Genomic DNA, 115,343 nt, shown 5'->3' on the forward strand with positions numbered 1-115,343 from the left:
TAATTCGAAAGATGTTGAAAAAGCGTTAAAATTGTTTTTGAGTAATTATGAAAAAAAGACATTATTTCTTGAAAAAGAAAAATGGGTGTCTGACTTATGTTCCGATAATAAATTAGAAACAGCTATTCTGCGATCAAAAGGTTTTGGAGATGAAAACCCTTCGTATTCCAATATCTATAAAGCCTTTGAAAAGTTTAAACAATGAAATTTATAGAATAGAAACAAGTAAAGTGGATATACCGAATTGTTGGAACAAGAAAAATTCCCACATCATTTAGGTAGTACTATTAACCCCGACCGCGGAATTGCATTCCGTGCCCTTTCCAATTAGCAACTTAAATCCACTATACAACGACTCCCTCGATCGCCGGTGGAAAATGAAGCAAGAAAAACTTTTCCCATCCTTCACCACAAAAATCAAAGAAATTATCTCCATCAAATTGTAATAGCATATCAAAAGTTGCATATATTTGATAATGTAAAAAGCTATTTACAAGTAGCCGCCAAATGTGCAACATTAAAAATGAACAAACGTTTAAAATTGAATACAAAAATTAATTTATCAAAATATTGTCAACTATTATTTTTTTATGACTATTTTATAAATTTGGAATATATAACAAACTAAAATTTAAAATTATGGCACTTAAACCAGGACCGAAAAGAATAGCTACATCAACAGGAAAGCCAGACCAACGCCAACGTGATAATAAAGAAACACCCGGGAATACACCTTCATTAAAACCACCAAAAAATCCGTCAAAAAAATAATCCGTAAGTATGATTACCCCCTCTGGTGCTCGTCTTTGACGAGTACCTACTTAAATTCAATTCAATTCGTAGCGTTTACTCGCCGCTGCTGAATAGCAGTAACTTTATGAAGACAACACTACCAACAAAGAAACAAATTGAAACGGCACAACAAAAAAACGTATGGGACTTTGGTAATGCAATTCTATATAAACTCTGCAAGGACAATTTTAATCACGACACGGACGACCACATTCTAACGAAAGTTTTATTCATTGGGCGTATTTATGCTGCAGCAGTTGAAAGGAGAAAAAATAAGTCAAACGATATTAATGATAATTTTTACATTGACACAGTTGCTCCTGCTTTTAGAAAATCTAAACTTGACGAAAAATTATCAGTACTGAAAATTGGAAAGACTGAAAATATTAATAACATAAAATCTGTTTTGCAGACACATTATTTTTTGACAAGTATGCTTAAAAAAATCACAGCCCTAGAAAAGCGTTCTTTTAGTTCAAAGTATTTACATTTTCATCTTCCAGACTTGTTTTTTATTTATGACAGTAGAGCAGTTAACGCATTAAGAAAATTTACAAGTCAAGTTCCAAAGGACTTAAAATACATTCTTGAACTTGAAAATATTGACAATGAATATGCAAAGTTCTATTGTAAATGCTTTGATTTAAAAAGACAAATAAAAACTCAGTTAAACATTGAATTGACTAACAGACAACTTGATAATTTACTAATTGAAATAGCCAACAAACAAGGCAGCTTAAAATTGAAAACAATCTAATTCTAACAGAAGACCCAAAGCTGGCGTGATTTTCTAGCTCGTGCCCTCAACAAAAGAATCCCTCGACCGCCAGTGGAAAATGAAGCAAGAAAAACTTTCCCCATCCTTCACAACAAAAATCAAAGAAATTATCTCTATCCAATTGTAAAAGTGTACTAAAAGTTCTATATATTTGAAACAACTAATAGTCTCGAAACTATTTATGCAATCATTTGCAACTATTCAACCAAATTAGGGTGTATATACATTCTTTAAATTAGCATACAAATCCAAGTTATGAGCCTCACAAAAAAGAACTAAAAGTTTAATGGAAACAAAAAAGAAAATTTCGCCACAGGCAATTTTAGCTCTAAAGGAAGCTTTATCTGTTATTTACTGGAAAAAAGAGGATTTACAACAATTCATTAAATTAACAATTGATAATCCAGCCATTATTTCTACAATCAATTGGGCAGTTACAAAACGAGAAATTGTGAAAGAACTTCTTAATAGGATGACAAACCGACTAGATATTTACGAATCCGATTTATTGAATTTGGTTATGGCAGTAACAGATTTTAATGATTTTGGAAATTTAAAATATTGGGATGAAGATGGCTCCAAAACAAAAAAAGCCAAAGAAGCTGTACATTATTTAAGAAGTTTCACCAAAGGATTTATTCAAATAACAAAAGAGCAAGAAGAAGCTAAAATAAGAAAAGCCAAAGCAGTACAGAACACTAAAAAAGCTCTATCACTTGAACAAGAATTGGTACAATTTAAAGATGAATTCAATAAAATAGCTGTTAATACTAATTTCCAACAACGTGGATTTCAACTTGAAAAATTCCTTTACAACTTATTCCTGCTTTTTGATTTAGAACCAAAAGGATCTTTCAAGATTTATGGTGAGCAAATTGTCGGATGAAATCCTTGGTAAATCCTAACAAGAATAAGAAAATTAAAAAATTACAATTAATATAATACTTCAGTTGAACTTTATACAATGATTTAGAAATGGATATAATCAAAAATAACCCTTACAGGATAATAGGAATATTGATTGGTACTTCAACAAGGGAAGAACATACCAAAACCAAAAAGCTAAAAATGTATATTGATGCGGGTCAAGAAGTACCCGAAGACTTTAGCTTTCCCATTATTGGTGATTTAAATAGAAGTATTGATACCGTTGATGATGCAATTTCAAAATTGAATTTAAATAATGATCGTGTAAACACTTCATTATTTTGGTTTTATAATGGCAATGCCATTACTGATGAACCTGTGTTTGATGCTTTGAAAGCTTCAAAAGAAGAGGCTAAAGAAGCAATAGATGTTTGGATAAGATTGGCATCAGCAGATGAAGTTACAAAAAGAAACGCATCTGCTTTTCAGAATCTTTCCACTATATATTTAAATAGCGCTTTTAAGAAAACAACAATTTCTAAAAATAATCTCGAAAAAGGAATTACTCTTAAGTTGAAGTTTTTAGAAAGTGATTTCATAAATGATTTTATTAAACTTTCTTCCGACGAAACCTACAAAGTATCTAAAGAAGGTTTACAAATCTACTTCTTAAATCAAGTTTATAATGAAATTGAAAAAGTAGATAAAAACTTTGTGGATTGGTATCTTGATTGCATTACAAAAATTTCATTCACTGCAAAGCAAAATTATTTAAATAATTTCGTTTCAAAACCAATTGAAGTTGTCAAAAATCTAATCGAGGAAAATAAAACAGTAAGAAAAGAAAGCCCCAGTAAAGCATATATTTTAGGAAATGGTCTTTATACAACCGGAAGCGAAAAAATAAATACAATTAAAAATATTCTAGGTAAAAGCAATATCCAATTTACTTCCATCACGGATAAACTTTCTGATGAAATATTGCAATGTGGTATTGTTTACTTTAAAAAATTCAAAGATACTGCGACTGATCCAAGCGAAAAAGCAATGGATTTATTCAAAAAAGCAAAAAAACTGGCTGTTGGAAGTATTGCAATCCAAAGATGCCAAGAAAACACAGAAAACCTACAAGAATGGATTGATGAAAAACCGGAACGTGATAAATTGAGTCAAATCAAATCCCATCTTGATTCTTTACTGCACTTATTTGATGAATTTGAAAATAAAAATGAAACAATAGCTAATGCTAAAGTATTGGTTAATACGGCAAAACCTATTTTAATCAATATAAAAAGTGTTTTAGGCAGTACAGATGAATTATATTTAAGGCTTTCGACTCGTGTTGCTGGTCAGGCGCAAAGTTATATCATAGAAGAAGTAAACAATGTCCAAGAAAATTTAGATTACAATCTGGCTATTGACAGATACGGCACCCTAAATAGGATAAAGTCTGCCCTAAGAAATGGATGGGAAGTAACCAATTTAATTGGTACTTTAGATATGGAGGACGAATACAAAACGGTACGTTTTACTCCTAATAAAAATACGCTAAGAAGTTTATGTGTTCAATTAGATGTTAGTACAACCAGTATTAGTAGTCCTTCAATTTCAACTCCAAGACCAGCTCCAACACCAAGACCAGCACCTCCACAATCAAATTCAGAAGGGGTTAATTGGGTGGGTTGGATCATAGGTATAATTATTTTAATAGGAGCAATTAAGAGTTGTAGTGCAGCAAACAAAAATGAATACGACAATGATACTGCAATAGATACAACTGCAGTAGCTGTTGATACAACGGCTGTGATAGTTGATACAGCAGCAGTTGTTGCTGACACATCATCTTATGTTATAGATACATCAGCAATTATCCAACCAGAAGAAAATTATTCAAGTCCGTATATTGGCAACCAATTATCTAATGGTTCGTCTCCATTAAACAATTGTTTTGGTTCTGGTGATTATCAAGGAAATGCGACTTTGACAATTAAAAATGGTGGTAATTCAGATGCAATTGTGTGTTTATACAGTACTTCAAAAGACCGAACAATTAGAAATGAATATGTACAGAAAAATTCATCGTTTAAAATGTCAAGTATATCTCAAGGTTATTATAAAATTAGAGTGTTTTATGGTAATGATTGGAATCCTGGTTTAGAAAACAGTTGTGGCACAAAAGGAAATTTTGAATCGGATGTGAATTTTTCAGAATTTGATGGTACGGAATATTTTGAAGATAGTTCAAGAGGTTATACAAATGCAACGGTAACACTCTATACAGTTGCAAATGGAAACGCATCATCTTCATCTATTGACCAATCTTCTTTCTTTAATAAATAAATTAACTAATAAAACTAATGAAAAACAAACTATCATTCGGCATTATATTATTTTCTTTCGTAAGTGCTTTTGCACAAATAACCAAAGAAGATATAACCAAAGAAATAAAGCCTTTAACGGAAAAAGTTAAAACGCTTCAATCAGAAAACAATAAACTGAAAACTGAAATCAGTTCAATAAATTCTAAACTGGCTACAGTTAATCTAAAACTCGAAACTCTTGATCAAAAAGTGCAATCCAATGCTTCTGATATTCAAAATACGAATTCAGAGTTAAATGGAAAAATAACAAGTTCGGAAACAACAACAAATCATAAATTCACACAGGTTGATAATTCATTAAGTAATAATTCTTTGTGGTCAATTATTGGGATATTGGGAGCAATTATAGTTTCAGGATTTGTATACTGGTTAGTGAGTAAACGACAAACTATCGACAAAACAGATGTTGAGGCACAAATTAGTAAAACTACTAAAACTCTCGAAGAGGAAGGGGTTAAATTAGATACTAAATTGACAGAAGTACTAGAAACACAATTGAAATTAATACAAGAAGAAAGAGCTAAAACTCCAGCTAATAAATCAGAAGAAATAGACCATTCTTTAGCATTAAAAGTAGCTGATGAAATTGTACGTATAAATAAAAACCTATCCAATATGGATACAAGCACCAAAGGCTTAAAACAACTATCGGCATCTGTTAAACGTATTGAAGATACTTTTGCAGCAAATGGTTATGATATGCCTGAGATACTTAACAAACCTTTTGACTCAAGAGTAAAAATGGTAGCAAATATGGTTGAAGATGAAAATTTAGGAAAAGGAATTGAAATAATAACTAAAATAATAAAACCACAAGTAAACTATAAAGGAGTGCTTATACAATCAGCTCAAGTAGAAGTTTCGGTAGGTCAATAAATAATTAAAAAATGAGAACAAAAATAGACTACGGCATCGATTTAGGAACTACTAATTCTGCAATTGCAAGAATTGAAAATGGCAAACCAGTCATTAAAAAATCCGACACTCTAAAAGATACTATTCCTTCTTGTGTTAGCATAAATAAGAAAAAAAATATTTTAGCTGGGGATGCTGCTTTTAATGCTTTAAAAGTAGATAAAACTAGAGCGCTCAAAACTTTGAAGAACGAAGATTCTAATGCCTACATTGAATTTAAAAGAACGATGGGAACTGACGCTTCATTTCCAAGTTCTAATATGGGTAAAGTATTTTCATCGGAAGAATTATCAGCTGAAATATTAATGAAATTAAAATCATTTATTACAGATGAAGCGGTAAAATCGATAGTAATTACTGTTCCTGCTAAATTTACGATGGTTCAAAAGGATGCTACTGTAAAGGCTGGTAAACTAGCGGGTTTTGAGCATATTGAATTGTTGCAAGAACCTATTGCAGCATCTATGGCTTATGGTCTTGATGCTGAAAATAAAGATGGTATTTGGTTAGTTTATGATTTTGGTGGTGGAACTTTTGATGCAGCTCTAATTAAAGTTGAGGATGGTATTATGAAAGTTGTAGATACTGAAGGAGATAACTGGCTAGGAGGCAAAAACCTTGATGAAGCAATTGTTGATCAAATTATTCTACCCTATTTAGAAAATAATTTTTCAATTAACGAAATTTTATCTAATTCTGAAAAAAAAGAAGTCCTACGAAACTCGGTAAAGTATTTTACTGAGGAATGTAAAATTCAAATGTCATTTAGAGACAATCATAATATTTTAACTGATTTAGGAGATTTACCTATTGAAGATGAAGAAGGCGAAGAATTATCTTTGGATATTGACGTAACTCAAGAAAGTTTAAAGGAGGTTGTTGGCCCAATCTTTCAAAAGTCAATTGATATTTGTAAAGATTTATTAAAAAGAAACAATCTAAAAGGGTCTCAATTAACAACAGTATTATTAGTTGGTGGCCCAACATATTCTCCAATTTTGAGAAAAATGTTAAAGGAGCAAATAACAGATAAAATCAATACAAGTATTGACCCAATGACATCTGTAGCTTCTGGTGCTGCATTGTTTGCTTCAACTATTTCTGTTTCAGAAGAAGTGATGGAACAAAGCAGAGACACTACAAAGTTACAATTAGAAATAAAACACGAGGCAACAACAGTTGAGGAGGAAGAAATGGTAAACATCAAAATCCTTAAAGAAAAAACTGAAGGCACTATTCCAGATAAAGTTTTTGCAGATGTGGTGCGTGGTGACAAAGCTTGGTCAAGTGGAAAAAAACAAATTAGTGGAAAAGCCACTTTAGTTGATGTCCAGTTAAATATGGGTGCATCAAATACTTTTGAAGTTATACTATATGATGAACAAGGAAACAAGTTAGAATGTCAACCTAATACGTTTAACATATTACAAGGAATTAATCCTGGACAAGCTACTTTACCCTATCATATTGCAATTGAAATCACTGACCGTATTCAAGGAAAGGATTTATTAACAGCTATAAAAGGATTAGAAAAAAATCAGACACTACCTGCAACTGGAATAACTGAAAAATTAAAAACGCAAAAAGATATTCGTCCCGGAATAAGTTCGGATGAAATTATCATTCCTATCTATCAAGGAGATTATTATGCTGAAGGGACAACAGCTATCCATAGCACTCATATAAACGACGTAAAAATTAACGGAGAAGATTTACCTTCATTACTTCCAGCTGGTAGTGATGTTGAAATTACTTTAAAAGTGGATCGTTCCGAGCAAATGACAGTATCTATTTTCTTCCCTTATTTAAACCATACTGAACAACAAACGGTAGAAATAATCCAAGGTAAGTCTGTTAGTAAAGAATGGTTGGAAAATGAAATCAGAAAAGCAAGAAAAACTGCTAAAAGATTAAAGGAAGAAAACAATTCAACAGAGGTTGAAAAAATTATTACCAACATTAATGGTATTGCTGAACAATTAGAACACAAAGGCGGTGGAGATAGTGGTAAACTCGAAGTTCAAGATAATTTATTAAAAGAACTAAGGGCATTAGACAAATTGGATAGTGAAACCGAATGGCCAAAAGTGGAAAAAGAATTAAAAGAAAACTTTTATGAATTAGAAGAATTGCTAAATAAAGTAAAAAGCAATGGTGATGAAAGTGATTTAAAAATGGAAGCAATCGATGCCCATATGAAAGAGTTCAAAATAAAAATTGAACAAATCATAAAAGAGAAAAGTGTAATTCACGCCAAAGAATTAATCGAAGAAATAGATAGTTTGGATTTTAATATCAGAGATATTTTGGCAGGTCCACAAATGGATATTTCAATGATAAATAACATTAATTCCAATTTTTCAAATACAAATTGGAAAGACAGTAACAAAGCTAGAACCTTATTAAACCAAGCCATTCAATCTATTAATAACGGTAATGTTTCAAATTTGAGACCAATATTAATTCAAATAATTGATGTTATGGATAGAGAAGACGCTGAGAAACTAACGGGTAAATTAACTAGATAATTAGAAATTAACGAAACTAGATGCTGTCGAAAAACTTTTCTATAAATGATGATTACAAAGTTTTACTATTCGTAAAACAAGGCTTCTATGCAGAAACTTATAGAGTTAAAGGAAATGATGGGAAACTTTACTTCTTAAAGCTGTTTAATTATTCTCAATTGCATAAATCTGCCTTTGATGTAAATAATAATATTCTTGAAATAGAATTAGTAAAATCAATTCAACACCCAAATTTGGTTACTTACAAAGACAGCGGTGAAATTGTTATTGAAAATAAGAAATATGCCTATTTGGTTCTAAATTTTATAGCTGGGGAAACGTTATCTGAAAAGATAATTCGTGAAAAATATAAATCGCTTTATGATATTAAAAGCATAATTATTGAAATACTGGAAGGTTTAAAATACTTGCATCAACAAGCCAACCCTATAATTCACAACGAAATTACACTGCAAAATGTAATGTTAGATTTAGCACAAGGCAATCCAAAAACGAAAATCATTGATTTTGGTTACGCTAGAGAGTTTCATCAATCATCAAAGGTTTTTAATAAAGAAGGATTAAATCCTAATTTTCTTGCCACTGAATGTTTTCATAATATTTATTCGCCTCAATCTGATTTGTTTTCGGTAGGTATAGTTTTATACCAATTGATTTACAATTCATTACCTTGGATTATTGATGTTTCTAAATTTAAAGGTAAACAGACTGAATTGGAAGATAAAATTGTAGAGGAAAGAAAGAAAAAAATAAAATTTCCAAATGTTTCTGATGATATTATTGATTTCGATGATGATATAACTAATATTATTAAAAAAGCATTGCATACTGATACAGAAGTTAGATTTAGTTCTGTGGATGAATTTATAAAAGCACTAAAAGGCGAAGTAATTGTTGATGATATTGATACAATTCAAATTCAAAAATCCGATAAAGAACCTACTAAAAAGAAAACAAAATATAGTTCAGTAGCAAAAGGAAAAGGGTTTAGTGCTATTGCAGGAATGCAAGATTTAAAAAACCAACTTCAAGTTGATGTTATTGATGCACTTCGTAATCCGGAAGAGTATGAAAAATACGGAGTAACTATTCCAAATGGAATGTTATTATTTGGTCCTCCGGGTTGTGGTAAAACATTTTTTGCTAAACATTTTGCGGAAGAAGTAGGTTTTAATTTTATGTTAATAAAACCATCATCGTTAAAAAGTCGTTATGTCAATGCTACTCAGGAAAACATTGCCAAGATGTTCGAGGAAGCAGAAGAAAACGCACCAACTATAATTTTCATTGATGAAATGAACGAATTAGTGCCAAATCGAGACAGTGATGCTCACGAGATGTCTAAAAGTGCTGTGAATGAAATGCTAGCCCAAATGGACAGAACAGGAGAAAAAGGAATTTTCATAATCGGAGCTACTAATTATCCGCATATGATTGATCCTGCCATTTTGAGAGCCGGCAGATTAGATAAAAAATTCTATTTGTCCCCCCCTGATTTTGAAGCAAGAAAAGCTATGTTTGAAATGTACCTGAAATCAAGACCAATTGATTTTGGTATGGATTACGAAAAATTAGCAAACCTTACAAATAATTTTGTTGCTGCTGATATTGAACTTTTAGTAAATGATGCCTCTAGAAATGCCTTGAAAATTAAAGGAAGGATTACTATGGAAATACTTGAAAATGTAATAAAAAACACAAAGCCCTCCGTTTCAATAACAGAATTAAATAAATACGAAGTGCTTAGAAAAAAAATGGATGGAGGAAATGCTCCGATAATTGATAAAACGAACGAACGTCAAATAATAGGTTTTAAAAAATAAAAATTTTAACTAATAGTTATTATAAATCTTAATAATGCACAAACTTACATCTAGACAAGAAGCTATATTATCAGATACTCGAAAAATTTTTGAAAAAAATACAGATGTTGAATTTATTAAAAAACGTAAACGTTTTTTAAATCAAATTTTTCCTAATATCGAGGAGTTATATAAAAATAACCCCAATGAATTTGAAGAAATTTCAACTGGGATATATTCTATAATGTACAATCAGGAAGTTAAATATATTACATCACTTCTAAAAACAAAAGATTATAAGAGTCTTCAAGAGTATAAAAAGGAATTAGGAACTTTTGGACGGATTAAATATCTAGAACTTGAAAATTCTGGTAAATCGAGACTTTGCCAATTTTTAATTGAATATGAAGACTTAATTAAAGACTGGATGGATAGTGAAAATGGAAGTCGTGCAATTCTTAAGGAGGTTAATAAAGATGATGGATATTGTTATGTTGCTACTATGGTTTATGGTGATTATAATCATCCAAATGTAATTCAGTTAAGAAATTACAGAGATAATAAACTTAATAAATACGAATTAGGAAGAGCTTTTATTTCATATTATTATAAATACTCCCCTTATTGGGTAAAAAGAATGAAGAATTGTTCTTTAATCAATAAACTTTTAAAAATTTCAATTGATCTTATTGTTAGTAAAATAAAATAGTAGTTTCATTTATGTTTCATCGATTATAAATTGAGTCTTAATCAATAGTAAATGGATAAGTCCGCAATGTCTAATAAAATATTCAAAAAATAGAAAAAATGGAAACAATCACTTTTGACAAATTACTTTTAAAAACTGCTTTTTGTTGTATGGCTTCTGATGGAGATATTGACAAAAGAGAAGTTGCATTGATAAAAAAAATGTGCCAGCAATCACCACTATTTACTGACTTTGATTTTACTAAAGAAATCAATATTCTGTTGGAAAAGATTAATCAACGCGGTTCAGAATTTATTCAATATTATTTTAATTTACTCCACAAGACTGTTTTATCAGAAGAAGAAGAATTAAACATAATAAACTTTGCGATTAATACCATTAATGCTGATGAAACAGTTGAATATTCAGAAATAAAATTTTTTAAAGCAATGCGTAAATGTCTAAATATAACTGATGAAACTATTTTAGCTGTGTATCCAGATTTAGAATACTATTTAGAGGAAGATATTAATATAGAAAGTGAGTTAGATAAATTAGTCAATAACTATTTAAGTTCCGTTGAATTACCACAATTTGAACATATCAAATTAGATAATTTAGAAAATGAATAATTCATTTATAAAAATAGGTTTAGCATTATTCTTTTTTATATGTCTTGTTGATATGCCTTATGGCTACTACCAATTTGTCCGTTTTGTAGCAATGGTTGGTTTTGCCTATTTGGCTTATTCTGCAAATGAACAAAGCAACAAGAACGAAGTGTTTCTCTATATTGGATTAGCAATATTATTTCAACCATTTATCAAAGTGGCTTTAGGTAGAACAATATGGAATATTATAGATTTAGCAGTTGGTATTGGTTTAATAGTGTCATTATTCCAAAGAAAAATAAAAGTTAAATCATAATCATTAAATACTTAATTTAAAAAGCAATAATGTTGTAAAATGAATAAAAGCAATGTTACTAACAAAGTAAAGTTTGCACAATAATCACTCGGCAGATAATGAAAAATGAAACAAGAAAAGTTTACAAAATGTTACAATACTAGAATTGATGATATCTTTCAAAAAAACTTATAATTATGTCAAAAAAATTAAGGAAGGAACCAATATTTATAGCTCCAGATATTTTTGGATGGATAGATGAACAATATAATCCTCATATCTTTGATGACGTTAATAAAGTAGAATTAAATGCCTATAATGCTTTTGATAAAATTACTATTTATGAAAGACAAGTAAAGGAGTGGTTTTTAAATCCTGCAATTAAGTTATTAAAGTACAATAATAGGAATAAAGGATTTATCGTGTTAATGATTTGTTTGTCATATATAGAAGGTGTTGAACAGTTTAAAGTAGGATCTAGTAGTGATGGAAGAAGTAAATTGTTTTTCAGAAACTCTATGAATAGAATTTACCCTAATATGTTTAATGATAATCAATTAAACAATTTTTATTCACAAGCAAGATGTGGACTTTTTCATAATGGTATGGTTCAAGGTAAAATTGTAATTAATAATAGTTTTGAAAGAAGTATTGAATTTTTAGATTATACAGACATAAAGATTAGTCCCTCAAAATTTTTAAAAGATATAATTTTAGATTTTGAAAATTATATTGCAGAATTGAAGAACAATGAAATTAGTAGAAATAATTTTAGTAATATGTATTCAAATATATAATTATGTATTTCCATTCAAAACAATCAAAAGTAGCTACAGAAGGCGAAAATAAATTTAAATCTAAAATCTATAATATCCCCCAATCCAAGAATTTGCTTTTCCTTACGAGGTAAATTTGGTTGCTAAAAACCTAAATCCAAATTCTCTTTTCTAATTAACATTCTGATTTAAAAGAAACCCCTTAAAGTTCGGTGGTAAAAGAACGTTTTACATTTCTGTTGCCACTCCTTTGCCAACGCTCCAAAAAAAATTACTGTCACGGTTTTTGAATCAAAAACACGTACGCTTCGCAACTCGTGCCAGTAATTTTTTTCCCCAAGCTGTGTTACATAATTGAGTATTATAGTTCATTACAAAGCTTTTATATTGTTTTTTTGGTTTTTGCAATGAAGCTATAATATCATTTATGTAAAACAGCCGCCACACCCAACGCGCTAGCCAGTGGCTCCAGGACAACATTTTTTATTGCTTCCTCGCACCGGCCTGCAATAAAAAAATCCGTCCTTCGCCACTGTCCTTAACAACGTTCGCCATTTCATAGAATATTTTCTGTAACTACCTGCTTTCAAGAACGTTCACGGTCACTGTTTTTAGCAACTTGATATTCCACTAAATCCTTCTATATAAATAATAGGATTTGATATGTTTTTTAAATCAATATTGTTTACTTGCTGTGCAAATAGAAAGCTTTGAAATAGCAAGCATGCGATAAGTAATGCATTATTTTTAATCATTATATAGTTTTTTTGTTGAGTTAATAATTCAAATAAAATCTTTCTTCTCGAATTTCTACTTTTTCTCTATTGTTATTTCAAACCAAAATGTCCTGCTCAAATGGCAGGACTAAAATTGTGATTGGTCTATTGGGTTTTCGGGTTTGTTGTCGTCTTTGGAGCAACAGGATAATGTTAAGTAGTTGCTGTTAAATAATCGAGACTTTTACTTCTTATAAATAATGTTAATTGCATAGCAAAATAAGGCGAAAATATCATTTTACGAAATTACAAAAGTGACGATTATTTAATTATGGCTACTTACTAATAATAAGAGTAGGTTTTTCATATGTTTTTTTGTTAAAAATAAGGTTTATAATATTTCGTAATGTTAATTTATAGTTATTTTAAGACAAAGTCGCTCAAGAGGGTGCTATATAAAGTAAGTGTCCCATTGAAGGCGGGTACATTGGCAAACTCCATACATAATCCGAAAGAATATCTATATTTGGATCAAAAAAGAAAACTAGCTGTACAAAAAAGATTGCAAAAACAAGTAGAAAATTACCAATTCTCAGTAGATGATTTTACGTTTTCAACTACTTGATTTTTAAATAATTAAAAAAAACATTAGTTAGAATATTTAGACGAACCCAAACATTAAGAGAAATGAAGAAAATTCTAATAGTTATATTTTTTTTGATTAGCAACAGTTTTACACTTTTAGCACAAGTCCGAGTAGAATTTAAGTTGCATTTTTCTGAAATCTATGCGACTTATGATTTCCTTGCAAAAATATCTGACAATTATCCAGACAATGATTTAAAGACCATTTACGCTAAATCAAAGTATAATATGGAAAGTTATAAAAAGTAGATTTCGGATTTTGAAAAAATTCGCTTAAACTATACCTATTCCTTCGACCAATATCCTCTCTTCCACTTAAAGTGGCTATGATGTCTGTAGATTTATTAGAAAAAAACTTGGCAACAAGCCAAACCATACAAGAATTTAAGAACAAGTCTTTAGGGATTATACCAAACGAAGACTTGATTGCTTTTTCTGAAACCATAGAAAAGTTTCAATTTATCTATCACGAATTAGTAGTCCAACCAAACATCTCGACTCTTGAAGTGGATATGTTGCCTATTTTTTTATTTCCACAATTAAAGCGACAATATTACGTTAATTAATAATCATAACTTATAAAAGTGCCATTATTACTACAATAAAATAATAGAAAGATGAAATAAACAAGAAATACTGTAGCTAATTATGCTTAGGAAATACTTTCTTTTATCATATTAATGTTTGTAAACTAATTAGGGGAATTCGCTATAAAGGACGGTAATCCTCATAAAAAATATAGTTATGATGAAGTACTCGTTGCAAAACATCATTTTAGAGATTCATAACAAGGAGGATAAGATTTTATCGCAAAATAAGAGATTGATTGATGAAGCTTACGAAATGATCTTGTACCTCCAAGACTTGTTATTTACGGTCAAGAAATATGTTATTGAAGAGGGATTTAAAAATGATGAAGAAGAGATATATTTTTTCCATACCATTAAGCCGAAAATCCTTGGAAAGCTAATTTATTACAATAAGGTATACCGCATAGAAACTGGTTGCCCTGTTAATAATGGCAAAATATATCACACCTATTTTACAAGCCGTTTGCAGGAATTGAAAAAAGAATACGATGAGCACATTTGTAATTCAGATTTTTATAGATATTACCGCTCAGGAAGATCTGATAACGATGAAGTTTACTTCCGACTTGGCAACATCAATTATCACGATGGACTTAATAGTTTCGTATTTGAAATAGATTCTCAGTTCTCTACTTTTTATGACTATAAAATTGCTCGAATTATAGCAAATGAGTTATTGTATAATTACTTGCTAACAAAAATTAATCCCGACGAAAATCCTGATGTGATTTTACAAAATTCTGAATCAACAAAAGATGTTTTTTGGACAGATAGCAAAAATGCACTTATCGAATTGGTGTATGCTCTTTATGCTTCAGGAGCTATTTCTCACGGCAAAATTGGTATCCGAAAAATAAGCTTAATGTTTCAGATACTTTTCCGAGTTCCTCTTGGAGATCTGCATCACTCTTTCCACCGAATGAAAACACGGGTAGGTTCCCGAACTGCATTTTTAGACCAGCTCAAAATATCCCTCGAAGAATATATGGATAAAGAGCTTTAGCGGTTCAATACAGTAATTTCAAAGCAGTACACAAAATGTACTGCTTTTTCTTTGCCCATATCTGCCAATTGGCAAATGTTGGCAAAACTCCATTACAAAATATGCAAAATGCCTCAAAACCCTTATTAAACAAGGTTTTTTTCTATTTATAAAAATTTTTAAAAAACCGCCAAACCAATTGGCAAGGATTGGCAGACAAACACTACCACCTTTCACAATTTTGCATAGTGAACTTTAAATGCTGTGCAATGAAAATAATAACTATTGAGGAAGAAGCCTGGCAACAGCTAAACAGCCGTATCAATGCCATTGCCGACTATCTGAAAAGACAGGAAGATAAAAGCTATGATGACCTGTGGCTCAATAACCACGAAGTATGCCAATACCTGCATGTCAGCGAAAAAACCCTCTGGCGTATGCGTACCAAAGGCGAGATAGCTTATTCAAAAATCTATGGTCAATACTTCTATACCATTGGAACTATTAAGGATATGCTCAACGCCAATGCCATACAGAGCAGTGATGAATTTGTGCAGGAACTTATGGCAAAAGGCAAAAGCTATATCGAAAAAGGCAGAAAGCTAAAGACAGATAAAAAATAGGTATTAACCCTTAAAAGTATATCCCTATGAATATAGATAGAATGGAATTTTTGGCGTGGATGGAACGCCTGATGGGTCGCCTTGATATGCTGGGCGACACTATAGACGAATTACAAAAAAAACGTAACAGTATAGACGGTGAGGAATTATTGGATAATCAGGATTTGCTCCAAATGCTAAAAATCAGTAACCGTTCCCTGCAACGGTATCGCTCCATCGGCAAGCTGCCTTATTATACCATTAGCGGAAAATTGTATTACAAACTGTCTGATGTGCATCAGTTTATCAGGGAGAGTTTTAATCCTCCCATAACTAAACTGAACGCCAATAAGTGACAAATACTGCCTTTGACTGCCACTTTAGGTAATGCAATGAACGCTTCCTTTATATTCGGCATAGAACTTAAAATTTTCGGATTATGAGTAAAGAAACAACAAATAAACAGGAAATGCCCGAACAACTATCGGACATATTATTGGTGCTGGATAAAGAAAAAATGAAAATCCAAGCCGTAAAGAGTATGGACGAAAACGGGAAAATGGAAACCGTTGAACCAACGAAAAAGAACCAAAACCAATTTATGCGTGTGGACAAAAGTGGTGATTTCTTCTCCAATTTCTTCTCCAATTTTTTTAGCCAACTGAAGAACCCAACCAATTTGTCATTTTTTAAAGTATCGGCTGATGAAGCTTTAAATAAAGCACAGGAAATGCAAAAGCAGGTAGATAACCCAACACCCGAAGGTGAAAAAGTGATGAAAGAGCACGAAGTGAAAACCGAAAATCAACTAGATAAAAAACAAGTAAATCAAAATAATATGGAAACAGCACAAACAACGCCGGAAACAAGCGAATACCGCTACAAGCCGGAACAGATTGATTGGGACACAATGAACAATCTCGGATTAAGTAAAGAATACCTTGAAAAAAGAAACCTTCTTGAACCTTTATTGAAAGGCTACAAAACCAATGAGCTTATACCTGTGAGCGTTAATTTTGGCACAGCCATTCTCCGCACAGATGTACGCTTGTCTTTACAGGCAACCGAAGACGGAAGAGTAGTTCCTGCATTGAACGGCATTCGTAAAGAACCGAACCTCAACTTTGAGTTTTTCGGATACAAGTTTACGAATGAGGACAAGAAAAACCTACTCGAAACAGGTAATATGGGTCGTGTGGTTGATTTAAAAAATTCCAAAACAGGCGAACTGATGCCCTCTATTATCAGTGTGGACAGGCTTACCAATGAGCTGGTTGCATTACGAACGGATTTCATAAAAGTCCCCGATGAAATTAAAGGCGTGAAATTGGACGATACCCAAAAGCAAACTTTAATAGAGGGTAAACCGCTAAAGTTAGAAGGCATGATTTCTACGAAAGGAACTGAGTTTTCGGCAACAGTACAGTTCAATGCGGACAAGCGTTATGTTGAGTTTCTTTTTGATAGAAGTAATTCTAATAAGCAAACGCAAAGCAACGGACAGAACAATCAACAAAGCAATCAGCAAAATCAACCACAGGAAGCTCCAAAAACATTCCGTGGTAAGGAACTGACCGATGAGCAAAATAAGGATTTCAAAAACGGTCAAACCATTTACATTGACGGCTTGACAGATAAAAAAGGACAACCTTATCAAGGCTATATCACTTTCAATAAAGAAAATGGGAAAACCAATTTTGAATTTCCTAATCAATACAAGGAAAGGATAAAGCCTACTGAAGCCCATAAAACACAAACTGACGTCAATTCAGAAGGCAAAACCAATGAGCCAACCAAGAACATCAAAGAGCCATTAAAATCAGGACAAAAAAATCCTGATAGTAAACAGCAACAGGAAGAACAGGAAAAACCAGAAGCACCTGCAAAGTCCAAAGGCAGAAAAATGTAACAAGAAAAAAATCGTGCGAAAAGCCAAGTACTATAAGGATTAAACAAAAAAATATTTGTTATGAATAAACAATCAATTAGCGAACAATATTCGCAGGAAAAAAGGACTGATATCCTCTTGATAATGAATAAAGGGGACAATAAGATCTATGGTATGAAGGGCGTTGGGAAATATGATGAATTTGAAACAGCAGAAGTAAACCTGAAAAATCAAGAACAATTTAAGCTGTTCGATAAAAATGGTAGTTTCCTTATGGAATTTCTGATCGAATTCTTTTCGTCGATGCAAAATCCAATCCAATTCAGATTTTTTATTGTGCCACAATCCCAAGCAGTGGAGTTGTCGGATAAAATTCAGTCAGGTGTCAATAATTCATCTAAAGAAGACAAATCATTGGTACAGAAATATGAATTGCAAATCGATCACTTATCAGGACGATTGAAAGCAGGAAACGAAAATTTCGACATTCAAAGGAAACCGGAACAGCTAAAGACACCTGCTAAGTCCAAAGGCGTAAAAAGATAATCAAGTATGAAAACAATCATTGCAGAAAAACCAAGCGTAGCAAGGGAAATAGCCGGCTTGTTAGGCGCATCCGAGAAAAAGGACGGCTACCTAACAGGTAATGGCTATTTTGTTACGTGGGCATTTGGACATTTAGTAGGATTGGGAATGCCCGAAGATTACGGAATATCAGGTTTTCAGAAAGCCTCACTTCCGATACTCCCCAATCCATTCTTACTAACCGTTCGTAAAGTTAAAAAAGACAAAGACTATACCGCTGATACAAGAGCATTAAAACAACTGAAAGTTATCGAACAACTTTTTAATAAAAGCGATAGCATTATCGTAGCAACCGATGCAGGTCGTGAGGGCGAACTCATCTTTCGGTACATTTATGAATACCTGAAATGTAACAAGCCCTTTGAACGGCTTTGGATAAGCTCTCTTACCGAAAAAGCCATTAAACAGGGTTTTGATACTCTTAAAGATGGAAAAGAATTTGACGGATTGTATCAGTCGGCACAAGGCAGAAGCCGTGCCGATTGGCTTGTGGGTATCAATGCTACACAGGCATTGAGTATTATCGCAGGCAATGGTATCTATTCGCTCGGAAGAGTGCAAACGCCTACATTGGCTTTGATATGCAAACGCTATTTGGAAAATAAAAATTTCTCGGTACAGCAATATTGGCAGATACAGTTATCGCATAACAAAGAGTTGATAGATTTTAAAAGCATTTCCAAAACCAAATGGGAAGACCAAAAACTTGCCGATGATGCGCTGAAAGCCATTCAGCGAAGTGGAACAGCAACAATTACATCGTTAGAAACCAAAAGCGTTACGGAACAACCGCCTTTATTGTTCGACCTTACTGGCTTGCAAAAAGAAGCCAACAAAAAACTGAACCTTTCTGCTGAAGAAACGCTGAACATTGCCCAAAGTTTGTACGAAAAAAAGTTTATCACTTACCCACGTACCGGAAGCAAATATATTCCCGAAGATGTATGGACTGAAATTCCCAACCTAGTGAGGGCTTTGCAGGACAAAGAAACCTACAAGCAAGCCGTATCAAAAATGAAATGGGGACGTTTCAATAAACGCATCGTGAACGACTTGCGTGTTACCGACCATCACGGATTATTGATTACAGATAAAATCCCGTCAGCACTGAACGCAAAGGAAAATGCCGTTTACGATATGATTGCCTTTCAGTTGCTCGAAGCTCTTTCACAAGCCTGTATCAAGGAGATAACCGATGTCAGTTTGCAGGTATTGCATTACGATTTTACCGCAAAAGGCTGTAAGATTACAGAAGCGGGCTGGCGTTCCATTAAAGGTAGTTTTTCTGATGATGACACCGAATATGTACAGGATTTGCCCGAACTGAAAAAAGACGACGAACTCAAAATCAAGGAAGTCACCGTTTTGGAAAAGAAAACCAAACCACCTGTTCTTTATACCGAAGCAGGGCTATTGTCAGCTATGGAAAGTGCTGGAAAGAAAATCGAAAATGAAGAGGAACGGAAAGCCCTGCAAAATATAGGCATTGGTACTCCAGCTACAAGGGCATCAATTATCGAAACATTGTTTACACGCAATTATATCCAAAGGGAAAAGAAGTCTTTAATCCCAACCGAAAAAGGATTGCAGGTATATGAATTAGTCAAAGATAGAAAAATCGCAGACGTGGCAATGACTGCCGAATGGGAATTGGCATTCCATAAAATCGAAAACAACGAAGCAGATGCAGGGGTATTTCTAAAGGAAATGGAAACTTACGCTTCATCTATTACCAATGAATTGTTGCAAACTTCCATTGCCCAAAATAACCTACCTAAATTGGTTTGTCCGAAATGCAAAAGCCAACAACTTATTATCCGTGATAAAATTGTCAAATGTCCCGATGAGACTTGTAATTGGGTGCAGTTCCGTAATGTATGTGGCGTACAAATCGGTATAGCCGATATTGAAAGTCTTGTCAATAAAAGGAAAACTTCACTCATCAAAGGGATGAAAAGCAAGGCAGGAAAGAAGTTCGACGCCTACATCGTCTTAAATGACAAAGCAGAAAGTTCCTTTGAGTTTGCCAAAAATAAAAGCTACAAAAAGTAATGGAAAATAAGCCTACCATTAGCACAATGGAAATCAGAAATCTGATTTACTCCATACGTGGAAAGCAAGTGATGCTGGATAGCGACCTCGCTTCCTTATACGAGGTGGAAACAAAGAACCTCAACAAAGCCGTAAAAAGAAATATTGAAAGGTTTCCTGCTTCTTTTTGTTTTCAACTGACCGAAGAGGAAGTTGAAAACTTGAGGTTCCAAATTGGAACCTCAAGTTTGAGCTACGGAGGAAGACGTTATTTGCCTTATGTTTTTACAGAACAAGGGGTTGCAATGGCTTCTGCCATATTGCGTTCAGATATTGCCGTTAAAGTCAGTGTTGAAATTATGGAAGCATTTGTAGAAATGCGTAGAACGATTATCAGCAACGCTTCTTTGTTTCATCGTTTGGATAAGATTGAAATTAAACAACTGGAAGCTGACCAAAAATTTGAAGAGCTTTTTAAGGCGATGGAAAGCGACAAGCTCCACAGCGAAAAAGGTATTTTCTACAACGGGCAGGTTTTTGATGCTTATACCTTTGTATCGGATATTATCCGAAGTGCCAAAAGCTCCATTATCCTGCTGGATAATTATGTAGATGACACGGTACTAACCTTATTGGGTAAACGGAATAATAATGTAACCGCAACTATCTATACCAAAACTATCAGCAATCAGTTACGACTGGATGTTCAACGGTATAACAGTCAATATCCTCCCATTGAAATTGAGGTTTTTTCCGATGCCCACGACCGTTTTTTGATTATAGATGATGCAGAACTTTACCATATCGGAGCATCCCTAAAAGATTTGGGTAAAAAGTGGTTTGCCTTTTCGAGAATGGATATTGAGGTTAGCAGGATGCTACAATTGCTTAGTAACACTTAGATGTCATTGTCAAATTTTAATGAATTTCATTAGTCACGTTACTACCCAATCTTTCTGCCCATTGTTGTAAAAACTTATAAGCTACATTTTGGACGATAGGTAATTTAGTAATTACATCTTCTACATATTGCACATCTACTGTAACACCACCGTGTGCAATTTTATTCCGAATATCGTTATTATCATTAATCCATCTATCATCTCCATTTACATATTCCCAGTCTTCACATTCGCCCCAAAGTGTAATAAAACAATCCCATATTTTATTTATGATACCTTGTCGTGTTCGCTCATTATCATTACAATAACCGTCTGCGATTACACTTATGGCATTCCAAAATGCTAAAAATTTATCAAATGGATCATCCGTGTACAAGCCTTTTCTGTACCAACTGAACGCTCTCAATAACTTATTTTGATTTAAATTTAGGTCACGGGCAATTCTAAAACATTGCATAAATTCTTCGCGATTAATCAATGCTCTAACATTGTTTCCATTTTCAATTTGCCTATAATCATTTAAACTGACATTGAGTGGAGAATTTGTTCTAATAGATAAAATATCCAACATTTTACCAATAAAAAGTAATGCTACTTTATAAGCACGATTTTGGTCGGCTGTATGTACAGTTGAAGAAATCAAAAAGCCTTGTTTATGGGGCTTTATAGAAATATCACTGCGAAAAACATTTCCTAAGTCTAGCTCTTTTTCTGTACCAAAATCTATTGTTCTTTTTACAGCAACCTGTCCATATACTAATAATTCAACGTTATATATTCTCATTTTCTATTCTGATTTGTTCTTGCAAGATAATAGTGTCTAAAAAAGGGGTTATTTTGTCAAAAGGTTTTACAAAGACCGATTGTGTACCCTCGTTAACTGAGGATAAAACTCCTATGCATTGACCTTTTTGATTTAACACAGGAGAACCACTAAGCCCAGCCCAATCCTCGACATCTGAAATTTCATCCTTTGTATTTAGTAGCATAAAATCCCCGTAAGTATTAATATACTTTAATTCATTTTTAAAAGTATTTGCTCTATGCAAGAATAATCCTTTAATCTCTGGTCTAATCTTTCCATAAATGTAGTAAACATCATCACCCGAAGGAGCTACAATATGTTCACCTAAAAATTCCATTTTCTGCTCATTAGGCGATACTAAAGATTTGGAATTGTTGTCTCTGATGTCTTCATCTGTCAAAAAGAGAGCTTCAAATTTAGTTCGGTCAACTAAACTTATTGCAACATCAATTAGTTGTGGGTTTAAATCTTCTTTAGAAATATCAAAACTGTTCATATAGTAAAAGCCTCCAATGGGACTTATTATAGTAGATAAGTTATTTCTATCACTAATATTGTTAAGTATACCAATATAATTATCAACTCCAGTTCTCTCATTTATTTTATGGTCATTGATATGAATATTGTGGTCGGCGGTAATAAAGAATAAATTTTCTTTATAATTTATAAAAAAACCTGCACCATAAGCTATCGGAAATGTTTGAAAAGATTGCTCTTTTGAAACTACAATTTGATAAGTGGTTTTTACTAATATTTCTGTAAGTGAAAACTCCTGTTCTATTAAATTATTCATTTGGTAAATTTAGAAATTTATCTTTAACGGACACTCATACATAAGCCAAATTCTACCTCTCAAAGCCAAACCCTGCCATTTCTTTAAACCCTGTTAATCTCTGCTGTAATTTTAGTCTTCAAGAAAAAATCTAAACAAAATTATAGTATGGATGCACAGCAAAAAGACCTATCGTATTTCAGGTTACGACTACAAGAATTATTAAACACCAGCTTCCCCGAAAAAGCAAACGACCAGAAATTTATTGAGCAACGTTCCTTGTGGGCTGCCAATACCTACGAAGGTGCTTTCCGTTCAGGAAATACTATTGAGCAATGCAACGAAATAGCCAATTACATCCTGTTTAAAAAACTGTATTTCTCCAAATTCGACACCGTATTTCAGGTGGTATGCAATGAGTTTGATACCATAATGGCAGATGAGGAATTGCGACCATTTGCCCTGAAAATGTTCCCTGTTTGTGAGGCCGTTTTTTCCAACTATGAACTAACCGATGATTTCGCATACGGTTATGAGTTTAACCTACTCTATACCGAAATAACCGGAACCATCGCAATATGGATAGCCGAAAATGGGCTTCAGTAAAAAGCAACATCTCCAACAGAACATTGATGCCCTGCGAATTGTTTTTAAACTGGAAAAGGAGAAACGCCAAGCCACCGTAGGCGAAAGACTGCTAATGATGCAATACAGCGGATTTGGCGGTCTTAAATTCGTGCTGAACCCCATAGCGAACGAAATAGACATCAATAATTGGAGAAAAACAGAACACGATCTTTTTCCACTAACGCAGGAACTCCACCAGCTACTCAAAGAAAATTCCGCAGACGATAAGCAATACCGCAGGTATGTGGATAGTATGAAAAGCTCCGTACTGACAGCTTTTTATACACCGCCACAGGTTATAGATGCGATTTCGGCAACTTTGCGTGAAAGCGGTCTGAATATTGATAAATTCCTTGAACCTTCCGCAGGTATTGGTTCATTCATACAATCCTTTTCGGAAAATCAAAAAGCCAGTGTTACAGCTTATGAAAAGGATTTTCTCACAGGCAAAATTTTAAAACAGCTTTATCCCGAAAGCAATATCCGTGTAAGTGGTTTTGAGGAAATACCCGAAAAGGAACAAAACAGCTATGATGTAATTGCCAGCAATATTCCTTTTGGCGACACTTCGATATTTGACCTTTTCTATTCCCGAAGCAAAGACACGGCAAAAGTACAGGCTTCCCGAAGCATACATAATTACTTCTTTCTGAAAGGTGCTGATATGCTCCGTGAGGGCGGTTTACTGACTTACATTACTTCACAGGGTATTCTCAATAGCCCAAAGAACGAACCGATACGCAGGGCGTTGATGCAGGATAACAATTTGGTTTCAGTTGTCCGATTGCCCAACAACCTTTTTACGGAATATGCAGGCACGGAGGTTGGCAGTGATTTGATTATACTACAAAAGAACACAGCAAAACAAAGTCTGACCGAAAGGGAAGATCTGTTTTGCCAAAGCAACCGAACGGAATACGATACTCCAAGCAATACGTTGTTTCAGGACAGCACAAGAATTGTACATACCTACCGTAAATTAGATACAGACCCATACGGTCAGCCTGCCTTAATTTATACACATAAAGACGGCGTTGCAGGAATTGCTAAAGACCTCAAACAAATGCTTTCCGAAGATTTTGGCAAGCATCTGAATTTGAATTTATACAAAGGCGAACGGAACGATGAGCCTATAATACAAATTCCCGCTACTCCAAAAGTAACACCTCCAATTGTCGAGCTTGTAACTATTCAGCCGGAAATACAATCTTTATCAATCAATCGGGAAAGCCCGCAGGAATTAAAACAATTAAGCATTTTTGATCTGTTTGAAAATGCGGGCGAACCTGTAATGGTTCTTGCTCCACCTAAAACAACAACACAAGCCAAGAGGCAAAGCACTAAAAAAATCAGCCGTGCAATGGGTCGCCAACCTGATCTGTTCAGTAGTGCGATGCAACAACCTTATACATCTCTGATTATCAATAGAAATGCCAACGGAAGTACATCAACCAACGGTGAAAAACAAGAAGCTATTGGCGACCTGTTTTCGGATATAAACGGGATTGGCCAAGCTGATAAGCCAGTCATTCTCAACATCATTCCCGAACCTGCTCTTTATAGTGGCGAACTGCAACCATTCTATCGTAACGATTGCCTTGTCGTGGATAATGGTTGGGTAGGACATCTGCAAGATGTAGATACATCTGCTGGTACAGCGGTTTTCTATCCTTTGCAATTACCACTTCTGCAAAAAGCAAGAGCAGAAGCGTATATCGGAGTACGTGATTTTTACCAAGAGCTATATTATAAAGAGGCGAAGTTCAAGACCGAATACAAGGAAGAAAGAGAAAACCTTAACCGTTTATACGATACCTTTGTCAAAAGGTATGGCAATCTCAACAGTGCCGATAATGCCAAATTGATTAAAACAGACAGTTCCGGTAAGGAAATCCCTTATTTGGAGCGTGTTGTTGGTGGCGTAGTACACAAAGCAGATATATTCAGCCGTCCTGTAAGTTTTTCTACCTTAACAATAACAACAGACAATCCAGAAGAAGCATTAGTAGCTTCACTCAACAAATACGGAAGCGTGAATTTGGACTATATGTCCGAAATCAGCAGTATGACGGACGATGCTTTGAAAGAAGCCTTACACGGTCGTATTTTCTACAATCCTTTGCAAAAGGAATATGAAATATCCGAACGCTGGATTGCAGGGAACGTAGTAGAGAAAGCCCAAGAGGTCAAAGCGTATCTCGAACGCAATCCCGATGATACCGTCGCCAAAGCAAGCCTTACGGTTTTAGAAGAAGCCAGACCAAGACGTATCGAATTTGAGGAACTCGATTTTAATTTGGGGGAACGTTGGATCCCCACAGGCATTTATGCCCGATTTGCTTCGCACCTGTTCGATGCAGAGGTACTCATTCATTATTCCGAAAGTGCTGATGATTTTTCTGTAAAGTGCGACCAGAAGAATGTGCATATATGGGAAAAATACGCTGTCAAAGCAGAGAGCAGAACGTTTGATGGAATTGCCCTGCTCAAACACGCTCTCGTCAATACCACACCAGACATTACCAAAAAAATTAGGATTGGCGACCAAGAGGTCAAGGTGCGGGATATGGAAGCGATACAAATGGCGAATACCAAAATTGATGAAATCCGTACCGCTTTTACCGATTGGCTTCACGCCCAAAGCGATGAGTTTAAAAACAGACTTACCGACCAATATAACGACACGTTTAACTGTTTTGTCCGACCGAACTATGACGGAACACATCAGGATTTTCCGGGATTAGACCGTAAGGCATTGGGTATTGAAGACCTGTATTCAAGCCAAAAGGATACCGTTTGGATGATAAAGCTGAACAATGGGGCTATCTGTGACCACGAAGTAGGTGCAGGAAAAACCCTTGTGATGTGTACCGCAGCACAGGAAATGAAACGTTTGGGATTAGCCCACAAGCCAATGGTCATTGGGCTGAAAAGCAATGTTCACGAAATTGCCGAAGCCTACCGTACCGCCTATCCACACGCTAAAATTCTGTTTCCGGGCAAAGAAGATTTTACGCCCCAAAAACGCCTGCGGATTTTTGGGGATATTAAAAACAACGATTGGGATTGTGTTATTCTGACACACGACCAATTCGGTATGATACCGCAGTCGCCTGAAATACAAAAAGAAATTCTCGAAATTGAATTAGATAGCGTTGGGCGAAACCTTGACGCACTGCAATCGCAAGGCAAGGAAGTTACCAGAGGTATGCTTGCCGGAGTAATCAAGCGAAAAGAAAACCTCGAAGTCAAACTCAAAACCCTACAACACGATATTGAAAACCGCAAAGATGATGTGGTGGATTTTAAGATGATGGGCATTGACCATTTGTTTGTGGACGAAAGCCACCAATTCAAAAACCTAATGTTCAACACAAGGCATACAAGGGTTGCGGGATTGGGAAATGTGGACGGAAGCCAAAAGGCAATGAACCTGCTCTTTGCTATCCGTACCATTCAGGAACGTACAAATGCGGATATGGGAGCAACCTTTCTGTCGGGAACTACTATTAGCAACTCATTAACAGAACTGTACCTGTTGTTCAAATACCTGCGACCAAGAGCAATGGAAAAACAGGGCATTCATTCTTTTGATGCGTGGGCAGCAATCTATGCAAGGAAAACGACCGATTATGAGTTTTCAGTTGCTAACAATATCGTAGCCAAAGAGCGTTTCCGATACTTCATCAAAATGCCGGAGCTTGCACAATTTTACTCGGAAATCACAGATTACCGAACGGCAAAGGATATAGGCATTGACCGCCCCAATAAGAACGAGGTATTGTATAACATACCGCCTACACCTGACCAGTCAGCATTTATCCAAAACCTAATGCAGTTTGCCAAAACGGGTGATGCTACTTTATTAGGAAGAGAACCTTTATCACAAAGTGAAGAAAAAGCAAAGATGCTCATCGCTACGGACTATGCCCGTAAGATGTCGCTTGATATGCGTATGGTAAGCGGTATGTACGAAGACCACCCCGATAATAAGGCTTCGCATTGTGCGGCAAACATCGCCAAGTATTTCAACCAATACAATGCACAAAAAGGAACGCAGTTCGTTTTCTCCGATTTGGGAACATACAAGCCGAACCAATGGAATGTGTACTCCGAAATCAAACGCAAGCTCGTGGAAGACCACGGCATACCTCCAAACGAAGTCCGGTTTATACAGGAAGCGAAAAATGATAAGCACCGCAAGGAGCTTATCAAAGGTATGAACGAGGGTAAAATTCGTGTGCTGTTTGGTTCAACGAGTATGCTAGGCACAGGTGTTAACGCACAGAAAAGAGCCGTTGCCATTCATCATTTAGACACACCGTGGCGACCAAGCGACCTTGCTCAAAGGGACGGCAGGGCTGTCCGAAAAGGTAATGAAATTGCGAAACATTTTGCAGACAACAAAGTAGATGTAATTATCTATGCCGTAGAAAAATCATTGGATAGCTACAAGTTTAACCTGCTGTACAATAAGCAACTTTTTATAGACCAGTTAAAAAACAACAATCTCGGCAAACGAACGATTGACGAAGGCAGTATGGACGAAAAATCAGGAATGAATTTTTCGGAGTATGTGGCTATCCTTTCGGGAAATACTGACCTGTTGGATAAAGCCAAATTAGAAAAACAGATTGCCGGATTGGAAAGCGAAAAACAAGCTTTCAACCGTGCTAAATCTAGTGCTAAATACAAGCTTCAAGATTTTACAGAATTGCTTGATGGTGCAAAATCCCGTTTCAACAGAATGAGTCTTGATTGGAAAAATTTACAAGGGCGCATACAAAAGCGTTCGGACGGTACTATTACAAACCCTGTTTTACTGGACGGCTTATCGCCCAATGCGGATATAAAACAAATCGGTGCAAAGCTCAGCCAGCTTGTGGACAAAGCCCGCACTGGAGGTCAGTATGAAGAAATTGGCACGTTGTACGGATTTACGCTGTTGGTCAAAACCGAAATATCCGAAAAAGAGGGTGTGGATATAAGGGCAAACCGATTTTTGGTACAGGGCGAGGGCAATATCAAATACACGTTCAATAACGGTTTAATGGCAAAAGACCCCGAAACCGCTTCAATGAATTTTTTAAGGGCATTGGAAAAATTGCCCAGCTATATAGACCAAGAAGAAAAAAAGATTGCCGAAATTCAAAAAGACTTGCCTGTACTTCAGGAATTGGTGGGTTGTACGTGGTCTAAAGAAAGTAGATTGAGCGAACTTAAAACAGAATTGGCTGCAGTTGAACGGAAGATACAGTTGTCTATCACGCCGGAGCCTAAAGAAGAAGCTGTGGAGCAGACTGAAAAACAGAAAGAAACTTCAAACAATTCGGAGAATTATGTACGGACAAAAGGTATTCATTTACCCAGAGGAGTATTGTGACTTATACTGTAATTATTTTAAAATAAAGAGCTTGCAGATGATGCCAAGCTTACTTATATACCTTTTGGTTATTCTTTTTGTACCAAATGTTGCAGATCGGGGTCGTTTTTAATTCGCTCCAATTCACTTTCTATAATCAGAACAATGTCTCGTTTTATCTGCTTATAATTTGCTTCAATTTCTTGTTTCATCCTGTCTTCTCCTTGTGCATCTACAAAGGATAAAATTTGCGGTAACTTCTGATAGTCTTTTGTTTCGGATGCAACCTTTTCATTGTCCACTACAATTTCAGAATGGAAAATCTTCTGCTCAATACGCTCGTCAAAATTATCCGATACAGCACCAACAAAGATACCTTGCGTTAGCGTTGAAATTTTGGAAGCCGGAATAAGGCTATCTAATTGTGTGGATATGGAAGTGGATTTATCGTTACGGTTAATGGTCAAGCTCTGACGCTTCTGCAATACTTTTCCAAAACGTTCCGAAAGGCTTTTTGCTGTTTCTCCAACAACCTGACCGCTAAAAATATTACCTACCGTATTTTGAATAACTTTGCTTTCCTTGTCGCCGTAATCCCTTGTTAATTGGGAGAAATCCTGAAAACCCAAACAAACTGCTACCTTATTACTACGGGCAGTTGCGATAAGATTATCCAATCCTCTGAAGTAAATGGTGGGTAACTCGTCTATAATAACGGAACTCTTTAATTGCCCCTTTTTGTTAATGAGCTTTACAATTCTTGAATTGTACAATCCCAATGCTGCGGAGTAAATATTCTGGCGGTCGGGATTGTTACCAACGCACAAAATTTTAGGTGCTGCTGGGTTGTTAATGTCTAATGAAAAATCATCGCCCGTCATTACCCAATACAACTGCGGGCTAATCATTCTTGACAAAGGAATTTTTGCCGATGCAATCTGTCCCTGTAATTGGTCTTGTGCTCCGCTTTGCCACGCATCCATAAAAGGCGACAGATAGTTTTCCAAATCGGGATAGGATGTTAAAATAGTAAATACGTCCGAATACTTTTTATTCAGTAATTCAATGGCGTGTGGGAATGTACAATATTTACCATCCTCATAGATTTTCAGATACCAAATAATGGCTGCTAATAGGATAATTGGGCTTTCTACGAAAAAATCGCCCTGTTTCTGTATCCAAGACCTGTTGAGGTTCAGCATTATGGTATAAGCTGCTTCGTAAGCATCGGAAATGTCCGTCATAAAATCAGGATTAAGCGGATTACAACGATGGCTCTTGCGTGGGTCGTCAAAGTTAATGACGTAAAATTTGGGTTGTACTTTATACTTATCCCGATGCTTTAATAAATGGTTATAAGCAATGGTAGAAAGGTCGTCAAACTTGAAATCGTAGATATACATACTGAAACCTTTCTCAATCTGTTGTTTGATGTAATTATTGATAATCGCATACGATTTTCCTGAACCTGGAGTTCCCAAAACAATCGTTGCCCGAAAAGGATTGACTATATTAATCCAGCCATTGTTCCATTTGCCTTTGTAATAAAATTTTGTGGGAAGATTGACAGAATATTCGTTTTCCATCAATTTGGTTTCCTGTTGGAAACTCTCGTTTTCATTATTGAAAACATCGTCCATTAGGTTGGTGCGGAGCAATCGGCTCATCCAAACTCCGGCTACCATTAAAGCGATATAACCTAAACCTGTGGTAAGGATATAAAGGATTGTGGCGGTAATTATTGATAGCTTTAATAAAGGTGTGTTCAGAAAAAACAGAACAAAGCCAATCGCCAAAGCAATATAAATTTTAGTCCAGGTTATCTTCTCGTCTTTAACCCCCTTTGTACCCAAACAGCTTAATGCTAATAATACCAAAGCAAATAGTTTGGTATATAAGGTATCCGAAAACAGTCCAACGGTACGCTGAAAGTTGCCTAATATTTTGTTGATTACTTCTAAAGTCCAGCCACGTTCTATAAAGAAACCGTAGCAGAACCAATAAAGGTGCATCAGTACCAAAAGGATACTTACTGCCCGCATAAATGCCATAATCTTGGCAAGTCCTCTTAAATCATCTTCTCCCTGCATTATTTTAATTTTTAATGTTCGGGCGTGAATCTAAAGGTTCTAAATAGCAACTTTAAGAATGTGGCACTCAATGGCGGTGCGTGGCAGTGTTTGGCTTAATGCTATTTCTGACCTCTTTTGCGATTTCTTTTCTTCTTCATTCTATTGGCAAAATCCTGTTCCTCGTAATCTTCGCTCTGTGTTTCGGGCAATAAACCGCCTAATGCTTCAATCAAACCGTCTTCGTGTTTTTCAGTAGTATTTAGGAAGTCGAACAAATGGTGAGGTTCTTCCGCAGGAAGATCTGCATCATTTGGTCTTGATATTTTCGATTGTAGTTCAACAGGCTCTTTAATGTCGGGTTTGATATTATTGTTCCAATAATCATTAAAAGTATTGGCAGAAAGTTCTTTGCCCAAGCGTGAACCGTTCCAAACGGTCTTAGAATTGTGGTCTATAAAAGTTATTCCGTAAATACGTTCTGTGTCATTTCTACGTACCACTACATTGATGCCCTGTTCGCCTAACTGTTTTTTAAAAGCCTGCTCATCACTTGTTGATTTCAGGGCAATGGTAATGGCCGCTTTAATAGTTGGCTTTGTAGGGTGGTCTTTCAAAGCGGCTTTGCATTTCGTAAAATGCAATTCCAAAGTCGGAAGTCCTGCACTTTTTCCGAACAGAGAAGCCTTGAACGGATGTCCTGCTCTTTCTCCTTTTTTATTTAAAGGAATGTACAGTAAACCCTGCCGTAGTTGCTCCTGCAATTCGCCCTCCACTTTTTCGGTGGTAATATTGAACAGCGAAAGCAAAGCGTTGTATTCTCCCAACGTTTGGTATTGATAATAGTTGGGCAGGTGTCGGACTACTGAAGCTATCTGACTTTTCACATCGCCTGTCCGATAATCTACCGGACGGAAAATTTTGTCGTTCGGCTTATGTTCTTTATCTGTTGCGGATATTAATCCGTGTTTCCTTTCCAGTTCACGGCATAGATTCATAGACCGCATTTTCTCGAATTTATCCGAAATCTTTTTACCCTCTTCGTCCACGCAAACGGATACAATATGGATATGATTGCGGTCAATATCCGTGTGTTTGAATACCACAAAAGGCTGTTCGCCGTAACCCATTTCCCGCATATATTCTTCCGCCATTTCCCTGTACTTGTCATCGTTTACCTTATCTTTCGGGTCGGGATTGAGCGAAATATGCAACGTATGTTTCTCGGTATTGCGGTTGGCTATCAGGTAAGGAGCAAAAGATTGGGCTAATTGTGCAACGGAATAATGACCGTTAGCGGTTTCAATCATCTTATTGGCAAACAAAATCTGTCCGTTTTCATTCTCTACTTTGAGCTGATTGTATGCCAATGCACCATATAAATTTACGCTTCTTCCGATTTTTGCTATCATTTCTAAGACTGTTTTTTCAAATGTTTTGCTTCAAATTCTTCGTTTATCTGAATGATTTTTTGACATAGCATCGCCATTTCAGCCGTCTGTTTTTCCAATTTGTAAAGGAACGCAGCGGCTTTTTTTTCAGAAAAATGCTTGTACAACAACTTTACAATCTGGTTGTAATTAACACCTACGGAGCGGAATTGACTGTGAAAAGAAGTCAATCGCATATAAAAATCAACCGTTCCTTTATCAATTTTAACCGATTTCATTTCCTTACTGAACAGCAGGGAAATTATAAATTTTGCTTTATTGGGCATTCCCGATGCTTCAAAAAGCGATAGAAGTTTGGCATTTTCTTCGTCTGTAAGACGGAAAACGTGGCGGTGGATGCTCGGGTCGGTTTTTGGTGTCCGTCCGCCCTTATTCTGTTTTTGATTATTGTTCATCACTAATCCATTTTTAATTCACACAAAACCTCGACTTCGGAGAGTGTTTTTTAGCTCCCAGCAGGGCAAGTTGTTTTGAGGCACTAACTCGGTTTCGAGTGCCTCAAAACACAACTTGCCGTGTTCTGTTGAACACAAAAATCCGCCCTGCGGGACGGATTAAATGTAACAGGGAAAAACGGCTCGAAGCCGTTCCCATTACCCTCCACTTTGTCAAAATACTTTTGCATAAATCCGTTAATAAAAATCACTATACAAAGTAAACCCCTCTTTACGAAAGGATTGTACTATACAGAAGTGCCAAACACTGCCTTTAAACGCCAAACAGTGCCACAATAATAAAAGTACCTATATATCTACATTTCTTTGTGCTTATAAACAGATATAAAGGCATAAATAGCTATGCAGGTAACAACGTAAATACATAAGCACCAATATAGAAAGGTGAAATAATATGGATGTAAATAGGTACTTCAATCTGTACCTGTTTATGTGGTTAAGCACATAAGATTTTAAGCAGGTATGTTGATAAAAACCTGCATATCTGCCTACGGATATAAATGCGTATTCGGGTATATAGACAGCTCGTTGCATACTTGCTTCTGTACAGGTTTATGAACATAGATACAGTGATGCCTAGCTAACTGGGTATATGCGGACATAAGTAATTGGGTATATAAATAATTAAATAAGTAGAAATATGAACACAAAACACAAAACAGTATTCATCGCCTTTTCTTCTCAAAAAGGTGGTGTCGGCAAAAGTACCTTTACAACGCTTGTTGCGAGTACGATGCACTATCGGTTGGGCTACAACATAGCCGTATTTGATGCGGATTTTCCACAGCACAGCCTTATGAAAATGAAAGCAAGGGATTTGGCTATGGTAATGGAAAATGAGGCTTTGAAAAAACTGGCGTACAAACAATTTACCACTATCAACAAAAAAGCCTACCCAATTATGCAGCACAAAGCAGATAGCGTATTGCAAGCGGCTCACGAATTTCTAAACGCTTCTTCCGTTCCAGTTGATGTTGTATTCTTTGACCTGCCTGGAACCGTGAACACGCCCGGCATTCTGAAAGCATTGGCAGGAATGCACCACATTTTTACACCCATCACGGCAGACCGTGTGGTAATGGAAAGTACGCTCATTTTTACACAGCTTTTGCACGACGTGATTATGAAAAAAGGGGAAACTTCCATAGAAACTATTAACCTGTTCTGGAACCAGGTTGATGGCAGGGAAAGCACACCCTTATATGGAGTGTATAACCAGCTTATTAAGCAATTAGGGTTAAGTCTGATGCAAAGCCAAATCAAAAGCAGTACCCGTTTTCGTAAAGAAAGCGAAGTGGATAGCAAAACCGTTTTCCGTTCTACCGTGATGCCTCCCGATGAACGTTTGATGAAAGCCTGTCAGTTAGACCTGTTCATAGACGAATTTTTAAAAATCATTCAATTATAGCCCTATGGAGAAAGATAATAAAAGAAAAGCCACACTTGATATTAACGAGGAACAGATGATGAACCTTATGGTGGACGGCATTAAAAAGGACGGATTACAGCTTCCGTCTGAACCTGTGGAAGAACCGCAAAAGGAAGAGGTTAAACCTAATGAATTACCAAAGGAGAAACTTGTGGTTAAAGAAAAAGTAAAGGCTAAAAGGGCAAGTGAAACCGATTATGAAAGTATCTTTTTCAGAAGACCGGACACCAATGCCCGTGACGGGAAAACAGTTTATATCCGACCGGATTTTCACGAGAAACTGTCACGCATCGTTCAAGTGATAGGCGAAGACAAAATAACCATTTATGCCTATTTAGACAATTTGCTGGATTACCATTTTCAGGAATTTGGCGAGCAGATTACAAAGAGTTTTAATGATAAATACAAACCCATTTTATAAAGCTATGGAAACAGTAATTGTGATATGCCTACTGATTATAATTGTCCTGCTTGTACAGGACAAGATTGTCATTAAAAAAAGGTCGAAGGAAAAGCCAATGCAGGAAAAAGTTAATCCAAATCTGCCCGATATTATGGGTCAGCCTAAGCCTGTAAGAAGACTTTACGTGCCAAACACTGCCAATGAAAGCCAAATTGAAGAACCAGAGATAAACCCTGATAATTTAGACATTGAATACGACGAAAATGAAAACGTAGGTATTCAAATTCCGCAGGAAGAGCTGGACGAAGTTTTCAGAAATATGCCTGATTTGGAGGAAGAGGAAGAAGAATGGAACAGGTACGGAATATCCAGTAGCGATGACAGTCTTGCCCAAGGGGTTACCTATGACGAACTAAGCTCCGTAGGTGCGTTACTCCAAAAAGAAAATTTGGAGCAAGCCCAAAAAGAAACGGCGATTGCTATAGTTCAAAGATTACAGGGTACTGAATTATTCAGCCTGCTGGAAAATTCCATCGAGGGTGCTTCCCGAAAAATTGCCGAGCTTTTGGATAGCACTCTATTGTCTGAAATGGAAGCTGGTTCTTCCAAATTGCGGAAAAATGATTTAGGTGATTTTGACATTGGGGAGTTTGTGTGAGGTAATTATAAGGTAGCTAATTGATATTTTAAGATTGCTGCCTTATCTATTTTGTCAACAATGTCTATTAAGTAAGATAAATGATTCAACATTTCTTCAACTGATAATTGATGTTCTTCATTAAGATTATACTGTTCTGGATAAAAATGTAAAAACTTTTCATCCACTATACCATTTCGATGAGCATAAAGATGCCTAATTTGGAGTATCTTTTCAATATTGTCTTGCCCTGCCACATCTAGTACATTTAAATCTTTTATTTGTGAATTATCTGCAATAAATCCCTTTACACTTCCTCTCTGTAGTTTGCTAAGTTTCTTTTTTGCCCAATACAAAACAAACTCCTGCATATCTGAGCAGTCTAGTACTTCCTTTATTGTAATCTGCTGACTGGATTTTAATGTTGCTGGATTTGCTAGATATATTTCATATAAGAGATCTGTAAGGTAGGTCTCAAAGTTGTCTGCACAAGATGAAAACAAAATTCTTATTAGAATTTTGCCTTCTTGATTAGTTGTAGCTGTAGAAACTGAATCGGGATATAATATATTTTTAAGATCATCAATTATGTTTAAAACACCTGAATAGTGATCCAAAAACTTTAATTTTGCACCTGTACTAGATGAGCGAAAAGCTAGTAAATCACTATATAATTCTGAAATTAATGGAAGGCGATTGTTGGTATCTTGTTTTATTTCGGGATTACTAAGGATAATCTTAGTACCATTCCTAGTGTAAATTTTATTTTCAATAGCAACAACAGCTAAAGATTTTTCGACTTCAATAACATAAAGCCTTTTACCCTTATGAGAGAGATATTCATATTTAATGTTAGGCTTAGAGGATAATAAATCAATAGCTTTATGTGTTACGCCGTTAGCATGAAAATCCTCACTTAATCCTGTTATCTTTATCTCTCCGTTTGCGTCATTAACTCCTAAAATGATTAACCCCCCATTTGAGTTGGCGAAAGCTGCTATCATTTGTGCAAGACTTCTGGCTGGTGGTAGAACAGCTTTGTATTCAAGCCTCTCATTTTCTGGGCTACCTATTAAATTAGATAAATCTGTATTTATATTCATAACTAAACAGGGAATTTGACTATTTGAGCTTTCTTTAATAGATGTCCTAATGAAATCATTCTCGGCTTAACACCATCATCTATCCATAATTCAGATGGTTCAAAATCTAAAATATCACGCTCAGATCCATAATAAATTATTACCTCTCCATTATAAGCTGGTCTAGCAACTATGCTGATTGGCTTTCCATCTTTCATAATCCCAGCAAGAATAGTAGGCGCTGTTGTGTCATCTAGATCACTAAGATCATAGTCATTTAAATTTTGTAAATATTCAACAATACTTTCTTTGGCTTTCTGAATTAAACTTTGTACGTATACAAACATATCAGTTGTGGGCGTAGATTTGTGAGAAAATAATGAGGACAAATCTTTATCTTTTATGGCATCTTGCCATTCTTCTAAGGAAGAGATTCCCATATTTGCTAATATTTCCTCAGTTACAGGTAATAATGAATCCCGCGTAGGTTGAGTAGCGCCATTATTGTCTAATAGCTCTTGTAGTTGTTGTAAATCATTTACATTATATTGTTTTAACAGGGAATAAATCTCTTTTGCTTGTTCTATGTTTTCAAATAAACGTGGATTTTCTTGAATTGCCTCAGCTACTTTCGAAAGATGTGCTAAGTCTGTTTTGCTTCTCATTACTTTATAAAGACTATCCTTATCTTCAATAGTATTCATAAATAACTCAGCTCTTTTTCTATATGTTTCCGAAAATAGTTCTTTACCCTCGTCTGGGTTATTATCAAACCATTCTGACAAAAGGCTAATAGCTTTTATAAAATCTTGATTTTTAGGGCTGATATTCTTAAGTTTTTCATTTATCTTAGTTGCAATTTCACTTTTCTTTTTTACACCATATCGCCCAAAACTTACCTTATGATGAATCAAAATATTATTCCAATCTTCCCCAAGATGTTGTAATATTTCTATTAAATAAGGATCATTTATCTTGTCAATAAAGAGTTCGCTTTTAATCAAAAAGGTGCCATTTTCATTTGGAATAATAGCGTTCTTTTCTAATAAAGGTAGATTTACTTCATCCTCTATAATAAAACTTTCTACTTTATTAAGCCATTTAAAAGTAAGTTCTTCATCCTCTCCAAAATATTCTGATAATTTGTCTATTGATTTACAGTTTGCAATATCCTTAATCAATTCAGCAAAGGTGATTTTATTTATATCGTCCCAAATTATTTCAGTCCAGTCATGCAGATTATCTTTTTTACATACTGCTTGAGGGAAAAGATCTGATGTATATTGCCAAAGCTTTTCCTTTGTGTCTTTTGTATATGATTTTAAAGGAAACCAAAGTTCATTCAGCTTACCATGGCTTCCGTTTTCTAATTCAACAATCGTTTTTGTAAGTAAAAATTTTCTTAAAGGTATTTGAATATATTTAGCATACCATTCTGTATCAAAGTATTTTTCATCAGTTGATGGTATCTTTGTTTTAGCAATATTATAAACATTTTTAAACAATTTATTTTCTAGGTCACAAATCATCTCATTGTATAATATAAGAGCTTGCTGTAGTAAATCCTTATTTTCTATAACTTCAGAATCATTGTCACCCATTAGCCAAATACCATCCCTTTCAGTTTGGGGATTAAAAAAAAAGCTATTAACTACTATTGGAAAATGAAAATTTTCAGTCCCAATTAAAGGAAAATCGCAAAACAATTTCGGTATATCATTTAAACTTAAAACTTCAAAAACATCTTCTTTTTTTCTTACTCGTGCGGCGATTGATACTATTCCATTTGTTGCATATAATAATCTTACTATTGTTGCTTTACCATTTTTAATTTTATTGATTTTTTTGAACCCATCCACAATCTTTAGATCATTTTGGAATACAATTGATTCATCTCTTACATGATCAATTATTTCTACAGAATGTATTTCCGGGATAAATGATAAAACGTAAGGGATCAATGTTATAAACTCATCCACTCCAATTTGTGCGATTTCTTTTTGATCGTCTGAGTCTAAAGTGTAAGTAAATGAGGTGTTGAATTCATCTTCATCGTACTCTTCAATTTCACTATTTTCAGTGGAAGCATGAAAACCTTTCCAAGCATTCTCAATTTTAGGTATCAAGACAGGGGTAGTTTTTCCATTCCTGTCTAGTGGGAAGCTAAACTGGAAAAGTTTACCTCCAGTGGTCTCAACAATTCCTTTGATATGTACTTCTTTTGAAAGAAGGTGTGTAGTAAGGAATCCAGTCCCAAATCTACCAGTTCGAGTGATAACTTCACCTTCATCAACTTCTTTAGAGGATATTTGGTTTATTAGACCTCTAATATCTTTTTCAGTAAAATGATTCCCATTATGTGAAAATTCAATTTTATCATGACTATAAATTATCTGAACTGAAACTTTTCTGTCTGTTTCTGCCACGCTATCTTTTGCATTTTGCAATAGCTCCCATGCCCAACGTCCATGATTATTTTGTACTGTTTTTTCTAAATCATGGAGTCTTTTGATTATTTTATCCGCAATGGATCTATTACCATCTTCTTTGCGTCCTTCCTCAATTGATTTAATCATAAGTTTTAATTACTTTTCTTCTTCATAATAGATTTTATAATACTTCCTTCCATCTTTTTCCATGCCTTTTTCGATGAGATCCTTATTCCCATGAATATAGATGTCAAAATTCCTGTCGAGTTTTAGAACACTTTTGAAAACACGAGATTGTTTTTTTACAGCTTGAGAAGATATTTGAAAATTGTCTGAAACATCAACATTTTTATTCTCTCTATATTGTTCATCAAAACTCCTGAATGATTTAATCATTTCAGGATTATTAAAAACTTCTTCTTCGAAGCTTTCTTTCTCAAATCTGTCATGTGATTTAAAGTACTCAACTGAACGGTTTAGTAGATCTATTTTATCTGCTTTACTTACTTCAAATTCTTCCGAAAGTTGTTTTGTAACAAAGTCTTTTGTAATGGAAAGAAAATTTTTTGTAAAATGGTAATTATCTGCACTTGGACGAATACTCAAAAAATCATCTTTCCAATATTGGGTATCATTTGATTTATTAGAATCAACAATACAGACTGTATAACCTCTTTCAGCTTCAATATCAAATATAATACAACCTTTATCTAATTTTCCAATATTTACTCCATTCTCATATTTGATTGTGTAATTATCTTTTGTTGAATCAAATTTTAGAAAAACATCTTTTACTTCAGTTTTAAATAACCCTATTGCAGTGGTTTCAATACCATCCAAAAATATATTTTCAAATAAACAAATTGTAAATTCTCCTCCATTAATTTTTGGATGGGTAGAGCTTTCGTATAGATGCTTTGAGAGTTCAACAGTATTCTCATAAAAAGAATCAGTATTCGAAAATATTCTATCGATTAAAGTATATACTGCATTTAATGACAATTCCGTAGGATTAGTGAAATTAAATTTCTCATTATCCTGAAAGGAAGAAAGAAAATACTTTAGTAAATATTTTTCTGTGTCTCCTTCAACGATGTTAACTTCTCCTGATGAAACTTTTATTCTTTCATCCCTCAATTTGTTTCCAACAAAGTGAGTAGTTATATTTTGTAATTTAACTCCTGTAAAATCTATCATTACTCTATAATGTTGAATTGTTTAAGTTTCTCTAATTTTATTCTTTCAATCTCTTTTGAGAGTTCTCTTTTAAAAAGGTCTATGTTTGCCAGTTTTTTTACTTGAGGCGACATATACAAATTTGGTTCAGATTTGAAGACTCCGTCTTTTTCTGGTTTATTTTTAAGAGCATCTGAGAAGTTATATTTTACACTGTAAAACCCATTTTTTAAATTGTAGTGGTCATATTTATATGTAATATAAATTTCCTCTAATAAAAGAACTTTCTTAAAATCATCTTCCGAAATTTCATTAATTCCTGACAAATTTCTGCCTGAGAAATAAGTAATCAAATCTTTATCTTTTTTATCTTTAAATGCTTCAGGTATGTCTTCAACATCGTCAAACTTAAATTTGATTGATTTAATTTCTGGTTCTTTAAATATTGTGGATGTTACATTCGTAAAACTTAGTAAAAAATTGACACGGTCAATATTCTGTTCAAAACTCTTGAACATAATTTTAATAGTATCATCTTTAATAAAATCAGCTTGCTTAAATTCGCTTTCTACACTCTTCATTACCCTTTTAGCTATAACCTTGTCTTCACGAGATACAGTATTTACTCGATTTACTACCAAAGTATCATTTTCTTTTGTGCAAATAATCTCAATTCTTCCCCACAAAGTATTAACTGATACCTGACTAGTTGGATCTTTTCTCTCTGTACGCACGTCAAGTATATATTCATTCGGATTAGATGGATTTGGTTTAAAAATCGGTGTATCTAATAATTTCGTGTTTAGATTTTCTGTTACATTATCAAAATTTGGGCGTATTCGTTTGAACACACTTTCTAAACTTTCATTTTGCTTTATTTGAAATATCTCGTTCGTTGTATTGACAGGCCTATCTTTTACATCTATTAGCGTCTTAAAATCTTCCAATTCTTTAGGACTAAACAAAAGGACTGACATTAAACCTATTAGTTTGCCTCTGTCAGCACTTTTTACAAAAACCCCCTTTTTTGCAAGGAAAATTTTCATATCATTGGCTGTGATGGCATCAGTTTTTAGAAAAGGTTTGATAATATCTCCGTATGGAAGTATGTTTATAAAGGCTTCGTTTAAGTGCTTTGATTTTAGTTGAGTTTGAGTCTTTAACTCGTCAAATGTTTCATTTTTTACTAGAGAATTGGAAGTAGACAACACCCCGTCCAATGCCTCAGCATCTATACGATCATATTTTTTTACCTGGATTTTTTCTTCCAGAATTTCATCATCGAATGAGCGTATAGCTTCAGCTACTATATTCTTGTTTTCAAGCTCATTATAATCAGGAAAATATAGTATATACTCATTACCTAAACCACTTGTCAGCCTAATTGTTAACCAAATGAGTTTCTTCAATGAATCTTCCGAAAAAGAATCAGAACAGAAAAGAAGAATACTAATCTTGTTGCTACTTTCCTTAATTATTGGAATTATTGAACTGTTAATAAATTGTGCAGGTAACCTTGTACCTCTTTTACCTATTTGACCTGGACTTTGATTCGCTTCGGTTATTGGATATAAAAACTTTACTGTAAGATCTTCTCGATAATTTTTAGCAGTTACAATTGAACTTATCAAGAATATAGCTTTATTATTATCTACAAGATAATAGCACATTTCTTCATTGAGCCATTCCTTCTTATAGTTATCTTTTGCATGGTGAATAAAATCTTGATTTACCTCCGAATTTTCTGTTGTGAGCCAGAAAAGTACATTATGATATTCTGTTGATGAATTTCTTTTAATTGGTACCTTCTTCTGTAGTTGCAAATCACCCAAAATTTTTTCTGAGCTATATAAATAATTCTGGATTTCCTTTTTTGATGATGAAGGATAGTTAAGATCATGAATAGATGTTACCAAAATGGCATCATCTGTATCAGCCTTTAACTTACTTTCAAAATCTCCAAAAAGATCGACTTTAAATTCGTCATCCGTTTCTGTTTTATCATTGTAGACTTTTAAGGTAACGTCCTCATTGAAATTAGTCCATCCTATCAAATCTAAAATTTTCTTTGCAATTCTAAAATTAAAAGATTTACTTTCATTAGGAGCAGGACTTGCTAATACCGCAAATGGATTAGTTTCTATTTGTCTTTCAATAGCGGAAATCCAATCTAAAAGTTGTTTATCAAAATCTTCTCTGGTAACTTCTTTGCCTGTAATTGAATTTGTACCAAAGTGCATGGTAAGGGTTTTAACTAAAATTTCCCTTACTTTAGACGAAATCTTTGATCTCCCATGTTTTTCATAATAAGCATCAATTTTTGTTGAAGCAATGTCAATAAGATTATTAGTATCTAAAGATTGTACTTTTGAAATTTTTACATTATCAATCGAATCACTTTTGAGAAGTTTCTCTTCTGGATGCCCTACAACAATCAATTCATACTCTTCTATATTTGGAGAGTTGGTAGTTAAATCATTACTCCATTTTTTAGCATCGCTTAGCCGAATGATATTTTGAGAAGATTTTACTTGACAAACTTTTACCTTATCTGGATAAACCCATTTGATATCAACTTTTTCAGATTCATCTAATGGTTCTAAAGTAACTTTAGACCATTCATTATCCGATTCTAATGCGTCTAATACACAGATAATAGTTTGTATTAGATAACCCCTTATTCCTGCATTACCTCCCATGTTTTAGTTATGTATAAGTTCTTAAGAAGTTTTATGTTTTTACTCAATTTAAATCAAAAATTATAAAACAGCCAATATACTAAATTTTACACTTAGTAAGCCACTTACAGCCAAACAATTCCTTTGACTGCCACTTTTTTAGACTGCCTCAATTTCCATAACACCTTTGTCCCGAAAGCCTACAAGGTGTGGGTCAAGGATTAAATTAATGTGTTTCAATTATGGAAAAACAAAGAAAAAAAGTTTTGTTGACAGCCGTGGCTATGCTGTCAGGAATTGGTGCATTCGCACAAGGAAACGGCACGGCTGGCATCAACGAGGCTACCCAAATGGTAACGTCCTATTTCGAACCCGCAACCCAATTAATTTACGCCATCGGTGCGGTGGTCGGGTTAATCGGAGGTGTTAAGGTGTACAACAAATTCAGTTCGGGCGACCCCGATACAAGCAAGACTGCGGCTTCGTGGTTTGGTGCGTGTATCTTCTTGATCGTTGCGGCGACTGTTCTGCGTTCATTCTTCCTTTAATCTTTTGCCTTATGAATTACAATATCAACAAAGGCATAGGGAGAACGGTGGAATTTAAGGGGCTGAAAGCACAATACCTGTTCATTTTCGCTGGTGGACTGCTTGGTACGCTTATCCTGGTAATGATACTGTATATGGCAGGCGTAAACTCTTACGTCTGCCTGCTGTTCGGGGCAGGCGGTGCTTCGCTGATTGTGTGGCAGACCTTTTCACTGAACAGGAAGTACGGAGAACACGGACTAATGAAAATCGGAGCAGGAAAAAGACATCCCCGATACATCATCTGCCGAAAGCCTGTACACCGCTATTTAAAATTCACTCCTAAATCGAATGCCCTATGAGAAACGTATCAAAGACAACAACACTGGAAAACAAATTTCCTTTGTTGGCAGTAGAAAACAACTGCATCCTTTCCAAAGATGCAGACATTACCGCCTGCTTTGAGGTTCGTTTACCGGAACTGTTCACGGTAGCTTCTGCGGAATATGAAGCCATTCATTCCGCCTGGCACAAGGCTATCAAGACTTTACCGGATTTTACAGTCATTCACAAACAGGATTGGTACATCAAAGAAAACTACGCTCCCGATTTGGCAAAGGAAGACCAAAGTTTTTTGGCTAAATCCTACCAACGCCATTTTAATGAGCGACCGTTCCTAAACCATTATTGTTACCTGTTCCTGACCAAGACCACTAAGGAAAGAATGCGGATGCAAAGCAACTTTAGTTCGCTTTGCAAAGGTACGCTGATACCAAAGGAAATCAGGGACAAGGAAACGATACATCGCTTTATGGAAGCCGTTGCACAGTTTGAGCGTATCGTGAACGATAGCAGTTTTATATCGCTCAAACGCCTTACCGAAGACGATATCATCGGAACGGAAGAAAAGCAGGGATTGTTGGAACAATACCTTACGCTTTCGAGGGAAGCCGGAACACCGATGCAGGACATCGCACTCGGACCAGAAGAAGTTCGTATCGGAAACAAAAGATTGAGCCTGCACACCTTGTCCGATACAGACGATTTGCCAGGAACGGTATCGGCAGATACCCGTTTTGAAAAACTATCTACCGACCGGAGCGACTGCCGTTTATCGTTCGCTGCTCCTGTTGGATTGCTGTTAAGCTGTAATCATATTTACAACCAATATTTATTCTTGGATAACAGTGAAGCTAATCTCCAAAAGTTTGAGAAGTCCGCAAGGAATATGCACTCTTTGGCAAGGTATAGCAGGGCAAACCAAATCAACAAAGAGTGGATAGAAAAATACCTGAACGAAGCACATTCGTTCGGTCTTTCTTCCATAAGGGCACACTTCAACATTATGGCGTGGTCGGAAGATCCGACAGAACTTAAACAATTGAAGAACGATTGCGGTAGTGCGTTGGCACTAATGGAGTGTAAGCCCAGACACAACACTACGGATGTAGCCACTTTATATTGGGCAGGAATGCCAGGCAATGCAGGCGATTTTCCGAGTGAGGAAAGTTTTTACACATTTATAGAGCCTGCGTTGTGTTTCTTCACAGAAGAAACGAATTACCACAATTCGCCCTCTCCGTTCGGTATCAAAATGGCTGACCGCCTGACCGGAAAGCCTATCCATCTGGATATATCGGATTTGCCGATGAAACGTGGTATTATCACGAACCGCAACAAGTTTATACTTGGCCCGTCAGGTTCGGGAAAATCTTTCTTTACAAACCATATGGTTAGGCAATATTACGAGCAGGGTGCACACGTGCTGTTGGTGGATACAGGTAATAGTTATCAGGGCTTATGCGAACTCATCAAAGGAAAAACCAAAGGCGAAGACGGCGTTTACTTCACTTATACAGAAGACAACCCGATTGCCTTTAACCCTTTCTATACCGATGATGGCGTGTTCGACATTGAGAAGCGTGAAAGTGTCAAGACTTTGATACTGACACTCTGGAAACGTGATGATGAACCGCCAACCCGTTCAGAAGAAGTAGCGTTGTCCAATGCCGTAAGCGGTTACATCGACCGTATTAAACAGCACAGCGAATTTCCTTCCTTCAATGGTTTTTATGAATATGTAAAAGGAGATTACCGCAAGGTATTGGAAGAAAAACAAGTTCGTGAAAAAGACTTTGACATCGCCAATTTCCTTAATGTATTGGAACCCTATTACAAAGGTGGCGAGTATGATTATCTGTTGAACTCCGATAAGCAGTTAGACCTGCTTTCCAAACGCTTTATCGTGTTTGAAATTGATGCGATTAAAGACCACAAAATCCTTTTTCCCATCGTGACCATCATCATTATGGAGGTCTTCATCAACAAAATGCGCAGGCTCAAAGGTATCCGTAAACTCATACTAATTGAGGAAGCGTGGAAAGCCATTGCCAAAGAAGGTATGGCAGAATACATAAAATATTTGTTTAAAACCGTCAGAAAATTTTTTGGTGAAGCTATTGTCGTAACGCAAGAGGTCGATGATATTATCCAGTCACCCATCGTCAAAGAAAGTATCATCAACAATAGTGATTGCAAGATCCTTTTGGATCAACGCAAATATATGAACAAGTTTGATGATATACAGGCAATGCTGGGGCTTACGGATAAGGAAAAAGGGCAGGTACTTTCTATCAATATGAACAACGATCCAAGCCGACTATATAAAGAGGTTTGGATAGGTTTAGGTGGTACACATTCGGCAGTTTATGCCACCGAAGTTAGTTTGGAGGAATATCTCGCATACACCACCGAAGAAACCGAAAAACTGGAAGTGATGCAATTAGCTTCCGAATTGGACGGCAACGTAGAACTCGCCATTAAGCATATCGCAATGGAAAGGCGGGACAAAGCAAATCAATAGTCATTAACATTTTAAAATTCAAGAACAATGAAAAAAAATCTTTTTATGGTGTGTACGGCACTAATGCTCGCCGTAGCACCGTCAGCGAAAGCACAATGGGTAGTAACCGACCCTACCAATCTGGCATCTGGTATTCTTAATAGTGCGAATGAAATTATACAGACTTCCTCCACGGTATCGAATGTAATTAAAAATTTCAAGGAAGTGGAAAAAGTGTATAAACAAGGTAAGGAGTATTACGACAAGCTACAAGCTGTAAATAATCTCGTAAAAGATGCCCGTAAAGTACAGCAAACTGTTTTGCTGGTGGGGGATGTGTCCGAAATGTATGTACAGAATTTCGGTAAGATGATGAACGACCCAAATTTTTCTGCACAGGAATTGGCCGCTATCGCCAACGGCTATTCGGCACTACTGAATGAAAGTACCGAACTGCTGAAAGAACTCAAACAGATTGTAAGCTCATCAAGCCTTTCGCTGAACGACAAAGAGCGTATGGATATTATTGATAGAGTGTACAAAGAAGTAAAAGAATACCACAATTTGGTACGCTACTACACCAATAAGAATATCTCCGTGAGCTTTTTGAGAGCAAAAAAACAGAACAATACCAAAAGAGTACTTGACCTCTACGGAACTCCTAACCAAAAATACTGGTAGATATGGAATTTCAAAATCTTCACGAAGTCCTACGCTCATTATATGATGAGATGCTTCCACTGTCCGCCGATATGGCGGCAGTGGCTAAAGGAGTAGCAGGTTTGGGAGCTTTGTTCTATGTCGCCATAAAAGTATGGCAGGCTTTGAGCAGAGCTGAACCCATTGATGTGTATCCTTTGCTCCGTCCGTTTGCTTTAGGGATTTGCATTATGTTTTTTCCAACTATGGTACTGGGAACAATCAATGCCGTGTTAAGTCCAGTAGTACAAGGCACACACACAATCCTCGAAAATCAGGTGCTTGACCTCAACGATTTACAGGCTAAAAAAGACCTGTTGGAACGGGAAGCGATGTTGCGAAATCCCGAGACGGCTTATCTCGCTTCTGACGAAGAATTTGACAAGAAGCTCGAAGAATTGGGCTGGTCGCCCTCTGATTTGGTAACAATGTCGGGAATGTATATGGAACGTGGTATGTACAGTATGGAACAGACTGTAAAGAATTGGTTTCGCAATCTATTAGAGGTACTATTTCAGGCAGCAGCTTTGGTTATTGATACCATACGGACGTTCTTTCTAATCGTCCTGTCCATACTAGGGCCGATAGCTTTTGCGATAAGCGTGTGGGATGGTTTTCAGGCTACACTCACACAATGGCTGACCCGATACATCAGTGTTTACCTGTGGTTGCCCGTGGCAGACTTGTTCAGTTGTATGCTTGCCAAAATACAATCCCTCATTATCGAAAAGGATATAGAAATGCTTGCCGACCCGAACTATATCCCCGATACATCCAATACTGTGTACATCATTTTTATGATAATCGGTATCGTGGGTTACTTCACTATCCCTACGGTAACAGGCTGGATTATTCAGGCAGGCGGTGCAGGAAACTTTACCCGTAACGTAAACCAAACGGCAATGAAATCAGGCAATATAGCTGGAGCAGGAGCAGGTTCAACAGTTGGAAATATCGGTGGCAAGTTAATGGGAAAATAAAAAACAATCAAATCATTTAAAAATGGAATTTAAAACACTCAGAAATATCGAAAACAGTTTTAGGCAGATACGGCTATATGCCATTTTATTTGCCACACTCTGTCTAAGCGTGGTAGGATTTTCAATATGGAAATCGTACAGCTTTGCAGACGAACAACGCCAAAAAATCTATGTGCTGGATAATGGGAAATCGTTGATGCTTGCCTTATCGCAAGATGCAAGCATCAACCGACCTGTGGAAGCAAGGGAACACGTCAGGCGTTTTCACGAGCTTTTCTTTACGCTTGCTCCCGACAAGAATGCTATCGAAAGTAATATGAGCAGGGCATTCAACCTTGCCGACAAAAGTGCTTTTGACTATTACAAAGACTTGTCAGAAAAGGGTTATTACAACAGAATTATTTCTGGTAATGTTCAGCAACGCATCGAGGTCGATAGTGTTGTATGCAATTTCGACACCTATCCTTATGCGGTGCACACCTACTCCAAACAGTTCATTATCCGTTCGAGTAACGTAACCAGACGTAACCTAATTACTTCCTGCTATCTCGTAAACTCTGTCCGTTCGGACAACAACCCGCAGGGCTTCAATATTGAAAAATTTGCGGTGATTGAAAACAAGGATATAGAAGTAATTGAACGTTAAAAGCTAACGATATGAAAAAAATCAGGGAAAATATGGACAGATACTTTGACAAACTGGACGAACATTGGCGGGCATTGCCCTTGCGAAAACAGCACCAATACACGCTTTATTTTTTTGTGGGGTATCTACTGCTTACCGCAGGTGTCATTTGCAAAGTAGGGTACGATACCTCAAAGTCTGGTAACGATATGATCATTAAGCATATCGAAAACCCTGTCCTCAAAAAAAGTGAAAGTCCTGCAAGATTGCAGGACACATTATTAACAATTCTAAAAAATAAGATTTATGAAAGAAAATGAGAACAAAAAGTCGGTTGTTCGGGTAACCGAGGGGAACCCGTCAGCAACTGCTGATGTACTGCAAGACGGTACACAGAACAAAGTCGAAAAACTCAAAAAGCCACTCCTATTTGTTTTGATGGGTGCCGTGTTTCTCGGCTGTATGTACCTGATATTTAAACCGTCTTCCGATAAAAAGGAAATTGAAAATATCGGATTGAACGATGAAGTACCAGAGGCTACCGGAGCAGGAATGCCTGCCAACAAAGGCAAGGCGTATGAGCAGGAAATGCTAGAACATAAAGAGCAGGAAAAGCGTAATGCTTTAACTACACTTTCTGACTATTGGAATACCGAAGACAAAGAAGAACCGATAAATGAACAACTTCCTGAAGAAGAAGAAAGCAACAGCAATGGAGGTGGCAGAAGTTCGGGAAGAAACGGCAATCCTGTATTAAACAGTTACCGCAATGCACAAAGTACATTAGGTTCATTTTATCAGGATAACAATTCGGAAACAACAGAACTCCGTAGGCAACTGGACGAGCTGAAAGAAAAGCTGGCTGAAAAAGAGGTGCCTAAATCTGTAACCGTTGATGACCAACTTGCCCTAATGGAGAAATCCTATCAGATGGCGGCAAAGTATCTTCCAACGAGTACAAATTCGACAGCAACTCCACCTACTAAAAGTGCAGGTACAGCTACGACAGGTTCAACTCAAAAAGAAAATTTTGTAGCATTTACGCCTGCAAGGAAAAACACAATATCAGCATTGTACCGTGAGCCTACCGACAGTACTTTTTTAGCCGATTGGAGCGAAACAAGAAACCGAGGATTTTACACTGCTGGTTCTATTGAGCAAGCGGTACAACCGAAAAATAGTATCAAAGCCTGTGTACACGATGCACAAACAGTTATTGGCGAAACGGGAGTAAGATTACGATTGTTAGAACCTGCCCAAACGTCTGGACGTACCATTCCGAAAGGAACGATTGTAACGGCTAATGCCAAAATTCAGGGAGGACGATTACAGTTAAAGGTTACTTCCATAGAACTGGACGGAAACATCATCCCGGTGGAGATTACGATTTACGATTTGGACGGACAGCAGGGCTTGTACGTTCCGTATTCGCCGGAAATGAATGCCCTTACCGAAATGGCGGGCAATATGAGCCAGCAATCCGGGACGAGCCTGATGCTTACCCAATCAGCAGGACAACAGGTTGCGGCTGATTTGAGCCGTGGTGTTGTACAGGGTATTTCGGGCTATTTCGCCAAAAAAGTACGAACACCAAAAGTTACCCTAAAGGCAGGGTATCAGGTTTTCCTTGTATCCAAACAATAATGTTGAACTCAATAAATAAAACAATGAAAAATCTTTTTAGAACATTCTGGGCATCTGCCCTGACCATCGGCTATGCCGTAACCTCTTTCGCACAGGACAGTGCAAATGCAAAAACTCCGCTTGCTTTGGGTAAGATAGAACCGTACCGTATGGAAGTTACCTACGATAAAACTTCACACCTGATTTTTCCGACTGCCATACGATACGTGGATTTGGGAAGTGAGTTCCTAATTGCTGGAAAAGCGGAAGATGCTGAAAATGTATTGCGTGTAAAAGCATCGGTAAGGGATTTTGAAGCGGAAACTAATTTTTCTGTTATCACGAATGATGGACGTTTTTACAGCTTCAATGTGCATTACAGTTCCTGTCCCGAAGCGTTGAGCTATGACCTGCTGACAATGCAAAAGGCAGTGGACAAAGAAAACGGAAACGACGTCCTTTTTGAAGAATTGGGGAATAATTCGCCGTCATTGGCAGGCTTGCTTTTAGAAACCATTTACAAAAATGACAAACGTATTGTAAAGCATATTGGGGCCAAAAGTTTCGGCATTCAGTTTACCCTCAAAGGCATCTACATCCACAACGGAAAATACTATTTCCATACAGAATTGAAAAACCTTACCAATGTGCCTTTTGGGATTGATTTTATCAATTTTAAGGTAGTAGATAAGAAAGTCGCAAAACGTACCGTAGTACAGGAACACCCGATGATACCACTTAGGACATACAAACCATTGGACGAGATTGGTGGAAAAACGACCGAACAAAACGTGTTCCTGTTAGACCAATTTACCATTGCCGATGACAAGGTACTGCTGATTGAGATTTTCGAAAAGAACGGTGGCAGACATCAAACGCTTCAGATAGAAAATTCCGATTTAATTAAAGCTCATTTGATTGACGATATGCACCTGAAATTTTAATAACCTTTTAAAGTAAATAATATGAAAAAGTATATCTATACCGTGATGTTCCTCTTTATGGTCATCACGGTTACACAGGCACAAAGAATGTTGCCTAAACAGAAAGGACTGGAGGTAAATGTTGGGATATTGTCCGATGATAAAATCGGTAATGACTACTACATCAATATTGGTATGACCGTAAACGGTAAAAATGGCAATTACCAACTTTGGGCGTTGGAATATACGCACCAATACCAAAATTATAAAGACCTCCGCATACCGCAGGAAACCTATACTGCCGAGGGCGGTTACAGTTTCTTTCTGTTGGGTGATGCCCGTAAGAACATCACGCTAAACTTTGGAATAACAGGCGTATTAGGTTACGAAAGTATCAACCAGGGCGAAACAATGTTGTATGACGGGGCAAAAATATTGAGCGAGGATAACTTCATCTACGGAGCTGGCGGACGGTTCACTTTTGAAACGTACCTGTCCGACCGATTTGTGTTAGTCCTGCAAGGACGTACAAAGGTTCTATGGGGTACGGATTTGGAACAATTCCGACCGTCAGCAGGTGTTGGATTAAGGTTTAATTTTTAAAAACAGAAACAATGATAGCAATATTCAATAAATTCAGAATAGGATTACTGCCAATATATGTACTCTTGGCAATCCTCACAGCTTCGGTTTCTTTAGTATCTTGTAGCAAAGACGATGAACTCGAAATACAAAACGATTTTCCTTTCGAGGTAAACATAATGCCTGTACCTACAGCTATTGCCAATGGGCAGACGGTAGAAATACGCATTACTATACAACGAACAGGGAATTACAGCAACACGCAATATTTTCTCCGTTACTTCCAATTTGACGGACAAGGTACATTGCGGTATTATGACGAACCGCCGTACCTGCCGAACGATTTATACCCGTTGCCTGTGGAGCAGTTCCGGTTATATTATACTTCGGCTTCTTCCGTATCACAATCCTTTGAGGTTTGGATTTCGGACAGCTTCGGGAACGAGAAAAAATTGAGCTTTAAGTTCAATAGTAGTGATTAAAAGCGATTGTAAAAAAACAAAACCGACTACATTAGGTCGGTTTTTTGCTTTTCGGCTTTCGATATAGATGTTTTTGTTTAAATTTACTTGATTTATAATCTCAATAAGTATGAATGCAGTTACTTCTCAATTAGTGTTAGGTATTATTCCTCTTGTTACGGGGATAGGGCTTGTCTATTGGATAAGCCGTAGAAAATTTTATAGGCGTAATGCGGTTGGTGCAGAGGGATTTTCTAGCTTTGAAGCATCTGTATTTACCCGTTTTATAGAACGAATCGGTAAATGGGTTGCCTACGCTTTGATTATCATCGGTATTCTTCTTATTTGGTCATATACACAAATGAAAAAAGACAAGGAAAAACAGAAGCAGAAAGTTAAAACAGAACAACCTGTCCCACGCTGACACATATTCTTCTGATAATTTAAAACAAAATCGGATAGCCTTTTGGGTTATCCGATTTTTTATTTGTGGCAAAAGTAAACTGCCAAATACTACCTTTCAAAGCCAACAGGTGCAACATTTCCGAACCTTGTAATAAGCCTTTATAAATTCGACTTTCACAGAAAAATGGAGCAAGCTATGGAAGTTATCGCAATACAAAAATCCGTATTTGACGGAATGAAAAATGAGTTTAAGGAACTTTTGGAACTGACCGAAAATGCCACTCGTAAATATACCTCGATTTTCAAAGAAGAGAAATGGCTGGATAACCAGGAAGTGTGTTTAATGATGAACATTACCAAACGTACTTTGCAAACCTATAAGGACAAAGGTTTATTGCCTTATTCCAAACTGAACCGCAAAAATTATTATAAACTCTCGGACGTACAGGCTTTGCTCGAAGCTGGACAACCATACAACACCAATGACAATGGATTTACTGACGAATGAAGCCGAAGAAATCATTGAACAACAGCAGATGATAATGCAGTTGAGAAGCCGTATCGAAGAAATATTAAAGAATTACCGTCCTGTAATGAACGGAGAAATATACTTCTCTGGTCAGGAGGTATGTAAGTTGCTACACATTAGTAAGCGTACTTTACAACAATACAGGGATGATAAAATACTTCCTTATATCCAGATAGGCGGTAAGATTATTTTCAAGCAATCAGATATACTCTTAGTACTTGAGCAAAATTATATAAACAACGCTAAATGCTTGTAAAAGTTCTTTATTCAATCGTTGAAGTCTGATTGTGTATCATTAGAGAGTTTAGTATCTTTGTAGCAATATATAGAAAAATCTTAAAGTGTTTTTACTTTAAGTCCCACATTGAAAACTGGTAATTTTTAAGACAACGGGACAAATAAGGAGGAATACTCATGCCATTGGCGTGGGCGCTCACTTATTCGTTGTCGGGCGTACCAGTGCCTCAATGTTCGGTAAGTGTAGTTTGCCTGCGTCTTCTTTTTTGTGCAGGCTACATCAACTCAAAAAAGGTATGATATGAAAACTGGTATAGCACAACAAAAAAACACCCTAGCCTTTATCAATGATAAAAGCCCGATTTTGGATTTGACTTACAACAACCTCGTTGCTTCAGGAATTGAAGTATTGTTTCGTTCAGAAAACATTAAAGACGGACTATCTCAATTATCCACTTTAAAAACACTTCCCCAAGTGTGTGTTATTGATCTCGATTTTTATGATAAGAATATATTGGCACAGCTTCAAGAATTGAGGTCACAATACCCAACAATAAAACTGATTTCCCATAGTGATATTGATACCGAAAAAGTTGTAAACCCTCTTTTGGAAATAGGTTTTGCAAGTTATCTGCTCATTGGTAGCGATGCAGACGATTTTAAAAAAGCTATCGAAGGAGTTTCTAATGGTAAAAGATATTTTAGTATGGGAGTAGCGGAAATTGCTAAAGAATATTTTAGCAACAACTAAGGTTGCCTTTTTAAATCTGTAATTTTTATTTGAATAATATTAGTATCATTTATTCCGAGTTGTAGCAATGTTTCTTTGTGCATTTGCTTTTCAAGTTCACTGTAATATGAAACACTCCAAATTACATTTTCATTTAGTTTTGCTTTCAATATTTCAAAATATTTTAAATCAACTTCTGATATAGAATGTCCCAAAACAATAACTTTTTCGACTTCCATAATACTTGTAAAAAAGTCAATATTGTTTTCTATAATTGAGGCTGTATTTTTAAATGCCGTTGTATAATAAGATAGTATCTCTTGCTTGGCACTTTCATAAGAATAATCATATTCATCAGCCTTTTGTTCACGCCATTCGTAAAATTCTTCTTCGCTTAAACCTTGTGGCGGTTCTTCTTCTTTCTCAATAAAATTTGACGGGTCGGTTCCGTGTCCTAAAATCAGCATACAATTGTCTTCATTGGCTTTATTATGAATATAGGTTATTCGTTCCTCGGGAACACCGTAGCTTTCCTGTAATGTTTCAGTATAATTGAAATTTAAAAAATGGCTATCGTCTTCCAATTCAATTAGCATGTCATCGGGAATGTTTTCGTATTCGACTTCGAGGATAAAACTATTAAAATCGCTAATTAGGTTGGTGGTTAAATCTTTGATGATTAGTTCCATCTCTATCTGATAACTATGCCAATCTCTATCTCGAAAATCTTCAGCTCCAGGGCGAGCAATTAAATCAGAATTATCGTCCAATACTGTTAAGTAATCTAAATCAGCTAATGCTTGCTCAAATCTTGACCATAAAGCATATTCTTCATCTGTCAATTCGGGATTTGTAATATCAGGAAGTCCATAATAATTTAATAAAAGGTCATAAACCTCACTGTTATTTTCAGCCAAGTAGTTCGCAAAACTTTGATATCTTGTGTCTAATTTATGATGGATGTCAAATCCATTACCGATAATGTATAATATTTTCATTAATTCAGTTGTTTAATCTATTTTATAAGGTTACAAACCACTACGTTTTCCAAATATTGGACTTAGTTTGTCCCAAAATTGCTGTTCAAGAATTTCGACAATGAAACGCTCTACCATTTCTTCACTTTCTGAAATGACTTCGTATGCTGAAATTTTCAAATCGTATTCCAAACAATTGTCCCACTTGCATAAATGCAAACTATAAACCCGAGTTCCCTCTGTGCCAAGATGGTTTTTAATTCTTGTTTTGAAATCTGTCGTTGAGCTTCCAACATATAATATATCTGATGAAGTTTTATTGTATCTGGATAGATTAACACGGTCGTTGTTTTTTATTTTTAGCTTATTTGATGAATGGTAATCTTCAAAATATTCGATCAATGTGCTTATAGTTTTTGTGGACTGAACTTGAAATATATAAATAAGCGGATTATTGCTTTTCGGAACTTTATATAAGTGTTTTTTTACGGTTGCTCTATCTCTAAATTCTGAGGAATGAAAAGAGATTTCGCAGAATGGTTTAACCGTAATTCTTGAGATTTGGTCAGCTATATTCAACGCAAACTTCTCTGATTGCTTTACTATGTCTTTTGTGTCAATTTTCATTGTGTGATATTAAAACCTCACATATACAAAATGAGAATAGTGTGGTTTTAAGGAATGTATAATCTTTTCTAATCAGGCGACGTTCTTTTGCTTCTTTTCTTTGGTCGCTTATGTGAAAAGAAAAGAAGTCGCTACAAAACCAATATTGGGATACTGAATATCCCACGCAATAATCTTGCAACCTGTTTGGTAAAATGTAAAGAAAGGGAATTGTGGAGCGGTGCATTTTGGCAAAGTGGTTGTGCCTGTTTTAACCGCAAAAATGCGTTTCCGACCGAAGCGAGGAATTGCATTTTTGCCGACCGCCCCGATAGCCATCGGGGTCGGGTCAGGCGACTTTTATCGGGTGGGTGCGAAAATCTTTCAGATTGTGAAAAAATCCTTTGTATTCGGTCATTCCCCTGCGGAATAAATTCCACAATAAGGAACAACCCATTTGTGTCAATGATGAATTGATAAACAAATCTTGGTGTTCCAATGCTTCGGCAAGTGAGCAACTTGGCGTGTTGTCCTCTTGTTCGGATTGCTTCAGCAATTCGCCAAATTCATCGGTAACAAATGGCAGACTTGCCACCGTTTCGTATTTCTCTGAATTAGGTTGTTTTATGGCTCCAATAGTAGATAGTATTACTTGCCCCGTATCTTGGCTGTTGCCAAAATCCAACCAATATTTTGGTTCGTCTTGGTAGTGTCTGCAATAGCTTATTTCTTTAAGAATTTCAGCAACGCCGAACCTCGCCTGTACATTGTCCACACAAGTAATGGTAATAGTAGCCCTTGCTTTTTCGGGTAGTCTGCCAAAGTTGTCCTTTTCAAATTTTACCGTTTCGGCTTTCCAATTTGTACCTGCCCAACGGTTGCAACGATTGATTAAAGCAACGGATTTGTATAATCCTGTTTCACTTTCTGCAAAACGCTGTCTGCCTAAATTGGCGGTGGTAATACTGTCATCGTCCCAAAGGCGAACTTGCAACCCTGCGTGTCCTAATGCTATTAAGCTCTCGTTTATTTCCATTAAAGCGGTCAATACCTTTGAGCCTGTACCACCTGCTCCGATAAGGTTTACCGAAATCGGGTTGGTAGGATTGAGTAAATAATTGTCCGTAAAATGGACGGCTGTTTTTACTGTATTCATTACAATAGATTTTTAAGGGTTCTGTTATTCTTTTTCAATACCTCTTTAGGAAAGGGTTTATCTGTATTGATAAGGTCTTTCCAAAGGGTTACAATATTTTTTCTTGTCACGTTTTCGCATAATGAATGGCTGAAATAGGAATTGAAAAAATAATGTTCCCACGCCTGTATAAATTCTTCAACCGAAGCCGAATTTTTAATGTCAATACTAACAGTACCCATACATACATTGCCCTTTTCGTAAATATTGAAGAAAGGTGCGTAATGCAGTAGCGTTTTCTCGGTTGGTCTTCTGTCGTTTGTCAAAGCAAATACCATAAGACTGCTTTTACTCGCTAACCAAAGCATTGGCGGTACGTGTGCTTTGCCGTTAGGTACGCCCAAACCGTTTACAAAATATAGTTGCCGTTGCTGTGCTTTGGTGTACCAAAGTACCGTACCTTTTTCACTTGGATTGATATGCAGAATGTTAGTCGGTAAAATTCCCTTTGGCTTTAAAAAGGCTGTGCTTTTTTCTTCATCGGTATGTAAAGCCTTTGCCAATATGTTGGCTTCTTTTACTGTCAATGGGTGGGCATTTATAGGCGTTCCGTTGCTATCCATATCAAAATGCTCCACGTACATATCGGTTTCTGTTCCTGCGGTTTCATAGAAAACCAAAGCGGATTTTGGATGGTACAATGTTCCGAAATTCTCGGCTATGTTATTTACGTTGTTCATTTTTCTGTTGTTTTATAGTCATATAGCAACCCACATAAATCCTTCAATAAAGCAAACAAACGGTTCTCAAAATCAAGATTGGTTGCTGTTATTTCGCTTCCGTCAAATTGTTTGCTAATGGTTGGTTCTTCCATTGCCCCATACTCGTTAAACTCGTTGTTGATGTTATCCGAAAGGCTTTCATACAGCCAACCTTTGGTATCGGCAATAAAAGATATATACTTTTCCATTCCGATAGTTTCGTTTTCATCATCATCATCATCATCATTATAAGGGTCTTGTTCGGGTCTTGGTGCATTTCTGAAAATAGTTGCGTTCGGATATTCAGTATAAAGGGCAAACGCATTGCAAGCCACCTGCCAACACTCCCTGTCGAATGTATCACGGCTTTTAAATCGGCTCAATCGCTGTTCAAATACCTTTAGATTGATACGGTTAAATAGTTTCTGTTCTATCTTATCGCCAATATATTCTGCATTTCTTAACTCCCTTTTGTATGTTTCGGATTCGTCAGTTTCATCGTCCTGTTCTATCCAGTCTTTTTGCATTTCATATAGCCAATACAAATAGCTGTCTTCCTGTCTATAATAGGGTACATCGGCAATATGGTACAAATAACTGCATACCGATATAAGTAGCTGTGCGGTCTTTTTACGCTTTGAGTCTTTGAGCATTTGAAAGAGTGGCATAATGGGAATATAATACAAGGTTGTACCCACATTGTACCTTTCCTCGCTTACAAAAAATGTTTTCTTACTATCCTGTACCAATTTGAAACTATCCCAATTAATATGGGTGCGTTTTACTTTGGTTTCCATATCCCACATAGACAATACTACATTGTATGGAAAACCAAAATCTTTGGTTTGCATTGGTTCAATGCTGTAATGCTCGGCAAGTTTGGAAAGGGACTTATAAAAATCCCTCTCCGTTTTCTGACAAGCCTGTACGGATTGTGCCGTTTTCAGTTTAGGCAGAAACGTACACTTTAGAATACCATTGGTAGCATTGCTATTGGTACGGACTTCTGCTTGTCTTTCTGCACTTGGTTTGCGTCCTTTGGTCTTTGTAGCCAATTTGCGAACTCGCCCAACTGTCGGTGTAACTGCCGTTGTCGTTTCTGTTCGGGTAGGCTGATAACTCCCGATATAATGTTGCGTTGCATAATTCATCGTTTTACTATTTTGGTTTAACCTTTCGTACCCATTACGCTCTCAAATTTGTACTCTACTGCATCATCTTTGATTTGCGGTGCAGATACTTTTGCAGTAGTCAAAATAGGGTACAAATTGGCATAAAAATTCATTACTGCCTCCACGCTCCAACGTGGTTCGGGGTCGGTCAATCGGATGTCCTGTCCTTTATCTTTGAGTATAAAAACTCGTTCTAATTGCGTTGCTAATAACATAGTTCTCGTTTTTAAGTGTTAATACTGTTCTTTTTCGTCCGTTTCATAGGTGGGGTAATCGGTAGTAACTTCTTCCGCTTGTGGCAGTTCGGGTGTTGCTTCTTCCATTGCTCCAAAAAGGCTTGGCGTTCCAAACTTGTCAGATAATAATGTTTTGCGTTTGCGTATCTCGTCCGCTTTTTCAGGGAACTCCGTCATATCGGGAACTTTTATCCACGCTTCACGGAACTTGCCCTCTTTTTCGAGTTCGTCAGCCTTTGCCATTCCGTCTTTAAACTTCTTGTCTTTGGCTTCCTGTTCTTTCTTTTGCTTGTCGGCTTTTTCTTTTTCCATAGCCGATTGGCGTTTGACTTCTTCCAATTGTTTTAGGAATTTTTCCATATCTACCATTAAGCCCGAAACGGTTTTGATAGGTGCGGTTATCTGCTCAAAAAATCCCTCGTCAAACTCCTGCGGTGTGGCGTTGAATGTCAATGGAGGAATACCGTTTTTGGCATTATCTCCGCATTGTTCGTTGTTGAGCATTACCGTTACTATTAGGTTGCTTTCTATTCCTTTTGAAATGTTCAGTTGCAATACTCCTGTAAAGTCCAACTGCTGTATCTGATTGAAAAAATTTGTGTTCATTGTTCTATAATTTTAATGTGTTTGATAATTGTTCTTTGATTGCTGTCAGTTTCTCGTACATATCCGACCAATAGGCATTTTGTCTTTTGTCGAACTCCGAAAAATTCTTGTCTTCGTGGCGGTATTCCTTGTACCTCCTTGCTATTTTTATTGCTTCTTTTAAATCTGTTATCTCTATTGGACAACCGTTTAAATCGTTTACTTTCATATCCCTTGTTTATATTAAGCTACCACCATTTAAGGCGGTAGCCTGTGGGTTCTTTAATTAAGATTTAGAATTTCTGCTCCGTCCAAAGCAAATACCGTACATAGGTCAAATGCTTTCTGTGATTTGAGTTGAGCCGTACCGCCCAATACAATGCTCTGCAACTTGGCTTCGTCATTTTTGTAATTTCTTACGTTCTGATAGTAGCCTGTAACAGCGTTGTACGCTCCAAACAATGTGCCTTTTGTTGTGTCCATTTGTTGTGTGTCGCTTATCATTGCATAAGCAAATGCATCCTCAACGGTATTTTTGAACACGGTTGAAATTTCATCTTCCGCACCTTTTTTGATTAAATCCAAAGTTTCTTTATTCGGGCAAAGTGCCAATTGAATGAGTTTTTTTACTTCTCTGTCTGTTACTTTTACCTTTGCCCACTCATTGAAAATTCCCTCTAATTGATTGCTCAATGTGTCGGCAAGTCCCATAATCTTGTGAGCGTTCTCTATACGCTGTTTTGCTCCCGAAGTGTGTTTGATACGGACTACATTTGTCATATTCCGTAACGAAGCGTTAAGGGTGTTTTGACAAACGATACGGATAGGCGTAAATGCGGCTGTGATACTTCCGCTACCATCGTGCGAAGTAGTCAGGAAAATGTACTTTTCCGTTACATCATCGCCATTGCCTACACGGATATAGTCGGGCAATTTTGCCGTGATAAATATGCGTTCTCCGTTGCCCAATGCTCCTGCGGTTTCATAGAGAATACCCTCGCCACCGCCTACGATAGCATCGAAGAAATTAAAGGCTTCACGATTTTGTACAATGTGGTAATCTCTACCCACTACGCCCAATACTGCATTGTTATCGGTACGGATGTTGGCGAAATAGTTAGGTACTTCCAATTCGCTACTGCCTATTTCTATGCCGTTAGTCGTTTCAATAATGCCCGAACCTTTGGTCAATAGTGGGGATTTTACGACTTCGTAATCTAACCCTGCGTATTTGATAGCTTCCTCGCTTGTTGGGTATTGCTCCACGATTTGCCCCAAACCGTGCCACGCTTTTTGTTGTACGCTAAAGAATGAATAATGTCCTGTTCTCTCGTTAAAATTGATATTATGTGCCATAATGCTTAAAATTTTGATGTTAAAAAATGATTGAATACTAGTTGTTAGAATGGGAGGTCGTCCGCTGTTTCCTGTGCTGTAACCTTGTTGTTTTTGGTTTGTGCAGTAGCCTGTACGGTTTCGGCTTTCCTGCTACCTCCGTGCAGTTTGATTTGTGAGGTATGGAAATTCAGTCCTGCTCTTGGCACTCCGTCATTGCCTGTCCACGCTCTCGTGCTTACTCTTCCCGATAATTCTACCAATGTACCTTTTGTGAGTAGCCTGGCTACTTTTGTAGTTATCCAATAAGAGCAGTCAAAATAGGTTGTCTGCTCAATGCGTTCGCCCTGCTTGTTACGGTAGCTATCGTTGGTTGCTACTGAAAAATTTACTACCTGTTTTTCTTGTGACGTTGTGCGTACTTCCGCATCCCTTGTCAATCTTCCTGTGATGTTCATATCCTTTGATTTTTAGTTATTGAATTTCTGTTTGATTTTTTTGCCTTAATTTATTCGGCAATGAGAGGAGGTGCTGAAGTTTCGTTTCACTCTTTTTACCATTTTCAATGCTGTATTTTTTCATTTCTGACATTTTTTTTATTCGTCTAAAGAGCCGGAGTATGCTTTGTTTCGTTTCACGAGCATAAAAGGTTCGTGTTTAGCAGAAACAAGGTTTTGTCAAAAAAATACGACCCGAATGGGTGGAGATTATTTTGCAAACCCGAAGGGCAAGACCTTGTTTCTGCGTTAAGAACACGGAAATACCTTTGCTCTTGAAATGGGACAAAACAGCATACCGGCTTCTTGAATAAAACTTATGTGGAAGCCAATGGAAAAGGCATTTAGGGAATGGTCTATGTGGTTACAAAACCTGCATCCTTTCAGGAGAATTTCTAAACAACTATTGTTTTTGGTGGTGGCTAGGGAAGCCACTGAAAGGGTATTTAAAAAATATCATCGAGCAATAGTGACGGGATATTTTTTAAATATGCTTTATCAAGTATCCAATCAAAGCTCTTTTATTAGCAGTGGGATTTGCGTTGGAAAATAAATGTGCTTTGAGGATTAAGTATGGGCATAAAAAAAGCAGGATGGTTAAATCCTGCTTCAATCTGTATGTAAAGAATAAATTTCAAACAATAATTTCGTTTTCCATTTCAATAAATGCTGCTTCCATACCAGAGAATTTATGAGATACCAGATCCATATCCTTACTTATCTTTTGGCTGGTAATCTTAGCATAAATCTGTGTCGTAGAAATATTTTTGTGCCCCATCATTTTACTGAGGCTTTCCAATGGGACACCCTCTGTTAAAAACATCGTTCCAAATGTATGCCTTGCTGTGTGAAAGGTCACTTTTTGTTCTGTAACAATCTTTAATTCCTGAATAAGCTTGTCTATATGACTGTTACAAATTTTGTTTGTAGGAACGGGGAAAATAGAATCATTTCTGGTAGTACCTTTGTATTTTTCAATAATTCGTTTGGGTATCTCCATAAGTCTTACATTAGAAGCAACATCAGATTTTTGTCTTCGGCTTATAATCCAATCGTGACCATCAAAAAAGGATTGTATATTAGTCCTTTTAAGTTGTTTAATATCGATATAAGATAACCCTGTGAAACAGCTGAATACAAAAAGATCCTTTACAAGTTCATAATGTTGTTTTGAAGGATTGTGTAATAAAAGGGATTCTACGTGTTCTTTAAGTAGATAACTACGGTCATTTTCTTTCATAGAGATTTCATAATCTTCAAAAGGATTTATCCTGATAAGACTATTCTTGACAGCTATTTCTGCAACACGATAGAGTGGCATCGTATATACCCAAACAGTATTATGTTTGCATTCTTTGTCTATTCTAAGGAAGAAATCAAATTCCCTAATAAAATCACAGGTCAATTCCCGAAACGCCATATCATCACGATGATACCTGCTTTTTATAAATTCTGCGACGTGGTTATAGACAATTTTGTATTTGTAGTAGGTGCTTTTGGAGCGTTCTCCTTTATCCACCATTTTTCCAAAATCCTCATTGTTCTTTTTAAATACTTTCAGTAAGGAATCGTCCATAACACCAACACCGAGAAATGCGAGTTTTAGCTTTTCTGCCGTGACAAAACCCTCCTGTTTCAGCATATCTTCATAAATAGTGTCGATACGTCCCCGTATGTTATCCAATTTTTGGTTAATGCTCAATGCTTTGACACTTTTGCCCTCAACTCTTCCATACTTTAAATCCCAATTATTGGAGTTAATTTCTAACTTTGTTCCCAAAGTCTTAGCTGCTCCATCAATGGTAATGCGTGCCATAATGGGAGCGTTACCGTTCTTTTTCGGTTCATTCTTTTTCAGATAGAAAAGCAGTTTAAACGTAGATTTTTTCGTCTGTTCCATAACTCAAATGTTTAATGTTTAAAATTAAATTACTTTGAGTTACAAGGGAATATGAAAAAGAGTGCAAAACACTGAAATATAATTAGTTAAACCCTATAGTTACCTTTATCAATCGGTAACGAATTAGTAACCTAACTTTGTGTTTTCACGACCAAAACGTATCAGACACCGAGTTCCAAACTAAGACTACTCTTTTAGAAAGCATTGTATAGCAACGGTTTTAATCGTTTTGCTTACTTTTGCTTTTTACTAATCTTTTTTAAATAAAAAGCGTCAAATTTTATGTAAATGAATAGTATAAAAGACTCCTTTTTAACCCAAGTCTTCTATCTTTGTATAACAGAATAAATTTAAAATAATGGACAAAAATAGCAAAAGAAGAGAAGCATTATTGTATCATGCAAAACCAACTCCAGGAAAAATTCAAGTGGTTCCCACCAAGAAATATGCCACCCAAAGAGACTTGTCTCTGGCCTATTCACCAGGTGTTGCCGAACCGTGTTTAGAAATTGCAAAGGATGTAAACAATGTTTATAAATATACTGCGAAGGGTAACCTGGTTGCAGTAATTACAAATGGAACTGCGGTTTTAGGGCTTGGCGACATTGGTCCGGAAGCTTCAAAACCAGTAATGGAAGGCAAGGGATTGTTGTTTAAAATTTTTGCTGGTATTGACGTGTTCGATATTGAAATAGGAACAAAAAACATTGAAGAATTTATACAAACTGTCAAAAATATAGCGCCAACCTTCGGTGGGATTAATCTTGAAGACATCAAAGCACCAGAATCCTTTGAAATAGAAAGAAGACTAGTCGAAGAATTAAATATTCCGGTAATGCACGATGACCAGCACGGAACAGCTATCATATCATCGGCAGCCTTGTTGAATGCACTGGAATTGGCAGATAAAAAAGTCGAAGATGTAAAAATGGTAGTTTCAGGGGCGGGCTCTGCGGCTCTTGCTTGCGCTAATATGTATGTTTTGCTTGGAGTTAAACTAGAAAATATATTGATGTTTAACAGCAAGGGAGTTTTGACAAAAGACAATCCGTCATTATCGGTTTTGCAACAAAAATACGCCAAGGATATCAAACAAATAAGTCTTGAAGAGGCACTAACAAATGCTGATGTTTTCTTGGGATTGTCATCAGGAGACATTATGACTCCAAAAATGTTGTTGGGAATGGCCAAAAATCCTATCGTTTTTGCGATGGCAAATCCAGACCCGGAAATAGGATATAATCTTGCTATAGCAACTCGTAAAGATGTTATTATGGCAACAGGACGTTCTGACCATCCTAACCAAGTGAATAATGTTCTTGGTTTTCCTTATATTTTTCGTGGTGCACTTGATGTTAGAGCCACAAAAATCAACGAAGCTATGAAGATGGCAGCTGTTAAGGCATTGGCCGCTTTGGCAAAAGAGCATGTTCCTGAACAAGTGAATATTGCTTATGGTGCCACTAAATTGGTCTTTGGGCGCGAGTATATAATTCCTTCTCCTTTTGACCCGAGGTTGATAACCGTTGTTGCGCCAGCAGTTGCAAGAGCAGCAATGGAGTCAGGTGTTGCTTTACACCCAATTCTCGATTGGAATAAATATGAAGAAGAACTTTTAGACCGTTTGGGGAATGAAAATAAAATGGTTCGATTGATTGCCAATAGGGCCAAAATGGATCCTAAAAGAATTGTTTTTGCCGAAGCCGATCATCTAGATGTGCTTAAAGCGGCTCAAATTGTATTTGAAGAAGGAATAGGTTTTCCCGTTTTATTAGGGAAAAAGGAAATTATTTTGGAATTAAAAAAAGAACTTGGTTTTGATGCTGATGTTCCAATTATTGATCCTAAAATTGATGAAGAGGAATCAAGAAGGAATAAATTTGCCAAAGCATATTGGAAAACGAGACAAAGAAGAGGAATATCTTTGTATGACGCGCAGAATTTGATGCGCGAAAGAAATTATTTTGCTGCCATGATGGTTAATGAAGGCGAAGCAGATGGATTAGTAACAGGACATTCCAGAAGTTATTCTACGGTGGTTAAACCAATGTTGCAGCTTATTGGCAAAGCACCAGGGGTTTCTCTTGTGGCTACCACAAATATGATGATGACGGGTCGTGGCCCGATGTTTTTGTCCGATACAGCCATAAATATAAATCCATCAGCAGATGATTTGGCAAAAATTGCAATTATGACAGCAAATACGGCTAAAATGTTTGGTATTGTTCCCGTAATTGCTATGGTGTCGTTTTCGAATTTTGGTTCTTCGACCAATGAAAGCGCAGCAAAAGTGAGAGAAGCAGTTGCCTATTTACATAAAAATCATCCAGACATGATTATTGACGGAGAAATTCAGGCTGATTTTGCTTTAAATTCCGAAATGTTGAAAGCCAAATTCCCTTTTTCTAGATTGGCTGGAAAAAAAGTGAATATCTTGATTTTTCCTAATCTTGACACCGCAAACATTACCTATAAACTCCTAAAAGAATTAAATAAAGTAGATTCTATAGGGCCAATTATGTTAGGAATGGCGAAACCAGTTCATATATTTCAATTGGGTGCAAGCGTGGAAGAAATGGTAAATATGGCAGCGATTGCAGTTATTGACGCACAGGAAAAAGAAAAGAAAAAAACAAAAGCAGCAAAATAACTTTTGCATAATAGCCTCACTATACTAAATTTAGTAGTATTCTACATAAGTTTTGTTATATTTGGAAACAAATAATTCATAGATGATAGCACATTTGCAGGGAAAACTAGTAGAAAAAACACCAACACAAGTTATTATTGATTGTGGAGGTGTTGGGTATCATGTGAATATTTCCTTGCATACCTATTCGTTGCTTCCTTCATCCGATTTTATAAAATTGTATACGCATCTTCAAATTAAAGAAGATGCGCATACTTTATTTGGATTTATGGAAAAATCGGAAAGAGAAATTTTTAAAATGCTATTGTCAGTTTCTGGAATTGGAGCCAGCATCGCCAGAACGATGTTGTCCTCATTGGATCCAAAACAAATTACGAATGCAATTGCTTCTGGCGATGTAGTCACGATTCAATCCATAAAAGGAATTGGCAGTAAAACGGCGCAAAGAGTAATACTTGATTTGAAAGAAAAAGTGCTAAAATTGTACGATTTAGACGAAGTTTTGATGTCGCAAAGCAATACAAATAGAGATGAGGCGTTATCTGCTTTGGAGGTTTTGGGTTTTGTTCGAAAAGCTTCCGAGAAGATAGTTGAAAAAATTGTAAAAGAAGATCCAGACAGTTCAGTTGAGACTATTATTAAGAAGGCTTTAAAAAGCTTATGAAAGTTGAAAATACAGTACTTAAAAAATGCCCAATTTATGTTAAAAATTTGTACATTTTTGTTGGCTTTATTTTGTGTTTTTGTGTCGCAAGCCCAAGTAAAACAGGTAGTCCAGGATACAACTAAAACTGGTTTTTCCATTGGGAAAATCCAAATCAAAGACCCTAAAAGTATTCTTTCGGCTTATACCTATGATCCAGTTACCGATAGGTATGTTTATACCAATACAATTGATGGGTTTTCTACCAATTATCCTGTTATATTGACTCCAAAAGAATATGAAGCGCTTGTTTTGAAAGAATCTATGCGCAATTATTTCAAGAAAAAACTAGATGCCATAGATGGGAAAAAAGAAGGCAGCGAAGCCGCCAAGAAAGACTTATTGCCAAGATATTATGTAAAATCTGGACTTTTTGAATCTGTTTTTGGAAGTAACACCATCGATGTAAAGCCCACGGGATCTGTAGAAATGGATTTTGGAGTTCGTTATACAAAACAAGACAACCCTTCGTTTTCTCCCAGAAATAGATCGAGCACCACTTTTGATTTCAACCAAAGGATAAGCATGAGTTTGATGGGAAAAGTGGGGACACGACTTAATGTGAATGCTAATTATGATACCCAATCCACTTTTGCTTTTCAAAATTTAATCAAGTTGGAATATGCCCCTTCAGAAGATGATATTATTCAAAAAATTGAAGTGGGAAATGTAAGTATGCCTCTAAACAGTTCTTTGATTAGGGGAGCGCAGAGTTTATTTGGAGTAAAAACCCAATTGCAATTTGGTAAAACTACTGTTACAGGTGTTTTTTCGGAACAAAAATCGAAAACAAAAAGTATAGTTGCACAAGGTGGCGGAACGATTCAGGACTTTGATATGTATGCGCTTGATTATGATAATGACAGACACTTTTTCCTGTCGCAATATTTCAGGAACAAATACGATGCATCACTGAAAAACTATCCTTTTATTGATAGTAGAGTCCAAATTTCACGGTTGGAAGTTTGGATTACCAACAAACAAAATCGAGTAAATACCACAAGCAACAATTTAAGAAATATTATTGCGCTCCAGGATTTAGGGGAAGGGCAATTAACGGGTTTGCCAGATAATGAAGTGGTTGTGTTGGATCCTTCAACCGGAATTTTCAACAACCCAATCGATTCTCCTTCCGACAATTCAAATAATGACTATGACCCAGCCCAAATAATTGCCGGGACTGGTTTATTGAATAAAAATATACGAGAAATAGCCACTTCAAATTCGGGATTTAATACCACCGTGAGCGAAGGCCAGGATTACTCCAAACTAGAAAATGCCAGAAAATTGAACCCCAATGAATATACATTTAATCCTCAATTAGGCTATGTTTCCCTGCAACAACGATTAGCCAATGACGAGGTTCTTGCCGTAGCTTATCAATATACCATTGGTGATAAAGTGTATCAAGTGGGAGAATTTGGCAATGATGGAGTAGATGCTACTTTAGTAACTGGAAACACCCCTTCAAATAAGGCGATTATAACGCAAAGTTTGATATTGAAAATGCTGAAAAGTAATTTGACCAATGTCAAAAATCCGGTTTGGAACCTGATGATGAAAAACATTTATCAAATTCCGGGAGCCTATCAAGTGAAACAGGAAGATTTTAGATTTAATATTCTTTACACCGATCCATCTCCTTTAAATTATATATCTGAAGTTGACCCAGTTGTAAGTCCTTTTCCAGATAAAAACAATCCAAACTTAATACCCCCAAAACCTTATACTATTACCAGCACGCCTTTACTTGAAGTTTTCAATTTAGACAATTTAAATTATAACAATGATAAGCAAATTGGGGGCGATGGGTTCTTCGATTTTGTGCCGGGATTGACAATAGATTCTCAAAACGGAAGAATAATATTTACGACCAAAGAACCTTTTGGAGAATTATTGTTTTCAAAATTATCAAATAAAGATGCGAATGGAAACCCTATAGAAAATTATAGTGATGTAAACACCTATAATCCAAATCAAAAGAAATACGTATTTCGAAATATGTATCGCAACACGCAATCCGGGGCTTTACAAGATAGCGATAAGAACAAATTCCTATTAAGGGGTAAATACAAATCTTCTGGAGGCGAAGGAATACCCATTGGTGCTTTCAACGTTCCCAGGGGTTCGGTAGTCGTTACTGCCGGAGGAAGGGTTTTGGTTGAAGGAATCGATTATAGCGTGAATTATCAATTGGGAAGAGTGCAAATTTTGGATCCATCCCTTCAAGCTTCGAACACGCCCATTAATGTGTCACTAGAAAATAATTCTGTTTTTGGCCAGCAAACCCGAAGGTTTATGGGAGTAAACGTGGAACATAAAATTTCCGATAAATTTTTGGTTGGGGCGACTTTCCTTAAAATGACCGAAAAACCTTTTACACAAAAATCCAGTTTTGGACAGGAATCCGTAAACAATACCATTTTTGGATTGAACACTAATTATTCAACCGAAATTCCTTTCTTGACCCGATTAGTCAATAAATTACCAAATCTTGATACGGATGTGCCTTCCAATCTTTCGGTAAGGGGAGAAATTGCATTTTTGAAACCTGACACACCAAAGGCAGACAGTTTTCAAGGGGAATCAACCATATATGTGGACGATTTTGAAGGTTCGCAGTCGACCATTGATATGCGATCTGCATACGCTTGGAGTTTAGCATCTACCCCCGTAAACGACACTCAAAGTCCCTATAATTTTAATGCAAGCGCAAACGATTTGAGTTATGGTTTTAAAAGAGCCAAACTGGCTTGGTACTCCATTGACCCTATATTTTATACCCAAAAACCGTCAGGTATTTCAAATGATGATTTGTCATTAAATACCACCAGAAGAATTTTTAGCCAAGAATTATATCCAAATACGGATATTGCACAGGGACAATCGCAGGTTGTAAACACCCTGGATTTAAGTTATTATCCTTCGGAAAGGGGGCCATATAATAATGGTTTGAATGTTGCCACAAATCCGGCAGCTAATTTTGGAGGTATTATGCGCTCATTAAATTCAACTAATTTCGAACAGGGAAATGTGGAATATATACAGTTTTGGGTGTTGGATCCTTATGTGGGAAAAGGCGAAATCCCACCAACCAATACGGGTAAAATTTATTTCAATTTAGGAGAAATATCAGAGGATATATTAAAAGATGGAAGGAAACAATATGAAAACGGACTTGGTCCAGACCAAATATTGGTAAACCCAAAACCAATATGGGGTAATGTGCCAGCTTCGCAATCTTTAATTTATGCTTTTGATACCAATGCAGCCAATAGAACCAATCAGGATATAGGATTGGATGGTTTGTCCGATGCCGATGAAGGGGCGACCTATACAAATTTTGCCTCTGAACCGGATCCGGCAGCGGATGATTATACCTATTATTTGAAAGCCACGGGAAGCGTTTTAGACCGATACAAAAACTATAATGGCACCGACGGAAACTCTGCCGTTGACATTAATGATGCCAATAGAGGTTCATCAACCGTTCCTGATGTAGAAGACATCAACAGGGATAATACCATGAATACCATCAATGCCTATTACGAATACAGCATCGATGTGAAACCAAATATGAGCATTGGACAAAACTACATTACCGATATAAGAAATACCCAAGCACCCTTGCCTGACGGATCAACAACCGATGCCAGATGGATTCAGTTTAAGATACCCGTTTCACAACCCGAAAACACTATTGGAAACATTTCCGATTTTAGATCGATTCGTTTTATGAGAATGTTCATGACGGGTTTCAATGACAAGGTGACCGTTCGTTTTGGTGCTTTGGATTTAGTAAGGGGAGAATGGAGAAGATATACCAATACACTCGATTTTAATGATCCAAACGTAGCCGATGATGGAACAAATTTAGACGTACTGGCTGTAAATGTTCAGGAAAATAACGAAAGATGCCCCATAAATTATATTATTCCTCCTGGAGTGCAACGCGAACAATTGTATAATAACAATACAATCATCAATCAAAATGAGCAATCGCTATCGTTGAGAGTATCTGGAAAAGGATTGGAACCAGAAGATTCAAGGGCTGTTTTTAAAAACGTGAGCATTGATATGCGTCAGTTCAAGAAATTAAAAATGTTTTTGCATGCGGAATCCTTGCCCAACGAAATCGTTCTTCAGGACAATCAAATGGTAGGTTTCATTCGTTTTGGAAATGATTTTACCCAAAATTTTTACCAAATCGAAATTCCTTTAAAAGTCACCACACCTTCGGCTACATCAAGTTCTAATTGTTCTCCTTTGAGTGCAGAAACGGTTTGGCCAGAAGAAAATCAAATTGATTTGTCCTTGGCATTATTGACCAAATTAAAGATTCTGGCAATGAGTGTAAATCCAAGCACACTGCCTCTCGACGGAATTTATTATCAAAATGAAGACGAGCTTGATCCATCATTGGCGGGTAAAACTAATAAATTGAGATTAGGAATAAAAGGAAATCCTAATTTTGGATTAGCGCGAACCTTGATGGTTGGTGTAAAAAGTAATGAAACGCATCAAGACATCAAAGGGGAGGTTTGGTTCAACGAACTTCGTTTGGCCAGTATGGATAATCATGGAGGAATGGCCGCCGTATTGAATGTGGACTCCAATCTTGCTGATTTTGCGACAGTTTCTGCCACAGGGAAGAAGAGTACCATTGGTTTTGGAGCATTGGAACAAGGATCAAATGAAAGAAGTCGTGAAGACACGCAACAATATAATATAGTTACCAATATAAATTTGGGAAAATTGCTGCCTCCAAAATGGGGAATTAATTTGCCCTTTAATTATGCCATTGGGGAAGAAAACATAACTCCGGAATATGATCCTTTTAATCAAGATATCAAACTAAAACAGTTGTTGGATAATACTGCCGATAAAGCAGAAAGAGACAATTTTGCACGCAGGGCCATTGATTACACAAAACGTAGAAGCATCAATTTTATTGGAGTAAGAAAGCAAAGAAGTCCTGAACAAAAACAACATGTTTATGACCCGGAAAATTTCACTTTTTCCCAGTCCTATAACGAAGTGGAACGCCATGATTTTGAAATCGAGGAATATAAGGATCAGCAGGCAAACACATCTGTTGATTATGCGTATAGTTTCCAGCCTAAAACAATTGAGCCATTCAAAAAAACGAAATTCATGAAAAAAAGTGATTATTGGAAATTACTGAGTGATTTCAATTTTAATTATTTGCCTTCAAACGTATCTTTTAACACTAATATCATTCGACAATACAACCGCCAGCAATTTAGACAGGTAGATGTACAAGGTATTGGTCTCGATCCAATGTACAGAAGAAACTTTGGATTCAATTATCAATATGGGTTTAATTATAATTTGACAAAATCCTTGAAATTAAATTATACGGCATCATCCAGTAATATTGTAAGAAACTATTTGAACCAAGACAATGAACCTATAGATACTTTTACAATATGGGATAGTTATTGGGATATTGGAAATCCAAATCAACATATGCAACAATTAGTGGTAAATTATGAATTGCCAATTAATAAAATACCGTTGTTTAGTTTTATAAAAGCCAATTATTCCTATACTGGCGACTACAGTTGGCAACGAGCATCCACGGCATTGTCTGAAATAAATATTGGAGGAAATACTTATGATTTGGGGAATACCATCCAAAATGCAAACTCTCATAATTTGAACGCTGCCTTTAATATGGATGCATTTTATAAATATTTGGGATTGTCAAAAAGCTCAAAATTAGCATCCAAACCAAAAACCACCATTCCCAAACCTGGAGAAAAAATAGTAAATACCAATGTGCAAACTGAAAAAAACAATGTATTTGTAGATGGATTTATCGGGGTTTTAACCAGCGTGAAAAACATTCAAATCAATTATACCCAAAACAGCGGTACGGTTTTGCCCGGATATACGCCAAGTATTGGATTCCTGGGTTCATCCAGACCTTCGTTGGGATTTATTTTTGGAAGTCAAGAAGATGTAAGATATGAAGCTGCCAAAAACGGCTGGCTTACCAATTATCCTAATTTTAACCAAAATTTTAGTCAAGTAACCAATAGGTTATTTAAGGCAACCGCAAATGTGGATTTGTTTCCGGATTTAAAAATTGATTTGACATTGGACAGAGCTTATTCAGAAAATTTTTCGGAACAATATGATGTCAATAATGGTCAATACAATTCGAGGTCACCTTACAGTTTTGGTAATTTCTCCATTTCCGCCCTATTAATAAAAACCTCATTCTCGACCAGTGATGAAAATTCATCGGTCGCATTTGACGATTTCAGGAAAAACAGGCTCACGATTGCTAACCGTTTGGCGACACAGCGAGGAATAGACATCAATAATCCAGTCAATTTGGATCGTGACGGTTTTCCGTTGGGCTACGGAAAAAACAATCAAGCGGTATTGCTGCCGGCCTTTTTAGCGGCTTATTCAGGAGCCAATGCTTCAGATGTTTCGCTTGGAATTTTCAGAAGTTTTCCAATACCAAACTGGTCCGTAAAATATAACGGATTGATGCGGTATGACTTTTTCAAGAAGAATTTCAAACGGTTTTCTTTGCAACACAATTACAGGGCATCCTATACTGTTAATGCATTTAGGTCGAATTTCGAATTTGATAAAATTCCAAATGGATTTGATGCAAGCGGCAATTTTTTCAACAAGACCATAATGTCAAATATCAACTTGGTGGAGCAATTTAATCCGCTTATCAGGATGGATTTTGAATTGAAAAGTTCATTGAAAGTACTTACCGAAATCAAAAAAGACAGGGCATTATCCATGAGTTTCGACAATAATTTATTGACCGAAGTAAAGGGAATGGAATATGTGGTAGGACTTGGATATCGATTTAAGGACGTGATTTTCTCCTCTAGATTAGCCGATAATCCCACGGGAATAATAAAAAGTGACATCAATTTGAAAGCTGATTTGTCCTATCGAAACAATCAAACCATCGTGAGGTATTTAGATTATGACAACAATCAACTGGCCGGAGGGCAAAATCTTTGGTCTTTAAAACTTACTGCCGATTATTCTTTCAGCAAAAACTTGACGGCTATTTTCTATTATGACCACTCCTTTTCGAAAGCAGTAATATCGACTTCTTTTCCTCTGACGAACATCCGTTCAGGGTTTACGATGCGCTATAATTTCGGAAATTAAATTTTAAAATCTAAACACGATTTGAATAGAAGATTGTTACATTTGTCCAATAAAAATTTAAATTATTTAATTACTATTATTATGAACATACCAGCAAATTTGAAGTACACAAAAGATCACGAATGGGTTAGCCTAGAGGGTGATATTGCAACTGTGGGAATTACCCATTTTGCACAAAAAGAATTAGGGGATATCGTATATGTTGAAGTTGAAACTTTGGGTCAGACTTTAGAAAAAGACGAAGTTTTTGGTACGGTCGAAGCCGTAAAAACGGTTTCCGATTTATTTCTTCCAATGAGTGGTGAAATCATCGAGTTTAATGATGCGCTGGAAAGCAAACCCGAAAGCGTAAATTCAGATTCTTATGGAGCCGGATGGATGATAAAAGTAAAAGTTTCAAACGTTGCCGAATATGATTCGTTGCTTTCGAGTGAAGCTTATAAAGAATTAATTGGTGCTTAAACAGTTATTTTTTTGGTTAGCCATATTTTGGACTGGATTAATTTTGATTTCTTGTCTCATACAATCAAGCGATATTCCCCAAATTAGTATTCCAAACTTGGATAAAGTAGTTCACGCCTTTTTCCACTTTGTGTTTACGACGCTTTGGTTTTTGTTTTTTAAAAAGCAGTTAAATAGTGTAAATAACTCAAAACCTCTTGCTATTTCATTTGTACTATCTTTTTTTTTTGGAATAGGCATCGAAATATTTCAAGGGCTATTTACAGCCACCAGAAGTGCTGATGTGTTTGATGTTTTGGCAAATATAACAGGGGCAACCTTGGCTGTTGTCGTAATTATTTTGTTGAATAAATATAGCAGGCTGGATAGAATTTAATTTCTTTAGGTTTAATTCCTCGAAGCTCTGCTTCGAATGAAAAAAGAATTTTCAACCACTGCCTCTGGGGTCTGCCCCGAGGTAGTTTATAGTCCCCAACGGGTTAAAAAGATAAAAAACAGTTAGATACCTCGAAGTTTTACTTTGAGGTTGTTTTTGCGAATTACAAATAGCCCATATAGTATTAAATCCAATGGATATAAAACAATATTTAGATTCGACTTATTTAAAAACAGCCACTCAAGCCGGACTCAATGAAGCCGAAAACACCATAATAGCTAAAGAATTTATTCAGGAAGCCATTGATGAGCATTTTAAATTGATCATGATTCGCCCCAATATGGTTTCACTGGCAAGCAAAATGATTGCTGATGCCAACTCGCCAGTTCAAATAGGAACCGTCATTGATTTTCCAGAAGGAAAAGCAGGGCTTGAAGCCAAACTTGAGGAAGCAATCCAAGCCATAAAGGATGGTGCTGACGATCTCGATTTTGTATGTAATTATGAAGCGTTCAAAGAGGGCAATGTAGATTTGGTTAAAGAAGAAATTCTAAAATGCACCCAATTGGGCTTAGCGCACAACAAAGTCGTAAAATGGATAATTGAAGTGGCAGCACTCAACGACAAACAAATTATGCAGTTGTCGGCCTTGATAAAAAATATCGTTATTTCGAATTTTAAAGAAGAAAATTACGCTTCAGTTTTTGTAAAGTCATCAACAGGATTTTATAAAACGGAAAATAATCTCCCGAATGGCGCCACGGTTCCTGCCATAATCATGATGCTCGAAAATGCCTCGCCACTTCCAGTAAAAGCAGCTGGCGGAGTAAGAACGTACGATGAAGCTGTCGAAATGATTCGGTTGGGCGTAAAACGAATTGGCACTTCGGGTGCAAAAGCCATTGCAAACGGTCAAAAAGCGCAAGGCGAATACTAAATCACAACTAAAAAAAACATGAAAAAAGGATTGCTGATATTACTTTTATCTCTTTGCACTTTCGTTGCTTTTGCACAAGATGTAAATAATAGTTCAAAACAATCGGGATTTTCTTCCGAGCGTTTTCCTGTTTTTCCAAATTGTGAAAACTTGCAGTCCAAGGAATTGGAAAACTGTTTTTATTATCAGGTGCAGGATTTCGTGTTCCAAAATTTTGTAGTTCCTGAAAATCTTGTCCAAAACAATTTTCAAGGTAAAATAAAAGTGCTTTTTGAAGTGGACGACAAAGGTGTTTTTAAGGTAATTTATGTAAACGCCGTCGATGAAACGTTGATTCAGGAAGCTAAAAGGGTCTTTGGCAAATTTCCAAAAATTCAACCATCAACGTATAATGGGAAACCAACGTATTCCAAATTCAACATCTCCATTTCGATACCATTAAAAAGTCCTGAACAACTAGCTTCAGAAGCCATTGTTGCTGCCGAAATTGTGAAGTCAAATTCTAAACAGCTCACAGAATTAGACAGTATTGTCTATAAAAAATTTAACAATCCCCAGTTCGGAAGTCATTTGAATATTCCGTTTTCACACAGTTATTATGCGCATTTTGATGCCGCTATGAATCAAGTTGGCGCCAACAACCACACCGCTTCAAAACCGTATACTTATGCCGAGGTTTCAAAATATTACAACCTTAATGCAGAAAACGAAAAACTAAAAAAAGAAGCTTCTGGCTGGTGGGCAAGGAAATTATGGAATGAAAACTTGGTCGAAATTCAGGGCGATGGCTATTGGTTTAGCCTAAATCCAATTTTAGATTTAGAACTCGGGAAAGCGTCTGGCAACAAGCAGGTCAAAACATTTATAAATACGCGCGGACTCAATTTCCGTGGCGGAATAGGTTCCCAGCTTAATTTCACGACAACCGTCTTTGAAAGTCAGGGACGATTTGCCGATTATTTCAACCGTTATGCCGAATCCATAAAACCGGCTGGCGGTAATCCGGCAATCATTCCGGGAATGGGAATTTCCAAAGATTTCAAAACCGACGCCTACGATTTTCCTTTGGCGGAAGCCAATTTAACCTTTGCGCCCAGTAAACATATTGATTTGCAATTGGGTTATGGCAGAAATTTCATTGGTGACGGATACCGTTCTTTATTGGAAAGCGACGGAGCAAGTCCGTATCCGTATTTTAAAATCAACACCAATTTTTGGAAAATAAAATACACGAATACTTATATGTGGCTCAAAGATGTGCGCCCCGAAGTCACCATCGAAAGAACCTACGCCAAGAAGTTTATGGCAAACCATTATTTGAGCTGGAATGTTTCGAACAGATTGAATCTCGGTTTCTTTGAATCGGTGGTCTGGACGGACACCAATAACAGAGGCTTTGACATGAGTTTTGTGAACCCGATCATTTTTTATCGTTCTGTCGAGTTTGCCTCTTCGGCAAGAAGCGGCAACGCGCTTTTGGGATTGACCACGAAATACAAATGGAATAACCAGATGAACTTTTACGGGCAATTTCTCTTGGACGAGTTTTCACTTGGCGAAGTTAAAAAAGGGAACAATAGTTGGAAGAACAAATTTGGTTATCAGTTGGGCGTTAAATATTACAATGCTTTTCAGGTCGATAATTTGTTGTTGCAGCTGGAATTCAATCACGTTCGCCCTTATGTGTATTCCCATAGCGATCCCATTACAAATTACGGACACAACAATCAAAGTATGGGGCATCAATGGGGCGGAAATTTCGAGGAATTTGTTGCCATTGCCCGGTATCACAAAGGCAGGTTTTTTGCTGATGCCAAAATCACTTATGGCACGCGTGGATTGGACTTTGACACCACCGAAAACAGTTATAATTACGGAGGAAATATCTATAAAGATTATGACCTGAATAGGCCTTTTGATTCTGGCGTGAAAGTAGGTCAGGGAAATAAAACCACCGTTTTCATTGCTGATTTGCAAGCGGGATATTTGGTAAATCCAATGACGAATTTGAAGGTTTTTGGCAGTTTTATTTATAGAAACTTCGACCCAACACAAAACACTTTGACGACTTTTAAGGAAAGCACTGCTTGGTTTTCTTTAGGAATTCGCTCGGATGTGTTTAATTGGTATTTTGATTATTAATGTATGATGGGTATTATGATGTTAAACTAGAAGTACGGCTTTCAGGGGCAAGAGCTCGATCCCGAGACAGGCATGGAGGCTTTTCAGCTCAGACTCTGGGATGGTAGACTAGGTAGATGGATGAGTCCTGACCCGTATGGGCAACATTCCTCTCCTTATTTAGGAATGGGAAACAACCCAATAAGTGCAGTAGATCCTGATGGTGGAGATATAATATACTTAAATGCGTCAACTTCAGTTCCTGTACCTGGAGGAGGAGGGTATTTTGGACACGCTGCCGTACTAATTGGTAATGACCACGATGGATGGAGGTATTTGTCTATGAATGGAACAGCAGCAAAAGGCGAAAATGGTTGGTTTTATGGTGATAGTAGATTTGCAGATTTAGGAAATATAAAACAACAAAACGATTTTAGAGGTACTAAATTAACTGCCAAAGAAGTAATACAGATAGTAAATAAATCGAATGGGGCAATAGATAGACATCATTACGATAGGGCTGTTAGAATCAGAACATCCGGATTTGAAGACGAAATAGCGTATCAAGCAGCAAAAAAACAAGCGAATAGCGAAAAATACGGTATATGTGGGTCATCTTGCCTAGATGTTCCTCAAGCGGCTTTTGAAGCCGTTGTGAAACATCGATTAAATACAAGTGATTTAAACTTTTTTGACGCAGGTAATTATGGTTTTAAAATGTTAATCCCAAATCAATACTTTGATAATTTTGGAATATTTATGAGAAATATAAATTCAGATTTGGGAAATAATCCATTTAAAATTAAATCTGATTATACAATTACTGTTGGTCCAGTAGAAGAAATTAAGAACTAATGAAGAAATCAAGATTTAAAATTATTTTTATATTAGTAATAATTATTTCAATGTTATATTTTGGAATGGTATTAATAAATTCATATTTTGGATGGTATGGATACGAAAGATGGAAGTATAGAAGAGTAACTTATGGGGACATAAGACAGTCAGTTTCCAGAAAAGTATTTGTAAAAAAATTAATGTATGAATCTAATGTCGATTTAAAATATTTTAAAGTTTATCTTGAAAAAGGGTATTGGTGTGGTTACGATAAGCTAGACGATACAAGATTTGAAAACACCTCAAAATATCCATATCAAGTGTCTTTCAATAATGGGGACACTATAAAAAATGTTGTTTTTAATATTTCAAATTATAATAAATTTGATTCTATAGATAACAACATTTTAAATGTTTGCGTTTATTTAGAGAAGCCTTATTTAAAGGATACAATTGTATTGAAAATAATAAAATTTGACGGGAGTAAAGACTCTATTGGATATATAAAAGTTTGGGATAAGACAAATAAAAAATAGTGATTTGCCTGTTTACGGATTAAAGCGTTTGGGGGTTTACAACAGGTCAAGTGCAACGAGTACTTATGAAATTACGGATCATCTGGGCAATGTGCGTGCGGTAATCCAGAAAGTAAACGGCAGTCCTGTGATAAAATCCTTTGCTGATTATTACCCTTTTGGGGAGCAATTGCCGGGCAGGAATTCTAATAGTGGTAATTACCGTTACGCCTTTCAGGGGGCAAGAGCTCGACGGCGAAACTGGTATGGAGGCGTTTCAGCTTAGGCTTTGGGATGGCAGGATTGGAAGATGGTTGAGTCCTGACCCGTATGGGCAATATGATTCGCCTTATTTAGGAATGGGGAATAATCCAATTGGAAATATCGACCCTGATGGAGGATATTCTTGGTTAGGAGCAGCTTGGCGTTATGCTGCTGGCGGTTTTGAAGGAGATTTTCATAAAAGTACAAATGAAAAATGGGGCTGGGGTACTACATATGAAAACACGAGTTTTAACCCTGATGGTGAGGTGTTGGCATAATAGCTCATCAAGATTTTGGGCAAAATAGAGGGTATTCTAATATAACCTCTGGTGGTTTTGGTAGCGTTAGTCTTCCTGTTTTTAATTTATCTGGCGGAGTTTCAATTTACGGAAATAGTAAGGATAGACAAATGGATGTACTGTCTGGAACACCTGAATGGTTTATGGATTATACCGATATGCCAATTTTTGGAAAACCAAATGGATATGATGCCAAAGCATCAAGTATATTAAAAGTATTACATACAGCAGCTGATATTTTAGATACTAATGATAAAGTTGATCCAATTCTTAATATCTCAAATTCAAAAGAAATTAAAAAAACCAAAATACAATATAATTACGAGATACACTTTAAAACTAAAGAAGGAAAAGCTGTTTGGACGCATAATCAATGGGGAACAAAAAATAATATAGATAGTATAATAAATACTAATTTAAAAGCCGGAAATTACCAAAGTGGGGAAACAGTAATTTTACAAACAATTAAATACTAATAAGAATGTTTAAACGAATTTTAATTATAGCTTATTTACTTATATTTATTTCTTGTGAAAAAAAAGAAATTAAATATTATTCTAATGGCAGCATATTTAAAACATATAAATTAAATAATAATAAATTAGATGGTGATTATAAAGAGTTCTACCTAAATGGCAATATTAAAATAATTCATAAATTTAAAGAAGGAGTTTTAATAGATTCTTCTACTTATTATAATCAAAGAAAACAAATAACAGAAATACATTATCACTCAAGCGATAGTGCTGATTATGTTAAAACATTTGAAAAAGGCATTTTAATATCTGAAGGAAGATACTATTCAAATCAAGAAAGAGGAAAATGGAAATATTATTATGAAAATGGTAAATTAAAAATGATAATTGAATTTATGGATTTATGTGGTAAGCAATATACTAATCAAGGTTGGAATTTTGATAAAAAAGGTAATTCCATTAAAAAATTCGGGTATGAAAATTACTATACATTAACAATGCAAAAGAAAAACTATAAAGTAAATGAAGATATTAGCTTAAAAATTAAATATAAGCCAATATTATTTTTGAATTCAAATTCTTTAATTTGTATGAGTCCAAAAATAAACAAGACTTTTTGTAATTTAAACAATGTTAAATTGGATACCATTTATTCCGCAAATCATAATTTTGACATTAAATTATCATTTTCTACTAAAGGAAACAAAAACTTGAGAGGATTTATTAAAGAGTTTTATAATAAAAAGGCAGATTCGAGAGATTCTACTACGTATGGAGATAGATTTATTTATTTTGATATACCAATCAAAGTAGATTAGGAAGGGTTTACAACAGGGCAAGTGCCACGAGTACTTATGAAATTACCGACCATCTGGGCAATGTTCGTGCGGTAATACAAAAAATAGGTGGCAACCCGGTAATACAATCCTATGCCGATTATTACCCTTTTGGGGAGCAATTGCCGGGCAGGAATTCTAATAGTGGTAATTACCGTTATGCTTTCCAAGGGCAGGAGCTCGACGGCGAAACCGGAATGGAGGCTTTTCAGTTAAGACTCTGGGATGGAAGGATTGGTAGGTGGCTTTCGCCTGACCCTTATGGGCAGTATGACTCGCCTTATTTAGGGATGGGGAATAATCCGATAACGGGGATTGATAAAGATGGAGGCTGGGTTGTAAATGCAATAGCAGCTGTTGTGGGAGGTGCGGTTAGCGGAGGAATAAGTTATTACAACCAAGGTGGGTTTTCAGGTAACAAAGTTGATTGGGGAAGAGTTGCACTAGCAACTGGTTCAGGAGCATTGGCAGGTGCAACTTTAAATTTAAGTGCGGCTATTGCAATAAATATGACCAGTGATGTTGGAGATCAATTAATTTCAAATGGAGGTAATTATAATAAGATTAATATCACGCAAACAGTTATGAGTGGAGCTTCTACTTATTTAGGAGGAAAAATAGGAGGTGCCTTGCTTTCTAAAAATGTTTTACCATCAATTCGAACTATAATAGATAAGGTTCATGCTGACAAAGCTTTTTTATATGGAGCAGAAGTTGTTGGACATAATTTACCAATAGAAGTAATTAATAAACAAGCTTTAAAACTAGCAACTGGATTGTCAGAATTTGTAGGAGGAGCTGCTGGATTTGGTGCATCTAAACTATCCCCTAAATTTAGTGGCGATCCAGCAAAAAAGATATTTAAAGGTTTTCAAAATCAAATGTTTAATTTTCAAAATCAATTTTTCCAAAACCAAATGTTTAATAATACTTCTTTTCCAAAACCAAAAGCAACAGTAACAGTAGGAACAGCAATCATGACGGGATGGTCAGAATAAAATTCCTTTAGAATTTTATTCTGCAATTTAATAATTGAAAGTGAATTAATTAATAATTATTTTAAACTAATGAATAAATATTTAATATTATTTTTTAAATTATTATTAGGCGGGTTAGTGTCAGGTTTATTAATATTTGGTATTATAAGTTTTTGTAATTATATAGGGACTCGCTATGGTGAAGAGAATGGCTTTTTATCATTCATTTTCATATCTATAATCATCATTTTGACTTTATATCTGATTAAAAGAAATAAATCCAGACCACTTGAGTAACCCCCTGCTGGCGCAAGTAGAAATAATATCAACAGCTAGCGCGATGCCTCTGGATCGTGCCACAATCGAGAGCAGCCAAAACAAGTCAAAAAGCAAAGCTCGGTTCCTGATATGCTCTATTTTTTTGTTGGATGGTACAGCTTTATAAAGACCTAAAAATGTTAGCAAACAAAAAAATGCATAACTTAAAAAGAAAATCGATTATTGCTTTCAAAACCGTTATGCTTTTCAAGGGCAAGAGCTCGACGGTGAAACCGGAATGGAGGCATTTCAGTTAAGACTCTGGGATGGTAGGATTGGGAGATGGTTAAGTCCTGACCCGTATGGAGAGTTTCACAGTCCATACTTGGGGATGGGAAATAATCCTGTTAGTACTATTGACCCTGATGGGGGATGTACAATATGTCCAAATAATGGAAAAGCTGGGGATACTTTTAATCATCCTGCTTATGGTACATTAACTTCTGATGGAAATGGTAATTGGAATAGTTCGCAGTATGGGACTATATTGAATGATGTATCGGTTTCTAAAGGTAGTTCAACTCTTTCAACAGCAGGAGATATTGCACTAGGATTTGTTCCTTTTTCAAGTACAATAGATATGTACAAAGGAGCTAGAGATGGTAACTGGGGACAATTTGCAATGGGTGCAGCATTTGTTACTTTTGATGCGCTTACTTTGGGTACTGGTTCACTTGTTGAAGGAGGAATAAAAGCAGCAATAAAGGTTGGAGAAAAACAATTAGCAAAAGATGCATTTGAAGATCTTGCTAAAAGCGGTATAAAATACACAAAATCAAGTATGACTCTTGGACGTGAGGTACACGCAAGTTATAGGATTACAAATGTAGTGAAAGGTGTTGCAGAAAAAGAATTTAGACAAATACCTGGAATACGTCCCGATTTTGTAGATTTAGAAGCTAAAATAATATATGAGTTAAAACCATTTAATAAAAATGGCTTTAGATCAGGAACTAAACAACTGGCGAAATATAAACCACTATTAGAAAAACAATTTGGAGGTGAATTTAAAACAGTTTTAGAATTTTATTAAAAATGGAAAAAAAAGATTTAGTTAAACTTATTGATGAAAAATTTTCAACTTTAGGTTTTAAAAGAAAAGCGAATAATTGGATATTTAATAATGCTGAACTTTCAAAGGTTATTAATTTGCAAAAGTCAAACTTTGGAAATTTTTTTTACATAAATTATGGATTTATAATTTTAAAATTAGAACTCACGACTACTACACATTTTGAAAAGCGTTTGGGTTCAGTGAATAAAATGGAACAAAAAAGGATTACAGATTTACTTGATTTAAGTAATGATTTGGATGATAATGAACGATTGTTAGAATTAAATAAACTTCTATCAGACCAAATAGTTTCTGATTTTCAGAAAATAAATACGGAGGATGATTTATTGAGGGAATTGAAAAAATTAAAAAGTCTAAATGCAGTCCTCTTAATTGTTAAAAAATATTTCAACTTAACGGAATAATTAATCTAAATTTCAAGCATAAAAAAACAGGCGAGATTGCCTGTTTTTTTGTTTACATATCAAACACTTTTTTGAGAGCTTCTTTAATATCGTCGAGAGTTGAATTATCAATATTTCCGAGTTTTTTTATCAATCTTTCTTGCGAGAGTGAACGCACTTGAAAACAATCGGCAGAAGAGTCTTTACTTAAACCGTTGGTTTTGTTGGGTTCTATTTTTACCATCCAAGGAGCTACTTGGTAATGGTCTTTCCAGTCGGTTATTGGCACAATTACTTTTAGGGGTAACTTTCCTAATCTATCATCATTAACAATAATAGCAGGTCTTTTTTTCTGTATTTCTGCTCCTTTTGTTGGGTCAAGGTCACCCCCCCCCGCTAGTCCTAGCATTAGGCAACACTGGGCTAGTGCGAGTTTCAAACTCGTACCCACCAACGAGAGCAAGCAAAACAAGTCAAGAAACAGAAAAAAACAGGCAAATTTGCCTGTTTTTTTATGCCTAATAATGAAACTTACAAGCGATAATTTTGATAAAAGTATCTTCCACCCTGTAAACAAGTCGGTGTTCTTGGTTAATTCTACGAGACCAGTAGCCAGTGAGGTTATATTTTAAAGCTTCTGGTTTTCCAGTTCCTTCAAAAGGATGTTCTGTAAGTTCGTTTAACAAAAACGAATATTTTTTTCAAAACAATTTTATTGCCTGATTTTTTATGAAAATCAATATCGTTTTTAGCTTGGTTGGAAAAATCTAAATGATAACTCATTACAATCCTAAAAAACTTTGTAAATCTTCTTTTTTGACACGGGTAGATTTACCTTCTTTGAATTCTTGTTTGCTTTTTTCTATTTTTTCTACAAACTCAGGGTTGTATGGCTTTTCTTTAGAAATCTCAAACTTAATTTTCAAAGCTTTCATAAACGCTTTTACGGCTTCAATTTGTGAATCGTCTTCGGTATATGCCGTGATATTAATTGTTTGCATAATTTTAAATTTTATAATTTTCACTTATGCAAAGTTACAAAAATATCAGCTTTCCCGTTAAATACAGTAAAAAACATCTTTGTGTCTAATCGCTCGGATTGTCCAGTTCAGATAGTGAGGGTTTTTGTTGTAAATACGGACAATTACAAAGCGAATCAGCCCCGCAAAGTGTTCATTAAAAAGCGGTTTGCTCTTCGAAGGTCTCCCGACCTCGAAGCAATGGTTTTTATTTGAGAAGAGTTCTGTAGTGAAATTATTAAAAAAAAATTTTATGAAATGTTTTTTGCCAATTCCCTTTCGAAAAACTATTTTTGCAAAAGTTTAAAAAAAATAAACAAAGCAAACTTTGAATAATACACCAAATACTATTTCCATAAAATCCATATACGCTGATTTCAAGGCAATCACTAAAGCCGGACTGGCTATTAGTGTTGTGTTTTCGTCTATTGCCGGTTTTATGCTGGGTATTCCTGATTTCCATTCTTTGGACTGGATGGTTTTGTTAAAACTGGCCGTTGGTGGTTATTGCATGGTGGGCGCATCCAATGCCTATAACCAAGTCATCGAAAAAGATTTGGACGCCTTGATGGACAGAACCAAAAACCGTCCCGTTCCCGCAGGAAGAATGTCGCCAAACTTGGCTTTGGTTATCGCCAGCATTCTTACTGTTATTGGATTAGTGTTGCTTTATACCATCAATCCAAAAACGGCAATGTTTGGCGCGATTTCCATATTTTTATATACGAGTATTTATACGCCTTTGAAAACAATGACATCTTTGTCGGTTTTTGTGGGTGCTTTTCCGGGAGCGATTCCGTTTATGTTGGGCTGGGTTGCGGCAACAGGCGATTTTGGCATCGAAGCCGGAACCTTGTTTCTCATCCAGTTTTTCTGGCAATTTCCCCATTTTTGGGCAATCGGCTGGTTTTTATATGAAGACTACGAAAAAGCGGGTTTCTTTATGTTGCCAACAGGTAAAAAAGATAAAGGAACGGCCTTGCAAATAATTTTATACACGGTTTGGTTAATTATTGCATCACTTTTACCGGCCTTGGGTTATACCGGCCGATTATTTATTACACCAATAGCCTCTGTTTTTGTATTTTTGCTCGGGCTTTGGATGCTTTATTATTCAGTGCGGTTATATAAATTGAGAAGTGCAAAAGCAGCAAGAACCTTGATGCTGGTTAGTGTTTCTTATATTACTTTATTACAATTAATTTATATATTTGATAAAATTTTAAGATAGTTATGACAACAACAATGACAACAGCGGAACACCAATCAAGAACAACAAGATCATACAAATTGTTGTTATTGTTCGCAATGATCAGTATGACGATGATGTTTGCAGGACTTACAAGCGCATTTGTGGTAAGTAAATCCAGAGCCGATTGGTTGAAGGATTTTCAATTGCCAACGGCGTTTTATTTCAGCACCGCAGTAATAATAGGATGTAGTGTCACTTTTCATTTGGCGAAAAAAGCCATTCAAAAAGACAATCAAAGCGCAACAACTGCTTTCCTTTTGGCTACTTTGGGATTGGGGATAGGATTTGTGATTTTGCAATTTGTGGGTTTTAGTCAAATTGTGGCCAATGGGTATTATTTCACAGGAGCCGAAAGTTCTATCACGACAACATTCCTATATATTGTTACGGTTGTGCACTTGATACACCTTGCTGGCGGATTAATTTCGCTTTTAATTATCATTTTTAACCAATTTAAACAGAAATACAATTCATCTCAAACCCTTGGTATTGAGTTAGGTGCTATGTACTGGCACTTTCTTGATTTGTTGTGGGTTTATTTATTTTTCTTTTTATTTTTCTTTAAATAAGAAAAAATTGTAGATTTGGAAACTTTTTAACGAATAACTTTTATGGATACAGTTACTACTGAAAATAGTGTGGGAAAAACTTGGGGAGGCGACAATGAGCCAATGGGAGCAAGTTATGGCAAATTAATGATGTGGTTTTTTATCGTGTCAGATGCTTTAACATTCTCGGGATTTCTGGCAGCTTATGGCTTTTCAAGATTTAAATTTATTGAAACTTGGCCTTTGGCCGATGAAGTGTTTACACACGTTCCATTTATGCATGGTGTTTCTGCACCAATGTATTATGTGGCATTTATGACTTTTATTTTGATTTTTTCATCAGTGACAATGGTTCTCGCCGTTGATGCCGGTCACCAATTGAATAAAAAGAAGGTTACGATTTATTTATTTTTAACTATAGTTGGAGGTTTGATTTTCGTGGGCTCACAAGCTTGGGAATGGAAAAATTTCATCAAAGGTGAATACGGGGCAGTTGAAACAACAGGAGGAAGTTTACTTCAGTTTGTCGACAAAGAAGGACACCGTGTGGCGCTTGCTGATTTTGCGGCAACTTTGCCTGTAGAAAGAGAACAATTGGCAAGAAATAAAGGAAAATGGTTTATGGAAGAAGCTTCTTTGCCTACTTATACAGTAGCTGAAGTTCAAGCAGGTTTCAAATCTCACCCAGATATATTGGTTAGAACGGAGACCATAACTGCCGAAAAGAAAAAAACAGTTCTTTCCAGAAGTGAATCAGAATTGCGTTTAAATCAGGCAACTTTGGTTGTAGAAGGTGCGAACTTGACCAGAAATGAATATGGAAGCAAGTTATTTGCCGATTTCTTTTTCTTTATAACAGGTTTTCACGGTTTCCACGTATTGTCTGGAGTAGTTATAAATATCATCATATTTTTTAATGTTCTACTTGGAACTTACGAGAAAAGAAAAAGCTATGAAATGGTAGAAAAAGTGGGACTGTATTGGCACTTTGTCGATTTAGTTTGGGTATTTGTATTCACGGTTTTCTATCTAGTTTAATTTACAAAAAGTAATTATTATGTCACACGCACACGTATCTAACACAAAAAGAATTTGGACCGTTTTTGGTTTTCTATCTGTAATAACAATTGTTGAGGTATTTTTCGGGATTGTAAAACCTGAGATTTTACACATGAACAGTTTCTTGGGTTTGACCTTGCTAAACTGGATATTCATCATCCTGACATTGGTTAAAGCCTATTTTATTGTGTATGCTTTTATGCACATGGAAGGAGAAAAAACAGCTTTAAGAAATGCGGTAGTTCTACCGCTAATTTTTCTGGTTATTTATTTGCTTTTCATTCTTTTGACAGAAGGGCATTATATTTTTGGGGTTTTTAAAAACTCCACTATCAAGTGGAATTTTTAACAATATATTAATTCAAAAAAAGGGTACGCATTGCGTGCCTTTTTTTATTTTTGTACTTTAGTTATATTATAAAATAATGAAAAAAAATATCGTCCTCTTCGTTCTTTTTGTTTTGCCTATTGTTGCCTATCTTTTTTTCGCATCTGGAATAAATAGTTTCACGAAATTACCTATTATCACGCCTAAAGTTGCCGATTTTGGAAATTGGAAATCTTTAAAAAACGAAAAAGTAAGTTTGAATGATAAAATTACAATTCTTGGCTTTTCGGGTTCCAATATCTTGAAAAACAGGGGTAATTTCTTTAATTTAAACGAAAAAATTTATCAGCAATATCACACTTTCAAAGATTTACAATTTGTGGTCATTTGTCCCTTGGGAACAGAAACCGATGCCAAGAAAATTGTCGATGCTTTGGCAGCATTTACGGATGTTTCCCAATGGCACTTTGTGTTTACTTCGCCCGAGGAAATTAATACCTATTACAATCAACTAAAACTCGTTGGAAAATTGGATTCGGATTTAGGAACTCCAAACGTGTATATTGTTGATAAAGAAAGGAACTTGAGGGGAAGAAAACAAAAAAAAGGGTATAAAGAAGGGTACAATACCTTTCATCCGGCTGATTTGAGCAATGAAATGTTGGATGATTTTAGAGTAATTCTTTACGAATATCGAGCGGCTCTCAAGAAAAATCACAATGCCACTAAACAACTTTAATCCTTATAAATAATGCTTAAAAACAAATCATATATAGGAATTTCATTTATTATTCTAATTTTTGGTATTTATGCCATTCCAAAAATAATCGATAGAGTGCAAAAGGATGAAATTGTAAAAGGAGACCGATTGGACAAAGTTTCTAATTCCTCAAAAGAGGATGGAGAATTAATTAAAATGGGTGTGGCGCCAAAATTTGAATTTATAAATCAAGACAATGTCAAGATTTCTAACGAAACCTACAAAGGCAAAGTGTATGTTTTGGAATTCTTCTTTACCAGTTGTCCCTCCATTTGCCCAAAAATGAATCAAAGTATGTTGGTTATTGAAAATACTTTTTTTGGCAATCCTAATTTTGGCATTGTTTCCATTTCCATTGACCCGGAACATGATACCCCGGCAGTTTTGAAGGCTCACGCCAAGTTATTGGGAGTTAAATCCTCCAGTTGGAATTTTTTGACGGGTGACAAAACTGCTATTTATGATTTGGCCAATAAAGGTTTCAATGTTTATGTAGGTGAAAATCATAAGGTCAAAGGTGGTTTTGAACATTCTGGATTGTTTGCCTTGATCGATAAAAAAGGATATATCCGATGCCGAAAAGACGATTATGGAAATCCGATTTTATATTATGATGGTTTGGATAAAAAAGGAGTAAGGAACATTCAACAAGACATAGCAATTTTATTAAAAGAATAAGATGGAAGATAATTCATTGGAACAAAAATTCAGCAAATATATAGTAATAGTATCAATCGTAATTCCGGTCGTGGTTGCGCTGCTTTTTAGTGTTAAATTAAAAGATTTTGGATACGATGTCGAGCCACTTTCTTTTTTGCCGCCAATTTATGCTGCAATAAACGGAATCACGGCTGTTGTTTTAGTCGCTGGAGTTTTGGCAATTAAAAACGGAAAAAGACAGCTACACAAACAATTAATGACAACCGCAATTGCACTTTCGTTGACTTTTTTAGTGATGTATGTGGCGTATCACATGACTACTGATTCCACAAAATTTCGTGGAGAAGGAAGTATTAGATATGTTTATTTTTTCATTTTGATAACGCATATCCTTTTGTCTATTGCAGTTATTCCGTTGGTTTTGATAACGTATGTTCGGGCTTTAGCCAATAAATTTGACAAACATAAAAAAATTGCCAAAATCACGTTCCCTATTTGGTTATACGTTGCCGTTACCGGCGTTGTAGTTTATTTAATGATTTCTCCTTATTATGTTTAGTAAAGAAAATAGAGTAGAGAGAATAGAGAAAAGAAGAATTGGGTTAAGAGTATATTTCTATATTCTATGCTCTATTCTCTATTCTCTTTCTTCGAATGCCCAATGTGCCATGTGTCGTGCCGCTTTGGGAGGTGAAGCAAATAAAGCACAAGCACAAGCCGTAAATGATGGTATTGTTTACTTGATGGTGATTCCGTATTTACTTATGGGTGTTTTAGGTTATGTTATTTACAGAATGTGGAAGAAGAAATCTGCCTAAACTTTCAAAACTGCAGCCTGAAATCTGCTCCCGATGGCTCCCGGAACTGAATTCTACTTCAAACCATCCACGCCAACATTTACAGTGCCATTTACTTTTATAAAGGCAATGATGGCTTTGTTGGTCAATTGAATTTTTTGGAATTGAATATCCTCCATTTTTCCATTGATAAAAACGCCTGACATAGGCGAATAATTTTTCAAATAAATCATCATATTTTGTTTTCCTTCTTCTAAATTTGGAATTATGGAATAGCGACAACTTTCCTGTATTTTTTTCAAAACCAAACCTTGTGCCAGCCAGTTGGCGGTTCGCATTAATTTATTCTTGGTGTCCAAGGCATAATCCAGTTTGTCAAAAAACAATTCTTTTGTTTGCTCGTTATATTGAGGAAAACCTGTCAAATAAATCGTTCCGTTTACGGTTCCCAAAACATCTAAAGCAATCACCATTTTGCCGTCTTTGTGCCAAATAGCCACTTTTTGAACGGTTACTTTTTTGCTGCCGGAACCAAATTCCTGTCCGGAAAAATTCTTCGTCATTATTTTTGAAGCTTCTGCATAAGTGGAAACTGCGGCGATATTAGCCGTAATCTGATTTGGAATCCGAGTCACTGGTTTCAATACGATTTTTGACGCATCAAATTTTGACTTGGGTTGATTTCCTATAATTGTTTCCATATTGCATTTTATCCCCATTTCCAGCAAAAAAGTGTCGTTTTTAAGTTTGGCATTGGTCGAATATATTTCTACAGGAACAATTCGAAGCCAACTTTCATAAGCCTCGCTCATTTGAAACGGAGTGCAAATTTTTTCCAAAGCCGCCAAAACATTAGGTTTAAAATCCATTGATTTTTCAATGGCGGCATCAATCTTTTTTTCGATTTTCGATTTGAAAAGTTTTACCGCTGGGTTGATAAGATAAGTGACAGGAACATTTTTTCCAAAAACTGTCATTGTTGGACTTTCATTCCATTCCAAAGATTTTAGTTCCGTCTTGGTGTTTAGTTTCCAATTGGTCAAAGCCGCATCACTTATCAGGGTCACGACTCCGTTGAGGTTGAATTCCTTGGTACTGTATAGCTCAACTCCTAAAGTCGTTGTGCCAATTCGATATTTAACCATGGCCTTTAACGGCAAAACTGTTTTGATTTTTCCGCCTGAACTTTCTTTGTCATTTCCGATAGTTATTGGAGCCAGTTTCCAAATTTTCATCTCAATATCATCGTCTTCAATGTTGTTGTCTTCATAAATTAAACCATTCAAAAGGATGTTGGTTTTATTTTCAATATCCTTTAACTTTATGCTAATGGGCAAATTGATAAAAGAAGGTGCATTTTCGTAAACCAAAGGACTGGCGTCGTCTGGTTCGGGTTTTAAAGCGGCTATTTTTTGGGAAGAGGAACAGCTCGAAAGCGAAACTATGAATAGGAAAATAATTGGAATCGAAAGGAATTTTAGCATTTTATCTTTATTTTGAAGATGCAAAATTAATAAAACAAATATGTTTTTTGGATTTTTTGTAACAAATAGAGTTATTAAAAGTCTAATACTTTTGTAACTTGATCCCAGAAAATAATTCTTGCATTATATGATGGTTTTTATAGGATAAGAAGTTATATTTATGTAGTATCTTTGTTACACTTTCATTCAAAAAATATGAAAAATAATAATTATATCAGTCTGGTTTTTATTGTGCTATTTAGTTTGTCAATCCAGGCACAATCTAAAAAATGGACATTGGAAGAATGCGTGAAATATGCCATACAAAACAATATTTCAATCAAGCAAACCGAGTTAGATTCTAAAACTGCGGATATTGATAAAAAAGGGGCTATAGGAAATTTTATACCTTCGTTCAATGCCAATGCTTCCCATTCTTGGAATGTTGGGTTAAATCAGGACATTACAACTGGACTTTTACGTAATCAAACAACACAGTTTACTTCGGCTGGAGCAAGTGTAGGTGTAGATATTTACAAAGGTTTACAGAATCAAAATACGCTTCGAAGAGCCAATCTTTCGATTGTTGCGGCAAAATATCAATTGCTAAAAATGCAGGAAGACGTTGCGCTTAATGTTGCCAATGCATTCTTGCAAGTGCTTTTCAACAAGGAAAACCTAAAAGTGCAGCAAGAACAATTGTCCATAAATGAAAAACAGTTAATTCGTTCCGAGGAATTAGTTCGTGCGGGTTCAGTCCCTCGCGGCGATTTGTTGGATATAAAAGCAACAGTGGCATTGGATAACCAAAAAGTCATTGCTGCCGATAACGCCTTGTTAATTTCAAAATTAAGTTTGTCCCAATTGTTGCAACTCAAAGATTTTGAAAATTTTGACATAACAGATGAAACTTCTGCCAAAGACGAAAATAATATTTTGTCACAAACTCCAACGGACATTTACGACAAGGCAAAAGAAAGTAAAACGGAATTGAAAATTGCCAAAACCAATCTGGAAATTGCCGAAAAAAATGTTGCAATTGCAAAAGGAGCTTTTCAGCCAGTTTTGAGAGGTTTTTATAATTTAAGTACTCGAGTAAGTTACGCAGATAGAGTTTCAGGTTATGAAACTAATGTAAATAATCCAACATCAGTAATTGGTTTTGTTGAAGGTACAAATCAAAATGTTTTGCAACCTAATTTTTCACCAGTTCTAAGTAAATCTGCGCCATTTTTCAATCAGTTTAATGATAACAAAGGGCAATCTTTTGGAGCGCAATTATCGATTCCCATATTTAACGGTTTTTCAACCAGAAATAATGTAGAGCGTTCCAAGGTAAATTTAGAAAAATCAAAAATAGCGTTAGAACAACAAAGCCTGGATTTGCAAAGAAATGTTTATACCGCATTTACGGATGCCAAAGGAGCTTTGAATGCCTATGAATCCTCGCTTGTGGCGCTAGAAGCAAGGCAAGAAGCCTACAATTATGCCAAAGAAAAATATGCGGTGGGTATGATGAATTCTTTTGACTTTAACCAGTCGCAAACCCTGCTTTCCAATGCGCAATCAGAGGTTCTTAGAACGAAATATGATTATATTTTTAAAATAAAAATTTTAGAATTCTATTTTGGAATTCCAATTCTCAAAAACTAATTTATTATGTCAAAAAAAACTATATATTTCATAATTGGTGGAGCGATTGCAATCATTGCTGTGTTAATAGTGCTTTCTAAAACAGGTGTTATTGGAAATAAAGACAAAGGAAAATCGGTTGAAATTTCCGAAGTTAGAGCCACAACCATTGTCGAAACCGTTTCGGCAACAGGAAAAATTCAACCCGAAATAGAAGTGAAAATAGCTTCTATGGTTTCCGGCGAAATAATAGCATTGCCCGTAAAGGAAGGGCAAGTAGTCAAAAAAGGGGATTTATTGGTAAAGATAAACCCCGATTTATACACTTCTGGACTGAACAGAACTGTCGCTAATTTGGCGGGGACTAAAGCGGGGTTAACCCAAGCGGATGCCTCTTTCAAGGAATCCAAATCAAATTATGACAGAAACAAAACCTTGTTCGAAAAGGGAATTATTTCCAAGGCAGATTGGGACAAATCAGTTGCCTCTTTTGAAGTGGCAAAAGCCACAAAACAATCGGCATATTTCAATGTACAAAGTGCTTCGGCAACCGTAAATGAGGCTAGAGACAATCTGGGGCGAACCATAATTTATGCGCCTGCCGATGGAACAATTTCGGTTCTTAATGTCGAATTAGGCGAACGAGTTTTGGGAACACAGCAAATGGCCGGAACCGAAATTCTTCGTGTTGCCAACCTGAATAATATGGAAGTGGAAGTCGATGTAAATGAAAATGACATCGTGAAAATAAAAGTGGGAGATGAAGCCAAGGTTGAGGTGGACGCCTATTTGAAAAAACAGTTCAAAGGTGTTGTTACGAGTATTTCAAATTCGGCGAGTACCACTTTAACAGCGGATCAGGTAACCAATTTTAAAGTTAAAATCAGGATTCTTAAAGAATCTTATCAGGATTTATTGGAAGGAAAACCGGCGACTTATTCTCCTTTTAGGCCAGGAATGACGGCAACCGTTGATATTATTACCAAAACAAAAACCAATGTTTTGGCTGTGCCAATAAGTTCTGTTGTGGTAAAATCGGATACGACAGCAGTGAAAGAATTTAAAGTGGAAGACAAGAATGATCAGGAGAAAAAAACACCAAAAAGTGACAAGAAACTGGAATGCGTTTTCGTGAAAGTGGGCGGCAAAGCTAAAATCAGAATCATAAAAACAGGAATTCAAGACGACACGAATATCGAAGTGGTTACAGGACTTAAAAAAGGAGATGTGGTAATTACCGGACCTTATACGACGGTTTCGAAGGATTTGAATTCCGGTGATAAAGTGACTACGGAAAAGGAAGTGAAGAAGTAAAAAGTTATTTGTAATTTATAACTTTGCAAAAAAAAAATAAATGCTAGTTTCATTCCGACGAAGGAGGAATCCCATAATGAGATTCCTCCTTCGTCGGAATGACAATTTAGAGAAGAAATAATTTAGAATTTAAACCCAAATCTAAAACCCATTTGTCCTACATACTCAACATCGAAACCGCTACCAAGAATTGTTCTGTTGCTCTTGCAAAAGAAGGAAAAACGATTCTATACAAAGAAATTGCCGAAGAAGGTTATTCGCACGCCGAGCGCTTGCACGTTTTTATCGAAGAAATCATCAAAGAAGCCGGAATCAAATTCAAGGATTTATCGGCGATTGCCGTGAGTCAAGGCCCAGGTTCTTATACGGGTTTGCGCATTGGCGTTTCTGCGGCAAAAGGATTGTGTTTTGCACTGGATATTCCGTTGATTCCGGTGGACACTTTGCAAGTTTTGGCTTCGCAAGTTACGGTTTCCAGCGGATTGATTATTCCAATGATTGATGCCCGAAGAATGGAAGTATACAGTGCTATTTTTACTCCAAATTTTGAAAAGATGAGAGCCGTTCAAGCTGAAATCATCACCGAAAACTCTTTCGAAGATTTGCAGGAAACACTTTATTTTGTTGGCGATTGTGCCGAGAAATGCAAGGCGGTTTTGACCAAGGGAAACTTTGTTTTCTTGGAAGAAATCAAATATCCTTCGGCAAAGGAAATGAGTTTGCTGAGTTTCGAAAAATACAAAAAAAACGACATTGTGGATGTCGCTTATTTTGAACCTTATTATTTGAAGGATTTTATGATGACTGTTTCGAAGAAATAGAAAATTTAATTTTTGTTTTTGGATACAGAATGAAAATCGGTGTAGTCAGTTTTAATATTTAGCGTATCTGCTTTCATCATCTAAAAGTATTATTCTTTTAAATTTGGATTTTACTGAAGGATATGAAAAAGTTATAAAGGGGGATTTTAATTCCTTAGGAATAATTAGACAGGTATCTAAAACTGAAATATTACTTGAATCAATTTTAATATTTAGCTTAACATTTGAAGCACTTATTTTTAAATTTGATTCATAAAAGGAGCACAATTTATTTGCATCCATATTATCGTTATTGTTGTTTACTTGTAGATTCAAAATAACTTTTTGGTTTTCTAATATTTGAATATTTTCATTTCTGTATGCATATCCACTAATTTCTATCTTCTTTTCGTTTGAACACGAAATAAAAAAGTAAAAGATTAATATTCCAATTAATTTATAGTTTTTCATTTGTCATCATTGTTTAAATATTTATTAGTGGAATTGTGTTTAAAAATTAAAAAACTAATCTTCCAGCAAGATAAGTGTTTTTTCTTAATGGCATAAAAAAAAACGATATTGCGGATGTCGCTTATTTTGAACCTTATTATTTGAAAAACTTTATAAAAGCATCAAATAAATGCATCCCACGGTTAAAACCGTGGACGATGGTGTTGCTTGCTTTGACAAAAAATCATTGGTATTCGGAATAACCATAACCCACAGTTTCAACTGTGGGAAATTAAGAAGGTTGTGGTTTATTTATTTCGTAAGAATTATTTTTTTGAAACCTCTTTCACAAAAGGTTGAATCACAATTCCAGCAGCGTCAAATGCCAATTTACAGCTTTCCAATGTGTCAGAACTAACGACTCCAAAATCCGCATTATTGGCCCAAGGTCTAACGGCAAGTTGAATCGAGCTGTCGGTCAAAAGCTTTACGGAAACTTCGGCTTCGGGAGTTTTTAATACTTTTGGATTGTTCTTCAAAACTTCAGTAATAATATCCTTCGCTTTTCGAATATCGGTGTCATAAGAAATTGAAAGCGTCAAATCAGCTCTTCGATATCCTTGCAAGGAATAATTGATAATCGTGCCATTTGACAAAGAACCATTCGGAACAAAAATAGTTTGATTGTTGCCGTTGATTAATTTGGTCACGAATATTTGTATTTCGTGAACCGTTCCTATTGTGCCTTGAGCCTCGATTACATCACCCACTTTGAAAGGTTTGAAAACAATAATCAACATTCCTCCAGCAAAATTGGACAAAGAGCCTTGAAGCGACAAACCTACGGCAAGTCCCATTGCGCCCAGAATGGCGACAAAAGAAGAAGTCTCGATTCCTAACTTGGAAATGAAAGACACAAATAATAAAACTCTCAAAACCCAAAGCAAAATATCCGCTAAAAACCGGGTCAAAGTTGGATCTAAATCCCTCTTTACCATTATTTTTCTGATGATTCTATTAATGAGACGAATGGCATAAATTCCCACAAATAAGATTAGGATTGCCGAAATTAGTTTTGGAGAATAATCAATTAACGCATTGATAAAAGCGTCGGCATAACTGGTAACATTATCGGGGTTGAGTGTCATTTTTATTGAATGAAAACCTTCTCAAGTAGAGAAGGAGTGTGTTAGAAAGGCAAAGATAGGAATTATTATTTTTAAGGATTTCTAATTTAAATCAGAAAGAATTTGTTGGAAATCGCTACTTGGAATCAAACAAGTTTTGTTCTGGCAAAGGTAAAAAAAGGTTTCGTCGTCGTTAAAACGATCTTTCAAAAAAGGAAGATTCGAGACTTTTTCCGTTCCTGCCAAAACTACATTTGGGAGATAAACGCCATTTATTTTGCTGCAATATTCCAATGCCAAATCGCCACAAATTGCCAATTCCTTGTTTTCTTCCGAATAACTTAAAGCCAAATCCATCCAATTGGAATAGGCTGAAGGATATTCGACACTTGGTAAAATATTTTGCAGCATTTGGTTGCAAATTTTTTCATAATACGAATTATTGAAATAAATGCTTAATTGAAACAAGTTTTTTGCCGTCACCGAGTTGGATGCCGGAATCACGTTGTCTTCGGTTTCAAAATGTGATGTTATCAAGGCTTCGTCCATATTGGAAGTAAAGGCAAAAAAACCTGTTTTTTCGTCGTAAAAATGTTCAAAACTGTAATCCGTTAATTGTTTTGCATATTGAAGCCATTTTTCGTCAAAAGTCACTTCGTATAAAGAGATAAATGCGGCAATAACGAAACAATAATCTTCCAGATATCCGTTGATGGTGCTCTTCTTGTTTTTGTAATTGTGGAATAAATTCCCTTCGTTTGACCAAAGATTTCCGATGATAAAATCGGCATTTTGCAAAGCTAATTCTATATATTTTTTATCTTGCAAAGCTTTGTAAGCGTCAACAAATCCTTTGAGCATTATCGCATTCCAGGAAGTCAAACATTTGTCGTCAAGTCGAGGTTTGTGACGTTTTTCTCTTTCAATATAGAGCAATCTTTCCCAGGTTTTCTTCCTTTTTTCGATTTCTGAAACTTTAAGTTTATTGTGTTTTGTGATTTCTTCCAAACTTTGGTTTTGAATCAAAACATAGTTTCCATCTTCCCATAATCCAAAAGTATTGATATTGAATACTTGACTGAACAAATCGAAATCTTCACCAATAATTGTTTTCAATTCAGGAATTTTCCAAACATAAAAAGCGCCTTCTTCAAGATGATTTTCGGTGTTCAAACTATCGGCGTCGAGTGCGCAATAAAATCCGCCTTCCGGATTCATTAATTCTCTTTCGACGAAAGAAAGCGTTTTTTCGATGACTTCTTTATACAAAGGATTTTGAGTCAATTTATAAGCGTCGCTGTATAATGAAACCAATTGCCCGTTGTCATAAAGCATTTTTTCGAAGTGGGGAACGTGCCATTTATTGTCAACTGAATAACGTGAAAATCCACCGTCAATGGTGTCGAAAACTCCGCCAAAAGCCATTTTTGTCAACGTAAGGTTTACAAATTCAAGTAATTTGTTCTCTTTCTTTTGGTGTCCAAAACGCATTAAAAAATGATAATTATTGGGCATCATAAACTTGGGAGAACTCGCCATTCCACCAAAATCCCAATCGAAACTATGTTTCCATTTTTCGACTAATGTTGCAATCTGATTTTGATCTATGGATGTTTCCGGTTTTTCATTTTGGACGATTCCAAGAGATTGAATTCCTTGATGTAAATTTTCGGCATAGCCTATCATTTTCTCGGGAGCAGATTGATAAAGTTCTTGCAATTGATCGAGCGCATTAATCCATTGTTGCTTTCTGAAATAGGTTCCACCCCAAACGGGTCTTCCGTCGGGAAGTGTAACAATATTTAATGGCCATCCGCCACGACCTGTCAATATTTGCACCGCTTTCATGTAGACCGCATCTACATCCGGTCGCTCTTCCCGATCGACTTTGATGCTGATAAAATTGGCATTCATGACATCGGCCACTTCTTGGTCTTCGAAGCTTTCATGCTCCATAACATGGCACCAATGACAAGCCGAATAGCCGATACTCACAATTATGAGTTTGTTTTCGTCTTTGGCTTGAGCCAATGAATTGGCATTCCAAGCCTTCCAATGGACTGGATTATTAGCGTGTTGTAATAAATACGGACTGGATTCTTGTGAAAGTTGGTTCATCATATTTTAATGTTCAGTGTTTAATATTCAGTGTTCAGGGAAATACAGAATACTGTTTATTTTAACTGAACACGGAGTGGTGATCTAGCCATTTACTGCTTCAACCATTATACTTTCATCATTAAGCATACTTTTAAGCATATTTTCAATGCCGCTTTTCAATGTAAATGTTGAAGATGGACAACCGCTACAAGCGCCTTGGAGCGTAACATTTACCGTTTTTGTAGCTTCATCATAAGAATTGAATGCAATATTTCCACCATCAGCTTGAACAGCAGGTTTCACATATTCTTCTAAAATATTGATGATTTGTTGAGAAGTAACATCAAGTTTGTCGAAATTTTCAGTTTTAATAGTTTCTTGTTCGATGCTGTTTGCAATCACGCTTTCATCTAGGACAGTTCCGCCATTTTCGATGTAGTGTTTGATGAAAGTTCTCAATTCCAAAGTGATTTCTTGCCAATCGTTTACTGCGTATTTTGTGATTGAAATGTAATTTTCATCCATAAAAATTTCTTTCACATAAGCAAATTTGAATAATTCTTTTGCCAAAGGAGATGCCGCTGTTTCATCGATATTTTTAAATTCAATTGCGGTTTTTGTCAACATTCTGCTCACTACAAATTTCAAAGCGGCTGGATTTGGCGTTGTTTCACCATAAACTGTTATTGGCTGTTTTCGTGTTTTGTTTTCTTCAGGAGTAATGATTATTCCGCCATTGGATACAAATGATTCAATTTGTTCAGCCACGGCATCTTGAACATCTTCCCATTCAACAATACTGAATTTTTCGATTGCAATGAAATTTCCGGAGATGTAAACAGTTTTTACAAATGGCAAATAAAATAGTTGTTGTGCCAGAGGTGAATTTTTGGCTTCATCGATGTTTTTGAACTCGAAACTTTCATTTTGAGTGATAAAATCTTCGAATTCAAATTTTAAGATGCTTGGATTTTGCGTTTCTTTTATTGTTATTTTTGACATTATTCTTTTAATTTTTTACAAATTTAACGAAGTTATTTTCCACTAATAACTATATTTGATATTTTAATGAATAAATTAACTTTTATTGTGTTTAAATTAAATATTTATCCTTTTTTCGCGTTGCTCTAATTGGTTCAAAGTTCCATAATATAAATACTTTTTGAATGTATCATAAAATAAAGTTTTTTATAGTCCTTTTTTTGATAACTCAATATTCTTTTTCACAAGAAGGAATTGCGGTCTATTCTGATTATTTATCAGATAATTATTATTTGATTCACCCTTCTATGGCTGGTGCGGCTAATTGTGCAAAAATTAGGTTAACCGCCCGTAAACAATGGTTTGACCAAGTAGATGCGCCCTCACTTCAAACGTTTAGTTTTAATGGAAGAGTGGGCGAAAAATCTGGGGCGGGAATTATTATTTTTAATGATAAAAACGGTTACCATTCCCAGAAAGGTGTTAAGCTTACTTATGCACATCATATCATGTTTTCCAGGGACGATATTGATTTGAATCAATTGTCTTTTGGTATTAGCACCGCTTTTATTCAAAGTCAATTAGATGAAACCGAGTTTTTGCAATCAGGTGATTTCGACCCAATCATTAACGGAATGATTGTACAAGATGCTTCTTATTTTAACGTTGATATTGGAGCTTCCTATAATTATCTCGATTTTTATGTTCACGGAACTATTCAGAATGCTATTGAGACCAAAAGAAAAATTTATACAGAAACCGAAAGTGCCAACTTGAGAAAATTTTTATTGAGTGCCGGTTATGTTTATGGTGACAAGGATAAAATATTATGGGAACCTTCCATTTTATTTCAACTTGTGGAGAAAACACACGAAAAATCGATCGATATTAATATGAAGGCTTACAAAAACTTTGATTTTGGGAAACTTTGGGGAGCTTTGTCTTATCGCAGAAGTTTTGACGGTGCTCAATATATGAACGGAAGCGGTGTTTCAACACAAAAACTACAATATATCACGCCTATTGTTGGTGTTAATTTCGATAAATTTATGTTTGCCTATACGTATTCGCATCTTTCAGGAGATGTAAATTTTGATACTGGTGGTTTTCATCAAATTACTTTAGGAATCGATTTGTTTTGTAAACGAGAGAAATACGAATGCAACTGTCCTGCCATTAATTAATAGCGTGAACTGCAAAAAATTTAAAATTCATTTAAAATGCCAATACTGTCTGTAAACGGAAAAACCCCATCCATACCCGAAGATTGTTATGTAGCCGAAAACGCGACCATTGTTGGTGATGTTACCTTTGGTGATTCGTGTAGCGTTTGGTTTAATGCAATCATCAGAGGAGATGTTCATTTTATTACCATTGGAAACAAAGTGAATATTCAAGACGGTGCCATTATTCATTGTACGTATCAAAAACATCCCACTATTATTGGGAATAATGTTTCCATTGGCCACAATGCAATGGTCCACGGCTGTACAATTCACGACAATGTACTAATAGGAATGGGAGCCATTGTTATGGATAATTGTATTGTCGAGAGTAATTCTATTATTGCCGCAGGTGCGGTGGTTACTCAAAACACGGTGGTCAAATCCGGAAGTATTTATGCTGGTGTTCCCGCAACAAAAATAAAGGATATTAATCAATCTGATTTTGCTGGGGAAATTGAGCGCATTTCCAACAATTATGTGATGTATTCGGGTTGGTATAAAAAAGAAGTATAACCCCAATATTTTCAGAAATCTTTTTCTATCACATTATATTTATTTCCCAGTATTTCAGAAAGCACTTTTGGGTTTGAGTTGGTATAAAACACGGGGTCATTTTTTTCTGCAATTGAAAATCCTACTTTTTCTTTCAACACATTTTGGGTTTGTTTTGCCACTGCTTCACCGGAGTCAATAATGTGTACATGAGCGGGAAGTATTTTTTTTATTTGAGGAATCAGATACGGATAATGGCTACAACCCAGTACCAGATAATCGATGTTGGCTTCAATCATTGGGGTGAGACAGGAGTGAAGTAATTGCGTCATTTCGGGCGAATTTATTTTTCCGTTTTCTATGAGTTGAACTAATCCATGACCTACTTGTTCAATGATTTTTGTGTCTTGGTACTTCTCGGTAGTTTTGTTAAAAAGCTCACTATTCAAAGTGCCTTGCGTGGCCAAGATTCCAATGGTCTGTGTTTTCGAATTCGTCGCCGCTGGTTTTATCGCTGGCTCAATGCCAATAAAAGGTACGGTATATTTTGCCCTCAATTCTTGTATGGCATTTGTGGTTGCAGTATTACAAGCTACCACGATTAATTTACAATCCATATTGAGCAAAAACTCGGTGTTTTTTATGCTCAATGCGATAATTTCAGCTTTAGATTTTTGGCCATAGGGAGCATTTTTGCTGTCTGCTAAATATATGGTTTTCTCGTTGGGAAGTAATTGATGAATTGCTGCCCAAATAGAAGTTCCTCCTATACCCGAGTCAAAAATTCCGATAGGTCGATTATCATGCATAATAACAAAGTTAAGTGCTACGGATTAAATATCCTATAAATTTATTTTATAAAAAAAACTGCCCAATCCCAAATTTGGGTGAGCAGTTTTATTTAAATAGAACGGTTTATATTAGAAACCCAAATCTTTTTTTACGTCAGCAGTCAAGTTTGGACCGTCGGCAAGTAAAAGTGTAGCGCCATCAAGAACATATTGATAACCTTTTGCTTTACCCACTTTTTGGATAGAAGCTCTTACTTTTTCGTAAATAGGCTTAGTTATATCTTCTTGTTTTTGTTGTAATTCTTTTTGGGCGTTTTGACCAAAATCCTGAATTCTTTTTTGCATATCTTGAACCTCTTTTTGACGTTCTGCATTTATAGCCTCAGTAACAGTTGCTGATTCTGTATCGTATTTTTTTAATTTAGTTTGGAATTCTTCAGCCATTTTTTTGTAATCAGCATCATAAGTTGCACTCAGTTTTTCAAGTTGTTTTTGAGCATCCATCATTGCCGGCAATTTCGTCATAATTTCGCTTACATCTACATGCGCTGTTTTTGCTTGTGCGTTAATGGTTTGGCTGGCTCCTAAAACAAGTATTGCAGCAATTAGTAAAGTTTTGATTTGTTTCATCATTTTAAAATATTAATTAATTAATTATTGTTTGTATTCTCTTTTAATTTTTCTTCTTTCGCTTTTTTTATGGCCTCTCTCTCTTCCAGTATTTTTTTCTTTTTTTCTTCGAGAGCTTTTTTACGGTCTTCAATCACTTTTTTGCGTTCTTCAAGTGTTTTTGTTTTCTCCTCGATTTGTTTTTGTTTGGCTTCTTTAACTGTCGTATTTATGGAATCCTTAGCTTGCTCCTCGATAATTGTTGTTGTTGTTGTTGTTGTTGTTGTTGTTGTTGTGTCCTTTGTTTTTATTCTTTCAGAAATCGTGCCAGTTTTTTTTGTTTCTCTTTCTTCCAGTGTTTGTTTTCTTTTTTCCTCTATAGCCTTTTTGCGATCTTCAATTGCTTTTTTGCGATCTTCAATCACTTTTGTTTTTTTGTCGACTTGTTTTTGTTTTGCCTCGGCTGCCGCTGTTTTTGAAGCTTCTTTATCCTGTTCATTGACAATAACGGCTGTTTTTGAATTTACAGGAATCGTGCCGCTTTTTTTGGCTTCTCTTTCGGTTAGAATTTGTTTTTTTCTTTCTTCAACTTCTTTTTTCTTTTCTTCTTGCAATGATTTTCTGTCAGCGAGAACTTTGTCTCTTGCTATTTTTTTCTCGTCCAGGGCTTTCTGCCTGTCCGCCAAAACAGGATTTTCATTCGTTGCATCTTCTTTGTTCTCTTTCGCTTCCTCTTCTTTAAGTTGTTTTTTAGTCAACTGTTCTCTTTTTTCGGCTCTATTTATTACACGTAAAACCTGGTCGCTTATGTCAAATCTTTTTGCAGCAAAAAGCATTGTCAAATCAGAAGTTTTATCAAATATAAAATCATATTTTTTTGCTTCGGCAATATCCTGTACTGCCGTAAATACTTGATCTTGTATTGGTTTTGTCAATACGGATTTTTGTATCATCAAATCGCCATTTGGACCAAACCTTTTTTGTTGGTACTCCAATGTTTCATTTTCAAGGAACTTGATTTCGGTTTCCCTTTCGTCAATGAGTCCTTTTGTCAACAAAGCCTTCTCCGCTTTTAAGGCGTCTTTTAGTTTGTTGATTTCAATTTTCTTGGCTTCAATTTCCTGCTTCCATTTCTGGGCTTTTTGCTCCAGTTGATTCTGGGCTTCGGTGTAATTGGGTACATTTTGTAAAATGTATTCCATATCGATATAACCTATCTTGGTTCCCCTGGTTTGTGCATGAATTGTATTAGCTGTAATCAGGGTTAAAAATATAAATAAAAATTGTTTTTTCATAACTTTCGCTGTTTTAGAAAAATTTATATCAATTTTTTTTTAAAATTGTTGTCCAATGATAAAGTGCGTTTCCCAACCGTTTGCTTTTGTATGCCCAGGCAATGCGTCAAAGCCATTTCCGAAATCAATACCCAATAATCCAAATGCGGGCATGAATACACGCAATCCAACTCCTGCGGAACGATTTAATAAAAACGGATTGTAATTTTTGAACGTATCGAATGAGTTACCTGCTTCCAGAAATGTAAGGGCATAAATAGATGCCGATGATTTCAATGTTATTGGATATCTCAATTCTAACGAATATTTATTATAGACAGTGGCTCCAATTGCTACTCCTGAACTGTTTACGGGAGTCAGGGATCCGTTTGGATATCCTCTTAATCCTATTGTCTCTCTACCGTCCATTGAATAAGTTGCCATACCATCCCCACCAAGATAATATCTTTCAAAAGGCACAACGCCTCTATTTTGATTGTATGCTCCCAAGAATCCATATTCTGCCATGGAACGAAATACTAATTTACCATAAACTTTGGTATACCAATCAGCTTTGAACTTTATTTTGTAATATTCTAACCAATTAAATTTTTTCTGATCCACTTTTGCTGGATCTGCCGCCGCATCTTGAAATCTATCGACTTTATTTGGATATGCGTTAGTTGCACTTGGACTTGCCTCAACATAATCACCCTCATTTACCATTATTCCATTTGAACCTACATAAGAAGCGCCAGTATGCTGTAATTTATATGCTTGCTGGTCGCCTAATGTTGCATAATTGACTCCGTTTATCAAGGAATAAGGAAGAGTGAATTTTCCCGTTAAACTAAACTCTGATCCATATATTGGGAATATTGGATTGACTCCTTTGTTGCTTCGTGATAATCCAATGGTGTAGGCCAAGTTTCTTGATGAACCATTTCCAAATGTAAATAAACCAGTATTGTAATTATGTAAATCATAATGTTGATAACTCAGGGATTGTGACAATACAAAGTAATCATCTGGTACGGTAAGCCTTTTGGCCAGCCCTATAGATATCGTCATTATATTGAAACTTTTGCTTTTATCGACTTTATAGGTTTGGTAATTATTTAAAAATTGCTTGGTATACGATAACGAAGTGCTAAATTGTACTGGTTTTTTCTTGCCAAACCAAGGTTCTGAAAAGGATACGCTATAAGTTTGGAAATAAGTGCTTCCTTGCAATCGTAAGGATACTTTTTGACCATCACCCATAGGAAGTGGTTTGTAGGCATTTTTATTAAATAAATTTCTTGCCGAAAAATTATTAAACGACAATCCTAAAGTACCGATGAAGCCACCACCGCCATAACCTCCTTGAAGTTCTATCTGGCTTGCGCCTTTTTCAGTCAAAGGATATTCAATATCCACCGTTCCGGCTGCCGCATCTACGTTCTTGAATTTTGGTTCAATGGACTCAGGGTCAAAAAATCCCAACTGTCCTATTTCGCGGATGGTTCTTATCAATAATTCTTTATTGTATTTTTCTCCTGGTTTAGTTCTTAATTCTCTGTAAATTACGTGGTCGTTTGTTTTATCATTTCCCACTACCGTAATTTTGTTGAAATAGGCAATTGGTCCTTCGGTAATTCGTATTTCGAAATCAATTGTATCGTTTGCTGTTTTTACTTCTACCGCGTTAATATTGGAAAATAAATAGCCATTGTTTTGATATAAGTTGGTAATATCATCACCATCTGGTTTCGACTTGTCAGCAATTCTTTTTTCAAGAAGTACACCATTATAAGTTTCACCCTTTTTGATGCCCAACATATTGCTAAGTGCTTGATCTGAATATACGGTGTTTCCTAAAAATTTAATATTTCCAAAATAGTATTTGTCTCCCTCTTCAACTTTTATTTTAATTTTTAAAGCATTTATGTCTTTATTGTAGTAAACGGAATCTGAAAGAATTCTGGCATCTCTGTATCCTTTTTCTTTATAGGCTGCCATTACTTTTTCTAAATCGGTTTTGTATTTTTCCTTGATAAATTTAGATGCTTTTAAGATACGGGTAAGTTTTTTTTGTTTCGTGTCTTTCATGGCATTGCGCAGGGTCTTGTCTGACAGTTTCGTGTTTCCTTCAAAATCAATTTCTTGAATTTTTACTTTTTCTCCCTTATCAACGTTTACCATCATATTTACCATATTTACAGCCGAAGTGTCTTTTATGATGTTTATGTTTACTTTGGTGTTGTAGTAACCATCTTTTTTGTATTTATTTTCAATGTAATTTTTTGTGTTTGTGATTAAATTTTCATTTACCACTTTGCTTTTGGTAAGAGCATTGTCTTTTATGAGTCCTTCGATTTTACTTTTCTTGACACCAACAAATTTCACTTCATTTAACTTGGGCAATTCTTCAACATGTAAATCAAGATAAATACTGTCATTTTGGATTTTGTTTACATAAAATGAAATTTCATCAAATAGACCTAATTTTCCAAGTTTTTTTATCGCATTGCTTATTTCTTCGCCGGGAATTGTGATTTCTTTCCCTTTTTCAAGACCTGCAAAGGTTACCACGGTTTGGCTATTGAAACTTATTTTACCAACAATGGCAACATCGGCTAGGATGTATTTTTTTCCTTGGTCAAAAGGAACTCTTTCTTGAGCTTTCATTTGAGAAAAACTTCCAAAAATCAAAAGGGTAAGGACTATTTTTATGCTTTTATTTAACACTAAAAAATTATTTAATTTGTTCACTTGTTTTTCCAAATCTACGTTCTCTTTTTTGATAACTAATGATAGCCTCATATAAATTTTGTTCTTTAAAGTCTGGCCATAATACATCAGTAAAATATAATTCTGCATAGGCAATTTGCCACAACAAAAAATTACTTATTCTATGCTCTCCACTTGTTCTTATTAATAAATCCACATCAGGTAAATTTCGCGTGTAAAGATGCTCATTTATAATTGAATCGTCAATAGAGTCTATTGAAATTATATTATTTTTAACTTTATTACTGATGTTTCTAACGGCATTTACGATTTCTTCTCTCGAACCATAACTCAATGCCAGAGTCAATGTCATTCGGCTATTGTTCTTGGTTATATTTATTACGTCTTGAAGCTCTTTTTGGGCTGATTTCGGTAATTTTTCTAAATTGCCAATAGCATTTAATTTGATGTTATTGTCTTGCAGGGTTTTAAGTTCTTTCTTTAATGAGTTGACTAATATTTTCATTAAAGTTTCGACTTCCAGTTTTGGTCTGTTCCAGTTTTCCGTAGAAAATGCGTATAAAGTAAGAAATTCAATTCCTAATTTGGCGCAAGCCTCAATATTTACTTTCACGGATTTTGTTCCGTTTTCATGGCCAAAAGCCCTTAAAAAACCTTTTTGTTTCGCCCAACGACCATTGCCGTCCATAATGATGGCTAAATGTTTGGGTAAATTATTCGTATCTATTTTATTTAGTAAATCCATTTTTTATTCTGCACAATAACAAGGTGTGTTCCCAAAGGTATAGGTTATGGTAAGTCCTGAAAAAACATACCAATCATTATTATTTATATTTCCAAATCGCAACATTTTCAAATTTTCATTCTTTGGATTACTTCCATCTAAATTATCAGTAAGCGTGTACCTTGCTCCAACCTCCAAGGCCAATATTATAGTGGGCGTAACATTCGATTTTATGCCTAAATTCATTGGAATTGCAAATGAACCTCCGTTTTTATCCTTTAATGTTTGCCCTGATATAACATACAATTCATCATACCTGAAATAACTTATCCCGGAATACACATAGGGGGTAAATTTCTTCTGGATGTCATGTAGATTAAAGTCAAAAAAATTAAATTCAAGGCCTAAAGATACTTCTTTTATGCTGTTTTCAAAACGATAACCCCTTTGATTTCTGCCGGGCTCCTTTGAATCAAGGTCATTTGCGACAATTTTTGATTGTGTATATGAAAAACGGTAAGCATGTCTGGGACTTTTATTCCATTTATAAAGTAATCCAAATGCAGGTTCATTTGGTGAAATGTAAGTCGTGGAACCAACATCGCCAATGTAGTTGCTTCCGCCTAAAAACACGCCAACCTCATGAATTTGTGCATTCATTGCCATAAAGGAAAATAAGAATAATAGATTAAAAAGTTTATACATTTAATTAAAAATTGCGTGCAAATATAATAATTATCAGCACGAATCAACGCCCAATGGTTTAAATGTGTCTTTTATTGAAAAATAGACCCAAAAACCATCAAAAATTATCGATTCGAAAATAGTAAAACGGGAAAAATAAGGATAATCGTATGGTGGACAGCCAAAAATGATTTAATTTCTTCTGTCTTCACCCCAAAATAACTTGGTGCGCAGTGTTTTCAAAAAGGTTTCTTCGGGGATTTCCACCATGTTTATTTGAAAGGGAGTTTTTTTTATGATTAATACCGTTTCGTTTTTTACGGAAGTAATCCTGGAATCCAGCGAAACCAGGTAATGTTCCTCCCTGCCTGAAACTTTCAATCGAATTTCGGTTTCATCCGGAACCACGAGCGGACGTGCATTCAGATTATGTGGTGCGATGGGAGTTATGACCAAACTTCGAACTTCGGGTGTCAAAATTGGCCCGCCACAACTCATTGAATAACCTGTTGAACCCGTAGGAGTTGCAATAATTAATCCATCGGCCCAATAAGAATTCAAGAATTCGTCATTCAAATAGGTTTCTATTGTTATCATCGAAGTGGTGTCTTTCCGGCTAACGGAGATTTCGTTCATGGCAAAATTGATGTCTTGAATGGCTTCATTATATGGAGAACACGATAAACTCAATAAGGTTCTTTTGGAAATGGTGTATTTTTTATCAATTATAAATTGCATAAACGCTGCAATATTCTCTTTTTGAACCGTGGCCAAAAATCCCAACCGACCGGCATTTATTCCCAAAATGGGTACGCCGGAATTTCGAACCAGTGTTGCTGCCCTTAAAATGGTGCCATCTCCGCCTATGCTGATGAGCATGTCAAAACTACTGTTTAATTCGGTATGTGAGGTAAATGTTTTATACTCTTTTTCTACAATTTTTTTTTCATATAAAATGTTCAAAAAATTGGACTCGATAATCATTTCGACCTTATTTTTGTTAAAAAAAACGAAAATGTCTTTTATGATTGGTTCCGTGCTATTTTGGTAATATTGTCCGTAAATGGCTACTTTCATTTCTTTTTATTTACTCCCTCTTCTTTGGAAAGTTCCGATAGCTATCGGGAGGGGTGAGGCTTATATATTAAGGTATTTGTCCAAATAATCCGAGCGTTCCTTTAATGTGCTGGTATAATTATCTTCGTGATGTTCTGATACAATTTCGTAATTATATCTTCTAAAGGATTGAATGATTTCGTTTATCGGTCCCAAACTTAATTTTAGGGTCAGTTCTACATTTTCGATATCTGCATTAGACACAAATAAACCCAACAATTTGCCATTATTGCTTTCCACAATTTGGGTAATTTGGCTCATGGAATAATCCAACACTCTTTTTTTGACAACAATAATTCTTCCTGGCTCTTGTAAAAACGGAGTTTCATGAAAAAATTTCATGACATCTTCAATCTCATAATAGCCAACATATTTGTTGCTTTCGTCCAATACAGGAACTAAATTGGTGTGATTTTTCGCAAATATTTCCAAGACATCCAGCCAAATCATATTAGTTCTGGCATAAAAGTTTTCGAAAGAATATCTATAATCGATTATTTTTTTATCGCTTGCAAAAGTTTCAATATCATCGGATGCAATGCTACCAATGTAAATTTCCTCTTCTACCACCGGAAAATGCGAAAAAGTTAATTCATCAAAAAAGTCATGAACAACCGCAATACTTTCTTGGCTATCAATCGCTTTAAAATCATTGGTAATATAGTTTGTGATTTCTGTCATAAATTAATCCAAAATATTTGATGCAAAATAATCAAAATTATGTAATAATGGCTAGTTTTACTTTGTATTTTTGCATTTCTAATCTCAATAAATATCCACAAGAATTATTCTAATGACAAAGTTAAGCGTAAATATTAACAAAATAGCCACTTTGCGAAATGCTCGTGGAGGAAATGTTCCCGATTTGTTAAAAGTGGCAACCGATATTCAAAAATTTGGCGCCCAAGGAATCACCATTCATCCACGTCCGGATGAGCGCCATATTCGTTATCAGGATGCCCGTGATTTGAAATCGATAGTTTACACCGAGTATAATATCGAAGGCAATCCCGAGAAAACTTTTATAGATCTTGTTCTCGAAATAAAACCGACGCAAGTGACTTTAGTTCCCGATGCCATTGATGCCATAACCTCGAATGCGGGTTGGAATACCATAAAGCACAGGGCTTCCCTGACAGAAATTGTTCAGGAATTTCAACGCAACGGCATTAGAACTTCTATTTTTGTCGACCCAGTTCCCGAAATGATTGAGGGAGCAAAAATGATTGGAACCGATAGAATTGAATTGTATACCGAAGCTTTTGCGCACGAATATAGCGTTGGGAACAAAAAAGGAATTGACCCTTATGTAAAATCGTCTATTTTAGCCAATGAACTTGGATTGGGAATCAATGCGGGTCACGATTTGAGTCTGGACAACATCCAGTTTTTCAAGCAAAATATCCCGGGATTACTGGAAGTTTCCATAGGGCACGCACTCATTTCCGAGGCAATTTATCTCGGATTGGAAAATGTGATAAATATGTATTTACAAAAATTGAAATAATTTTTTGGATAGGGGCATAATAATTGAAGTAAGGTTTAAAAATAACAATATCAAATCTAAATGAGTTCTAATCAGATTTTTCAAACAGACAATAAAAAACGTTGGTTAACCGTAAAATGGACCAGTAGGGTCATTATTTTTATTGCTGTTTTTGTTCTTTCCGTGGTGGCAATTACCATTATAAATGCTGTGAATCCTTCATTGCCACAAATTAAGGATAAAGCAAGTGTTTTTAGTAATAAACTGAATCCTAATAATAAATTTACTCTGGCATCTAAAGAAAATAAAAAATATTTTGGTTTCGAGAAATTTTTGATGAAGAAGATAGAAGAGGATTCTGTTAAAAAGCTGCGAACCAAAATAGTGAATGCCAAGACCATAAGATCAGCTTTTTATGTAACTTGGGACAAAGCCTCTCTTATGGATTTAAGACGTAACGCCGGCAAATTAAACACAATTTATCCGGAATGGTTTTTTATTGACCCAGTAACATACCGAATTCAGACTAGAATTGATACCGCGGGATTGGCCGTGATGCGAAAACATAAATTAAGTATTCAGCCTATTTTCAGTAATTTCTTGACTAGTAAAGACCCAACTAAAAGAGGTGATTTCAGTGGGCAATTATTACATAAATTATTAACGGACGCCACCGTTAGAAAAACGATAATCGACGACATTATTAGGGTTCTTACAAAATACAAATTTCAGGGAATTAATGTCGATTTTGAAGAATTAATAGAATCAAAAAATGAGAATTTAACTAATTTCCAAAAAGAATTATATCAAAAATTACACGAAAGAGGATTCATAGTCTCGATGGACGTTTTGCCTAATAATCAAGATTTTGATTATAAAGCATTAGGCAAAAGCAATGATTATGTAATTCTTATGGCTTATGATCAATACAGTGATGCCAATAAACCAGGGCCTATCAGTTCTCAAAAATGGATTGAAGAACAAATAGACATAATGGACGATAATATACCCGCTTCAAAAATTATTCTGGGAGTGGCGGGTTACGGAAGAGATTGGTATACTGATGGTGAGGGAAATAAATTTGTAAAAGATATAACTTTTTCTAATGCTATTGACGATGCAAAATTATCAAAAGCAAAAATAAAATACGATAATGATACTTTTAATTTAAATTATGTTTATTCAGAAAACAACTCCCAAGAGACCTTCAATCATTCTGTTTGGTTCACTGATGCCGCCACAACTTTTAATATATTAAGATTTGCAGATGATTATAGTACCGCAGGCACAGTTTTATGGAGATTGGGCGGAGAGGATCCGAGAATTTGGCATTATTATGGGCGTGATTTAAGTGCTCAATCATTACGGAAATATCCTTTCAATTTTTCGTCGCTCAGTTCAATTCCTTACGACCCAAACGTAAAACCTACACACGTCGGTGAAGGAGAATTGTTAGACGTTCTTTATTCACCACAAAAAGGAAAAATAAAATTAGAAATTGATAAAAAAGAAATGCTGATTTCTGAACAAAATTATGAGACACTTCCTTCAGGTTTCATTTATGAAAAATTTGCCGAAGATGAAACGCCAATCGGCCCGGGACACAAAATTATTCTTACCTTCGATGATGGGCCAAATCCTGAATTTACCCCTAAAATATTGGATATTTTAGAAAAAGAAAATGTGCCCGCCACTTTCTTTGTTGTGGGTATAAATGCACAACAAAATATTCCTTTACTTCAACGAATTTATAGAGACGGTTATGAAATAGGCAATCATACCTATACCCATAATAACGTTGCCAAAATGAGTTATGAAAGAGCTGATCTCGAGCTCAAAACCACGCGTTCTCTTATAGAATGCGTGACCGGTCGCTCTACCGTTTTGTTTCGCGCGCCATACAATGCAGATAGTGAGCCCCAGACTTATGACGAGATTGAGCCAATTGCAAGGGCTAAATTAGATAATTATATAAGTGTTGGGGAAAGTATAGATCCGAACGATTGGAATCCCAAACATAATGCTGATATTATATTGGCAGAAACCATAAAATTAGCCAATTCCACAAATGCAAGTATTATTTTACTGCATGATTCAGGAGGGTATTCCAGACAACCAACTGTTGACGCTTTGCCTAAAATAATAGCTTATTTTAAAAAAAGAGGCTGTAAATTCACGACTGTAGCCGATTTAATGGGTAAAACCAAAGATGATTTAATGCCTAAAATTCAGCTTTCATGGCAAAATAGGATGAATTTTATTTTTGCGGAAGTATCCTATTGGTTAAATAAAACTATTTTCTTGCTATTCATTATTGGTATTATTCTTTCCATTTCGAGAATGGTAATTATTATGATTATTGCTTACATCAGAAAATTGTCAGAAAACGAGGAAGAGTCTCTTATTGATGATGGTGCTGTTAGAGTAAAACCTTTTGTTTCAATAATTGTTCCTGCTTATAATGAAGAGGTAAATTGTCTCAGAACGATTAAAAGTTTGCTAAATCAAGATTACCCAAATATTGAGATTGTTTTTATTGATGACGGAAGTAAAGATGATACTTATAAAAGAGTTTATGATGAATATAAAGACAATCCTAAAATAAAAATATTTACCAAGCCAAACGGAGGTAAAGCAACGGCACTGAATTTTGGAATTGAAAAATCAAGCCATGATTTTTTAGTTTGCATCGATGCAGACACACAATTAAAATCAGATGCGGTTTCGTTTTTAATGGATAAATTTTACGTTAGGGATGCTGAAAAGCACAAAATTTTAGACCCAAAAATTGGAGCAATTGCAGGAAATGTAAAAGTAGGAAACGAAGTCAACATGATTAGCAGATGGCAAAGTATTGAATACATTACTTCCCAGAATTTTGACCGTCGTGCTTTTGATTACTTAGAGTGTATCACGGTAGTTCCAGGCGCCATTGGTGCATTCAGGAAGGATGCGGTTTTGATTGCAGGAGGTTTTACTACTGATACTTTGGCAGAGGATTGTGATCTGACGATGCGCCTTCACGGCAAAGGATATTTGATACGAAATTGTACATCTGCAATTTCTTATACCGAAGTTCCCGAAACGATGAGCCAGTTTTTGAAACAAAGATTCAGATGGAGTTTTGGAATTATTCAAAGTTTTTGGAAACATCGAAAAGCTTTATTTAGACGTAAACACAAGAATTTTGGGCTTATCGCGCTTCCTAACATATTGATTTTCCAAATAATATTGCCATTCTTGTCTCCCTTGGCAGATTTGATTTTAATCATAAGTCTGTTATTTGCTTCAGTGGGAATAATACCTGCCAGTTTTGACAAGATTATTTTATACTATCTAATATTTATGTTGGTGGATATTATTGGTGCGGCTGTAGCCTTTTATTTCGAAAAAGAAGACTACCGAAAACTGATTTGGTTAATTCCTCAAAAGTTAATTTATAGACAATTAATGTATTATATTTTATTGAAATCTTTCAGAAAAGCAATCAAGGGAGAATTACAAGGTTGGGGAATCCTCAACAGAACCGGAAATGTACAGGAATTGGAAAAATAAATTGTTTTAGGATAAAACCCAAAACCCAAAACTTAAATAATGCTTTATTCAAAAATAGAAGGCTCGGGCAAACCACTCTTAATTCTCCACGGATTTCTGGGAATGTCCGACAATTGGAAAACAATGGGAACACAATTCGCAGCCAATGGGTTCGAGGTTCATTTGCTGGATTTGCGCAACCACGGCCGAAGTTTTCACTCCGATGAATTCAGTTATGAAATAATGGTTCAGGATGTATATGACTATTGCCAAGCCAATAATCTGGAAAAAGTCAACATCCTTGGGCATTCGATGGGTGGGAAAACGGCAATGCTTTTTGCTGCAACCCATCCGGAAAGGGTCGAAAAACTGATCGTTGCCGACATCGGGCCAAAATTCTACCCGCAACACCACCAAACCATTCTGGAAGGATTGAATGCGGTCGATTTTTCGAAAAAGCCGAGCCGAAACGAGGTCGAAGCAATCCTGACACAATACATAACCGATTTTGGCACCAGACAATTCCTGATGAAAAGCTTGTATTGGCAAGAGCCGGGACAATTGGCTTTTAGATTCAATCTTTCGGTTTTCAACAAAAAAATGGAGGAAATAGGAAAGGCGCTTCCCGAGAATGCCGTTTTCAATAAACCAACGCTTTTCATCCGTGGCGGAAATTCGAATTATATTCTGGATGCGGATTTTCAAAACATCCAGCAACATTTTCCAGATTCCAGAATAGAAACCATTCCCAATGCGGGGCATTGGCTCCACGCTGAAAACCCTAAACTTTTTTATGAAATAACGAGTTCTTTTTTAGGATAACCCCGATTTTTTTAAAAACAAGAATGCAAACGGTCATCGCC

The 115,343-nt window shown here is 35.8% G+C and carries 109 protein-coding genes and 1 pseudogene; 74 read left to right on the plus strand and 36 right to left on the minus strand.

Annotated features, from left to right (window positions below):
* The 22 genes from B2145_RS07925 to B2145_RS08030 form a co-directional block, all read left to right on the plus strand.
* On the plus strand, nucleotides 1-205 hold a 205-nt coding region (locus B2145_RS07925; RefSeq protein ID WP_291100655.1), incomplete at its 5' end, for a hypothetical protein.
* Between the two features lie 109 nt (nucleotides 206-314).
* The gene (locus B2145_RS07930; RefSeq protein WP_291100658.1) at nucleotides 315-446 is read left to right on the plus strand and encodes a DUF4113 domain-containing protein; all 132 of its coding nucleotides are present in this window, start codon (nucleotides 315-317) and stop codon (nucleotides 444-446) included.
* Nucleotides 447-639: 193 nt separating this feature from the next.
* The gene (locus tag B2145_RS07935; RefSeq protein WP_291100661.1) at nucleotides 640-771 is read left to right on the plus strand and encodes a hypothetical protein; all 132 of its coding nucleotides are present in this window, start codon (nucleotides 640-642) and stop codon (nucleotides 769-771) included.
* A gap of 106 nt (nucleotides 772-877) precedes the next feature.
* Nucleotides 878-1,549, plus strand: a complete 672-nt coding sequence (locus B2145_RS07940; RefSeq protein WP_291100664.1) for a hypothetical protein — start codon at nucleotides 878-880, stop codon at nucleotides 1,547-1,549.
* A 40-nt stretch (nucleotides 1,550-1,589) separates the two neighbouring features.
* Nucleotides 1,590-1,697, plus strand: coding sequence for a DUF4113 domain-containing protein (locus B2145_RS07945; RefSeq protein WP_291100667.1), 108 nt, complete (start codon nucleotides 1,590-1,592; stop codon nucleotides 1,695-1,697).
* Nucleotides 1,698-1,856: 159 nt separating this feature from the next.
* A complete protein-coding gene (locus B2145_RS07950; protein ID WP_291100669.1) occupies nucleotides 1,857-2,456 on the plus strand; it encodes a hypothetical protein in 600 nt (199 codons plus the stop codon).
* 89 nt (nucleotides 2,457-2,545) lie between these two features.
* Nucleotides 2,546-4,777 carry a hypothetical protein gene (locus B2145_RS07955; RefSeq protein ID WP_291100672.1) on the plus strand — a complete coding sequence of 744 codons (2,232 nt, stop codon included), beginning with the start codon at nucleotides 2,546-2,548 and terminating at the stop codon, nucleotides 4,775-4,777.
* A gap of 17 nt (nucleotides 4,778-4,794) precedes the next feature.
* Nucleotides 4,795-5,694, plus strand: a complete 900-nt coding sequence (locus B2145_RS07960; protein WP_291100675.1) for a coiled-coil domain-containing protein — start codon at nucleotides 4,795-4,797, stop codon at nucleotides 5,692-5,694.
* Nucleotides 5,695-5,705: 11 nt separating this feature from the next.
* The gene (locus tag B2145_RS07965) at nucleotides 5,706-8,261 is read left to right on the plus strand and encodes an Hsp70 family protein (RefSeq protein WP_291100678.1); all 2,556 of its coding nucleotides are present in this window, start codon (nucleotides 5,706-5,708) and stop codon (nucleotides 8,259-8,261) included.
* A 20-nt stretch (nucleotides 8,262-8,281) separates the two neighbouring features.
* On the plus strand, nucleotides 8,282-10,084 hold the full coding sequence (locus B2145_RS07970) for an AAA family ATPase (RefSeq protein ID WP_291100681.1): 1,803 nt from the start codon (nucleotides 8,282-8,284) through the stop codon (nucleotides 10,082-10,084).
* 34 nt (nucleotides 10,085-10,118) lie between these two features.
* Nucleotides 10,119-10,772 (plus strand): CFI-box-CTERM domain-containing protein, encoded by a 654-nt coding sequence (locus tag B2145_RS07975; protein WP_291100684.1) that lies wholly within the window; start codon nucleotides 10,119-10,121, stop codon nucleotides 10,770-10,772.
* A 98-nt stretch (nucleotides 10,773-10,870) separates the two neighbouring features.
* Complete coding sequence (locus B2145_RS07980) at nucleotides 10,871-11,383, plus strand: hypothetical protein (RefSeq protein ID WP_291100687.1); 513 nt, start codon at nucleotides 10,871-10,873, stop codon at nucleotides 11,381-11,383.
* The gene (locus B2145_RS07985; RefSeq protein WP_291100689.1) at nucleotides 11,376-11,678 is read left to right on the plus strand and encodes a DUF6804 family protein; all 303 of its coding nucleotides are present in this window, start codon (nucleotides 11,376-11,378) and stop codon (nucleotides 11,676-11,678) included. Before B2145_RS07980 ends, B2145_RS07985 begins: the two co-directional genes overlap by 8 nt.
* A gap of 176 nt (nucleotides 11,679-11,854) precedes the next feature.
* Nucleotides 11,855-12,454, plus strand: a complete 600-nt coding sequence (locus tag B2145_RS07990; RefSeq protein ID WP_291100692.1) for a hypothetical protein — start codon at nucleotides 11,855-11,857, stop codon at nucleotides 12,452-12,454.
* 1,669 nt (nucleotides 12,455-14,123) lie between these two features.
* Nucleotides 14,124-14,360 (plus strand): hypothetical protein, encoded by a 237-nt coding sequence (locus tag B2145_RS07995; protein WP_291100695.1) that lies wholly within the window; start codon nucleotides 14,124-14,126, stop codon nucleotides 14,358-14,360.
* 181 nt (nucleotides 14,361-14,541) lie between these two features.
* Nucleotides 14,542-15,387, plus strand: coding sequence for an RteC domain-containing protein (locus tag B2145_RS08000; protein ID WP_291101017.1), 846 nt, complete (start codon nucleotides 14,542-14,544; stop codon nucleotides 15,385-15,387).
* 248 nt (nucleotides 15,388-15,635) lie between these two features.
* Entirely contained in the window at nucleotides 15,636-15,989 is a 354-nt protein-coding gene (locus B2145_RS08005; protein ID WP_072938690.1) for a helix-turn-helix domain-containing protein, read from the plus strand.
* A 26-nt stretch (nucleotides 15,990-16,015) separates the two neighbouring features.
* Nucleotides 16,016-16,324, plus strand: a complete 309-nt coding sequence (locus B2145_RS08010; RefSeq protein ID WP_072938693.1) for a helix-turn-helix domain-containing protein — start codon at nucleotides 16,016-16,018, stop codon at nucleotides 16,322-16,324.
* An 83-nt stretch (nucleotides 16,325-16,407) separates the two neighbouring features.
* On the plus strand, nucleotides 16,408-17,877 hold the full coding sequence (locus tag B2145_RS08015; RefSeq protein WP_291100702.1) for a DUF3945 domain-containing protein: 1,470 nt from the start codon (nucleotides 16,408-16,410) through the stop codon (nucleotides 17,875-17,877).
* A 60-nt stretch (nucleotides 17,878-17,937) separates the two neighbouring features.
* Nucleotides 17,938-18,402 carry a hypothetical protein gene (locus B2145_RS08020; protein ID WP_072938699.1) on the plus strand — a complete coding sequence of 155 codons (465 nt, stop codon included), beginning with the start codon at nucleotides 17,938-17,940 and terminating at the stop codon, nucleotides 18,400-18,402.
* 6 nt (nucleotides 18,403-18,408) lie between these two features.
* Nucleotides 18,409-20,493 carry a type IA DNA topoisomerase gene (locus tag B2145_RS08025; RefSeq protein ID WP_291100708.1) on the plus strand — a complete coding sequence of 695 codons (2,085 nt, stop codon included), beginning with the start codon at nucleotides 18,409-18,411 and terminating at the stop codon, nucleotides 20,491-20,493.
* Nucleotides 20,493-21,374, plus strand: coding sequence for an ORF6N domain-containing protein (locus B2145_RS08030; protein ID WP_291100710.1), 882 nt, complete (start codon nucleotides 20,493-20,495; stop codon nucleotides 21,372-21,374). Before B2145_RS08025 ends, B2145_RS08030 begins: the two co-directional genes overlap by 1 nt.
* A 16-nt stretch (nucleotides 21,375-21,390) precedes the next feature.
* On the opposite strand, the gene mauJ is transcribed toward B2145_RS08030, so the two are convergent.
* Both mauJ and B2145_RS08040 read right to left on the minus strand, forming a co-directional pair.
* The gene (gene mauJ / locus B2145_RS08035) at nucleotides 21,391-22,158 is read right to left on the minus strand and encodes a methylamine utilization protein MauJ (protein ID WP_291100713.1); all 768 of its coding nucleotides are present in this window, start codon (nucleotides 22,156-22,158) and stop codon (nucleotides 21,391-21,393) included.
* Nucleotides 22,145-22,972 carry a hypothetical protein gene (locus B2145_RS08040; protein WP_291100716.1) on the minus strand — a complete coding sequence of 276 codons (828 nt, stop codon included), beginning with the start codon at nucleotides 22,970-22,972 and terminating at the stop codon, nucleotides 22,145-22,147. The genes mauJ and B2145_RS08040 overlap by 14 nt, the downstream gene beginning before the upstream one ends.
* A 147-nt stretch (nucleotides 22,973-23,119) precedes the next feature.
* Between B2145_RS08040 and B2145_RS08045 the strand changes: the two genes are divergently transcribed.
* A complete protein-coding gene (locus B2145_RS08045; protein ID WP_291100719.1) occupies nucleotides 23,120-23,557 on the plus strand; it encodes a DUF1896 domain-containing protein in 438 nt (145 codons plus the stop codon).
* Nucleotides 23,544-28,961: an N-6 DNA methylase gene (locus tag B2145_RS08050; protein ID WP_291100722.1), complete on the plus strand. Its 5,418-nt coding sequence runs from the start codon at nucleotides 23,544-23,546 to the stop codon at nucleotides 28,959-28,961. Before B2145_RS08045 ends, B2145_RS08050 begins: the two co-directional genes overlap by 14 nt.
* A 68-nt stretch (nucleotides 28,962-29,029) precedes the next feature.
* Here the strand turns inward: B2145_RS08050 and mobC are convergent, their stop codons facing one another.
* The 3 genes from mobC to mobA all read right to left on the minus strand — a co-directional run bounded on the left by mobC (nucleotide 29,030) and on the right by mobA (nucleotide 32,855).
* Nucleotides 29,030-31,030: a conjugal transfer protein MobC gene (gene mobC / locus B2145_RS08055; RefSeq protein ID WP_291100725.1), complete on the minus strand. Its 2,001-nt coding sequence runs from the start codon at nucleotides 31,028-31,030 to the stop codon at nucleotides 29,030-29,032.
* Nucleotides 31,031-31,131: 101 nt separating this feature from the next.
* Nucleotides 31,132-32,421, minus strand: coding sequence for a conjugal transfer protein MobB (gene mobB / locus B2145_RS08060; protein WP_291100727.1), 1,290 nt, complete (start codon nucleotides 32,419-32,421; stop codon nucleotides 31,132-31,134).
* Nucleotides 32,422-32,423: 2 nt separating this feature from the next.
* Nucleotides 32,424-32,855 (minus strand): conjugal transfer protein MobA, encoded by a 432-nt coding sequence (mobA, locus tag B2145_RS08065; protein WP_132002274.1) that lies wholly within the window; start codon nucleotides 32,853-32,855, stop codon nucleotides 32,424-32,426.
* Between the two features lie 700 nt (nucleotides 32,856-33,555).
* On the opposite strand from mobA, the gene B2145_RS08070 reads away from it, so the two are divergent.
* Genes B2145_RS08070 through B2145_RS08080 form a run of 3 tightly spaced genes read left to right on the plus strand, consistent with a single transcriptional unit; the run spans nucleotide 33,556 to nucleotide 35,405 of the window.
* Nucleotides 33,556-34,323, plus strand: coding sequence for a ParA family protein (locus B2145_RS08070; RefSeq protein ID WP_291100735.1), 768 nt, complete (start codon nucleotides 33,556-33,558; stop codon nucleotides 34,321-34,323).
* Between the two features lie 4 nt (nucleotides 34,324-34,327).
* Nucleotides 34,328-34,765: a DUF3408 domain-containing protein gene (locus B2145_RS08075; RefSeq protein ID WP_291100738.1), complete on the plus strand. Its 438-nt coding sequence runs from the start codon at nucleotides 34,328-34,330 to the stop codon at nucleotides 34,763-34,765.
* Nucleotides 34,766-34,769: 4 nt separating this feature from the next.
* Complete coding sequence (locus tag B2145_RS08080) at nucleotides 34,770-35,405, plus strand: conjugal transfer protein TraD (RefSeq protein WP_291101019.1); 636 nt, start codon at nucleotides 34,770-34,772, stop codon at nucleotides 35,403-35,405.
* A 5-nt stretch (nucleotides 35,406-35,410) separates the two neighbouring features.
* Here B2145_RS08080 and B2145_RS08085 read toward each other — a convergent pair whose 3' ends face one another.
* Genes B2145_RS08085 through B2145_RS08100 form a run of 4 tightly spaced genes read right to left on the minus strand, consistent with a single transcriptional unit; the run spans nucleotide 35,411 to nucleotide 42,770 of the window.
* Complete coding sequence (locus B2145_RS08085; RefSeq protein WP_291100741.1) at nucleotides 35,411-36,487, minus strand: helix-turn-helix domain-containing protein; 1,077 nt, start codon at nucleotides 36,485-36,487, stop codon at nucleotides 35,411-35,413.
* A gap of 2 nt (nucleotides 36,488-36,489) precedes the next feature.
* Nucleotides 36,490-39,042, minus strand: a complete 2,553-nt coding sequence (locus B2145_RS08090) for a sacsin N-terminal ATP-binding-like domain-containing protein (RefSeq protein WP_291100744.1) — start codon at nucleotides 39,040-39,042, stop codon at nucleotides 36,490-36,492.
* Between the two features lie 9 nt (nucleotides 39,043-39,051).
* On the minus strand, nucleotides 39,052-40,092 hold the full coding sequence (locus tag B2145_RS08095) for a nucleoid-associated protein (RefSeq protein ID WP_291100748.1): 1,041 nt from the start codon (nucleotides 40,090-40,092) through the stop codon (nucleotides 39,052-39,054).
* Nucleotides 40,092-42,770: a hypothetical protein gene (locus B2145_RS08100; protein WP_291100751.1), complete on the minus strand. Its 2,679-nt coding sequence runs from the start codon at nucleotides 42,768-42,770 to the stop codon at nucleotides 40,092-40,094. Before B2145_RS08100 ends, B2145_RS08095 begins: the two co-directional genes overlap by 1 nt.
* Before the next feature lie 221 nt (nucleotides 42,771-42,991).
* Here B2145_RS08100 and B2145_RS08105 point away from each other — a divergent pair, with 221 nt between their 5' ends.
* The 15 genes from B2145_RS08105 (at nucleotide 42,992) to B2145_RS08175 (ending at nucleotide 53,933) form a co-directional block, all read left to right on the plus strand.
* The gene (locus B2145_RS08105) at nucleotides 42,992-43,297 is read left to right on the plus strand and encodes a DUF4134 domain-containing protein (RefSeq protein ID WP_180907674.1); all 306 of its coding nucleotides are present in this window, start codon (nucleotides 42,992-42,994) and stop codon (nucleotides 43,295-43,297) included.
* A gap of 11 nt (nucleotides 43,298-43,308) precedes the next feature.
* On the plus strand, nucleotides 43,309-43,638 hold the full coding sequence (locus B2145_RS08110) for a DUF4133 domain-containing protein (RefSeq protein ID WP_291100758.1): 330 nt from the start codon (nucleotides 43,309-43,311) through the stop codon (nucleotides 43,636-43,638).
* Entirely contained in the window at nucleotides 43,635-46,139 is a 2,505-nt protein-coding gene (locus B2145_RS08115; protein ID WP_291100761.1) for a TraG family conjugative transposon ATPase, read from the plus strand. The genes B2145_RS08110 and B2145_RS08115 overlap by 4 nt, the downstream gene beginning before the upstream one ends.
* 27 nt (nucleotides 46,140-46,166) lie before the next feature.
* Nucleotides 46,167-46,799: a DUF4141 domain-containing protein gene (locus tag B2145_RS08120; RefSeq protein ID WP_291100764.1), complete on the plus strand. Its 633-nt coding sequence runs from the start codon at nucleotides 46,167-46,169 to the stop codon at nucleotides 46,797-46,799.
* A gap of 2 nt (nucleotides 46,800-46,801) precedes the next feature.
* Complete coding sequence (gene traJ / locus B2145_RS08125) at nucleotides 46,802-47,797, plus strand: conjugative transposon protein TraJ (RefSeq protein WP_072938807.1); 996 nt, start codon at nucleotides 46,802-46,804, stop codon at nucleotides 47,795-47,797.
* Nucleotides 47,798-47,819: 22 nt separating this feature from the next.
* Nucleotides 47,820-48,443, plus strand: a complete 624-nt coding sequence (gene traK / locus B2145_RS08130) for a conjugative transposon protein TraK (protein ID WP_072938810.1) — start codon at nucleotides 47,820-47,822, stop codon at nucleotides 48,441-48,443.
* A gap of 11 nt (nucleotides 48,444-48,454) precedes the next feature.
* Complete coding sequence (locus tag B2145_RS08135; protein WP_072938813.1) at nucleotides 48,455-48,742, plus strand: nitrogen regulatory IIA protein; 288 nt, start codon at nucleotides 48,455-48,457, stop codon at nucleotides 48,740-48,742.
* Entirely contained in the window at nucleotides 48,729-50,066 is a 1,338-nt protein-coding gene (gene traM / locus B2145_RS08140; RefSeq protein WP_291100773.1) for a conjugative transposon protein TraM, read from the plus strand. The genes B2145_RS08135 and traM overlap by 14 nt, the downstream gene beginning before the upstream one ends.
* Before the next feature lie 23 nt (nucleotides 50,067-50,089).
* Nucleotides 50,090-50,989, plus strand: a complete 900-nt coding sequence (gene traN, locus B2145_RS08145) for a conjugative transposon protein TraN (protein WP_291100775.1) — start codon at nucleotides 50,090-50,092, stop codon at nucleotides 50,987-50,989.
* A 21-nt stretch (nucleotides 50,990-51,010) separates the two neighbouring features.
* Nucleotides 51,011-51,571 (plus strand): conjugal transfer protein TraO, encoded by a 561-nt coding sequence (locus tag B2145_RS08150; protein WP_072938819.1) that lies wholly within the window; start codon nucleotides 51,011-51,013, stop codon nucleotides 51,569-51,571.
* Nucleotides 51,572-51,582: 11 nt separating this feature from the next.
* Nucleotides 51,583-52,032: a DUF3872 domain-containing protein gene (locus B2145_RS08155; RefSeq protein ID WP_072938822.1), complete on the plus strand. Its 450-nt coding sequence runs from the start codon at nucleotides 51,583-51,585 to the stop codon at nucleotides 52,030-52,032.
* A 109-nt stretch (nucleotides 52,033-52,141) separates the two neighbouring features.
* Nucleotides 52,142-52,435 (plus strand): molybdenum ABC transporter permease, encoded by a 294-nt coding sequence (locus B2145_RS08160; RefSeq protein ID WP_072938825.1) that lies wholly within the window; start codon nucleotides 52,142-52,144, stop codon nucleotides 52,433-52,435.
* Nucleotides 52,436-52,612: 177 nt separating this feature from the next.
* A complete protein-coding gene (locus B2145_RS08165; RefSeq protein WP_072939719.1) occupies nucleotides 52,613-52,924 on the plus strand; it encodes a helix-turn-helix domain-containing protein in 312 nt (103 codons plus the stop codon).
* Entirely contained in the window at nucleotides 52,905-53,201 is a 297-nt protein-coding gene (locus B2145_RS08170) for a helix-turn-helix domain-containing protein (protein ID WP_291100784.1), read from the plus strand. Before B2145_RS08165 ends, B2145_RS08170 begins: the two co-directional genes overlap by 20 nt.
* A gap of 282 nt (nucleotides 53,202-53,483) precedes the next feature.
* Complete coding sequence (locus B2145_RS08175) at nucleotides 53,484-53,933, plus strand: DNA-binding response regulator (protein WP_291100786.1); 450 nt, start codon at nucleotides 53,484-53,486, stop codon at nucleotides 53,931-53,933.
* On the opposite strand, the gene B2145_RS08180 is transcribed toward B2145_RS08175, so the two are convergent.
* The 10 genes from B2145_RS08180 to B2145_RS08225 all read right to left on the minus strand — a co-directional run bounded on the left by B2145_RS08180 (nucleotide 53,930) and on the right by B2145_RS08225 (nucleotide 61,177).
* The gene (locus B2145_RS08180; protein ID WP_291100789.1) at nucleotides 53,930-54,910 is read right to left on the minus strand and encodes a bacteriophage abortive infection AbiH family protein; all 981 of its coding nucleotides are present in this window, start codon (nucleotides 54,908-54,910) and stop codon (nucleotides 53,930-53,932) included. The two genes, B2145_RS08175 and B2145_RS08180, sit on opposite strands and share 4 nt — an antisense overlap.
* A gap of 30 nt (nucleotides 54,911-54,940) precedes the next feature.
* Nucleotides 54,941-55,516, minus strand: a complete 576-nt coding sequence (locus B2145_RS08185) for a hypothetical protein (RefSeq protein ID WP_291100792.1) — start codon at nucleotides 55,514-55,516, stop codon at nucleotides 54,941-54,943.
* A gap of 328 nt (nucleotides 55,517-55,844) precedes the next feature.
* The gene (locus tag B2145_RS08190; protein ID WP_291100795.1) at nucleotides 55,845-56,651 is read right to left on the minus strand and encodes a PRTRC system ThiF family protein; all 807 of its coding nucleotides are present in this window, start codon (nucleotides 56,649-56,651) and stop codon (nucleotides 55,845-55,847) included.
* The gene (locus B2145_RS08195; protein ID WP_291100798.1) at nucleotides 56,651-57,370 is read right to left on the minus strand and encodes a PRTRC system protein B; all 720 of its coding nucleotides are present in this window, start codon (nucleotides 57,368-57,370) and stop codon (nucleotides 56,651-56,653) included. The genes B2145_RS08190 and B2145_RS08195 overlap by 1 nt, the downstream gene beginning before the upstream one ends.
* A complete protein-coding gene (locus B2145_RS08200; protein ID WP_291100801.1) occupies nucleotides 57,367-58,542 on the minus strand; it encodes a hypothetical protein in 1,176 nt (391 codons plus the stop codon). The genes B2145_RS08195 and B2145_RS08200 overlap by 4 nt, the downstream gene beginning before the upstream one ends.
* Before the next feature lie 17 nt (nucleotides 58,543-58,559).
* The gene (locus B2145_RS08205; protein WP_072362451.1) at nucleotides 58,560-58,778 is read right to left on the minus strand and encodes a PRTRC system protein C; all 219 of its coding nucleotides are present in this window, start codon (nucleotides 58,776-58,778) and stop codon (nucleotides 58,560-58,562) included.
* 18 nt (nucleotides 58,779-58,796) lie between these two features.
* Complete coding sequence (locus B2145_RS08210; RefSeq protein ID WP_291100809.1) at nucleotides 58,797-59,405, minus strand: PRTRC system protein E; 609 nt, start codon at nucleotides 59,403-59,405, stop codon at nucleotides 58,797-58,799.
* A 4-nt stretch (nucleotides 59,406-59,409) separates the two neighbouring features.
* Nucleotides 59,410-59,613 (minus strand): hypothetical protein, encoded by a 204-nt coding sequence (locus tag B2145_RS08215; protein ID WP_132002202.1) that lies wholly within the window; start codon nucleotides 59,611-59,613, stop codon nucleotides 59,410-59,412.
* A gap of 53 nt (nucleotides 59,614-59,666) precedes the next feature.
* Nucleotides 59,667-60,740: a DUF932 domain-containing protein gene (locus B2145_RS08220; protein ID WP_291100813.1), complete on the minus strand. Its 1,074-nt coding sequence runs from the start codon at nucleotides 60,738-60,740 to the stop codon at nucleotides 59,667-59,669.
* A 44-nt stretch (nucleotides 60,741-60,784) separates the two neighbouring features.
* The gene (locus B2145_RS08225; protein ID WP_291100816.1) at nucleotides 60,785-61,177 is read right to left on the minus strand and encodes a single-stranded DNA-binding protein; all 393 of its coding nucleotides are present in this window, start codon (nucleotides 61,175-61,177) and stop codon (nucleotides 60,785-60,787) included.
* A 370-nt stretch (nucleotides 61,178-61,547) separates the two neighbouring features.
* On the opposite strand from B2145_RS08225, the gene B2145_RS08230 reads away from it, so the two are divergent.
* On the plus strand, nucleotides 61,548-61,769 hold the full coding sequence (locus tag B2145_RS08230) for a hypothetical protein (RefSeq protein WP_291100820.1): 222 nt from the start codon (nucleotides 61,548-61,550) through the stop codon (nucleotides 61,767-61,769).
* An 81-nt stretch (nucleotides 61,770-61,850) separates the two neighbouring features.
* Here the strand turns inward: B2145_RS08230 and B2145_RS08235 are convergent, their stop codons facing one another.
* A complete protein-coding gene (locus B2145_RS08235; protein ID WP_291100823.1) occupies nucleotides 61,851-63,116 on the minus strand; it encodes a site-specific integrase in 1,266 nt (421 codons plus the stop codon).
* A gap of 358 nt (nucleotides 63,117-63,474) precedes the next feature.
* Here B2145_RS08235 and B2145_RS08240 point away from each other — a divergent pair, with 358 nt between their 5' ends.
* The 15 genes and pseudogenes from B2145_RS08240 to B2145_RS08310 all read left to right on the plus strand — a co-directional run bounded on the left by B2145_RS08240 (nucleotide 63,475) and on the right by B2145_RS08310 (nucleotide 83,542).
* Nucleotides 63,475-65,766: an NADP-dependent malic enzyme gene (locus B2145_RS08240; protein WP_291100826.1), complete on the plus strand. Its 2,292-nt coding sequence runs from the start codon at nucleotides 63,475-63,477 to the stop codon at nucleotides 65,764-65,766.
* A gap of 82 nt (nucleotides 65,767-65,848) precedes the next feature.
* Complete coding sequence (ruvA, locus tag B2145_RS08245) at nucleotides 65,849-66,430, plus strand: Holliday junction branch migration protein RuvA (RefSeq protein ID WP_291100828.1); 582 nt, start codon at nucleotides 65,849-65,851, stop codon at nucleotides 66,428-66,430.
* Nucleotides 66,431-66,466: 36 nt separating this feature from the next.
* Entirely contained in the window at nucleotides 66,467-73,645 is a 7,179-nt protein-coding gene (gene sprA / locus B2145_RS08250) for a cell surface protein SprA (protein ID WP_291100831.1), read from the plus strand.
* An 81-nt stretch (nucleotides 73,646-73,726) separates the two neighbouring features.
* A complete protein-coding gene (gene gcvH, locus B2145_RS08255) occupies nucleotides 73,727-74,107 on the plus strand; it encodes a glycine cleavage system protein GcvH (RefSeq protein ID WP_291100834.1) in 381 nt (126 codons plus the stop codon).
* 43 nt (nucleotides 74,108-74,150) lie between these two features.
* Nucleotides 74,151-74,483 (plus strand): VanZ family protein, encoded by a 333-nt coding sequence (locus B2145_RS08260; RefSeq protein WP_291100836.1) that lies wholly within the window; start codon nucleotides 74,151-74,153, stop codon nucleotides 74,481-74,483.
* 193 nt (nucleotides 74,484-74,676) lie between these two features.
* Nucleotides 74,677-75,420 carry a deoxyribose-phosphate aldolase gene (gene deoC / locus B2145_RS08265; protein ID WP_291100839.1) on the plus strand — a complete coding sequence of 248 codons (744 nt, stop codon included), beginning with the start codon at nucleotides 74,677-74,679 and terminating at the stop codon, nucleotides 75,418-75,420.
* An 18-nt stretch (nucleotides 75,421-75,438) separates the two neighbouring features.
* The gene (locus tag B2145_RS08270) at nucleotides 75,439-77,562 is read left to right on the plus strand and encodes a gliding motility protein RemB (protein ID WP_291100842.1); all 2,124 of its coding nucleotides are present in this window, start codon (nucleotides 75,439-75,441) and stop codon (nucleotides 77,560-77,562) included.
* Between the two features lie 45 nt (nucleotides 77,563-77,607).
* A pseudogene (locus B2145_RS08275) lies at nucleotides 77,608-78,396 on the plus strand (RHS repeat-associated core domain-containing protein); the annotation flags it as partial.
* Entirely contained in the window at nucleotides 78,396-78,914 is a 519-nt protein-coding gene (locus B2145_RS08280; RefSeq protein WP_291100846.1) for a hypothetical protein, read from the plus strand. The pseudogene B2145_RS08275 and the gene B2145_RS08280, both read left to right, overlap by 1 nt.
* A 140-nt stretch (nucleotides 78,915-79,054) precedes the next feature.
* Nucleotides 79,055-79,435, plus strand: a complete 381-nt coding sequence (locus B2145_RS08285; protein ID WP_291100848.1) for an RHS repeat-associated core domain-containing protein — start codon at nucleotides 79,055-79,057, stop codon at nucleotides 79,433-79,435.
* Between the two features lie 131 nt (nucleotides 79,436-79,566).
* Nucleotides 79,567-79,932: a hypothetical protein gene (locus B2145_RS08290; protein WP_291100851.1), complete on the plus strand. Its 366-nt coding sequence runs from the start codon at nucleotides 79,567-79,569 to the stop codon at nucleotides 79,930-79,932.
* 5 nt (nucleotides 79,933-79,937) lie between these two features.
* Nucleotides 79,938-80,750, plus strand: a complete 813-nt coding sequence (locus tag B2145_RS08295) for a toxin-antitoxin system YwqK family antitoxin (RefSeq protein WP_291100853.1) — start codon at nucleotides 79,938-79,940, stop codon at nucleotides 80,748-80,750.
* 101 nt (nucleotides 80,751-80,851) lie between these two features.
* Nucleotides 80,852-81,766, plus strand: coding sequence for an RHS repeat-associated core domain-containing protein (locus B2145_RS08300; RefSeq protein ID WP_291101022.1), 915 nt, complete (start codon nucleotides 80,852-80,854; stop codon nucleotides 81,764-81,766).
* 472 nt (nucleotides 81,767-82,238) lie between these two features.
* On the plus strand, nucleotides 82,239-83,096 hold the full coding sequence (locus tag B2145_RS08305; protein ID WP_291101025.1) for an RHS repeat-associated core domain-containing protein: 858 nt from the start codon (nucleotides 82,239-82,241) through the stop codon (nucleotides 83,094-83,096).
* A gap of 2 nt (nucleotides 83,097-83,098) precedes the next feature.
* A complete protein-coding gene (locus B2145_RS08310) occupies nucleotides 83,099-83,542 on the plus strand; it encodes a DUF4304 domain-containing protein (protein ID WP_291100855.1) in 444 nt (147 codons plus the stop codon).
* A 52-nt stretch (nucleotides 83,543-83,594) separates the two neighbouring features.
* On the opposite strand, the gene B2145_RS08315 is transcribed toward B2145_RS08310, so the two are convergent.
* The 3 genes from B2145_RS08315 to B2145_RS08325 form a co-directional block, all read right to left on the minus strand.
* The gene (locus tag B2145_RS08315; RefSeq protein WP_291100858.1) at nucleotides 83,595-83,930 is read right to left on the minus strand and encodes a type II toxin-antitoxin system PemK/MazF family toxin; all 336 of its coding nucleotides are present in this window, start codon (nucleotides 83,928-83,930) and stop codon (nucleotides 83,595-83,597) included.
* Nucleotides 83,931-84,039: 109 nt separating this feature from the next.
* Nucleotides 84,040-84,207, minus strand: coding sequence for a Txe/YoeB family addiction module toxin (locus B2145_RS08320; protein ID WP_291100862.1), 168 nt, complete (start codon nucleotides 84,205-84,207; stop codon nucleotides 84,040-84,042).
* A gap of 96 nt (nucleotides 84,208-84,303) precedes the next feature.
* The gene (locus B2145_RS08325) at nucleotides 84,304-84,522 is read right to left on the minus strand and encodes a DUF2683 family protein (protein WP_291100864.1); all 219 of its coding nucleotides are present in this window, start codon (nucleotides 84,520-84,522) and stop codon (nucleotides 84,304-84,306) included.
* Nucleotides 84,523-84,868: 346 nt separating this feature from the next.
* Between B2145_RS08325 and cyoE the strand changes: the two genes are divergently transcribed.
* From cyoE to B2145_RS08365, 8 genes are all read left to right on the plus strand, one after another.
* Nucleotides 84,869-85,771 (plus strand): heme o synthase, encoded by a 903-nt coding sequence (cyoE, locus tag B2145_RS08330; RefSeq protein WP_291100867.1) that lies wholly within the window; start codon nucleotides 84,869-84,871, stop codon nucleotides 85,769-85,771.
* A gap of 2 nt (nucleotides 85,772-85,773) precedes the next feature.
* Nucleotides 85,774-86,361, plus strand: a complete 588-nt coding sequence (locus B2145_RS08335) for a cytochrome c oxidase subunit 3 (protein ID WP_291100869.1) — start codon at nucleotides 85,774-85,776, stop codon at nucleotides 86,359-86,361.
* 42 nt (nucleotides 86,362-86,403) lie between these two features.
* Entirely contained in the window at nucleotides 86,404-87,378 is a 975-nt protein-coding gene (locus B2145_RS08340; RefSeq protein ID WP_291100872.1) for a cytochrome c oxidase subunit 3, read from the plus strand.
* 19 nt (nucleotides 87,379-87,397) lie between these two features.
* The gene (locus tag B2145_RS08345; protein ID WP_291100874.1) at nucleotides 87,398-87,748 is read left to right on the plus strand and encodes a cytochrome C oxidase subunit IV family protein; all 351 of its coding nucleotides are present in this window, start codon (nucleotides 87,398-87,400) and stop codon (nucleotides 87,746-87,748) included.
* A 76-nt stretch (nucleotides 87,749-87,824) separates the two neighbouring features.
* Complete coding sequence (locus tag B2145_RS08350; protein ID WP_291100876.1) at nucleotides 87,825-88,466, plus strand: hypothetical protein; 642 nt, start codon at nucleotides 87,825-87,827, stop codon at nucleotides 88,464-88,466.
* 12 nt (nucleotides 88,467-88,478) lie between these two features.
* On the plus strand, nucleotides 88,479-89,165 hold the full coding sequence (locus B2145_RS08355; RefSeq protein ID WP_291100878.1) for an SCO family protein: 687 nt from the start codon (nucleotides 88,479-88,481) through the stop codon (nucleotides 89,163-89,165).
* A gap of 1 nt (nucleotide 89,166) precedes the next feature.
* Entirely contained in the window at nucleotides 89,167-89,706 is a 540-nt protein-coding gene (locus B2145_RS08360; RefSeq protein ID WP_291100879.1) for a DUF420 domain-containing protein, read from the plus strand.
* Nucleotides 89,699-89,965 carry a hypothetical protein gene (locus B2145_RS08365; protein ID WP_291100881.1) on the plus strand — a complete coding sequence of 89 codons (267 nt, stop codon included), beginning with the start codon at nucleotides 89,699-89,701 and terminating at the stop codon, nucleotides 89,963-89,965. The genes B2145_RS08360 and B2145_RS08365 overlap by 8 nt, the downstream gene beginning before the upstream one ends.
* A gap of 53 nt (nucleotides 89,966-90,018) precedes the next feature.
* Here B2145_RS08365 and B2145_RS08370 read toward each other — a convergent pair whose 3' ends face one another.
* The gene (locus B2145_RS08370) at nucleotides 90,019-91,428 is read right to left on the minus strand and encodes a DUF4403 family protein (RefSeq protein ID WP_291100883.1); all 1,410 of its coding nucleotides are present in this window, start codon (nucleotides 91,426-91,428) and stop codon (nucleotides 90,019-90,021) included.
* Nucleotides 91,429-91,623: 195 nt separating this feature from the next.
* Here B2145_RS08370 and B2145_RS08375 point away from each other — a divergent pair, with 195 nt between their 5' ends.
* The 3 genes from B2145_RS08375 to tsaB all read left to right on the plus strand — a co-directional run bounded on the left by B2145_RS08375 (nucleotide 91,624) and on the right by tsaB (nucleotide 95,174).
* Complete coding sequence (locus B2145_RS08375; protein ID WP_291100885.1) at nucleotides 91,624-93,060, plus strand: TolC family protein; 1,437 nt, start codon at nucleotides 91,624-91,626, stop codon at nucleotides 93,058-93,060.
* Between the two features lie 6 nt (nucleotides 93,061-93,066).
* A complete protein-coding gene (locus B2145_RS08380; protein ID WP_291100887.1) occupies nucleotides 93,067-94,353 on the plus strand; it encodes an efflux RND transporter periplasmic adaptor subunit in 1,287 nt (428 codons plus the stop codon).
* A 152-nt stretch (nucleotides 94,354-94,505) separates the two neighbouring features.
* The gene (gene tsaB, locus B2145_RS08385; protein WP_291100889.1) at nucleotides 94,506-95,174 is read left to right on the plus strand and encodes a tRNA (adenosine(37)-N6)-threonylcarbamoyltransferase complex dimerization subunit type 1 TsaB; all 669 of its coding nucleotides are present in this window, start codon (nucleotides 94,506-94,508) and stop codon (nucleotides 95,172-95,174) included.
* Between the two features lie 51 nt (nucleotides 95,175-95,225).
* Here tsaB and B2145_RS08390 read toward each other — a convergent pair whose 3' ends face one another.
* The 4 genes from B2145_RS08390 to B2145_RS08405 form a co-directional block, all read right to left on the minus strand.
* The gene (locus tag B2145_RS08390; protein WP_291100891.1) at nucleotides 95,226-95,624 is read right to left on the minus strand and encodes a hypothetical protein; all 399 of its coding nucleotides are present in this window, start codon (nucleotides 95,622-95,624) and stop codon (nucleotides 95,226-95,228) included.
* A 305-nt stretch (nucleotides 95,625-95,929) separates the two neighbouring features.
* Nucleotides 95,930-96,751, minus strand: coding sequence for a mechanosensitive ion channel family protein (locus B2145_RS08395; RefSeq protein WP_291100893.1), 822 nt, complete (start codon nucleotides 96,749-96,751; stop codon nucleotides 95,930-95,932).
* 81 nt (nucleotides 96,752-96,832) lie between these two features.
* A complete protein-coding gene (locus B2145_RS08400; protein WP_349677758.1) occupies nucleotides 96,833-98,851 on the minus strand; it encodes a thioredoxin domain-containing protein in 2,019 nt (672 codons plus the stop codon).
* Between the two features lie 81 nt (nucleotides 98,852-98,932).
* Nucleotides 98,933-99,832, minus strand: coding sequence for a NifU family protein (locus tag B2145_RS08405; RefSeq protein WP_291100895.1), 900 nt, complete (start codon nucleotides 99,830-99,832; stop codon nucleotides 98,933-98,935).
* A gap of 164 nt (nucleotides 99,833-99,996) precedes the next feature.
* On the opposite strand from B2145_RS08405, the gene B2145_RS08410 reads away from it, so the two are divergent.
* Both B2145_RS08410 and B2145_RS08415 read left to right on the plus strand, forming a co-directional pair.
* Nucleotides 99,997-100,995, plus strand: coding sequence for a PorP/SprF family type IX secretion system membrane protein (locus B2145_RS08410; protein ID WP_291100897.1), 999 nt, complete (start codon nucleotides 99,997-99,999; stop codon nucleotides 100,993-100,995).
* A gap of 36 nt (nucleotides 100,996-101,031) precedes the next feature.
* Nucleotides 101,032-101,550, plus strand: a complete 519-nt coding sequence (locus B2145_RS08415; protein WP_291100899.1) for a gamma carbonic anhydrase family protein — start codon at nucleotides 101,032-101,034, stop codon at nucleotides 101,548-101,550.
* 11 nt (nucleotides 101,551-101,561) lie between these two features.
* On the opposite strand, the gene murI is transcribed toward B2145_RS08415, so the two are convergent.
* From murI to B2145_RS08455, 8 genes are all read right to left on the minus strand, one after another.
* The gene (murI, locus tag B2145_RS08420; RefSeq protein WP_291100901.1) at nucleotides 101,562-102,338 is read right to left on the minus strand and encodes a glutamate racemase; all 777 of its coding nucleotides are present in this window, start codon (nucleotides 102,336-102,338) and stop codon (nucleotides 101,562-101,564) included.
* Between the two features lie 111 nt (nucleotides 102,339-102,449).
* Complete coding sequence (locus tag B2145_RS08425) at nucleotides 102,450-102,950, minus strand: OmpH family outer membrane protein (protein ID WP_291100903.1); 501 nt, start codon at nucleotides 102,948-102,950, stop codon at nucleotides 102,450-102,452.
* Between the two features lie 20 nt (nucleotides 102,951-102,970).
* Nucleotides 102,971-104,224: an OmpH family outer membrane protein gene (locus tag B2145_RS08430; RefSeq protein ID WP_349677759.1), complete on the minus strand. Its 1,254-nt coding sequence runs from the start codon at nucleotides 104,222-104,224 to the stop codon at nucleotides 102,971-102,973.
* A 39-nt stretch (nucleotides 104,225-104,263) separates the two neighbouring features.
* On the minus strand, nucleotides 104,264-107,008 hold the full coding sequence (bamA, locus tag B2145_RS08435) for an outer membrane protein assembly factor BamA (protein ID WP_291100905.1): 2,745 nt from the start codon (nucleotides 107,006-107,008) through the stop codon (nucleotides 104,264-104,266).
* Nucleotides 106,941-107,681: an isoprenyl transferase gene (locus B2145_RS08440; protein ID WP_291100906.1), complete on the minus strand. Its 741-nt coding sequence runs from the start codon at nucleotides 107,679-107,681 to the stop codon at nucleotides 106,941-106,943. The genes bamA and B2145_RS08440 overlap by 68 nt, the downstream gene beginning before the upstream one ends.
* 3 nt (nucleotides 107,682-107,684) lie before the next feature.
* Entirely contained in the window at nucleotides 107,685-108,365 is a 681-nt protein-coding gene (locus B2145_RS08445; RefSeq protein ID WP_291100907.1) for a DUF6089 family protein, read from the minus strand.
* A gap of 171 nt (nucleotides 108,366-108,536) precedes the next feature.
* Nucleotides 108,537-109,421 carry an NAD kinase gene (locus B2145_RS08450; RefSeq protein WP_291100909.1) on the minus strand — a complete coding sequence of 295 codons (885 nt, stop codon included), beginning with the start codon at nucleotides 109,419-109,421 and terminating at the stop codon, nucleotides 108,537-108,539.
* A 60-nt stretch (nucleotides 109,422-109,481) separates the two neighbouring features.
* Complete coding sequence (locus tag B2145_RS08455) at nucleotides 109,482-110,141, minus strand: CBS domain-containing protein (RefSeq protein WP_291100911.1); 660 nt, start codon at nucleotides 110,139-110,141, stop codon at nucleotides 109,482-109,484.
* 112 nt (nucleotides 110,142-110,253) lie between these two features.
* Between B2145_RS08455 and B2145_RS08460 the strand changes: the two genes are divergently transcribed.
* The 3 genes from B2145_RS08460 to B2145_RS08470 are packed head-to-tail and all read left to right on the plus strand — an operon-like array spanning nucleotide 110,254 to nucleotide 115,302.
* Nucleotides 110,254-110,967 carry a pyridoxine 5'-phosphate synthase gene (locus tag B2145_RS08460; RefSeq protein WP_291100913.1) on the plus strand — a complete coding sequence of 238 codons (714 nt, stop codon included), beginning with the start codon at nucleotides 110,254-110,256 and terminating at the stop codon, nucleotides 110,965-110,967.
* Nucleotides 110,968-111,027: 60 nt separating this feature from the next.
* Nucleotides 111,028-114,501 (plus strand): polysaccharide deacetylase family protein, encoded by a 3,474-nt coding sequence (locus B2145_RS08465; protein WP_291100916.1) that lies wholly within the window; start codon nucleotides 111,028-111,030, stop codon nucleotides 114,499-114,501.
* 39 nt (nucleotides 114,502-114,540) lie between these two features.
* Nucleotides 114,541-115,302, plus strand: coding sequence for an alpha/beta fold hydrolase (locus tag B2145_RS08470; protein WP_291100919.1), 762 nt, complete (start codon nucleotides 114,541-114,543; stop codon nucleotides 115,300-115,302).
* Nucleotides 115,303-115,343 lie beyond the last annotated feature (41 nt).

The sequence above is a fragment of the Flavobacterium sp. UBA5153 genome (assembly GCA_002413745.1).
In the GTDB taxonomy this organism is placed as follows: Bacteria; Bacteroidota; Bacteroidia; order Flavobacteriales; family Flavobacteriaceae; genus Flavobacterium.

What these genes read in the sequence shown, in the direction of transcription:
- B2145_RS07935 (WP_291100661.1), top strand. Translation starts at nt 640, where the DNA reads ATGGCACTTAAACCAGGACCGAAAAGAATAGCTACATCAACAGGAAAG.
- B2145_RS07940 (WP_291100664.1), top strand. Translation starts at nt 878, where the DNA reads ATGAAGACAACACTACCAACAAAGAAACAAATTGAAACGGCACAACAA.
- B2145_RS07950 (WP_291100669.1), top strand. Translation starts at nt 1,857, where the DNA reads ATGGAAACAAAAAAGAAAATTTCGCCACAGGCAATTTTAGCTCTAAAG.
- B2145_RS07955 (WP_291100672.1), top strand. Translation starts at nt 2,546, where the DNA reads ATGGATATAATCAAAAATAACCCTTACAGGATAATAGGAATATTGATT.
- B2145_RS07960 (WP_291100675.1), top strand. Translation starts at nt 4,795, where the DNA reads ATGAAAAACAAACTATCATTCGGCATTATATTATTTTCTTTCGTAAGT.
- B2145_RS07965 (WP_291100678.1), top strand. Translation starts at nt 5,706, where the DNA reads ATGAGAACAAAAATAGACTACGGCATCGATTTAGGAACTACTAATTCT.
- B2145_RS07970 (WP_291100681.1), top strand. Translation starts at nt 8,282, where the DNA reads ATGCTGTCGAAAAACTTTTCTATAAATGATGATTACAAAGTTTTACTA.
- B2145_RS07975 (WP_291100684.1), top strand. Translation starts at nt 10,119, where the DNA reads ATGCACAAACTTACATCTAGACAAGAAGCTATATTATCAGATACTCGA.
- B2145_RS07980 (WP_291100687.1), top strand. Translation starts at nt 10,871, where the DNA reads ATGGAAACAATCACTTTTGACAAATTACTTTTAAAAACTGCTTTTTGT.
- B2145_RS07985 (WP_291100689.1), top strand. Translation starts at nt 11,376, where the DNA reads ATGAATAATTCATTTATAAAAATAGGTTTAGCATTATTCTTTTTTATA.
- B2145_RS07990 (WP_291100692.1), top strand. Translation starts at nt 11,855, where the DNA reads ATGTCAAAAAAATTAAGGAAGGAACCAATATTTATAGCTCCAGATATT.
- B2145_RS07995 (WP_291100695.1), top strand. Translation starts at nt 14,124, where the DNA reads ATGTCTGTAGATTTATTAGAAAAAAACTTGGCAACAAGCCAAACCATA.
- B2145_RS08000 (WP_291101017.1), top strand. Translation starts at nt 14,542, where the DNA reads ATGAAGTACTCGTTGCAAAACATCATTTTAGAGATTCATAACAAGGAG.
- B2145_RS08005 (WP_072938690.1), top strand. Translation starts at nt 15,636, where the DNA reads ATGAAAATAATAACTATTGAGGAAGAAGCCTGGCAACAGCTAAACAGC.
- B2145_RS08010 (WP_072938693.1), top strand. Translation starts at nt 16,016, where the DNA reads ATGAATATAGATAGAATGGAATTTTTGGCGTGGATGGAACGCCTGATG.
- B2145_RS08015 (WP_291100702.1), top strand. Translation starts at nt 16,408, where the DNA reads ATGAGTAAAGAAACAACAAATAAACAGGAAATGCCCGAACAACTATCG.
- B2145_RS08020 (WP_072938699.1), top strand. Translation starts at nt 17,938, where the DNA reads ATGAATAAACAATCAATTAGCGAACAATATTCGCAGGAAAAAAGGACT.
- B2145_RS08025 (WP_291100708.1), top strand. Translation starts at nt 18,409, where the DNA reads ATGAAAACAATCATTGCAGAAAAACCAAGCGTAGCAAGGGAAATAGCC.
- B2145_RS08030 (WP_291100710.1), top strand. Translation starts at nt 20,493, where the DNA reads ATGGAAAATAAGCCTACCATTAGCACAATGGAAATCAGAAATCTGATT.
- mauJ (WP_291100713.1), bottom strand. Translation starts at nt 22,158, where the DNA reads ATGAGAATATATAACGTTGAATTATTAGTATATGGACAGGTTGCTGTA.
- B2145_RS08040 (WP_291100716.1), bottom strand. Translation starts at nt 22,972, where the DNA reads ATGAATAATTTAATAGAACAGGAGTTTTCACTTACAGAAATATTAGTA.
- B2145_RS08045 (WP_291100719.1), top strand. Translation starts at nt 23,120, where the DNA reads ATGGATGCACAGCAAAAAGACCTATCGTATTTCAGGTTACGACTACAA.
- B2145_RS08050 (WP_291100722.1), top strand. Translation starts at nt 23,544, where the DNA reads ATGGGCTTCAGTAAAAAGCAACATCTCCAACAGAACATTGATGCCCTG.
- mobC (WP_291100725.1), bottom strand. Translation starts at nt 31,030, where the DNA reads ATGCAGGGAGAAGATGATTTAAGAGGACTTGCCAAGATTATGGCATTT.
- mobB (WP_291100727.1), bottom strand. Translation starts at nt 32,421, where the DNA reads ATGATAGCAAAAATCGGAAGAAGCGTAAATTTATATGGTGCATTGGCA.
- mobA (WP_132002274.1), bottom strand. Translation starts at nt 32,855, where the DNA reads ATGAACAATAATCAAAAACAGAATAAGGGCGGACGGACACCAAAAACC.
- B2145_RS08070 (WP_291100735.1), top strand. Translation starts at nt 33,556, where the DNA reads ATGAACACAAAACACAAAACAGTATTCATCGCCTTTTCTTCTCAAAAA.
- B2145_RS08075 (WP_291100738.1), top strand. Translation starts at nt 34,328, where the DNA reads ATGGAGAAAGATAATAAAAGAAAAGCCACACTTGATATTAACGAGGAA.
- B2145_RS08080 (WP_291101019.1), top strand. Translation starts at nt 34,770, where the DNA reads ATGGAAACAGTAATTGTGATATGCCTACTGATTATAATTGTCCTGCTT.
- B2145_RS08085 (WP_291100741.1), bottom strand. Translation starts at nt 36,487, where the DNA reads ATGAATATAAATACAGATTTATCTAATTTAATAGGTAGCCCAGAAAAT.
- B2145_RS08090 (WP_291100744.1), bottom strand. Translation starts at nt 39,042, where the DNA reads ATGATTAAATCAATTGAGGAAGGACGCAAAGAAGATGGTAATAGATCC.
- B2145_RS08095 (WP_291100748.1), bottom strand. Translation starts at nt 40,092, where the DNA reads ATGATAGATTTTACAGGAGTTAAATTACAAAATATAACTACTCACTTT.
- B2145_RS08100 (WP_291100751.1), bottom strand. Translation starts at nt 42,770, where the DNA reads ATGGGAGGTAATGCAGGAATAAGGGGTTATCTAATACAAACTATTATC.
- B2145_RS08105 (WP_180907674.1), top strand. Translation starts at nt 42,992, where the DNA reads ATGGAAAAACAAAGAAAAAAAGTTTTGTTGACAGCCGTGGCTATGCTG.
- B2145_RS08110 (WP_291100758.1), top strand. Translation starts at nt 43,309, where the DNA reads ATGAATTACAATATCAACAAAGGCATAGGGAGAACGGTGGAATTTAAG.
- B2145_RS08115 (WP_291100761.1), top strand. Translation starts at nt 43,635, where the DNA reads ATGAGAAACGTATCAAAGACAACAACACTGGAAAACAAATTTCCTTTG.
- B2145_RS08120 (WP_291100764.1), top strand. Translation starts at nt 46,167, where the DNA reads ATGAAAAAAAATCTTTTTATGGTGTGTACGGCACTAATGCTCGCCGTA.
- traJ (WP_072938807.1), top strand. Translation starts at nt 46,802, where the DNA reads ATGGAATTTCAAAATCTTCACGAAGTCCTACGCTCATTATATGATGAG.
- traK (WP_072938810.1), top strand. Translation starts at nt 47,820, where the DNA reads ATGGAATTTAAAACACTCAGAAATATCGAAAACAGTTTTAGGCAGATA.
- B2145_RS08135 (WP_072938813.1), top strand. Translation starts at nt 48,455, where the DNA reads ATGAAAAAAATCAGGGAAAATATGGACAGATACTTTGACAAACTGGAC.
- traM (WP_291100773.1), top strand. Translation starts at nt 48,729, where the DNA reads ATGAAAGAAAATGAGAACAAAAAGTCGGTTGTTCGGGTAACCGAGGGG.
- traN (WP_291100775.1), top strand. Translation starts at nt 50,090, where the DNA reads ATGAAAAATCTTTTTAGAACATTCTGGGCATCTGCCCTGACCATCGGC.
- B2145_RS08150 (WP_072938819.1), top strand. Translation starts at nt 51,011, where the DNA reads ATGAAAAAGTATATCTATACCGTGATGTTCCTCTTTATGGTCATCACG.
- B2145_RS08155 (WP_072938822.1), top strand. Translation starts at nt 51,583, where the DNA reads ATGATAGCAATATTCAATAAATTCAGAATAGGATTACTGCCAATATAT.
- B2145_RS08160 (WP_072938825.1), top strand. Translation starts at nt 52,142, where the DNA reads ATGAATGCAGTTACTTCTCAATTAGTGTTAGGTATTATTCCTCTTGTT.
- B2145_RS08165 (WP_072939719.1), top strand. Translation starts at nt 52,613, where the DNA reads ATGGAAGTTATCGCAATACAAAAATCCGTATTTGACGGAATGAAAAAT.
- B2145_RS08170 (WP_291100784.1), top strand. Translation starts at nt 52,905, where the DNA reads ATGGATTTACTGACGAATGAAGCCGAAGAAATCATTGAACAACAGCAG.
- B2145_RS08175 (WP_291100786.1), top strand. Translation starts at nt 53,484, where the DNA reads ATGAAAACTGGTATAGCACAACAAAAAAACACCCTAGCCTTTATCAAT.
- B2145_RS08180 (WP_291100789.1), bottom strand. Translation starts at nt 54,910, where the DNA reads ATGAAAATATTATACATTATCGGTAATGGATTTGACATCCATCATAAA.
- B2145_RS08185 (WP_291100792.1), bottom strand. Translation starts at nt 55,516, where the DNA reads ATGAAAATTGACACAAAAGACATAGTAAAGCAATCAGAGAAGTTTGCG.
- B2145_RS08190 (WP_291100795.1), bottom strand. Translation starts at nt 56,651, where the DNA reads ATGAATACAGTAAAAACAGCCGTCCATTTTACGGACAATTATTTACTC.
- B2145_RS08195 (WP_291100798.1), bottom strand. Translation starts at nt 57,370, where the DNA reads ATGAACAACGTAAATAACATAGCCGAGAATTTCGGAACATTGTACCAT.
- B2145_RS08200 (WP_291100801.1), bottom strand. Translation starts at nt 58,542, where the DNA reads ATGAATTATGCAACGCAACATTATATCGGGAGTTATCAGCCTACCCGA.
- B2145_RS08205 (WP_072362451.1), bottom strand. Translation starts at nt 58,778, where the DNA reads ATGTTATTAGCAACGCAATTAGAACGAGTTTTTATACTCAAAGATAAA.
- B2145_RS08210 (WP_291100809.1), bottom strand. Translation starts at nt 59,405, where the DNA reads ATGAACACAAATTTTTTCAATCAGATACAGCAGTTGGACTTTACAGGA.
- B2145_RS08215 (WP_132002202.1), bottom strand. Translation starts at nt 59,613, where the DNA reads ATGAAAGTAAACGATTTAAACGGTTGTCCAATAGAGATAACAGATTTA.
- B2145_RS08220 (WP_291100813.1), bottom strand. Translation starts at nt 60,740, where the DNA reads ATGGCACATAATATCAATTTTAACGAGAGAACAGGACATTATTCATTC.
- B2145_RS08225 (WP_291100816.1), bottom strand. Translation starts at nt 61,177, where the DNA reads ATGAACATCACAGGAAGATTGACAAGGGATGCGGAAGTACGCACAACG.
- B2145_RS08230 (WP_291100820.1), top strand. Translation starts at nt 61,548, where the DNA reads ATGGAAAAGGCATTTAGGGAATGGTCTATGTGGTTACAAAACCTGCAT.
- B2145_RS08235 (WP_291100823.1), bottom strand. Translation starts at nt 63,116, where the DNA reads ATGGAACAGACGAAAAAATCTACGTTTAAACTGCTTTTCTATCTGAAA.
- B2145_RS08240 (WP_291100826.1), top strand. Translation starts at nt 63,475, where the DNA reads ATGGACAAAAATAGCAAAAGAAGAGAAGCATTATTGTATCATGCAAAA.
- ruvA (WP_291100828.1), top strand. Translation starts at nt 65,849, where the DNA reads ATGATAGCACATTTGCAGGGAAAACTAGTAGAAAAAACACCAACACAA.
- sprA (WP_291100831.1), top strand. Translation starts at nt 66,467, where the DNA reads ATGTTAAAAATTTGTACATTTTTGTTGGCTTTATTTTGTGTTTTTGTG.
- gcvH (WP_291100834.1), top strand. Translation starts at nt 73,727, where the DNA reads ATGAACATACCAGCAAATTTGAAGTACACAAAAGATCACGAATGGGTT.
- deoC (WP_291100839.1), top strand. Translation starts at nt 74,677, where the DNA reads ATGGATATAAAACAATATTTAGATTCGACTTATTTAAAAACAGCCACT.
- B2145_RS08270 (WP_291100842.1), top strand. Translation starts at nt 75,439, where the DNA reads ATGAAAAAAGGATTGCTGATATTACTTTTATCTCTTTGCACTTTCGTT.
- B2145_RS08280 (WP_291100846.1), top strand. Translation starts at nt 78,396, where the DNA reads ATGAAGAAATCAAGATTTAAAATTATTTTTATATTAGTAATAATTATT.
- B2145_RS08290 (WP_291100851.1), top strand. Translation starts at nt 79,567, where the DNA reads ATGGATGTACTGTCTGGAACACCTGAATGGTTTATGGATTATACCGAT.
- B2145_RS08295 (WP_291100853.1), top strand. Translation starts at nt 79,938, where the DNA reads ATGTTTAAACGAATTTTAATTATAGCTTATTTACTTATATTTATTTCT.
- B2145_RS08310 (WP_291100855.1), top strand. Translation starts at nt 83,099, where the DNA reads ATGGAAAAAAAAGATTTAGTTAAACTTATTGATGAAAAATTTTCAACT.
- B2145_RS08315 (WP_291100858.1), bottom strand. Translation starts at nt 83,930, where the DNA reads ATGCTAGGACTAGCGGGGGGGGGTGACCTTGACCCAACAAAAGGAGCA.
- B2145_RS08325 (WP_291100864.1), bottom strand. Translation starts at nt 84,522, where the DNA reads ATGCAAACAATTAATATCACGGCATATACCGAAGACGATTCACAAATT.
- B2145_RS08335 (WP_291100869.1), top strand. Translation starts at nt 85,774, where the DNA reads ATGACAACAACAATGACAACAGCGGAACACCAATCAAGAACAACAAGA.
- B2145_RS08340 (WP_291100872.1), top strand. Translation starts at nt 86,404, where the DNA reads ATGGATACAGTTACTACTGAAAATAGTGTGGGAAAAACTTGGGGAGGC.
- B2145_RS08345 (WP_291100874.1), top strand. Translation starts at nt 87,398, where the DNA reads ATGTCACACGCACACGTATCTAACACAAAAAGAATTTGGACCGTTTTT.
- B2145_RS08350 (WP_291100876.1), top strand. Translation starts at nt 87,825, where the DNA reads ATGAAAAAAAATATCGTCCTCTTCGTTCTTTTTGTTTTGCCTATTGTT.
- B2145_RS08355 (WP_291100878.1), top strand. Translation starts at nt 88,479, where the DNA reads ATGCTTAAAAACAAATCATATATAGGAATTTCATTTATTATTCTAATT.
- B2145_RS08360 (WP_291100879.1), top strand. Translation starts at nt 89,167, where the DNA reads ATGGAAGATAATTCATTGGAACAAAAATTCAGCAAATATATAGTAATA.
- B2145_RS08365 (WP_291100881.1), top strand. Translation starts at nt 89,699, where the DNA reads ATGTTTAGTAAAGAAAATAGAGTAGAGAGAATAGAGAAAAGAAGAATT.
- B2145_RS08370 (WP_291100883.1), bottom strand. Translation starts at nt 91,428, where the DNA reads ATGCTAAAATTCCTTTCGATTCCAATTATTTTCCTATTCATAGTTTCG.
- B2145_RS08375 (WP_291100885.1), top strand. Translation starts at nt 91,624, where the DNA reads ATGAAAAATAATAATTATATCAGTCTGGTTTTTATTGTGCTATTTAGT.
- B2145_RS08380 (WP_291100887.1), top strand. Translation starts at nt 93,067, where the DNA reads ATGTCAAAAAAAACTATATATTTCATAATTGGTGGAGCGATTGCAATC.
- B2145_RS08390 (WP_291100891.1), bottom strand. Translation starts at nt 95,624, where the DNA reads ATGAAAAACTATAAATTAATTGGAATATTAATCTTTTACTTTTTTATT.
- B2145_RS08395 (WP_291100893.1), bottom strand. Translation starts at nt 96,751, where the DNA reads ATGACACTCAACCCCGATAATGTTACCAGTTATGCCGACGCTTTTATC.
- B2145_RS08400 (WP_349677758.1), bottom strand. Translation starts at nt 98,851, where the DNA reads ATGATGAACCAACTTTCACAAGAATCCAGTCCGTATTTATTACAACAC.
- B2145_RS08405 (WP_291100895.1), bottom strand. Translation starts at nt 99,832, where the DNA reads ATGTCAAAAATAACAATAAAAGAAACGCAAAATCCAAGCATCTTAAAA.
- B2145_RS08410 (WP_291100897.1), top strand. Translation starts at nt 99,997, where the DNA reads ATGTATCATAAAATAAAGTTTTTTATAGTCCTTTTTTTGATAACTCAA.
- B2145_RS08415 (WP_291100899.1), top strand. Translation starts at nt 101,032, where the DNA reads ATGCCAATACTGTCTGTAAACGGAAAAACCCCATCCATACCCGAAGAT.
- murI (WP_291100901.1), bottom strand. Translation starts at nt 102,338, where the DNA reads ATGCATGATAATCGACCTATCGGAATTTTTGACTCGGGTATAGGAGGA.
- B2145_RS08425 (WP_291100903.1), bottom strand. Translation starts at nt 102,950, where the DNA reads ATGAAACAAATCAAAACTTTACTAATTGCTGCAATACTTGTTTTAGGA.
- B2145_RS08430 (WP_349677759.1), bottom strand. Translation starts at nt 104,224, where the DNA reads ATGAAAAAACAATTTTTATTTATATTTTTAACCCTGATTACAGCTAAT.
- bamA (WP_291100905.1), bottom strand. Translation starts at nt 107,008, where the DNA reads ATGAGGCTATCATTAGTTATCAAAAAAGAGAACGTAGATTTGGAAAAA.
- B2145_RS08440 (WP_291100906.1), bottom strand. Translation starts at nt 107,681, where the DNA reads ATGGATTTACTAAATAAAATAGATACGAATAATTTACCCAAACATTTA.
- B2145_RS08445 (WP_291100907.1), bottom strand. Translation starts at nt 108,365, where the DNA reads ATGTATAAACTTTTTAATCTATTATTCTTATTTTCCTTTATGGCAATG.
- B2145_RS08450 (WP_291100909.1), bottom strand. Translation starts at nt 109,421, where the DNA reads ATGAAAGTAGCCATTTACGGACAATATTACCAAAATAGCACGGAACCA.
- B2145_RS08455 (WP_291100911.1), bottom strand. Translation starts at nt 110,141, where the DNA reads ATGACAGAAATCACAAACTATATTACCAATGATTTTAAAGCGATTGAT.
- B2145_RS08460 (WP_291100913.1), top strand. Translation starts at nt 110,254, where the DNA reads ATGACAAAGTTAAGCGTAAATATTAACAAAATAGCCACTTTGCGAAAT.
- B2145_RS08465 (WP_291100916.1), top strand. Translation starts at nt 111,028, where the DNA reads ATGAGTTCTAATCAGATTTTTCAAACAGACAATAAAAAACGTTGGTTA.
- B2145_RS08470 (WP_291100919.1), top strand. Translation starts at nt 114,541, where the DNA reads ATGCTTTATTCAAAAATAGAAGGCTCGGGCAAACCACTCTTAATTCTC.